We start from the raw sequence: 115343 nt of genomic DNA, 5'->3' as shown, positions 1-115343 counted from the left end.
GGCCGCCTGGAGATCCTCACCGTGCTGGTGCTGACCACGCGGGCCTTTTGGCGACACTGAAACAGCGTAAATTTCCCTTTTCACCCTGTGGTTAGCGAGCAGTTCCTCTTAGAATCACGCCACTATTTTATGGAAGCCGACTAGATGGCCTTGCCGACCTTACGAATCATCGCGTTCATCAACGGCATTTTTCTGATTACCCTGGCCATCAGCATGGTCGTACCGATGCTCACACTGGTGCTATTCGAACGCGCCCAAGAGCTGAACGGTTTTCTCTGGTCGAGCTTGTTCACCTTCGTCGCCGGCCTCGCCATGGTCCTCCAGGGGCGGCCTGCGGACACCCAGCTGCGCCCGCGTGACATGTACATGCTGACGGTTTCGAGCTGGCTGCTGGTGTGCCTGTTCGCTGCCCTGCCCTTCATGCTGTTTCAGCGCATGAGCATTGCCGACGCGATTTTCGAGAGCATGTCCGGGATTACCGCCACTGGTGCTACCGTGCTCAGTGGGCTGGACAGCATGTCACCGGGCATTCTGATCTGGCGCTCGCTGCTGCACTGGCTCGGCGGCATCGGCTTTATCGCCATGGCCGTGGCGATTCTGCCAATGCTGCGGATCGGTGGTATGCGCCTGTTCCAAACCGAGTCCTCGGATCGCTCGGAGAAGGTCATGCCGCGCTCGCACATGGTTGCCAAGTACATGGTGGCAGCGTATGTCGGCCTCAGTCTGCTTGGCGTTCTGGCATTCTGGTTGGCGGGTATGGGCCTATTCGACTCGATCAACCACACCATGTCGGCGATCGCCACCGGCGGGTTCTCCACCTCGGACCGCTCCATCGGTAACTGGGCACAACCTGCGGTGCATTGGGTGGCTGTGCTGCTGATGATTCTCGGCAGCCTGCCGTTCGTACTCTATGTATCAATGATGCGTGGCAACTACCTGGCACTGTTTCGCGACCAACAGGTGCACGGCTTTCTCATCATCTTGCTGGGCACCTGGCTGGCGCTCGGCACCTGGTACAACCTGACCACCGAACTGCATTGGCTGGAAGCCGTTCGCCACGTAGCCGTGAACGCCACCTCGATCATGACCACCACCGGCTTTGCACTGGGCGACTACACCCTATGGGGTGGTTTCTCCGGGATGCTGTTCTTCTACCTGGGTTTCATCGGCGGTTGCTCCGGTTCGACCGCCGGCGGCTTGAAGATTTTCCGCTTCCAGGTGGCCTATATCCTACTCAAGGCCAACCTGCAGCAACTCGTGCATCCGCGCGCGGTGATCAAACAGCAGTACAACCGCCACCGTCTGGACGAAGATATCGTCCGTTCGATTCTGACCTTCTCGTTCTTCTTCACCATCACCATCGCCTTGTTGGCACTGGCCCTGACCCTGTGCGGCCTGGACTGGATCACCGCGCTGAGCGGAGCCGCCAGCACGGTATCCGGCGTAGGCCCAGGCATGGGTCCGATCATCGGTCCGGCCGGCAACTTCGCCAGTCTGCCGGACATCGCCAAGTGGTTACTGACCCTGGGCATGCTGCTCGGGCGACTGGAGATTCTGACCGTACTGGTACTGCTGATGCCGGCCTTTTGGCGACATTGATGGGATTGCCCCAGGATCATGGCCTGGCGCGGCTACAGCACCGACCTGCGCTATAACCGCGTGCGGTATTCGCCTGGGGTGATGTCGAACCAGCGGCGGAACGCGCGAAAGAAATTGCTCGGATCGGCGAAGCCCAATAAATAAGCGACCTCCAGCAGGGCAAGGTTGGGCTGAGCCAAGTACTGCTCCGCCAGCTCACGACGGGTGTCGTCAAGCAGTTGCTGGAAGCTGGTGCCCTCTTCCTGTAAGCGCCGCTGCAGGGTGCGCTGCGACAAGTGCAGCGCCTGCGCCACCGCCTCGCGTTTGGGCTCACCTTGCGGCAGCAACCGGCACAGCACTTGCCGGGCCAGGTGAGTCACGCGGCTTTCCGAGAAACGCGCGAGATACTCACCGGCGAAACGATCATGCAACTGCGCCAGCGCCTCGTTGGCAGTCGGCAGCAGCATCTCTATGTCGGCCCGATCGAACAGCAGCGCGTAGTGCGCGGCATTGAACTTCAGCGGCGCCTGAAATACCTGTTGAAAGGGTTGCAGATCGGCCGGTGGCTCTCCCTGGAAAAGAATCTGTTGCGGGAGAATCGGCTTACCGGTCATCCAACGGCAGAATGCCAGAGCATAAGCCAGCGACGCCTCGGCGCTCTGCCGCGCGGGCGGCAGACGATCGCCGTGGATTGCCAGGAGCAACTCGTAACCATGTGGGGTACTGCGAAAGCTCAGATCGGCGCCCTCGGCGATGATCCGCTGAAAACGCACCAGACGGGTCAGGCCTTCCTTCAGCGTACGGCTGGACATCAACGCGTACCCCACCACATGGAAGGAGGCCGGACGCACCACTTTGGCCATGTTCAAGCCAATCGCCGGATTACCCGACAGCGCCACCGCACGCTGCCACAGACGGGTCATATCGTCCTGCGGGAAACGGGCATCTGGATCCTCCAGGGCGGCATAATCCAAGCCCAGCTCGGGAAAGATCATGCGGCAGTCGACGCCGCCCAGTTCCAGTGCCTGGACAATCCCCAAAGCCCAATTCGACGAGGTGGTTCGTTCGCTCATGGCCTGTTCTTATTCGAGTCAGCGGAGGGTCGCAATACGCGGCCTGGCGACGAAGGATACTAAACTGGCACTTAATGTCACTGGCCCAGCAGGACACTCGGCCTAGACTGGGCCCAACCACCAGTCACCCAATACAGGAGGTGCGCCATGGCCACTCAGACCAGTGCCCGCTACACCAGCTTCGCCGAGTTCTACCCTTATTACCTGCAAGAACACAGTAACGCCACCTGTCGCCGCCTGCACTACGCCGGCAGCTTGCTGGTACTGGGCATCTTCGCCTACTCCCTGCTCAGCCAACAGTGGCAGTGGTTACTGGCGATCCCTCTGGCCGGCTATGGCTTTGCCTGGGTCGGCCACTTCGTCTTCGAGAAAAACCGCCCGGCCACCTTCCAATACCCGTTGTATTCGCTGATGGGCGATTGGGTGATGCTCAAGGATGCCCTGACCGGCCGCATCAAGTTCTGACCCGAGAGCCAGCAGAGGACACTCGTAATGCACACTCAGGCACATTTCACCCACATGCAGGACGGCACGGCCGAGGATTGGGCGACCATTGCACAGCACTTCAGCGCCTATGCGGCGCAGTTGCCCGAGCGCATTCTCAGCCACTTGAAACTGCTCGACGGCGACTTCGGCGGCTTCCCCATCGATCGCCTGGCCCACTCGCTGCAGACCGCCACCCGCGCGCACCTCGATGGGCGCGACGAGGAGTACGTGGTCTGCGCCTTGTTGCACGACATCGGCGACACTCTTGGTAGTTATAACCATGCCGATATCGCCGCGGCCATGCTCAAGCCATTCGTCAGCGCGGAGCTGCATTGGATGGTCGCAAACCACGGAATATTTCAGGGCTATTACTTCTTCCATCACCTGGGCATGGACCGTCACCTGCGCGAGCAATTCAAGGATCATCCGCACTATCAGGCGACCATCGACTTCTGCGCCAAGTACGATGCCGCGGCCTTCGATCCAGACTTTGAAAACCTACCGCTGAGCTTCTTCGAGCCCATGCTGCGACGCGTGTTTGCCCAGCCGAAAAACTCCCTCTATCAAGCGGCCATGACCCACGCCCGTTAACCACTGAGGCGCTTCGCCGTCACCGTTCGGCTGCCGTGCTTGGCTCGCGCCGCCACGCTTGGTTATGATCCCCGCTCTGTCGCAAGCCTGGCCTAGTGTTTGCAGACCGCTTAGACGCCCAGCAGAGGCGTCATAAAATCAGCAGGGATCACCTCCACAGCATGAATGCCAGCCAGTTAACCCGACTCACGCCACTGCCGGCGCCGCCGCTGCGTGAGTATTACTCGCGTGTGCTGGCCTATATCGCCATCGCCGCGACTATCGCCGCGGGCACCTACGTCCAGCATTTTGGCTACGACATCCTCTGGATGGTGCCCTACGCCCTGCTCTACCCACACCTGGCCCATCACATTAGCCTGCGCTTCAAGCGCAATCACCCGCAGAAAACCACATTGGCCTTGCTGCTTATCGACGCCTTGCACTGCGGCGCAGCACTTGCGCTGCTGAGCTTTTCGGTAGTGCCCAGCCTGGTGTGCCTGTTGATTCTGGCATTCAGTTCTCTGGTGATTGGCGGCTTGCGCCACCTGGCGCTGGCTCTGTTGATCGCCTTGTTCAGCACCGTGCTCAGCGCCGCATTGATTGAGTTCGAATTCACCCCCAATACACCGGCAATCGTCGCGCTGGTGAGCATCGCCTTCGCCACCTTGTATATCTGTATCACCGCTTATTTCGTGCACCAGCAAGGCTTGCGTCTGACCCAGGTACGCAGCGACATCAAGCGCGAACAGGAGAAGGCCGCACGACTGGCGCGCAATCTCGCCAAATACCTGTCGCCACAGGTGTGGGAATCGATCTTCAGCGGCAAGAAGAGCGTGCGCCTGGAAACCCAACGCAAGAAGCTCACGGTGTTCTTCTCCGACATCAAAGGCTTCACCGAGCTGTCCGAAGAGCTGGAAGCCGAAACCCTCACCGACCTGCTCAACAGCTACCTTAACGAGATGTCAAAAATCTGCCTGAAATATGGCGGCACCATCGACAAGTTCATCGGCGACAGCGTCATGGTGTTCTTCGGCGACCCGGCCAGCCGAGGCGCCAAGAAAGACGCAGTGGCGGCAGTCTCGATGGCCATCGCCATGCGCAAACATATGAAAGTGCTGCGCCAGCAATGGCGGGCCCAGGGCATCACCAAACCCCTGGAAATCCGCATGGGGCTGAACACCGGCTACTGCACCGTGGGTAACTTTGGCGCCGATACGCGTATGGATTACACCATCATCGGCCGCGACGTGAACCTCGCCAGCCGCCTGGAAAGCGCCGCCGAAGCCGGCGAAATCCTGATCTCGCATGAGACCTATTCGCTGATCAAGGACCTGATCATGTGCCGCGACAAGGGTCAGATAGCGGTCAAGGGCTTCACTCGCCCGGTACAGATCTATCAGGTGGTGGACTTTCGCCGCGACCTGGGGGCCACCTCCAGCTACGTCGAACACGAACTGCCGGGCTTTTCCATGTATCTGGACACCAACGGCATTCAGAACTTCGACAAGGAGCGGGTGATTCAGGCGCTGCAGCAGGCCGCCGAGAAATTGCGCGACAAGGTGATCATGTAAGGCGGGCGCCAGTGCTGTCGATTGGTATAGACCGGGTGGGGGCTACGCTGCCCCGGATTCCATCCGGGCTACGAACACACCACCGTCTGCCGCTAACCGCTTGACGCCACTACCTTGGAACCGCGGCACAGTTCGCCATCCAGCAAGGGTTGCTCAGCCAGAAATTGCAGCGCCGAGGCACGCCAGGACTCTCGCGTCGCCAGCTCGGCGCAGTGCGCCCGGTCCAGTTGCAGAGCCGCCAGACAAGCCTCGCCCAGGTTCTCCGCCATCACTCCGTTGACGCCCGCCTGCAGCACATCCAATGGCCCCGGCACGGGGAATGCCGCCACCGGTGTGCCACAAGCCAAGGCTTCGAGCATCACCAATCCATAAGTGTCGGTGCGCGACGGAAACACCAGCACGCTGGCCTGTTGATAAGCCCGCGCCAAGTCGGCGCCATGCCGATAGCCGAGAAATTTCACCTGCGGATAACGCGCCTGCAGCGTCTCACGCTGCGGGCCATCGCCGACCACCTGCATCTCCCCCGGCAGCTCGAGGGCGAGGAAGGCTTCGAGATTCTTCTCCGGGGCAATGCGCCCGACGTACAGGAACACCGCTTGCGTAGTGTCCGGTGCTGGCGCTAGCGGATGAAACAGTCGTGTATCGACGCCTTTGCGCCACAGCGCGAGGCGCTGCAGCCCCCAACCAGCAAACTCCTGACGCAGCCGCTCGGTGGTCACCAGCACCGCCCGACTGGGGCGGTGGAAGGCGCGCAGGTAGGCATAGCCCCAGCGCAACGGCAGCCAGGACCAGCGGCTGCTGATGTATTCGGGAAAGCGCGTGTGGATCGCACTGGAAAACGCCAGACCGCGCTTGCCCAACCAGCGCCTGGCCGCCCAACCGAGCGGCCCTTCGGTGGCAAGATGGACGCAGTCAGGCTGGAAATCACGGATCGCCGGCCCGACTCGCCAGAGATCCCACACCAGGGGAATCTCCGGATAGGTCGGACAGGGTCGGGAGCGGAAGTCCTGCGGCGACAAGAGCTTGACCTGATGACCCAAGCCGCGCAGCTCGCCGACCAGGGCCTGGAGGCTGGTGACCACACCATTGACCTGCGGCAGCCAGGCGTCCGAGACAATCAGGACTCTCATGCGGCCGGCTCGACTACTGCCACCTGCTCAGCAGCCTGCAGAGCCTCATGGGCTTGTTCTTCGGCCAGACGATACAGTTCGATGCGGCCATCCAGGTGCTCGATCAAGGCGCTGCAGGACTCGACCCAGTCACCACAATTCATGTATTCCACCTCGCCCATCGGACGGATCTCGGCATGATGAATATGCCCGCAGACCACTCCGTTGAACCCGCGTTTGACGCACTCGTGGACGATCGCCTCCTCGAAGTCGCTGATGAAACTCACCGCACTCTTGACCTTATGCTTGAGGTACGCCGACAGCGACCAATAGCCGTAGCCGTAACGGCGGCGCCAGTGATTGAGCCAGCGGTTGAGAGTCAGGGTGAGCTCGTAGGCGGAATCGCCGAGGAAGGCCAGCCAGCGATGGTAACGGGTGATCACATCGAACTGATCGCCATGAATCACCAGCAGCCGACGGCCGTCGGCGGTGACGTGCTCAGCCTCATCGACCAGCTGGATATTGCCGAGCACCAGGCTGGAGTAACCGCGCAGAAACTCGTCATGATTGCCGGTGACGTAAATCACTTCGGTGCCGCGCTTGCTCATGGTCAACAAGCGGCGAATCACGTTCGTGTGTGCCTGCGGCCAGTACATTCCGCCGCGCAGCTTCCAGCCATCAATGATGTCGCCGACCAGATAGACCTTGTCTGCCTGATAGCGCTTGAGGAACGCGGCGAGATGCTCGGCCTGACAATCCCGCGTGCCCAGGTGCACATCGGAGATCCACAGTGTGCGGACCCGTTGCTTACGACTGGGCTTAACCAGTTCTGCGCTGCTCATGGACGGCCTCCATCAGGGTTTTCTCGAGCTTGCGGGGCGGCGGTGAAGCGTTTATGACTACGCCATGGCAGTTTGATGACGAGCGTGACCCACGACTGTGATTTACCGAGCCTTGAGGAGGCTGGCGGGCGTGGCTGCTGCAGCTCGCAACAGCCTGATAGACTGAACACCTTGTTCGAGGATTCCCGCATGCCTTCGCTGCTCTCCTTGCGTCACTACAGCCATGAACTGCTCAGCCACAGCCACGCCCACCCGCAGCTGGTGTTCGGCCTGAGCGGAACGCTTGAGTTCGAAGTCGCCGGCCAGGGTAGCCAGGTGATCCGCCAGACCCTCGCCGTGGTGCCCGCAGGCGCTCGCCATGCCTGCGGCAGCCGCAGCGGCAGTCAGTGCCTGGTGCTCGATGTGCCCTCGGAGCAGTGGCTCGAGCAACGCCTGGGCGCGCATGCAGATGCCAGCCGACGCCTGCTCGAGCAACCCGGCCCACTGAACCTCGCCCCCGCGCAGAGCCAGTTGGTCAGTTGGCTGGCTGCCAGCCCGGTCAATGACCCGGTAATCGCCGAACAAGGCGCCGCCCTGCTGCTGGCCAGCCTCAGCAGCGAGCGACCTTGCCTGGATGCCATCCAACGCTTGCCGCTGAGTGTGATCGACATGCATATCGATCGACATGCCGCGCACCCGTTGCAGGTCGCCGACCTGGCACGCCTGGTCGGACTGTCTACGGCACGTTTTCATGTGCGTTTTCTCGACGAAATCGGGCAAACGCCGATGGAGTATGTGCGTTTCAGACGTCTGCAGTTGGGCCGGCACTTGCTGCAAACCAGCCAACTGGCCGTCGGCGAGATCGCCGCGCGAGTTGGCTACCATTCGCAAAGTGCGTTTACCGCGGCACTTTCGCGACAATTTGGCTGCACCCCACGCGCCTTGCGCCAGCTGCGCGAGTAACGCGAGTAACGCGACAAGCCACGCGACTCCCGCGACAGACACAGGCAACTGCGCCCCCTAGACTGCATACAGCCATAAAATCGGAGGCGTTATGCAGCACATTGAGTGGGACGACTTTCAGCGGGTGGAATTACGTGTAGGTACGGTTGTGTCGGCCGAGCCGAACGAAAAAGCAGTGAAACCGGCCTATGTGCTACAGGTCGACCTCGGTGAGCTCGGTGTGAAGACCTCCAGCGCCCAGCTCACCGCGCACTACCGTAGCTGCGACCTGCTCGGACGGCAGGTGCTGTGCGTGTGCAACTTCGCCCCGAAACGTATCGCAGGGGTGCGCTCGGAAGTGCTGGTGACCGGCGTGTACGACGCGGATAACCGGGTGGTCTTGGCTAGTTTCGACAAGCCACTGCCCAACGGGGCACGCCTGGCATGACCGAACGTAAAGCCTTGCTGGCGATTCACCTGGGCGCCCTGCTGTTCGGCCTCTCGGGGATTTTCGGCAAGCTGGCCTTGACCACACCGCTGGCCATTGCCGCTGGCCGCGGCCTGTTCGCCGTGCTGGCCCTGGCACTGTTTGCCCAGCTGTTCAAGCAAGCCCATAGGCAACCGATTGGCTGGCGTCAGCTTGGCTTGCTGGCAGTGGGCGGAATCCTGCTCGGTAGTCATTGGCTGACCTTCTTCGAGGCGGTGAAAGTCTCGGGTGTGGCCATCGCCACCCTGGGTTTTGCCAGCTTTCCAGCGTTTACCGTGTTACTGGAAGGCGTGCTGTTTCGCGAGCGCACGCGCCCCAGTGAATTCGCCATGGTCGGCATAGTGACCCTGGGTCTGGTTCTAGTCACGCCGAATTTCGACCTGGCCAGCCAGGCCACCACAGGTCTGCTCTGGGCGGTTCTGTCCGGCTTGCTGTTCGCCCTGCTCTCGCTGCTTAACCGTGTGAGCACGAGCGGCATCGACCCGGTTCAGGCCGCACTGTGCCAGAACCTCACCTTGCTGGCCTGCTTCATGCCGTTCGCCTGGCCACTGTTGAGCGACTTGAGCCTGCTCGACTGGTTCTGGCTGGCCATGCTCGGGGTGTTCTGTACCGGCCTGGCGCACAGCCTGTTCGTTGCCAGCCTGCGCGTGATCAAGGCCCGAAGCGCAGCGGTAATCTTCGCCCTGGAACCGGTCTATGGCATCGCCTTCGCCTGGTGGTTGTTCAACGAAGTGCCCACGCTGCGCATGTTCGCCGGGGGGGCGCTGATCATCCTGGCGATCTTCGCCTCGGCCCGCATGGCACGCTGACAGTCAGCAAGATGGCCAAGCGAAGGCCGTTTCAGCAGAAGTCATAGATCGCGTGGACGATCGCTGTGGCCAAGGTCGCGCTGCGGGTCGATCTGATCGCGCACCTTCTGTTTGAGCACCTTGGCCTCGGGAAAACCACCATCGGCCTTGCGCTCCCAGATTTGTACGCCATTGCAGGTGATGCGAAATACCCCACCGCTGCCTGGTTCCAGGCTGACTTTGCCGAGATCGTCGGCAAAGGTCGACAACAACTCCTGAGCGAGCCAGGCCGCCCGTAACAACCACTGACACTGGGTGCAATAGGTGATGACCACTTCGGCTTTTTGATTGGACATGGAACGACTCGCAGAGAGCGGGCCGCTACTCACCTAGCAACCCAGTCAAACAACAGTGGTGAGAAACCCAGCATTACCTGCGGATACCCCCTAGCCGTAGAGGCCACTAGGCAATCTTGGCCAACAGCTCGCGGGCTTCCTGCTTTTGCTGTGCATCGCCGTTACTGATGACTTCATTGAGGATACTGCAGGCACTGTCCACACTGCCTTGTTCGATATAGGCCAGCGCTTGATTAAGCTTGGCCAAGTTATCCCGGCTCTCGGTCAGCTGATCGAGGTCCCTCAGCACAACATGGCTGCCCACTGGCGCCTGCTTGGCAAAATTCTCATCCAGCTCCTCCTGCAACCAGCCTTCATCCGATGTTTCCTCAACCAGCATTGACTCGGCAAAAGGGCTCAATGCATCCCGCTCGCCTGTCAGGTCAAAAGCGCCAGAGGGTTTGCTGAGACTCGAGTCACTATCGGCCTGAACCGATGCCGCCTTTTTGTTGCTCACAGCCGCTGCAAACGGGCTGGCCAGGTCCCAGTCAGCATCCAACGACAGGTCATCCAAATTAAGCTGGAAGCCATCATCCTGCAGCTCCTCAGCTACGGCTGACGGCAGCAGCGGTGCTTCCTCCAGGTTCAGCACCACAGAGTCCAGAGGATCAACGGCAGTAACGTCGAGCAAACCAGGGTGGCGCTCCTTGAGCTGGTCAATACGCACGGAGGTAAACCCGGCGTTGCGCAGAATAGTCTCTTCTTGCGCAAATGCTTGAGCATCCCCTAACTGCGCCAGCACCTCCAGCAAGCGAAAACGGATGTCGCTGCGTTCAGGCTGAGCGCCCAATGCCTTGCGTAGCGTCGCTGCGGCTTCACTGAAGCGCCCATAAGCAATGTAGATATTCGCGCCTTCCAACGCATCGACAGAGCTGGGCGTGCGTACAGACGCATCCGTCGACCTACCCTCGTCGCCGACCAAGGTATTGACTTTGAGCGGTTGCGCCGGCGTCTCTAACGGAGCCACGGCAGGCTCGGCTGGCACCTCAGGGTCCTGACCGGTCTCAGCAGCACGCCGCTTCTCACGCCAGAACAGGCCGAAAATCCCGGCCAGCAACAGCAGTAACGCGGTGAAACCTGCACGGAGCCAATTGTCAGTTTGATTCGCTGACGGCTCGCTCTTCTGACCAGTGCCCGGCTCGACACTGATCACTGCGGGAGAGACAGGACGCACTTCAGCCAACGCCTGCCGAGCCGCGAGCTCAGCCTGTAACGCGGCTAACTGCTGATCCTTGCTGCTCATTTGCGCTTGCAACTGCTGCAGCTGCGCCTGCATGTCCGCGAAGCTCTGCTGCAACTGAAGATTTTCCGCTGCCTGGCTGGCCAGCTCCTGCTCCACTCGCCGCTGCACCTGGACGATCAGTTCGGCCTGAGTGTCGAGTGTCTGCTCGGGTGAGGCTGGTGATTGCGCGTCAGCCACTGCCTCAGGCGGTGCCTCACTTGGCGCCATGTCAGCGACCGCCACATCCGGCAGCAGCAAATCGGCCCCAGCCTTCAACCGATCGATATCGCCATTGCTAAACGCCTGGGGATTGAGCGCATGGATATCGCCCATCAAGCGCTGCTGAGAAACAGTACTGCCTGCTGCGCGCAAGCCGGCGGCAATCGTCCACAGGCTGTCACCTCGGCTTACCCGGTAATGCTCACCCAGCGCCGTGGTCGGTAGTTCGCGTGGCGCTACTGAGGCCCTAGGGGTTATCCCTACCCTAGCCCGAGGCGCGCTCGCTTGAGCCCCAGACACCTGAGCAACGGCACGAAAGGCAGAGGAGTTGGGCGGGTCGATAAGCAAAGTGTATTCGCGCAGCAGACGACCATTGGGCCGCGCCACTTCGACAATGAAGTTCAGGTAAGGCTCACGCACTGGCTGATTCGACACCACGCGAATCACACTCTTGCCACCGCGTAGCACCGGGGTAAACCGCAGGTCATTCAGGAAAAACAGGCGATCAACACCAGAGCGATTAAACGCCTCAACAGGTGCGAGCCGTACCTGCAAATCGTTGGCGCTGAGATCGGCGACCTCCAACAGTTCAATCTCAGCCTCTAATGGCTGACTTAACGCCGAATGCAGAGTAATTTCGCCCAGCCCCAAAGCCGGGACCATAGCCGAATAAACCGCCGAGCTTGATGCAAGGCCAATCAATAACTGTCGAACCCGAGTCATGCGCCCTCCCCCGGTAACCCCGCCCCGCTAAAGTGGCACCACTGCACGCCATGGGCATGCACATCCTGTCCGTGGTGAAACAAACGGCGCGACAAAAACACCTGTCGAGAGCAACTTCCGTGTTGGCCCGACTAAAAAATGAGTATGGCCACTATTAACAGACATGCGCGTTCTGGTAGGCGCACAGTGATGAGGCAGATGGCCATGATACGCAAAAGCCTAGACCAACAGCCAGAAAGCTGACGAACAAATAATTGGCTGTTCCAGGTGTCAGTGCACTGTCGAGCGCACGCCCCGGGCCGCCAGTACCGTCAACGCGAAGACGGCTGCCATCAGCCAAAAGCTTTGCTGGAAAGCCAACGCCTCGGCCACTCGGGTGCCGCCTTCGGCACTGTGCCGCCACTCCAGAAAGAAGGTCAGTAGATTGACCCCAAAGGCGCCGCCCAGTTGGCGCACGAAGGTGATGGCACCCGCGCCCTGAGCCAGTTCCTGCGGGCTTAGAATATCCAGCGAGCCGGTACTCAGAGCCGGCAACAGCAAACCAAGCCCGACCCGGCCGACACTCGCCCAGAAACACAACACGGCGAATGAGGCCCCCTGTTCGAGCCAACCCAAGCCGGCTGCCGACAAAGCGAAGACAAGCAAACCGCTGATTAACAGCAAAGCTGCCGAGAGCTGATCGCTCAACCAACCGCCGACGAAGGAAGCAACCCCCATCAACACCCCAGTCGGCAGCAAGAGCAATCCGGCGCGCCCGGCGCTGAAACCTTCAATCGTTTGCAAGTACAACGGGATCAGATAGGTCGAGCCATACAGGCCCATGCCCAGGGTCAATGCCACCCAGCTGGCACTACGGAAACCGGCGTGGCGCCACAACCCCAGGGGCAGCAGCGGTTTGTCGCTGCTACGGCTGCGCGCGAAAAATCCGGCGAATGCCAGCATGCCTATCAGGGTTGTCGCCCACACGCGCACCTCGCTCCAGGCAAACCGCTGCGCCTCTGCCAGAGCGCCGAGTATGCTGAACAACGCCAGACAGAGCAGTACAAAAGCCCAGACATCCAAAAACGGAGTGGTACGTTCACGCTGGCTGGGCAGCAACCAATAGCCACCCAGCAGTGCCAGCAGGCACATCGGCAATGGCAGCCAGAACACCGCCACCCAGCCGAAATGGTCGACCAGATAGCCACCGATGGTCGGCCCCAGTGTCGGCGCGACCATTACCCCCAGGCCATACAACCCCAGAGCCATGCCACGCCCACCCTCGGCGAATACGCGAAAGATCAGCACCATGGCCAATGGCTGGATGATCCCGGCGCACAAGCCCTGGACGATGCGCAGGGCGATCAGCTGCCAGGCCGCTTGCGCCGCCAGCGCCAATAACGAGCTGAAGATAAACAGCAACAGGCCGAGCTGCGCAGTGCGTCGGGCACCGAACCGCGCATGCGCCCAGGTTGCCAACAACAGACCGGCGGTCATCGCCGCCAGAAAGCCGGTGGACAGCCACTGCGCTAGGGGCCGGCCAATTGCGAAATCCGCCATGATCGCCGGCAGGGCCACATTGATGCTGGTCGACGCCAGCACCATCGCCATGCTGCCAACCATCAGTACACTCAGCAGCCACTGCGGGTAGCGCGCACCGAAGTGCGCATGCAGGGTCTGCAGGTCCTGCTGCATTAACGCTTTTCCAGGTTGCTCAGAATCTGCTTATGCACCTGCTGACAGCGGCGCAGTTCTTCTTCGTCGATGCCGGCGAACAGCTCCTGGCGCAGTTGGGTGGAGATCGCCTCGATCTTTTCGATCAGCGGTTGGGCTTGAGGACGCAAGGCGATTTTCTTCGCCCTGCGATCCTCAGGCACCGCCTGACGGCTGACCAGATCCTGGGCTTCCAGGCTATCCAGTAGACGGGCCAGGGTCGGGCCCTCGACCCCGACGCTTTGCGCCAGCTCGCGCTGGGTGGGCAGTTCTTCGAAACGGGACAAATGCAGGAGCACCAGCCAGCGGGCCTGTGACAGACCGAGCCCGACCAGACGGCGATCCAGTTCGGCGCGCCAGGCGCGGGATAATTGGGCGACTTGCATGGCGAAACGGTGTTGATCTGATTGCGACATGGATAACGGCTCTTATAAGCTTCAAAAAACTAATTATTAGCCAGCTAACCATAACCCTGTAGCCGAGTGCAAGCCCCTGACTTGCCTCACCATTTCACATACTGATCCTCGACAAAGCCCCATAGACCATCGACCCGTATCTCGGTTCGACCGGGCGGGCGCAAAACACCGTTGAATTGACCGAATATCTGCTTGAAGTTGCTGGCCAACAGGCCCAGGTTTGTACGCTCCTGATGCAGCCCACGCGCCTCGAAGCGCAGCGCCACTTGGCCGTCATGGGAGTCGATGTGCCAGGGCTGCAAGGGCTGCTGGCGATCGAAAGCAAAGCGCACCGTATCGACCTTGATCAGCTCCCCGTCCAGCCAATAACAATTTTCGGTAAAACTGGTTTCGTTGACCCCGCAGGACAAATTCAAGCCGACTCGCTGGCCCGCGACCTGGCCGGAAAGGCACGCCCAGTTCCAATGGGTTTCCGGGCGCATGTAGCCCGCCGACCAGTCATGATGGGCGAATGCCTCGATAGCCGCCAGATCGAAGTCGCCCAGGCTGCTCCTGACCTGGCCGGTGCAACGCAGCCCGGCCACCTTCTGCGCATACACCCAACCGTTCACCGCAGTGGGCGTGTTGATGCACATCGGCTGAAAAGCAGGCTCGGCCTCGGAAAAACCAGCGTCAATACGAGTGCCGTCATCCAACTCAACCAGCAAGCGCTTCTCGCGCGAATCTGTGCGGTTTTCCAAGCGCAGCAGATTGCGCCCACTGCGCAGCTCGCATACGCCATCGTCAGGTTGCTGAGAAAAACGCGTGCCCATGCTCAGCGGTAGTTTGAATTGCCGCTCGATCATCCGTCCGCTGGGCGGATGGAACAGATAGACGAAACCGATCCCGGCCAGACTCAGGTTGGCCAAGGCGCAGCCGCCGATCAGCTGCTCGCTGATCAGCCCGAAATACTGGAACTGGTGAAAGCGCCGCCACTTGGCCAAAGCACCCAGGCGCCGGCCCATGGGTGAGCGAAAATCAAAATCGCGGTAATTGACCAGACCGGGCGCGGCACTGAAGATGCCGTAATGGGGCTGGCCGTTGGCTTGTATCAGTCGATCCATCGAAGAAAGCGCTCACACCGGGGATTTCCGCGATGCTAGCACTGCGCTTCCCGCTCAGACACTGACTGCCGGCGCCATGCACTGGGGCGAAATCGGCCAAGCCAGGAACCTGTCGGATTTAACGCTACCCTCCAGGCTCCCAGGTTTACATCACCACCTGATTGCGGCCAAAGGCCTTGGCCTCATACAACGCCCGATCGGCGTGCTCATAGAGCTGCGCCAATTCGCCGCCTTGTGCGGGCTGGATACAGGCCACCCCGACGGACATGGTCAGCACACCCGCGGTGTCCGAGCCTGCGTGCGGGATCTTCAGCTGTTCCAGGGTTGTGCGTAGCGCTTCGCCCCGTTGCCAGGCCTGTGTCTCGTCAATCCCGTACAGGAGTACGGCGAACTCTTCGCCGCCCAGGCGCACGGCCATGTCCAGCGGACGGCGCCCGGCATCGTTGAGCAAGCTACCAACCCGCTGCAGTGCACTATCACCGGCCTGGTGACCGTAGCGATCGTTATAGGCCTTGAAGTGGTCGATGTCGCACAGCAGCAAGGCGATCGACTGGCTATCGCGCTGAGCCTGGCGTCCCAGCCGTTCGAAGGTGCGGTTAAAGCTGCGTCGGTTGTGCAGACCGGTCAGGCTGTCGTGCTCAGCCAGCACGCGCATCAGTTGGCTGACCAGAAAATGCTCGCGCGACTTGAACTCCAGCAAATAACAACCCACCGCGCCAATCAGATTGCCAAACAGGAGAAACAACACGTTGTTGACCAATCTAGGCATGGGCAAATCTACCCAAAGCTCGACGCCCACATACACCAGCAACACCAGCCAGGCACAGGCCAGGGCCTCACTGAGGCGCAGCCCCACAAGAAAATAGGCGGCCATGCTGACCAGCAGCAACCCTTCGTAGGGGTAATTCGGGTCGCCGTGGTGAGCGATGCCGACAACCAGAGCAGCCCCTATGCCAATTATCGAAATGCACAACAGACTCAATGGCTGCAATAGAGGCGCATGTTCGCGCGGCGGGATTAAACCGGCGCAGATCAACAAGGCAATCAGCACCACCAGGCGCACGCCAAGCACCCACCACACTTCCGGAGCAGGCAGCATGGCGAAATCCAGCCCCGCGAACGCCAGCCAGAGCAGGATGCCGACGTTCAACCCTATGCGCTTGAGGTCGAAACTGTGCTCCAGTATGTACGCGCGATACTCCCTCTCGAGAGGATTGGCGAATCGCAGCAAGTGAAAACCCGAGGACAGTTGATCGGCGTAGGGGCTGGAACCAACATCATCTAGCCAGGCATGTGGAAGCGGCACTATGACCTCATCTGTTGGTGGCCTGTAGCCGCCTTAAGCGCACGTCCATTGCGTCATAGGTTAATCGAATTGCGGCCGTGGAATATGTCGTGCTTTTAGCTGCCAGCACAGCGCCGCCCACCTCAGGCTTCAAACTCGGCCTGCAAGGCTGCGCGCACGCAGTGCAACACCCCGTCCGCCACGCGCCCGGTGAACTGCTCGCTGAGCGCCGCCACCGCCGGCAATTCCCCCTCGCCGTCGAGGAAGCTGTCCTGAATCTCGCCAAGCAGCGCTTCCGGCAAATCCAGCGCCTGTTCCAACGACAACTGCTGGCGGCCAATGGCCTCGGCCAGCAGGCTGTAGACGTTCTTCTCGCTGCATTGCAGTTGCCCGGCAATCTGCGTCGGCGTCATCCCCGCACGTGCCAGGCTGACCAGTTCGTGGCGCAGGTCGACCACTGCCCGCGGCGCATCGGCGCCGGCACCGAGCACCTCGAGGAAGGCCTCGCCGTAGCGCTCCAACTTGCGCGCACCGACACCGCTGACCCGGCCCATCTCGGCCAGGGTGCTGGGTTGGCTGCGCAGCATTTCCAGCAAGGTGGCATCGGGGAAGATCACATAAGGCGGCACCCCATGCTCCTCCGCCAACTTGCGCCGCAGCGCGCGCAAGGCTTCCCATTGATCGCGCTCGTCGCCGCGCACCAACTGGCTGGCGGCGCTGCTGGAGGCTTTGGCGCTGTGCTGCGGTTTCAGGTCGCGACGCAGCTGCAAGGTCACTTCGCCGCGCAGTAGGGCCCGGCAATTGTCGGACAGACGCAACCCGCCATAGCCTTCCAGATCGACGTCGGCCAACCCGCGTGCGACTAGCTGACGGAACAGCGAACGCCATTCGCCCTCGGCGAGCGCCTTGCCCACTCCAAACACCGACAGATGCTGATGGCCAAGGTTGCGCACCTTGTCGTTATCGCGACCGAGCAACAGGTCGACCAGATGACCGACGCCATAACGCTGACCGCTGCGATAAATCGCCGATAACGCCTGACGGGCCGGCTCGGTGGCATCCCAGGTCTGCACACCGTCGGTGCAGTTGTCGCAATGGCCGCAAGGCTGCGGCAGCTCCTCGTCGAAGTAGGCCAGCAGCACCTGACGTCGGCAACGGGTCTCCTCGCACAGGGCGAGCATGGCGTCGAGCTTGTGCTGCTCGACACGTTTGTGCCGTTCATCGCCCTCGGAGTTGTTGAGCATCTGCTTGAGGAAGATCACGTCCTGCAGGCCGTAGGCCATCCAGGCATCCGCCGGTAGGCCGTCGCGGCCGGCGCGACCAGTTTCCTGATAGTAGGCCTCCAGAGACTTGGGCAAGTCGAGGTGGGCGACGAAGCGCACGTTGGGCTTGTCGATGCCCATGCCGAAGGCGATGGTCGCCACCATGATCAGCCCCTCCTCGTTGAGGAAACGCTTCTGGTGGTAAGAGCGCAACTCGCTGGGCAGCCCAGCGTGGTAAGGCAGCGCGGGGAACCCTTGCTCGCTGAGAAAGGCCGCGACCTCATCGACCTTCTTGCGCGATAGGCAGTAAACGATACCGGCATCGCCCTTGCGGGCGGCCAGGAACCCCAGCAGCTGCTTGCGCGGCTGCTCCTTGGGTACGATACGGTAGAAGATATTCGGTCGGTCGAAGCTCGACAGAAAGCGCTCGGCCTGCTGTAAATGCAGACGATTGACGATTTCCTCGCGGGTGCGCATGTCCGCCGTAGCGGTCAGGGCAATGCGCGGCACCGCGGGGAATAATTCGGCCAGCTGGCCCAGCTGCAGGTATTCGGGACGGAAATCATGGCCCCACTGCGACACGCAGTGGGCCTCGTCGATGGCGAACAGGGCCACCTGCAGACGCTGCAGGAATGCCAGCATGCGCGGTTGCACCAGGCGTTCAGGCGCCAGATAGAGCAACTTGATTTCACCCCGGTTGATCCGCTCGGCAATTTCGCGCTGCTCATCTGCACTCAGGCTGGAGTTCAGCGCAACCGCCGCCACGCCCAGCTCGTCGAGGGTCGCGACCTGGTCGTCCATCAAGGCGATCAGCGGTGAAACCACCACGGCCAGGCCCTCGCGCAGCAGGGCCGGGACCTGGAAACACAGGGATTTACCGCCACCGGTGGGCATCAGCACCAGAGCATCGCCGCCGCCGGCCACGCGCTCGATGATCGCACCCTGACGGCCACGGAAACTATCGTAGCCAAAGATGTCTTTAAGGATGCGTTGGGCTTGCTCAAGCATTGCAGGTCTCCGAATCGAGCCGGGCATTATACGCAAGTGCATGCCTGGTTGAATTTTGATCTGCAAAGCCAGGTTATCCTGCTCTGTGTGAGCCTGGCCTATAGCTGCTGCGGCGGGTCTAGACTAGAATTCATCCTCGTTAAATCCTTCAAGGTAGCCCCACGATGTCCTTCGCCGAGCAACTCTCCCGCCTGCAAGCCTTCCTCGATGCCGATGAGCTGCACGAAGAGGCCCTGGACTATGTGGCCGCCCACGGCTACCTGACCGCCCTGTCGATTTGCCCGGACCCCGTACCGGATCGCGAGTGGATCGATGCGCTGTTCTCCGAGCCGCCGCACTACCGCAGCGATGCCGAGCGCGAAGAAGTCGAAGCCACCTTGCTGCAACTCAAGGGGCATATCGCTCGCCAACTGGCCAGCGACGATGAGCCGGAGATTCCCTGCGACCTCGACCTCGGCGACGACCCGGACGACTCCGACCTGCGTGGCTGGTGCATCGGCTTCATGGAAGGCGTGTTCCTGCGCGAATCGGTATGGTTCGAAGACGCCGAAGACGAAGTCAGTGAGCTGCTGCTGCCGATCATGGTCGCGTCTGGCTTGTTCGATGACCAAGCGGAGTTCGCCGAAATCGCCCAAGATCGCGATCTGGTAGACAGCATGGCCGAGCAGATCCCCGAGCTACTCACCGCCTTGTTCCTGCTCTGCCACGCCCCGGAGGAAAAGCCGGCCTTGCTCAAGCCACGCCACCACTAACCTCACGCCATCGCCATGGCGCGAGACGTTCATGAGCATCGTAATCCAGCCATTCGCTACGCCCTGCTGACCCTGGGTTGGCTGAGCGTGGCATTGGGGGTGATTGGTATTTTCCTCCCGGTACTGCCCACCACCCCCTTCCTTCTGTTGGCCGCGGCCTGCTTCGTACGCAGCTCCAGGTCTTTCTACCTGTGGCTGATCCACCACCGCCAGCTCGGCCCGTGGATTCGCGACTACCTCGAAGGCCAGGGTATTCCTCTCAAGGCCAAGGTCTACAGCATCGCACTGATGTGGCTGAGTATCGGCCTGTCCTGTTACCTGGTGGCACTGCCTTGGGCACGCCTGTTCATGCTCAGCAGTGCGGTGCTGGTGACCCTGTACATCCTCAGACAGAAAACCCTGCCCAAGCGGTAATAGCTGACGCCTGGGGTGCACTATCTCTACCTCATGGCTCCCTGTGCAGTGTGCAGCCCCAGTCCTAGTTTCCCCGACACCCCTGCAAAACCACCAGGCGCCACCTAGACTCTGTGCATCTTCGACGGAGATGCGGCATATGCAGCCATGGCAGCGCCTTGCTGGATGCCGACAGCGCCTGCAGGGGCCAGCGCTGTCGCTGTGCCTGCTGTTTGGCGGTGGGCTCGGGCTGAATGCGAGCTGGGCCAATTGGGACTTCGCGCAGATCATCAACAATGCCGAAACTCGCTACGGCGCCCTCGGTGCGGCCAGGCAACGGATTCTGCAATGGGACGCATTGATCACCAGCAGCGCCAATCTGCCTGAGCACGAGCAACTCAAGCGGGTGAACCGTTTCTTCAACCGCCAACTACGCTTCATTGATGACCGTCAGATCTGGCAGCAAAACGACTATTGGGCCACGCCGATCGAGGCGCTGGTAAAAGGCGCAGGCGACTGTGAGGACTACTCTATCGCCAAGTATTTCACCTTACGCCGCCTCGGTCTGCCCAGCGACAAGCTGCGCATCACCTATGTCAAAGCCCTGCAGCTGAATCAGGCACATATGGTGTTGGGCTATTACCCCAGCCCGACTGCCGACCCTTGGGTGCTGGATAATCTGGTCAACGAGATCCAGCCGGCCTCACAACGCACAGACCTGCTCCCGGTGTATGCCTTCAACGCAGAAGGTGTGTATTTCCCGGGTTCTAACAGCAAAAAGAGCGACAGCAAGAAAATCTCTCGCTGGCAGGACTTACTGAAAAAAATGCGCATGGAGGGCTTCGTCATCGACGAAGGCTAGGAGAACACTATGTCCCTACTCAAACAGCTGTTTCTCGCCATCTGCCTGTTTCTGGTGGTGGCCTTTACCGGTAGTTTCATCGTCAGCCTGGAGACTTCCCGCGAGCAGCTGATCAGCCAGTTGCGCTCCCACGCGCAAGACGCCGCCACGGCCCTAGGTTTGTCGATGACGCCCCATGTGGATGACCCGGCGATGCTCGAATTGCTGGTCAATGCAATCTTCGACAGTGGCTACTTCGCCACTATTCGCGTGGTGCGCATCGCCGACCAACAGTTGTTGTTCGAGCGCAGCAACAGCGCGATAGAGGAATCCGTGCCGAACTGGTTCGCCAACCTGGTCGACCTCCAGGCTCAGGGCGGCGATGCGCTGGTCATGCGCGGCTGGGAACAGGCTGCCCGGGTCGAGGTGCTCAGCCACCCACAATTCGCCTTGGCCAAGCTGTGGGACGGTGCCATCGGCAGCCTGCTCTGGCTGCTGCTCTGCGGCTTGCTCAGCGCCATTCTGGGTGGCTGGCTACTGCGCGCCCAACTGCGCCCCCTCGACAACATGGTGCAACAGGCCCATGCCATCACCCGCCGCGAATTCCTCACCCTGCACCGCATACCGCGCACGCCTGAACTGAAGCGGGTGGTGTTGGCGATGAACCAGATGGTCGAGAAACTCAAGGCACTGTTCGCCGAGGAAGCCACACGCAGCGAGAAACTGCGGGAGGAGGCCTACCACGACAGCCTCACGGGTCTGGCCAACCGCCGTCAGTTCGAGATTCGCCTGGCCAGCCAACTGACGCTCAACGAGCATCATGCCGCAGGTTATCTGCTGTTGGTGCGCATCCATGATCTCGGCGATCTCAACCAACGCTTGGGCGGTCAACGCACCGATGGGTTGATTTGCGCCATTAGCGAACAGCTCACGCATCTTCAAGTTCAACTCGGCAAGCCGGACTGGCTGGTCGCCCGCAGTCGCGGGGGTGAGTTCAGCCTGCTGGCGCCTGGAGTGTCCGCTGCGGATATCGAGCACCTGGCGCAAAGCTTGAGCGAACATCTGGACAGTCTGCGGCAGACCGATGCTAGCGATTGCCTACCCCTGGCGCATATCGGTATCGCCGCGTTTAGGCCTGGGGAAGACCCGAACGCAGTAATCGGCCGAGCCGACCAGGCGCTGACCGAGGCGCAAAGTACTCCAGACAGACCCTGGCAGCGCCTGGACGAGTACGCGGCCCAGCTCGACCACAGCCAACGCGACTGGCGCGACTGGATAGATACCGCGCTAAACGGTCGCCAACTGCAACTGTTCTTTCAACCCGTGGTGTTGTGCACCGATACGCGCCAGGTCCTGCAACATAAGGTGCTGGCACGCCTGCTCGACCCCCACGGCGAGGCCGTCGCCGCCGGGCGTTTCCTACCCTGGGTCGAACGCCTCGGCTGGGCGGCACGCTTCGACCTGATCATGCTCGAACAGAGCCTGGCTCACCTGGCCCGCTATCGCCAGCCCCTGGCCCTCAGCCTGTCCGCCGCCACCCTGCGTGAACCGGAGAACCAAGCACGGCTGCTCGCCTTGCTCAAGGCGCACCCGGAACACGCCAGCCTGATGACCCTCGATGTCGGAGAGCGCTATCTACCACCACCCGCCGACTTCGAACGTCTGAGCCAACAGATCCGCAGCACCGGTTTCCACCTCGGTCTGCAGCACTTTGGCGGGCGTTTCAGCCTGATCGGCAACCTCAGCCACCTGGGTCTGGCCTACCTGAAGATCGACAGCAGCTACATCCGCGCCATCGATCAGGAAAACGACAAGCGCCTGTTTATCGAGACGATGTTCCGCGCGACCAACAGCATCGACCTGCCGCTGATCGCCGAGATGGTGGAAACCGAGGGTGAATTGACCGTGTTGAAGGAACTAGGCATCCGCGGCGTCATGGGCCGCCTGATCAGTGCCCCCGCGCCTTGGCCAACATGACGCTAGCTACCCAACCGGACTGAAAGAGGTTTACCCAGCACCCGTTGAGCAAGCGCTCAGTGAGCCGGTTTCGGCAGCCATGAGCAAGCTCACCTGGCAACAAACCCCGCAGCAAGATGGGTCGATTGACTCAGCAGGCACAAAAAAGCCCACTGCCCGCTCAGGCAGTGGGCTTTCTCCTCTGCTGGCGAGTCAGACGGTATCCACCTTGAGCGCGTTATCGGCGAGCAGGCCATCGATCACCGTCGCCGCGTCCGTGCTGCCGTAGTACGCGGCGCTGGAAAGATCCACCCCGTCGAGCACGACTTGCTGCACCACGGCTCCGCCGGCCGTTGCGCGCACGTCGATGGCGGTACTGGCGCCGAAGGTAAAGCTCAAGTAGTCATCCAACACGTTGCCACTGGCACTCTCACCGACCAACAACTGCGACAGATCCAGGACATCCGAGTTGCCGCCTGACACATTGGGGCCATCGATAAAGAAGTCAGTGACGTGATCAATCCCGGAGTCGCCCGAGTTCCACACAAAGCTATCCTTACCGAGACCGCCAGACAGCAGGTCATTGCCTGAGCCGCCGATCAACACATCGTCACCCTCTCCTCCAATCAAGGTGTCATGTCCTGAACCACCGGCCAGCACATCATTGCCTTTGCCGCCCAAGATGTAGTCATTGCCCTCTTGGCCAAACACCAGGTCATTGCCATCCCCTGCATCGATGCGGTCGTGCCCCAACGCCCGTCCGGACTCCCCCGCCAGCTCCTCGGCATGCGTGCGGATATAGTTGAGCGTGTCGGCGCGCGTCCATGTGGCATAACTGCCTGGCCCATCACCGCCCTCCAGCGCGGCGAAAACCTGCCACCCGGCCCCTGGGTTGGTTGTCAGCCCTGCGGTAGCCGCCAAAACATCGGTGTAGAGCACATCGCCAAAAATCAGATCATCGCCGCCACCGCCGACTATATGGTCGCTACCTGCATCATGCAGTTGGTTCGATGGATTGAAATCAGCCAGAACGCTGGCGAGCTGCTCTCCCGTCGTGATGTTGCTGGCGACATCAGGGTTAACATTCGCAAGCTCGCCTTCCACCTGATTCAGAATATCCAGAGCAGTGCCGCCGACATTAATGCCTACTGCCTGAATCTGCCCGAAGGTTGACTCCAGCAGAGCCACTTCGCTGACTCTATCGTCATTGATATGGCCCGAAGGGTTATACGAACCCAGCACCTGAGCCACTGCCGTACTCTTGGAGCCATCAGTTGTGACATTGCTCAGGCTGGTTGAATCTCCATTCAGCCAACTGTTCGGCTCACCATCGGAGACAAATACGACTTGATTAATGACATTAGCCCCTGTGTATGGTGCATCGACGCCACCACTGGCCACCCAATTCAAGGCCACTTGCAAGCCCGCCTCATAGTTCGTGTAGCCACCGGCAACCAAACTATTGACTGCACTTTGCGCGGCACTCAGCTCTCCATCCTTGAGATCGAAGATGCCCAGACTACTTGCCGAACTATCAAAATCCACAAGCTGAACCCGGACGTGATCAGCCGCTCCCAAAGAAAGTCCAACCAGCAAATTATTAACAGCCAGCTTTAGAGCCTCCATACGACTCATATTCGTATCATTGAAAGCGATATTGGCCTTCATGCTGCCTGAAGAATCCAGAATAAGGATCAGATTGACGCTCTTACCAACCAGATTACTGCGCCCCTCGTCTCCCACGAGGATATCTGCAGCAGCGCCACCGGTAATCACCCCCGCACCACCCGACGTCACATAAGGCGCACTACTGCCTGCAACGTCACTGGCATTGGAGGCCACTATCAGTTGGCCGGTCAATGAGGGCTCGAAGATGACATCCAGCACCGCCGCCGCGCGATCCCCATCGGCATCAATTACCGCTACCTCAAATTGAGTTGCAATCGGATCTTCTTCAATCCGCTCAACAATCGACGAGCCATTCACCCGGAAGCCATTGCCACCGGTATCCGACAGATCAATCCTGGTTATCGCCGTCAAGCCTGTTGGAATACTGGTCAGCACATGGTCTGAAAATAGCGTATTCCCACTTTGCGTGGTGGTGTTACCCAAAGAGTCCTGGCCATAGACAGTCCAATGAACCGTGTTGCTACTTCCCCCGCCCTGGATATCTATAGAAAATTGCGCACTGACAATGGGGCTGGCGTAAGAGAAAAATATAACTTCACTGCCATCCACCCACTGATTGTCCGGTGCGAGGCCTTGCATACTGGAGTTCACCCCACCCTCCGAAGAGTCCACCGTCATTATCACGGTTTGTCCAAGCGGAATGCTTTCCCCCGGCTTGTAGAGCGCTCCGGTATCGGTAACCAACAGATAATCCTGATTACCACCAATATTCTGATTGAAGGTTGCATCGAAACTCTGTGTAGGGCCGTCCAGTTTGCCATTCATATCGATGGCATAGTTGCCCGCTGCATCATAAGTCAGGGTAAAGATCAGCGACTGTCCAGGACCACCGGTGTAAGTACCGGGAAGAGCGCTGGTGTATGCATATAAAACCCCGGTATCGACAGGGCTGACTGCGTAATACACCGTATTGCCAGAGGAGGTCAGCGACGATGCCGCATAGGTCACGCTAGTACCGTTCCAACCTGCAATATTTCCCGTCAAATCGGCAGTTCCCGGTACATCTGCGCCGATGACTGGATCAGATGTTCCTGTAGCGAATCCCGTCGCGTTATTGCTCAGAGAAGCGGGGGAAACCGTGGATAAAGTCGGCGTGTCATCGACAATGCGCACTACCAGATCGTCGCTCGCCGCACTACCACCCACGCCCATCACACTGATGCTCAGACTGTCGTCGAAGTATGTACCCGTAGCGCCGACATGGCTGTCGTTGTCGATCGTGGCGTTCAGTGTGTAGCTGTAACTCAGCGTGCCGGCCGTGGCACTGCCGCTGTAGTTGCTCAGGGTCAATGTGCCCTCGCCCGTACTCACCTGCTGATTGGTTGTCGCCAAGGCCTGCAACTGCGCAAAACTGAATGTCGCGCCTCCCACTGTGACGCTGGCGATGCCATCGCTGGCCGACACCGTGAAACTGCCGCTGGTGGTTTCGCTGGTGTCTGCCAGCGAAGTCAGACCGTGCTCGTACACCGTGGCATCGGGACCGTAAGCGGCGGCTGTCACCACCGAGGCATGGTCGTCGGCACCGCTGATGGTGATGGTCAGCTTGGCCGAGCTGGAGTCGCCATCGGCATCCTGCATCGTGTAATACACGTCGTAGGACAGATGGCTGCTGGCATTCAGTGCCTGGACTGACGCCAGGCTGTTGTCCAGCACGAAACTGTAGACGCCGCCAGCGGCCAACGTCAGGGTGCCGAAGCTATTCAGCGCGTTGATCGCCGCCGTATTGTCGTGCCCTGTCGCCGCCCAGGTTGTGAAGGCCTTGGGCGTATCGGCTCCCGCGCTGTCGTTGGTCAGCACGTTGCCACCGACGCTGTTCGACACGGCGTCTTCGGTTACACCTACTGGGCCGTCATTCATCGCAGTCGGTGTGTCATCAATGATGCGCACCACCAACTCATCGCTCGCCGTGCTGCCGCCTACCCCCAGCACGCTGATGCTCAGGCTGTCGTCGAAGTGCGTGTCGGTGGCGCCGGCATGGCTGTCGTTGTCGATCGTGGCGTTCAGCGTGTAGCTGTAACTCAGCGTGCCGGCCGTGGCACTGCCGCTGTAGCCGGTCAGGGTCAATGTGCCCTCGCCTGTACTCACCAGCTGATTAGTCGCTGCCAGTGCCTGCAACTGCGCCAGGCTGAAGGTCGCACCGCCCACCGTGACGCTGGCGATGCCATCGCTGGCCGACACCGTGAAGCTGCCGCTGGTGGATTCGCTGGTGTCTGCCAGTGAGGTCAGGCCGTGCTCATACACCGTGGCATCCGGGCCGTACGCGGCGGCCGTCACCACCGAGGCATGGTCGTCGGCACCGTTGATGGTGATGGTCAGTTTGGCCGTGGCCGTGTCGCCGTCGGCGTCACGCATGGTGTAAGTGAAGGTCTCGCTCAGGCTCTCCCCGGTATTCAGGCCCTGCACCGCCGGATTGGCGTTGTTCAGGCTGTAGCTGTAGGTGCCATTCCCGGTATCGGTGAAGGTGCCGTATGTGGCCGCGGTGCTGGTCCAGCCAACGAAGCTGGTCGGGGTGTCCGCACCCGGCTGGCCATTGGGGTGCAGGTCATTGCTCAGCACATTACCGGTGATCGGGGTGACGCTGTCCTCCGCGATACTGTTGCTGTCATCCACCGCATGCGGCACATCGTCGATGATGTTGATGTCGAGGGACGCCAGATCGGTGTCATGGTCCACGTCCTCGGCGAGCACGGCGAAATGCTCGGTCAGCTGATTCTCGCCACCGCCGGGAGCATGCTGCGCACTGCCCAGCAAGGTGTAGCTGTAACTGACGATGCCTTCGTCGAGAATGCCATCATCGGCATCGAAGCCGGTGATGGTCAGTTGGTTACCCAACGGCGTGGTTACCGACTGCGGGAAGCCACTCACCACACCGTTCAGTACCACCTGGATGCCGCCCACGGTCAGATTGAGCAACCCATCCGGCGCCTGCACCTTGAAGGTGCCGCTGACCGTAGTGGACTCCTTGCTCGGGTCCGAACCCATCGCCAGGTCGTCCTCATCCACGCGGTGCTCGCCACCACGAACGTCCAGGTCCTTGATCTGTACCTTGTCGTCGAGGTTTCTGACTTTCAGTACCAGGTTGGCAGTATCGCTGTCGCCGTCGGCATCGTTGAGGGTATAGGTGAAGGTCTCGGTCGCCATCCCCCCGCCACCCAGCGCGAGAAAATCTGCATCACTCGGATCCAGCAGATAACTGTAGGAGCCATCGGCATTCAGGGTCAGCGTGCCGTAAGTGCCCTGCATGACTGCCGGTTGTATCGGCCCGCCTGGCAGGCGGTCGGCGCCCTGCACATCATTGTCGAGAACGTTGCCGATCAGGGTCAGCTGGTTCTCCGAGGCGAACGTGGCGTTGCTGTCATCCACCGCATGCGGCACATCGTCGACAATCTCGATGACGATGCTGGCTGGCGCCGAGGATGCCGTGCCGTCCGACACGCTGAGCGTGAAGCTGTCGCTCTCGATACCCGGGCCATCGGTGGTCGGGCTGGTCAGTTCATAGCTGTAACTGGCCACCCCAGTGGCCGTGTTGTAGGCGCTGATGGTTAGACTGCCGTGGGCGCCGATGAACTGGCTGCCGGCCAGACTGCCGATGGCCACGGTGACGCCATTGATGGTCACGCTCTGCAGGTCATCCAGGCCGTCGGCGTCGCTCAGGGTGAAGGTGCCGCTGGCAAATTCGCTGTTGCTGGCGGCGTCCGAACCCTGCGCCAGACCGGCCTCGAAGACTCGATCATTAGCGCCCTGGTTGCCCGGATCGACCGTCAGTACCGGCACATCGTTGCTGCCAGTGATAGTGATGGTCAGGGTGGCCGTGGCGGTGTCACCGTCGGCGTCCTGCATGGTGTAGCTGAAGGTTTCGCTCAGGCTCTCGCCGGCGTCCAAGCCCTGCACCGCCGGGTTGGCGTTGTTCAGGCTGTAGCTGTAGGTGCCGTTACCGGTGTCGGTGAATGTGCCGTAAGTGGCCGCAGTACTGGTCCAGCTGACGAAACTAATCGGGGTATCCGCACCGGGTTGGCCGTTGGGGTGCAGGTCATTGCTCAGCACGTTGCCACTAATAGGGGTCAACGTATCTTCGGCGATGCTGTTGCTGTCATCCACCGCGTTCGGGCCGTCATCATTAATATTGATAGACAAGGTACTGACGGGCGACACATCGCCGTCGGTATCGAACACCCGTACTGCGAAACTCTCACCCACTTGATCGGCCGCGCCTATTGCCGAGGGGTTGCCGTGGTCCTGGGTGCTGCCGTTGAGGGTGTATACCCATCGGCCAGCCGCATCGACCACCAAGCTGCCGTAGACGCCCTGTACGGTACCGCCGGCTGTGACATCGACCCAGTTGCCATCCTTATCCTGCACCTGCAAGGCAGCGACGCCATCCGGCGAGTTGACGACCAGCCGACCGAAAGCCTGTTCGGCATTGCTCGCGGCGTTACTACCAGTCGCCAGTGCCGCCTCATCGACCACACCAGGGGCGCCCAGCACTTGCCCTTCGGCGTCTTGATGAATGATCTCGACCTCGGGCGTGGAATCAGGGCCCTCTGGCACCACTGCGGCGGTCGGCTCGGGGGTTACGTCCGGCTCAAGTTCGGGGTCGGGAAACTCGGGGGAAAACGACAGACCTGCGGTAGGGAAGCCTATGGTTGGATCGAGCGCACCGGCCGTTTCATCCAGCAGCACAAAAGAGTGACCGCCGCCAGCATTGCCCGCATTACCCGCGCCGGGTCCCGCCGCAGTGGCATCGCCAACTTGAGTAGGGTCTTCACCTGCTGCGATAGCGGCCTGCAGCTGCTCGACGTCACTGAGATCCTGCTCACTCGGTGTGACTGCAGTGTTGGCTACCGGAGCTGTGGCTGCATCACCCTGGGCACTGGCCAGCAGTTGCGTGTCCAACAGCAGCTGGCTGTTGCGTCCGAGGGTCAACTCGCCGCCACCGACCAAAGCGATTGCCACTGCGCCTACGGCACCCGTAGCAAGCTGTTCACCGGCAAATACGCGATCACCTTCGGCCAGCGGTCGACGTGCTCCATCACCCGCGACTGCAAAAACTTCGCCGACAACCTGACGAACGACACCGATTAACGTAGCCATAACACTCTCCCCACTCCCTCTGCCAATCACCGTCGACAGGTTTCATAAGGGCCGAACACTTTTCGAACAGGGGGACGCGCGCAAGACGGGTGCAATGGATAGGTAAAACGTATTCAACTCCACATAAACGACAAATAAATGTCGTCAAAAAACATACTCCCTATTCCAGCAAGCCCATCTACCTCCTTAACTGCTCTAAACAGCGCCTGACCACTAGCCACCGCCTGAAATGAGCCAAAAGGCCCGATCTATCTGGCCTATGGGGGTAAGACAAGGCTCGTTCTCACGGAATGCATAAGACTCTTTTCTCATAAGCCTTGTGCCATTTTTATCTTAGCTACACTGGAAGATGTTCTTAGCTATGGCGTAAAGGCATAAAAACTCTTACGGACAGAATAACCGTCAATATTTTGTCCTTAGAGGCCAAGCACCTTAAAAGGAGTTTCACCCATGCGCGTGCTTACACCCCTGTACGGCGGCATTCTGCTGGTCTTGGCCTCTACCCAGACGCAGGCCATAACGCTCTCCGAAGCCATCCAGAGCACCCTGGATAATCACCCCGAATTGCATGCCAGCATGAACAACCGCCTGGTATCGGATGAGGAGGTCAAAGTGGCCAGGGGCGGCTATCTACCAACGGTTGACCTGTTGGTGGGTTATGGTCGAGAGAAAACCGACAGCCCCAGCACCCGCGCCCTGGGTAATCACAATCAGGAAACCCTGAATTTTCGTGATGCCGAACTGCGCCTGCGACAGATGCTATTCGACGGCTTCAATACGCCCAATGAAGTAGCGCGCACCGAAGCAGTGGTCAACTCACGCGCCTACTATGTACTGGGCACAGCGGAAAGCTTGGCGCTGCGCGCCGTAGACGTGTACTTGGAAGTACTCAAACGTCGTGAGTTGGTTTCTCTGGCTAAAAACAACATGCAGACCCACCAACGCATCAATGATCAGATTGGTCTGCGCAGTGAGCGTGGCGTTGGCAGCACAGCCGACCTCGATCAGTCGCAAGCCCGTGAGGCGCTGGCCGCTAACAACCTGTACACCGAGCAAGTCAACCTGGCCGATGCCGAAGCCAACTTTTTCAGCGCCATCGGCCGTATGCCTGACCAGCTCGCCTTGCCGGGAACGATAAAGGGCGAAATGCCCGCAGATCTCGTGCAAGCCCGCCAAACCGTGATGGACAACAACCCCTTCCTGAAATCGGCACAAGCCGATGTGAATGCTGCCGAGAAACAATATGCCGTCGCCAAGTCGCCCTTCTACCCGCGCTTCGATATCGAGTTGGCCACCAACGCCGACGACAACACCCAGGGCGAGAAAGGCCACAACAACAGTTGGCGCGCGGCCGTGGTGATGAACTACAACCTGTTCAACGGCCTGCGCGACAAGGCTCGTCTGCAATCCTCCGCACACCAGATCAACCAGTCGATGGACATTCGCAACAACGCCTTGCGGATACTCAACGAAAACCTCTCGCTGGCCTGGAACGCCATGGAGAATGCACGCCTGCAAACACCCAAAGCCCGTGACTATGCGGACTACACCAGGCGCGTACGCGAGGCCTATCAGCAGCAGTTCGGCATTGGCCAACGTACCCTGCTCGACCTGCTGGACAGCGAAAACGAGCTGTTCACCGCGAACCGCCGCTATACCGAGGTGCGCTATACCGAAGAGTTCGCCATGTACCGAGTGATTGCCGCCATGGGCGAGCTGTTGAGGAAGCAGAATGTAGTAGTTCCGGCCGAAGCCGTAGCCCTCTCGGAAGTGAAGAGCGAGGCGCGTTTGCCGGCCATGCAGTGACTCTGGCTGAGGAGTAGTAGCCCTTGACCACCATGGAACGGTCGACTCCACCCAACGACCCGCGGCTCAGTCACGACGACCCGTTGCTCGATGGCCTGCTGATCCTCTGCAAGCTGCACGGCTGTTCAGTCAGCCGTGGCGCCCTGAGCGCCGGCTTACCCATGCCAGAGCAGTGCCTCAGCGCCAGCCTGCTACCCCGCGCGGCGGCACGGGCCGGCCTGCAAGGGCGTTTGCTGCGCCGCGAGCTGAGCGCGATTTCTGCCTTGAACCTGCCGGTCTTGTTGCTGCTCAAGAACGGCCGTAGCGCCGTACTGCGCAAGTGGGGCAGCAATAATCAGGTGTTGATTCTGCCGAGCGAAGCGGAAGGTGGCGAACAATGGGTGACACGTGAAGAACTGGCGAGCGAGTACAGTGGTCAGGCCTTTTTCGCCCGTCCACGGCATGAATTGGAAGAAGCCCGTATCCCATTGGTGCCACGCATCGAGGCGTGGTTCCGTGACACCCTCAAGCTGTCACGCTGGTTGTACAGCGACGCCATACTCGCCAGCCTGCTGATCAACCTGCTGGGTCTGATGGTGCCGCTGTTCGTCATGCAGACCTACGATCGTGTAGTACCCAACCAAGCCACTTCCACCTTGTGGGTACTGGCCATTGGCTTGTTTATCGGCACCAGTTTCGAACTGCTCTTGCGTGTGCTCCGCGCCCACTTGCTGGATACCGCAGGCAAGAAAACCGACATGGTGCTGTCCGCCACGCTGTTCGAGCGAATTACCGGTATGGCGATGAAAGCACGCCCGGCGACCGTCGGCGGTTTTGCCCAAAGCATCCATGACTTCCAAGGGTTGCGCGAGTTTCTCACCGCGGTGACCCTGACCAGCCTGATCGACCTGCCCTTCGCCCTCCTGATGATCGCGGTGATCTGGCTGATCGGCGGCACGCTAGTGGTTATTCCGCTCATGGCCTTCCCGTTGACCGCGCTGTTTGCCCTGATCATTCAGGGGCGACTGCGTGACACGGTGCAAAAGAGTCTGGCGCTGGCCTCGCAACGCCAGGCCCTGCTGATCGAAACCTTGGGCGGCTTGGAAACCCTCAAGGTGTGTGGTGCGGAGAGCGAGCGGCAACATGAGTGGGAGCAGACCCACGGCGCCCTGACCCGTCTGGACAGCCACGCCCGTTTCCTCTCCTCCCTGGCCACCAACGGCACCCTGTTCTTCCAGCAGCTCGCCGGCATGTCCATCATCGTTGCCGGGGTCTACAGCATTATCGCCGGCAACCTCAGCGTCGGTGCGCTGGTTGCCTGCTATATGCTCGGCAGTCGCGTCTTGTCGCCACTCGGACAAATAGCCGGACTGATCACCCGTTACCAGCAAGCGCGCCTGACCATGACCAGCACCGACGCCCTGATGGCGCTCCCGCAAGAGCGTCAGGCCACGCAACGTCCGCTGGAACGCACTCAGCTCAAGGGTGAGCTGACGGTGCAGCAGGTGACGTTCCGCTACCCCAATCAGAGCGCACCCGCGCTGAGCAACGTCAGCCTGCACCTCAACGCAGGCGAGCGGATCGGCATTATCGGCCGCAGCGGCTCGGGCAAGAGCACCTTGGCCCGTTTGCTGATGGCGCTTTACAGCCCTGAGGAAGGTCAGATTCTGCTCGACAACCTCGACTTGCGGCAGTTGGACGTAGCCGATCTGCGTCACCAGATTGGCTACGTCGCCCATGACTTGCCCCTGCTGGCCGGCAGCCTGCGCGACAACCTGACCCTCGGCGCACGCTATGTCAGCGACGCGCGCATGCTCGAAGTGGCAGAACTGACCGGCGTCAGCGAACTGGCCCGGCAACACCCGCAAGGTTTCGATCGCCCGGTCGGCGAACGTGGCCAGCTGCTCTCCGGCGGCCAGCGCCAGGCCGTGCTGCTGGCTCGCGCGATCCTGCTCGACCCGCCCATCCTGCTGTTCGACGAGCCCACCAGTGCGATGGACAACAGCAGCGAAGACATCCTGCGCAACCGCCTGCAGACCTGGGCGCAAGGCAAGACGCTGCTGCTGATCACCCATCGCGCCGCCATGCTGAGCCTGGTGGATCGGCTGATTGTCCTGGACAACGGCCAGATCGTCGCCGACGGCCCCAAAGAGTCGGTCATCGAAGCCCTGCGCAAAGGCCGGGTCGGCCCGGCAGCGGTGTAGGAAGAACTGATGGAGAGAACCCAATCGATTCGCGACTACTTTGGCGGCCTGCGCCAGCACCGGCAGGACACCGAGTTCATGCCGGAAGTGGACGGCGCCATACTCGAGGACTCGCCCTGGTTCTCGCGGGTCACGGTGTGGGCTGTCGCTGCCTGCTTGATAGCGGCGTTGGCCTGGGCAAATTTTGCCGTGCTCGAAGAAGTCACCACGGGCGAAGGCAAGGCCATCCCCTCCAGCAAGATTCAGGTGATCCAGAATCTCGAGGGCGGCATCATCAGCGAAATTTTCGTGCGCGAAGGCCAAGTCGTGGCCAAGGGTGACGTGCTGCTGCGTCTTGACGACACCCGCTTTCTCTCCAATCAAGGTGAGAGCGAAGCCGACCGTCTGGCACTGATCGCTCGCATCGAACGCCTGACAGCCGAGGCCGAAGGCCGTCCAATCGCCATGCCGGAGGAGATTAGCCGCAGCGCGCCACAGCTGGCCGAAGATGAATTGGCACTGTACCGCTCGCGGCTACAGCGCCTGCACAGCGAGCAACGCACCCTCGGTGAGCAACTGCGGCAGAAGACCCAGGAGCTGGCGGAGTTTCGCTCCAAATCTCAGCAGTACCGCTCCAGCCTCGGCCTGCTACAGCAAGAGTTGAACATGTCGCAACCGCTGGTCGCCAGCGGGGCGATTTCCCAGGTTGAGATACTCCGTCTACGCCGCAGCGTCGTCGAAGTTCGCGGCTCACTGAATGCCACCAACCTGGCCATCCCGCGGGCCGAAGCGGCCATCAACGAGATAAAGAGCAAGGTCGAAGAGTCCGAATTGGCCTTCCGCTCCGATGCCTTCAAGGAACTCAACGATGCCCGCACCGAGTTGAAAAAAATCACTGCCAGTAGCTCTGCCATTGACGACCGGGTCAGTCGCACCACGGTGATTTCCCCGGTCAAGGGCATCATCAAGCAGTTGAAGATCAGCACCATCGGTGGCGTGGTCCAGCCGGGCAGCGACATGCTGGAGATAGTGCCGCTGGAAGACAGCTTGCTGATAGAAGCCAAGGTGCGCCCGCAGGATGTGGCGTTTCTGCATCCGGGGCAGAAGGCCATGGTCAAGTTCAGCGCCTACGACTACACCATCTACGGTGGACTCAAGGCCAACCTGGAACTGATCAGCGCCGACACCATCACCGACGAAGAAGGTAAGAGCTTCTACCTGATTCAGGTACGCACCGAGCAAAGCCACCTGGGTAGCGCCGAGCATCCGCTGCTGATCATTCCCGGCATGATCGCCACAGTGGACATCATCACTGGTGAAAAAAGCGTGCTGGACTACCTGCTCAAACCCGTCCTCAAGGCCCGTGCCGAGGCGCTGCGCGAGCGCTGAATTCAGATGGGTAAAAACTGATCCTGAGTCCTTGCCTAAGCGCTCGACGTCGTAGCCCGAAGAAATCCGGGAAACAATCTCGGCCCCTGTCCTGCTTCCCGGATTTCATCCGGGCTACGCCATGGCCCCCTGGACAGCGGACCTATCTGGGCAGGTGGTTGCGTTGAAAAGTGTCCTCGCCCATCGCCTTGATTTGCCCTTCGATCAGCGCCTCGAAGGGCTTCAGCAAGGCGTCGAACTGCGCCGGCGCCTCGAGAATATTCAGCGCACTGACCACCGCCTCCACCGTCGATAACGCACCCGACATCGGCGCCTTGCGCACGCGGTAGCGCGATTGCAGCCCCTCCGGCAATGCCACCCGCGGCAAGGCCGCCAGTAACGGATTGAGGTGCAGCAATTTGCGCGCTTTACGCCAGGTGCCGTCGGGCACTACCAGCAGCACCGGTTGATCGACGGCCTGCGCGGCGAATTGCTGCAGCGGCTGCGTGTCCTCCCCCGGAAACAGCAGACACGCTCGATAACCCGGCTGCGCCAGCAGCGCTGACAAATCCTCGAACTCCTCGCCCACTCGCAGCTCGGCATTACTCAGGCCCAAGGCGGCCAGACGCGCGGTATTCAGCGCATGCTTGAGCTCACTGGGGTGTTGCAGGATCAGGACGCGGGTGGCGCTAGGCAACAACGGGATCAGCGCACAGAGACAATGATCGAGCGGGCGGCTACAGCGTGGGCAATGGGGGCGTGGCATGGTCATCTCCTCAGCCGCGCAGTGTGCCACAAGCCTCGCGTCGGGCGGACTGCGGGCTCAAGCCCGTCATCAGGCTGAAACCTGTTGTCGCACACACCACGAGAAAGCCACCGCGCTATCTCAGAGCGCAACCCCGCTAGGCGCCGGATGCAGGGTGAAGATGGTCGTTTTCCGCCTCTGCTTCCTCGATCAGCCAGGCCCAGAACGCCTCGGCATTGGGGTGCATGTACTGGTGAGTCGGGCAGGTCAGATAGAACGACTCTGAGGAGTTGATCCGTTGCTCGAAAGGGGCCACCAAACGCCCACTGGCCAGCATTTCCGCAACCAGGGAGGTGCGCCCCAGTGCCAAGCCATGGCCCAGGGCCGCCATTTCCATGGCGGTGATCAGCGTATCGAACTGCATCCCCTGAGAGGCATCCAGGTGCTGAAAGCCCGTTTGTTTGAGCCAGTAACCCCAGCCCTCTTCGTAGCCGATGACATGCAGCAAGGTATGCTCGGTGAGAGCCTCGGGCGAATCGGGTGGGCTTAGCCCATCGAGCAGCGTGGGGCTGCACACCGGGAACAGTTCGTCACGACTGAGCCGGATGGACTTGAGGCCAGGCCAGTTACCCTTGCCGTAACGAATTTCCATATCCGCCTCCTTGCCCTGCTCATCCCGCCAGATATTGCTGGTGAACTGCAGGCTGATCTCAGGATGGCGCGCCCTGAAGCGAGCCAACCGGGGCGCCAGCCAGGTGGTGAAAAACACCAGATTGACTCTGATGATCAGCCGTCGAACTCGGCCCATGCCGAACAGCTCATCCGTCGCAGCGATCAGCCGCTCTATGGATTCATGAATCACCGGCATGTAGGCCTGGCCTGCCTCGGTCAGCTCCAGCCCCCGGGGCAAGCGCTTGAACAGGTTGACCCCCAACTGGCATTCCAGGCCCTTGACCTGCTGGCTGATGGCCGCCTGGGTCAGGCTCAACTCTGCCGCCGCCTGGGTGAAATTCAGGTGGCGGGCCGACGCTTCAAACGAGCGCAGCCAATTTAATGGGGGAAGTCTTTTCTTCATATCGTGCTCATTTTCAATCTATGCCGACTTCCGGGTCACTGATTAGCTGACCGAGCTCCACTGCAGCTTGGCGTAAGAGCGGAGTATATGTCAGCAGCTCATCCAGGCTCTTGCGGATCAGCGGCGCATGGACGAATAGACAGGCGAACAGCCGGCCATCACGATCCTTTACCGGCACCGCAAACGCGGCCAGACCATCGACAAACTCTTCATTGTCAGTGCCCACCTGACTGGCTCTGATGTTCAGCAGATCAGCCTCAAGGGCATGCGGATCGGTCAGGGTATTGCGGGCGTACTGACGCAGTGGCAGGTTGTGGATGATCCGCTGGCGGCGCTCCTTCGATAGCGTGCTGAGGTAGAGCTTGCCACTGGCCGTACACCAGGCTGGCGTATGGCTGCCGATGGGCAGGTGCACCTGCAACGGTCGATCGGTCTGCACCCGATCGTAATAGATCATCTCGGTGCCATTGGGAATGGCGATGCCACAGGTCTCGCCAATTTCCGCGGTCAGACGCTGCAGGATGGACTGGCGCGGCGCCTTGAAACGCCCGCTGTAGAGTACCCCAAGCGCAATTTCGTGCATGCGCGAACCCGGCACGATCAGGCCGCGCATATTGGTTTGCAGATAGCCATCACCCTCAAGCTGCGCCAGCAGACGATGAATGCTCGGTTTGGGGATATCGAGTTGGTAGGCCAGGTCGGCGGGAGACATGGGCCGTTCGGCCCTGGATACCGCTTCGATGATTTCCAGCACGCGGGTAATCGAGGAGCCTTTTTCTCTGGCAGACGTACTCATTGCATTCTCCCCACATTAGGATCTGTTGCCGTTTCATTGCGAGCCGCGAATGAAACGGCAACAGATCCTAGCCTGGCACGCGACGCGCGCAGCAACCGCTGGATAGCAAAAAAGGCGACCCCCCTGTTCAGGGACGTCGCCTAGGACCTGTAACAGAAACAGACTGCTACGGCGTATCACTCATTTCATGGTCGGCATGGAGAACTCGGCGCCTTCCCGAACCCCGGCCGAAGGCCAGCGCTGGGTTACGGTTTTGCGCTTGGTGTAGAAGCGCACGGCATCCGGGCCATAAGCATGCAGGTCACCGAACAGCGAGCGCTTCCAGCCGCCGAAGCTGTGGTAGGCCACCGGCACCGGCAGCGGCACGTTGATGCCGACCATGCCGACCTTGATGTTGTCGGAGAAGTAGCGCGCGGCCTCACCGTCGCGGGTGAAGATGCAGGTACCGTTGCCATATTCGTGGGCATCAATCAGGTCCATGGCCTCCTGCATACTGTTGACCCGTACGACCTGCAGCACCGGGCCGAAGATTTCTTCCTTGTAGCTGAGCATCTCCGGGCTAACGTTATCGATCAGCGTGCCGCCGACGAAGAAGCCGTTCTCATAGCCGGCCACCTGCGGGTTGCGGCCATCGACCACGATCGTGGCGCCCTGCTCTTCGGCACTGTTGATGTAGCCCACGACCTTCTGTTGATGCGCCTTGGTGATCACCGGACCGAAGTCGTTGCTCTTCTCCGAGTAGGCGCCGACCTTCAGGGCTTGCATGGCCTTCTGCATCTTCTCGACCAGCGCATCGGCTGCCGCATCGCCCACGGCGACTGCAACGGACAGCGCCATGCAACGCTCGCCCGAGGAGCCGAAGGCTGCACCAAGCAGTTGGTTAACCGCGTTATCCATATCGGCATCGGGCATCACGATGGCGTGGTTCTTCGCCCCGCCCAAAGCCTGGCAGCGCTTGCCGTTGGCATTGGCGGTCTTGTAGATGTACTCGGCAATCGGCGTCGAGCCGACGAAGCTGACCGCTTGAACGCGCTCGTCGCTGAGCAGGGTGTCGACCGCTTCCTTGTCGCCATTGATGACGGTCATCACGCCATCGGGCAGACCCGCTTCCTGCAGCAGCTGGGCGATAAACAGGGTCGAGCTGGGATCACGCTCGGACGGCTTGAGGATGAAGCAGTTGCCGCAGACGATGGCCATCGGGAACATCCACAACGGCACCATCGCCGGGAAGTTGAACGGGGTGATCCCCGCCACCACGCCCAGTGGCTGGAACTCGCTCCACGAATCGATATTCGGGCCGACATTCTTGCTGTGCTCACCCTTGAGCAGCTCGGGGGCGCCGCAGGCGTATTCGACGTTCTCGATGCCGCGCTGCAGTTCGCCCAGGGCATCGTGGGAAATCTTGCCGTGCTCTTCGCCAATCATCTGCGCGATGCGATCGGCGTTCTGCTCGAGCAGCTCCTTGAAGCGGAACATCACCCGCGCGCGCTTGATCGGCGGGGTGTTGCGCCACTCAGGGAACGCGGCCTCGGCGGCGGCAATAGCCTGCTCGACGGTGGCCTTGGAGGCCAGCGCTACGCGCTTGCTGACTTCGCCGGTGGACGGGTTGTACACGTCCTGAAAGCGCTCGCCTGCACTGATGATCTGGCCGTTGATCAGGTGTCCTACTGTGTTCATCGCGGATATTCCTCGGAAAGTATTCAGGTCGCGGGCTCGGGGCCCAAGGTTATTGAAAGACGGGGCTTACCAGAGCTGTTGGTAGATCTCGATGATCTCGTCGCTACTTGGCACGCGCGGGTTGTTGTTCGGTGAACCTGAGGCCAGGGCCTGCTGCGCCATGACCTGCAGCTGGTCGAAGAACTGCTGGCGGTCGATGCCGAACTGCTCGGGCGTGGGTACCTGCAACTCATCGTTGAGCGCACGCAGCTCGCTGAGTAGCTTGTCGTTGGCCACTGCGTCGCTGTCCTGCTCGCTGGCCACGCCCATGGCACGCGCGCAGTCGGCATAGCGCTCGGCAGCCGCCGGGATCGAGAACGCGGTGACACTCGGTAGCAGCATGGCGTTGGACAGACCATGGGGCACATGGAAATGCGCGCCGATGGGGCGGCTCATGCCATGCACCAGGGCCACCGAGGCATTGGAAAAGGCCACGCCGGCCAGGGTCGAGCCGAGCATCATCGCCTCACGCGCGGCCTTGTCCGAGCCATCGTGGTAGGCGCGGCGCAGGTTGGGCGCGATCAGGCGCATGGCCGAGAGGGCCTGGCTGTCGCTGTAGAGGCTGGCCTTCTTGCTGACGTAGGCTTCCATGGCGTGGGTCAGGGCATCGATGCCGGTGTCGGCGGTGATGCGTGCCGGCAGGCTCAGGGTCAGACTGAAGTCGATCAGCGCCGCCACCGGCATGAAGCCGATACCCACGCAGAGCATCTTCTCGTCGGTTTTTTCATCGGCGATGATGGTCACCCGGGTGACCTCCGAGCCGGTGCCCGCAGTCGTCGGCACCGCGATGATCGGCAAGCCGGACTCGATGACGATGCGCGGAAACTTGTAGTCGCGCATCTCGCCGCCATGCTTGGCGAGGATCGCAATGGCCTTGGCGCTGTCGATCGGGCTACCACCGCCGAGGGCGATGATGCAGTCGTAATCGCCGTTGCGGGCTTTCTCGACACCGGCTTGGATGGACGCAACCGTCGGCTCGGGCACGGTGTCGTCGAACACATCGGCGCTCATCTGCTGGCCCGCCAGGGTTTCCTGTATGCGGCTGGCGTATCCCAGCTGCACCATCATCTTGTCGGTGATGATCAGCGGTCGTGTACAGCCGAGGCTGGCCAGCACGTTGGGGATATCCTGGCTGGCGCCCTCGCCGATCTGCATGATGCGGGGGAGGATCACTTGAGTAGACATGGCGACTCCGCTATTGCTGAGACAAGAACCGTTGGTGTGCACGCCGTGCAACATCCTGCAGTCTTGCCGGGGGTGAGTGGTGCGCCGCGAACCTGGGTTCGCGGCGCGATTCATATCAGAGGCCGCCAGGGGCAGCCGCAGGCTCGATGGCAATCGGTACCTCAGTCGCCTGCGCCGCCTTGACGTTTTCAGCAGCCTTGCCTGTTACCGGTTCCTGGCGCAGCGCTTTGATGAAGCCGAAAGTAGACAGCATGACCACGAACGAGAACGGTAGCGCAGCGACTATGGAGGCCGTTTGCAGGGCCTTGAGCCCACCGGCAAACAGCAACCCAGCGGCTACGGCGCCGATGGCCACGCCCCAGAAGATCCTGAGACGAGCCGGCGGATGTTCGTGGCCCATGGAGATTAGCGTGCAAATGACCAATGTGGCGGAGTCGGCCGAAGTGACGAAGTAGGTCACCAGCAACAGGGTACAGATGCCCGCGATCAGCAGTGTCAGCACCTGGCCCAGGCCCATCAGTTCGATGGTTTTGAACAAGGCCATGGTGATGTCTTCATTGACAGCCGCCGTCACACCACCGCCACCAAACAGCTCGATGAACATGGCGGTGTTACCGAAGATGGTGATCCAGAAGGTTGCCAGTACGGTCGGCGCGATCAGCACACCCAGGACGAACTCACGAATGGTGCGACCCTTGGAGATACGCGCGATGAATATGCCGCAGAACGGCGCCCAAGCGATCCACCAGCCCCAGTAGAAGACGGTCCACCAGCCCTGCCACTCACTCTTCGGATCGGGATCGACCCACATGCCCAACTGCACGACATTGGCCAGGTAGTCGCCTGAGTTGGTGACGAAGGCGCCGATCAGGTAGGCCGTCGGGCCACAAATAACGAACAGCGCCAGAATCACCATGGTCAGCTGCATGTTCAGCTCACTGAGGATGCGAATTCCCTTGTTCACGCCGCTCAGTACCGAGGCGGTGGCAATCACCGAGATCACCGCGATCAGGATCACCTGATTGCTGATCGACACCTCAATGCCCAACAGGTATTGCAGCCCCGCGTTCATCTGCTGCGCGCCCAAGCCAAGCGATGTAGCGATACCGAATACCGTGCCGAATACCGCCAGCAGGTCCGCGGCATGCCCCAGCGGCCCATAGATACGCTCCCCCAGCAGCGGGTACAGGCAGGAGCGGATCGACAGCGGCAAGCCCTTGCGGTAGGAAAAATAAGCCAGCATCAATCCGAAAGCCGCAAACAGTGCCCAACCGTGCAGGCCCCAATGGAAGATCGCAATGCGCATGGCGACCTGTGCCGCCTCTGCGGTCATCGCCTGCCCTTCAGCGATGAAGGGAGTGCTTTGAAAGTGGTAGATCGGCTCGGCGATACTCCAGAACAGAATACCGATACCAATACCCGCGCCGAACAACATGGAAAACCAGGAGAAGTTACTGAACTCGGGCCTGTCGCTGTCCTTACCCAGGCGGATGCTGCCATAACGACTGAAGATCAGCCAAACAGCGAAAAACAGAAAGAAGCTCATGATACCGACGTAATACCAGGCCAGCTTCGAGGCAATAAAGCCTTTGGCCGCACTGTAAATAGAGTCGGCATAAACCGGATCGATAATCGTAAATAGCACAAACGCGATAACCAGCAGAGCCGAACCGATCGACATGACCGGATTCATCTCAGCTCGCGACCCAATTTTTGCCGTCAACTGTTTCGCGCTACTCATGACGCGACCCTCTGCTCGATATGTTCTTGTAATTGTTATTCATCTTGTACCTTTCAACTGTTGGTTAATCCTTGCCGGGCAAAGATCTAGTTGACCATGAAAGAAAGCGCTGTTTCTTCATGGAGGGCCGTACCTGCGCACCTCACAGTAATGGCAGTGAGAGATGCGAGCACAGCCGTAGTTGTTGGACGAGGCAGCAGTAGCGATATGCACCAAAGAGAGCGCCAATATCGATACGAAATCTATTGTTATGAATGACGGTATCGATGAGAAGCAAAAAAATAGCAGGCAATGCCCACTGTTTTCTTATGGGTAGATTAGCCAGACACGCCCTTCAAGTGCTCTGAGCCAACCTCATAGCGGGTCATAGCAAGCCCTATATCGCCAAGCGCACCGACCTGACCAGGCTTTCCGGGCCTCCAGCGCGGCCTCAAGCATGGGATTTATGCAGCCATAAAAAAAACACCCTCTTAGGTCAATTTTTTATTGCTGGCTGCCACCGCTCTTCATTTCTAATATCGGCACTACCGAAAAAGCGCCGAAACCTACCAGTTGTGTCAGCCACTTCCATACACAGGTGTTGTTGATACGCCTCACCAGACTGGATGAACGAGACGAAACTCGGTGTAGCGTTAAGCAGTGGCTGGATAGTTATCACAGCGCACTACTGACGCAGCGATAAAGATCACTCGGCAAGTTACTGAACCTCAATAACTTGCCAAACAGTTTATTAGCGGGTCGTACAACCTGACAGCAGCGCCCATGGCAATCAAACAAAAAATCCAACCTGGCTGTTTAGTCTCCGTCAGCCGGTTCAGCTTATTTGAAGGATAAATTGCAATGAACAACCAACAGTTGCCGTTAACCGGAGTTCGCGTAGTTGATTTCGGTCAGCAGATTGCCGCACCGGCCGTAGCCATGACCCTGGCCGATCTGGGCGCTACCGTCGTGCACATCGATCCGCCCGAAGGCCCGCAATGGGACCATCCGGCCAATGCCGTGCTGAACCGTAACAAAAGCTCGTTGCGCCTGGACCTGAAGAGCGAAGCAGGTCTGGCTCAGGCCCTCGCCTTGATCGACCAGGCCGATATTGTCATCGAGGGCTTCCGCCCTGGCGTCATGCAGCGCCTGGGTATCGACTTCAGCCAACTGCGTGAGACGCGCCCAGAGCTGATCACCCTGTCGGTGCCGGGTTTCGCCAGCAACGACACCCTGCGCCGCGAGTGGAAAGCCACCGAAGCCGTGGTCGCTGCGACCGGCGGTGCCTTCACCGACATGGGCTTCAACCGCGTGTTGCTGGGCCTGAACCCGAGCTTCTCGCCGCTGCCGTTGGGCTCCGCCTACGCCACGGCTCTGGCAGCCGCCTCGGTGGTACTGGCGCTGCAGTCCCGGGAAAAAACCGGACGTGGCGATGCCATCGAAGTGCCGGTGATTTCCGCCCTGATGGAAGGCCTGTCGTACAACTCCTACGTCATCGAAGGCCTGCCCGAGCGCTACAAGACCATGCGCGAACTGGAGATCGAGCATCGCAAGGCCAACAACATTGCGATGGACCTGAGCTACGACGATCTGCAGGAATACCTGGATCCCTTCTATCGCACCTACAAGTGCGCCGATGGCCGCATGTTCTACTGCGTCTGCCCATCGCACCGCAACCACGCCAAGCGTGCCCTGACGGTCCTGGGCATCTATGACGAACTGGTCGCTGAAGGTCTACCGGAAGTGCAGAACCTGCACGCGCCGATCAGCGAGTGGGACGGCGAAACCTCCATCGGCGTCTACCCGCTGCCGAAGAAATGGGCCGACCACATCTCGGCCAAGATGAAGAAAGCCTTCCTCGCCAAGACCTCCGAAGAGTGGGCCGTGATCTTTGGCGAAGGGCAGATCCCCGGCGCGCCGCACCGTACCACCCAGGAATGGGTCAACCACGAGCACACCAACGCCGCCGGCCTGATCGTCGAGGTCAATGACCCGGTCTATGGCCTGATGAAACAACCAGGGCCGTTCGCCTGGCTGGAAGAGTCGGCCGCGCAGATGGTCACCCCGCGCCCGCGCAAAAACGTCAGCTTCGAGCAGGCGCTGGCTGAGCTCAGCGCAGTAGCCGCGGCGCAAACCGTGACCCGTCCGGTCGGTGCCGCGATCAAGCCGGCATCCAATGCTGGCTGGCTTGATGGCCTGCGCATTCTCGACCTGACCAACGTGATCGCCGGCCCGCACTCCACCGCGTTCCTCGCCCGCTTCGGCGCCGAGGTGATCAAGCTCGATACCGTCAAGCCCCTGTACGATCCGCTGATCGGCACCCTGTTCAGCTTCCAGACCAGCATGGGCAAGCGCAGCGCCCTGGTCGACATCATGAGCAGCGAAGGCCGCGAAGTATTCAATCGTCTGGTGCGCTCCGTCGACATGGTGGTAATCAACGCCCCCGAGCGTCAGCTCAAGGCCCTGGGTCTCGATCACGACAGCCTGCAGGCGGTCAACCCGGGCGTTCTGTTCTGCCGCCTAGACTGCCTTGGCGGCCCGCTGCCAGGCCCGAAGACCAACTACATCGGCTATGACGACATCATCCAGGCGCACAGCGGCATCATGAGTCGTTTCGGCGGCCCGGAAACCCCGGAAGAGCACGCCCACCTCGGCACCCTGGACGTCAACTGCGGTTTTGCCGCCGGCCTGGGCATGGCAGTGTCGCTCTACCATAAGCTGAAAACCGGCCAGGCCACCCGTTCGCGCACCTCGCTGTCGGCCGTCACCAACCTGGCGCAGCTGTCGTTCGCCTTCGACTACCAGGGTCGTGCACCTTTCAACGAGCCATCCGGTCGCGAAGTACTGGGCCACAACGCCCTCTCGCACTTTTACAAGACCGCGGAGGGCTGGCTCTACCTCGACTCGAAACAGTCCGAGCTGCCCCAGCTGGAGCAAGTCGAAGGCCTGGCCGGCATCAGCACTGCGGCAAGCGTCGGTGAGTTCCTGAAGGCTGCGCTGCTGACCGCACCAGCCGCCTACTGGGCGGAAACCTTGCAGGCAGCCGATATTGCCGCGGCCGTGCCGATGTCCATCGAGACCTTGCGCGAGCAGTACAGCCGCGCAGGCGACGGCACTGTGGGTATCGACCGGGGCAGCTTCGCCTTCTCCATCCACCACGACCATCCGAGTGGCCATTGCCTGACGCAGATCGACCACCTGGCAATTCGCCCTTCCGAGGCCAGCATCAAGGCCGTGAGCCTGCCGGAGCGCTGGGGTCACTCCACCCGTGAAGTACTCGCCGATGCGGGTTACAGTGCGGCAGAGGTCGAGTCGATGATTGAGCGCGAGATCGCCAGCCTGGGTTGGGCCGAGGAGTTCCTGCCAAGCTAATCACAGGGGTGAAGACAGCGGGCGGAACGGATGTTCCGCCCGTTTTGTTTGTGGCGGGGCTTATGTGGGCTGGGCTGGGCTGGGCTGGGCTGGGCTGGGCTGGGCTGGGCTGGGCTGGCAGGTTTGGCTTTACTCACCTAGGTTTGTCGAGTGGCCGGTGGCGCCAGTCAGTTTGCTCTAATGCCCCGATTTCGCGTTGCCGGGCCTCAGCATAGCTGCTATGACTCGTTACAGCGCCTGGTCTCAGGGCTCCAGTCATCCGCACTTGAGTTAACCCGTTAGCCGTACAGGCCATTAACTTTGGGGGTGACATGCTGCATCAGACTGTTCGGGCCGTCTGGCCTTTGTTCTTCGGCCTGGGCGTTATCGGCCTGTGTATCGGCGCCCAAGGTTCCTTGTTGGGCATTCGCGCCGAACTGGAAGGCTTCGACACCATCGCCACCGGCCTGCTGATGTCGGGCTATTACCTGGGGTTTCTACTCGGTTCCCTGCGCGCACCGGCGATTATCCAGCGGGTCGGCCATGTGCGCGCCTTCGGCGCACTGACCGCCCTGGCCTCCATGACCATCCTGGTGCATTCGGTGATCGTCGATCCCTGGACTTGGGGAGTGATGCGCTTGCTCACCGGCTTTGCCGTTTCAGCCATCTATGTAGTGGCCGAAAGCTGGTTGAACCAGGCCGCCGACAACCGTACCCGTGGCCAGTTGTTATCGCTGTACATGATCACCATGCTCGCCGGCCTGTCCGGTGGCCAATTTCTGCTGAATATCTCCGACCCCAGCAGTTTCGAACTGTTTACCCTGATTTCGATCCTGATCAGCCTGGCGGCGATCCCGATTCTGGTCACCGCCACGCCGATGCCGACTTTTGCAGCTGCGCGCCCGGTGGGCATTATCACCCTGTACCGCGTCGCACCGACCGGCTTGGTCGGCTCCTTCCTGATCAACGCCTGCTACGCCATGACTCTCGGCATGGGCGCGGTGTATGCCAGTCGACTGGGCATGCGCGTCAGTGAAATATCGCTGTTCATCGCTGTGTTGCTGATTGGCGGCATGTTGCTGCAATGGCCGTTGGGCAAGCTCTCAGACCACATGGATAGACGCACGGTGATCGCCGGATCGGCCTTCGCCGCCTTGATATTTGCAGTGGCCAGCGCCCTTGTCGGTACCTCGGGTGGCATTGCCTACCTGCTGCTGGCGTTGTTGTTCGGCGGCAGCTGCTTTCCCCTGCTGGCGCTTTACCTGGCGCTGACCAATGACCAACTGGAAGCCGACCAGGCCGTCGGCGCCAGCAGCACCCTGTTGCTGGCCGGAGGCGTTGGCGCCTCGGTCGGCCCCTTCGGCATTTCCCTGGTGATGGATCAATGGGGGCCGTCGAGCTTTTTCTGGAGCCTGGCGATCATGGCGGGGCTGATGGCAGGCCATGCCCTGTACAAGCGCATCAGCGACCCTTTCACAACCTCGACCGAACCGACCAGCTTCCAGATGCAGGCTCCCTTCCCGGTTGGCTCGGTGCTGATGGACCCCGCGCCAGAAGAGGCCCAGCAGGCAGAGCCCGCGCATCCGCCACTTGTCGAACAGCCCAGCAGCTGAGGACAAGCGGTCCAATTACCGGCCCCTCGGTGCGGTCTCCTAGCGCTCGGTGAATTGCGCCTTCAACAGGTCGCGAAAGGTCTGAATCAGCGATTCGCGTGAGCGGCCACGGCGCAGGATCAGTGAGAATGGCGCCTGGTAGCCAAAAGTCGCCGGCAGCAGTACGCGCAGCTGCCCCTGCTCGACCCAATGCTGCGCGTAGTGCTCCGGCAGGTAACCAATATAGGCGCCGGACAATATCAGAATCAGCTGCGCCTCCATCGACTCGACTGTCGCGGCACTGTGCTTGAAACCGTGCCGCGCCAACTCCGACTGGCTCCAGTAGCCACGGCCGACCATACGCTGCTGAGTGATCAACTCATCGGGAATGCGCCGCTCACGAAACAGCGGGTGGCGGTCGCTGCAGTACAGCCAGTGCTGCTCGCGATACAGCGGCTGATAAACCAAGCCGTTCATCCGTGTCGGGCAGGCGCTGATGGCCAGGTCCAGACGGTTCTCCAGCACCGCCAGCTGCAGCTCATAGGGGCTCATCACCGACAGGTGCAGGTGCACGGCCGGGTGCTCCTTGCTGTAAGCACCTATCACCTCGGCTAGCGGCAGGGCCGGGTCGCTGACGGTGGTGTCCAGCACGCCGAGGTTGAGGGTGCCACGCAACTCGCCCTTGAGCGCCGCGGAGTAACGCTCGAAGCCTTCCAGCTCGCCGAGTAGGCGCAGGGTTTCGTGGTAGAACAGCTCGCCCTTGCTGGTCAGGCTGAAGCCGCCACGGCCGCGGTGGCACAGGCTCAGGCCGAGCTGACCTTCCAACTGGCTCATGTAGGTACTGATCGCCGAAGTCGACAGGTTCAGTTCCTGCTGCGCGACAGCGAAGCCTTGGTGGCGAACCACGGCGACGAAGATGCGCAGCAGTTTCAGGTCGGGCAAAGCTTGGCTCATCGGACCTTCCAAATCAGCAACGTGGGATGGATTAGACGCGCAGCGGCGTAACCCATCGTCCTGGCAACAATATGGGTATCGCTGCGCTCACCCATCCTACAGCCGTGATCTTTAGTTTAGAAATCTCTGAACTAAGTTTTTGTCCTCAGCGATTTTTCCCCAGGGCATCCTGCTCAACAATCCGGCCCACGATTACTACAACCATAACAACCGTGAGGCCATCCCATGGACAAGACTCTGCACCAGCCCTTGGGCGGCAATGAAATGCCCCGCTTCGGTGGTATCGCCACCATGATGCGCCTGCCGCATATCCAGAAAGTGGAAGAACAGCGTGAACTGGATGCCGCCTTCGTCGGCGTGCCACTGGACATCGGCACCTCGTTGCGCTCCGGCACCCGCTTCGGCCCGCGCGAGATTCGCGCCCAGTCGGTGATGATCCGTCCCTACAACATGGCCACCGGCGCCGCGCCGTTCGACTCGCTGAACATCGCCGACATCGGCGACGTGGCGATCAACACCTTCAACCTGCTCGACGCGGTACGCATCATCGAGGAGTCCTACGACAAGATCGTCGAACTCGGTATCATCCCGCTGACCCTCGGCGGCGACCACACCATCACCCTGCCGATCCTGCGTGCGCTGAAGAAGAAGCACGGCAAGATCGGCCTGGTGCATATCGACGCCCACGCCGACGTCAACGACCACATGTTCGGCGAGAAGATCGCCCACGGCACCACCTTCCGCCGCGCCGTGGAAGAAGGCCTGCTCGATTGCGACCGCGTGGTACAGATCGGCCTGCGCGCCCAGGGCTACACCGCCGAAGACTTCAACTGGAGCCGCAAGCAGGGCTTTCGCGTAGTCCAGGCCGAAGAGTGCTGGCACAAGTCGTTGGCCCCACTGATGGAAGAAGTCCGCGCCAAGGTTGACGGCGGCCCGGTCTATTTGAGTTTCGATATCGATGGTATCGACCCGGCCTGGGCGCCTGGCACCGGCACTCCGGAGATCGGCGGCCTGACCACCATCCAGGCCATCGAAATCATTCGCGGCTGTCAGGATCTGCAACTGATCGGTTGCGATGTAGTGGAAGTCTCCCCGCCCTACGACACCACCGGCAACACCTCGTTGCTCGGCGCCAATCTGCTGTACGAAATGCTCTGCGTGTTACCCGGCGTTCAGCGTCGCTGATCTACGGGTCTTTTACTCAACACTGGGCGCCGAACGGCGTCCAGGCACTGCACAAAAACAATTAAGGTGCTGCGATGAATCATGACGAAACCATGCCGCTGCTCGACGACCAACCGCCGGCAGACACACCCTTCAACCTGCGCCAGCTGCTGATCTTTCTGATCCCCTCGCTGCTCGGCGTACTCCTGTTCCTCACCCCCATCGTCTATGACGGCAAGGTCACCATCGGCCTCGGCGTGATGGCCGATGCACTGAAAGCGGCGCTAAGCGCCTGGCTGCCGGCCATCGCTACCGGTCTGTTGCTGGTTTCCGCGACGCTGGGTGTGTTCGCCAGCCTGCTCAAACCGCGCTGGATCACCGCGCGACCGGCACTCAACGAGCTGTTCAACCTGCACCCGCTGTGGCTCGGCCTGCGCGTACTTGGCGCAGTGTTTGCCGCCATGACCCTCTGGCAATTCGGCCCGGAGTGGATCTGGAATGCCAATACCGGCGGTGTGGTGCTGAAAGATCTGGCGCCGGTGCTGATCACCTTCTTCCTGGTCGCCGGCTTGATCCTGCCGCTACTCACCGATTACGGCCTGATGGAGTTCTGCGGCACCCTGGTGCGCAACGTATTCCGCAAGGTCTTCGGCCTGCCAGGCCGTTCGGCCATCGACGCCATCGCCTCCTGGCTGGGTTCGGGCACCGTCGGCGTGCTGATCACTGCCCAGCAGTATCACAAGGGCTTCTACAGCGCCCGGGAAGCGGCGGTGATCGCCACCAACTTCTCCATCGCCTCGATCGCCTTCAGCCTGCTGATCACCAGTTTCATGAAGCTCGATCACCTGTTCGTGCCCTTCTACCTGACCGTAGTAGTGGCGGGCCTGGCGGCGGCGATCATCACCCCGCGCATCCCGCCACTGTCATGGAAGAAAGATGAATACGTCGCCGGGGTCGGCAAGCAGATCAAGGAAGACGTCCCCGCCGGCACCTCGCTGCTGCGCTGGGGCATGCTGCAGGCAGTGAAACGCGCCAACGCCAACCCCTCACCTACACAGATGGTCAAGGTCGGCGTGCACAACGTGGTGGACATCTGGCTGGGCCTGCTGCCACTGGTAATGGCCATCGGCACCCTCTCCCTGGCTGTCGCCGAGTTCACCCCGATCTTCAACTGGTTGTCCTACCCCATAGTGCCGCTGCTTGAGCTGCTGCAACTGCCGGAAGCGGCCAAGGCGGCGCCGGCGATTCTGGTGGGCTTTGCCGACATGTTCCTGCCGGCGGTACTGGGCAAGGGCATCGAGAGCGAACTGACCCGTTTCGTGGTGGCCTGCGTGTCGCTGACCCAGCTGATCTACATGTCGGAAGTGGGTGTATTGATCATCAAGGCCAAGCTGCCGCTGAACATCCTCGAGTTGTTCGTGATCTTCATCATCCGCACCCTGATCACCCTGCCGATCATCGCGCTGATGGCGCACTGGATCGTCGGCTGACCGTACCTCTCCCCTCTCCGGCCTGGAGAGGGGAGCACTACACAAAAACCGTTGAAGAGTTGACTGTGCGTCAACAATTCCAAGCATCAAACAGCGGGAGGTCGACTCGTGCTCAAGCAGCCAACACAAAACTCAGGCCAGGATGAGCTCGTCAGATCTGAAGCAGACCGTTTCGATGTGCAACGCGCTGCGGATGCCTTGATCGCCGCCTTTGCCAGTAACCACAGCGAAGCCTATTTTGCGGCGTTCAGTGAAGACGCAACCTTCGTCTTTCATAGCTGCGACACCCTTTTGCCAAACCTCAGCGCCTACCGCCAGCTGTGGACCAGCTGGCAAGCCGACGGCTTTGCGGTAATCGCCTGTACCTCCCGCAATCCGTTGCTGACCCTGCATGGGGATACCGCGATCTTCGTGCATGAGGTTATCACTCACCTGCGCGTGGCCGGCACGGAGGCGCACAGCCATGAGCGCGAGACCATTGTATTTCGCCGCCAGCACGGCAGTCGCCACTGGCTGGCCTGCCATGAACACCTGTCGCTGATGCCTACCGGCTAAAGCACTCCACGCGTCACCCGCTATGTCCAAGTGCCCAACCTAAGCAGTTGGGTTAACGACAAATCCTTGAAGTAACTGCCACTCACACCGACTGAATCAATAATCAAAATAATCAAAATAATCAGGGGAGTTACCACATGCTCAAGAACCTAACCCAATACTTCGGGCAGGATGGTCTTGCGCCAACCTCCACCGAACATCGAAGCCTCGGTTTTAGCGGCACTGTTGCCCTGTGGCTCGGCGCCAACGTGGTGGTCACCACGATTCTGACTGGCATGCTGCTGGTCCCGGACCTACCCTTCCTGCACGCCATGTTGATTGTGCTGATCGGCTCGGGCATCGGTATCCTGCCGCTGGTCATGGTCGGGATAATGGGCCAGCGTACCGGTCTGACCACCATGGTACTGGCGCGAGGCAGTTATGGTCCTCTGGGTGCCAAACTGCCCTCTCTGGTCAATTTGCTGACACTGCTGGCCTGGAGCTGGATTCAGGCCCTGCTGGCCGGCATGAGCCTGAACTATGCCGTCGAACAAATCACCGGTTACTCCAACCTGCCGCTGTTTACCATCCTGTGCGAAACCCTAGTGCTATTGATCGCCCTGCGCGGTCATCTGGGCATCGAGCGAGTCGAGCGCTGGGCGGCAGTCGGCATGTTGCTTCTGTCCGGCGCTGTGTTCTACGCCATGAGCCAGCACTTCGAGTTCAGCTCTCTGGTCAATATGGCGCAAGAGCCACGCAATGGCATCACCGCTGGCATCGCCTTTGATATCGTCATCGCCACAGCGTTTTCCTGGATACCGCTGGCTGCAGACTACAACCGCAATTGCCGCAGCCAGGGCGTAGCGGCCATGGGCACTTGGGTGGGTTATGTGGTCGCGACACTGCTGGCCATGGGATTGGGCGCTACGGTGTCCGGCTTCAGCGTATTGACCGGCATGGAGCAAACCTACGACCCAGCCGTACTCCTGTCGGGTTTTGGCTTCGGTATGCCGGCTGCCATTGTGGTGTTTCTCTCGGTGATGACCACCAACGTGATGTGTGTCTACAGCGCGTCGTTGTCCTACTTGAATATCAGTCCGCGCACCAAATTCTGGAAGCCGGCGCTGGTTATCGGTGTACTGTCGATCCTTGGCTCGCAAATCCCCGGCATCCTCGACAACTTCCAGAACTTCCTGCTGATCATCGGCAGCGTATTCATCCCGGCCTTCGCCGTGCTGATTGCCGACTATTACCTGATCCATCGCGGCCACTACAGTGTCACCGACCTGCTCAGCGAAGATGGCGGACGCTACAGCTACCTGGCCGGCGTCAACCCGGCTGCCTTTGTCGCTTATGGCCTGGGCGCGCTGCTGGCCTACTACTGGGGTTGGGTCTCGCCTCTGGCATTTGGTGCCTCGCTGCCGGTATTCCTGATTACCGCTGCCGGCTACACCGTGCTGCGCCGCTGGGTGTTGGTGCCCAAGGCGCAGTTGGCGTAGGTTGGGTTAATTGCAGCGGAACCTAATTAGCGGGTTTCGCTGTACATGGCGGATATCAGTCACGGTAGGGTGCGCCGCACCCTACAGAACACGTGCAACGCTGCAGATCAGTTCCAGGAGCCCTCCATGAAAATCGTCAGCCGTGACCAATGGTTCGAAGTGGAGCACCGCTACGACGGCATCAGCCTGATCCACGAGCCCTATGTTCGGCCGTTCTACCGCTGCAACCTGTGGCATGTGCAGGGCCGCGACCGCGATGTGCTGATCGACTCCGGCTCCGGCCTGGTCAGCTTGCGTGAACAACTGCCCTGGCTGACCGAACGCCCGTTGTTGGCGGTGGCCAGCCACACGCACTTCGACCATATCGCCGGGCACCATGAGTTCCCCGAACGCCTGGTGCATCCGGCCGAGGCGGATATCCTCGCGGCGCCAACCGGGGCCAATACCCTGGCCGCAGACTTCGTTGGCGACGAGATGTTCGAGGCGCACCCCGATTGCCCGCTGTGCTATGCCGAGTACCGGGTCAGGGCCGCGCCGGCGACACGGCTGATCGAAGAAGGCGATGTGCTGGATCTGGGCGACCGGGTGCTGCAAGTCCTGCATACCCCTGGGCATTCGCCAGGCGGCATCAGCCTGTGGGAGGCGGCGACGCAGACATTGTTTTCCGGTGACATCCTGTATGACGGCCCCTTGATCGAAGATGCCTACCACTCCAATCTGCAGGACTACGCGAAAAGCCTGATACGCCTGCGTAACTTACCGGTGCGCACCGTGCATGGCGGACATTTTCCGAGTTTCTCGGGTGAGCGTATGCGCGAACTGATCGACCAATGGTTCAAGAGCCACAAGGAATTCGCCTAGGAACTTGGCGGCGTTGATGGGCAGGACGAGAACGTCCGCAATTGAGGTTTTAGTCAGGTGAGGCGAATAGTCAGCCCAGGCATCCAGTCCATGCAGCAACAGCTGAAGCCCCCTGGTTTCACTGCACAACCATCGCCGCTCACCCCTGAGCCCCACAGGCTCTCCCGCGGCATCATCTAGCATGGCCCCGCTGACTAAGCTGAAAGCTGCGCTCGGTGGCCACCCGAGCGCCACTTACTCGCGGCGCCGACGTGGGGCTTTAGGATCGCGAGGAGTATTGGTCCGCACGGGGACGGGCTGCAGTTGTGGCCGATCGAGCAGGCCAAGGGCAACCAGCAGATCTTCTAAGGCATTTTGCGACTTGGCGATCATGAGACTTCCTCCTGCCAAGGACTTCGATCAGGTACTCAAGGTACCTTGATTGAGCGTAGAACAATCTGCACAAAGCTGCAGGCGTGTGCGGCAAGCCGAGTCACATTCAGCCAGTGCTGCAGTCCGGCCGAATGCGTTTTTCCCACACAGTCACGGAGTCGGTGCAATCTTTTCTGCGCCGGTTGTCCGAGGCATCCCAGCGCTGGTCTTGTGACTCAAACCCCGGTATCGACACGCTCAGCTTTGCGCCGGTAAGGAAACACATCGATCACCTTGCCCGTGCGAATCGCCTCTTGCAGGCTCTTCCAGTACTCGGCGTCATACAGCTCGCCATGCAGTTGGCTGAATAAGCGGCGCAGCTTGATATCGGCGAACAGGAACGGGGGAAACTCTTCTGGAAACACATCCAGCGGCGCCACCGAGTACCACGGCTCCGAGGCCATTTCGTCCTCCGGGTAACGTGGCTCTGGAATGCGCCGGAAGTTCATCTCGGTGAGGAAGCAGATTTCGTCGTAATCGTAGAACACCACGCGGCCGTGACGGGTGACGCCAAAGTTCTTCAGCAGCATGTCACCGGGAAAAATGTTCGCCGCCGCCAGCTGTTTGATCGCCAGGCCATAGTCGTCCAGCGCTGCACGCACCTGCCCCTCGGTTGCGCTGTCTACATACATATTCAGCGGGGTCATGCGTCGTTCGGTCCAGCAGTGACGCACCAACACCGTCTCACCCTCCAGCACCACGGTGGACGGCGCCACCTCCAACAGTTCGGCCAGACAGTCCGCCTCGAACTTGGCCTTGGGGAAGCGAAAATCGGCGAACTCCTGAGTATCGGCCATGCGTCCAACCCGGTCGACACTGCGCACCAGACGGTACTTCTGAATCACGGTGGATCGATCGACGGTTTTCGACGGTGCGAAGCGGTCCTTGATGATTTTGAACACGGTATTGAAACCCGGCAGGGTAAACACGCTCATGACCATGCCGCGCACGCCGGGGGCCATGATGAACTTGTCATCGGTATTGGCCAGATGGTTGATCAGTGAACGGTAGAACTCCGACTTGCCGTGTTTGTAGAAACCTATCGAGGTGTACAGTTCGGCGATGTGCTTGCCCGGCAGTATGCGTTTGAGGAAACCGATGAACTCCGCCGGAATCGCCACCTCAACCATGAAATACGAGCGGGTGAAGGAGAAAATAATCGACACCTCGGCCTCGTCGGTGATCAATGCATCGATCTGCACGCCCTGCCCTTCACGGTGCAGCAGCGGAATCACCAGCGGCCATTGTTCGTCGCGGTTAAACAGACGGCCGACCAGATAGGCGCCCTTGTTGCGGTAGAGCACCGAAGAAAACAACTCAATGCTCAACTCCGGGTCCTTGCACACCCAGTCTGGCAGGCTCTCGCGCAATTGCCCTTCGAGCCGATCGAGGTCTCTCGGCAGGTTTTCATAGGGCACGTCGAAACGGTAGTCATCGAAGATTTGCGCGAGCAGTCCCGGCAGATTGCCGCACGGCTTGTAGTTGCGGGTCTGCGCTATGCGTGCACGGGGCCGCAACGAGGGCCGGGTGGTGTGGATGAACATGCAGCCATCGTTAATCTGGTCATGGCTGAACAGACCGCAGAAAATCGAGTTGTACCAGGTCTCGGCCAGTTCATCGTCGTCGCGCAGGTCGATCAGTGCGATATAGGCGCTCTTCACCAGCGGCCACTGATTCACCTCGAACAACTCCTGATTAAAGCTGCGACGCAGGCGCTGTCCCACCTCATCGACCTTTTCCTCATACAGGTTGATCCGCGCCGCCGAAGCGCTCTGCGCCTCCTGCCAGAGCGCCTGCTCGAAGCGGGCGCGGGCGCCCTCGGTGATCTGACGGAAATGCTCGCGATAGTCGTCGAAGCCATCGAGAATCAGACGGGCGATATCGGCGGCTGGCCATTGCTGCGCCATGGGCAAACCTCTAGTGCAAGAAAGGGCATGGAGTGGCGAGCTTAGCCAGTGACTTCGTGGAGGAAAAGCCAATGGCAGAGGTAAAAGCACTTATCTGCTGTGAAAAGTCAGCGCTACATTGATTTAAAAGCGATTTTCGGATTGCCTTGACGAGCCCGCCCAGCAACACTTCGCGCCCAGCCCTTATTTGGAGTGAGTCGTGCGCATCGCCGACCTGCTACGCCTGTTACTGCTCGCCGCCATCTGGGGCGCCAGCTTTCTATTCATGCGGATCATCGCGCCGGTACTCGGCAGCATGCCGACCGCTTTCTTTCGCGCCAGCCTGGGCGCCCTCGGCCTGCTGGCGATTCTGCTGATCATGCGGGTGCGCTGGGATTTTCGCGGCAAGCTCAAGCAGTGTCTGATTCTCGGGGTGATCAATGCCGGGCTGCCATCGGCCATGTACTGCCTCGCGGCGCTGGTGCTGCCAGCCGGATATTCGGCAATCTTCAACGCCACCACGCCGATGATGGGCGTGCTGATCGGTATGTTGTTCTTCAGTGAGGCCATGACCACCAGCAAAGCCGCTGGCGTAGCCCTCGGCCTGTTTGGCGTCGCCGTACTGACCCGCACGGGGCCGGTCAGTGTCGATCTGGAGTTGCTGCTGGGCGCCGCCGCCTGCTTGCTCGCCACTACGTGCTACGGCTTTGCCGGCTTCCTCACCCGGCGTTGGATCGGTCAACAAGGCGGGCTGGATAATCGCCTGACCGCGTTCAGCAGCCTGTGTGGCGCCAGCCTGTTTCTGTTGCCGCTGTTCGCAGGCGCGCTGGTTGTACAGCCGCCGGTCAGCTGGGGCGGTCTCGACGTGTGGCTGTCCCTGGCCGGTCTCGGACTGATGTGCACGGCCTTCGCCTATGTCCTGTATTTCCGTTTGCTGGCCGATATCGGCCCGATCAAAGCCTCGACCACGACCTTCCTGATTCCCCCTTTCGGCGTGTTATGGGGCGCATTGCTGCTGGATGAGCCGTTGTCTTGGGCTTATCTATATGGCGGTGTACTGATCGCCGTGGCGCTATGGCTGGTGGTCAGGCCGACGACTCCGGCGGTTGAAGCACGAGCGGCCACTTAGCCTGTGCAGACGTAGCGCAACCCAGAGACCGCGGACAGAGTCACGGCATTGGCTCGACTATCACTCTGGCCGCCAAGGGACACCGCCTCACCTGTAAGGCGGCACTGCCAAACTCTCTCCGCGCGGCCCCCTGGCCATACAGGTCAATGCTGCGCGACTGAAAGCGACATGGCGTTCCGACCGGCGCCCACCCGCGTCAGCTGGACTAGACTCAAGCAGTGCGCGGACCACCACACTCCAGCCGCCAGACCAATGACTCCGTCGACCCAGCCCATGCGCGTAGTGCAGGCTCTTTGCGGATGCCTCCCTGGACTCTCGGAGTCGGCAGCAGAGGCCCAGTCGCCCATGCAGAAGCGAATACCAGTCACGCTCGGAGCAATTACTCAGGAGCAGCGCGGATGTCTACAGGAGCGAAGATCGCATCGCAGACCGAATCCTTGCCGCAAGACCCGAGCCCGGCTTTGCCTGGCTCAAACCCAGACCTGAAGTCAAAACCGCAGCGTTCATGGTGGCAAGAAACATTGGCACCATTGCGCCACTTGAAACGCTCGACCCAGTTCGTCATTGCTGCGGTGATCATCCTCGGCCTGACCATGGCCTTCGTCGGCAACCTGGTCAGCAAAACCATCGAACGCTCGGCGGTACAGGCCGCCGCCGAGGCCGGTGCGTTATATATGTCGACCTTTCTGGAGCCCTACGTTCAGGAGCTGTCCACGGCCAAGCGTCTTTCCGCCAAGACGTCCCAGGCTATCGACCATCTGATGTCGAGTCCCACGCTGAACACCCACATTAAGTCCGTGAAGATCTGGAGCCCCGACGGGGCGGTGATATACAGCACGAATAAATCCGTGATGAACAAGACGTTTTCAACCACCGACGAAATCAAACAGGCTTTGGCAGGTAATACCGTCACCGAATGGGGGGAGTTGCAAGACGAAGAGAATGCGTATGAACGCAGCCTGGGCATCCCCTTATATGAAATCTATGCCCCGCTTCGGGAGTTCGGCTCAGGGAGGATTGTGGCCGTCGGCGAGTTTTATGAAAGCGCAGAGACGTTGCAGCATGAAGTCGATCGCACCCGTCACGAAGTCTGGATCATCGTCGGCACGGCCACCGTGACCATGCTGTTGCTGTTGTTTTGTATCGTACAGGGCGGTGAGCGGGTGATTGATCGGCATCAACGGGCGCTGCGCAAGCAGATGGAGGAACAAGCACTGCTGCTTTCGCAGAACGGCAACCTGCAACGCAAAATTGCCACCGCCCATCAGGAGTTCTCGCAGATCAATGAACTCACCCTACGCCGCCTCGGCGCGGATCTACATGACGGTCCGGCTCAACTGCTGACCCTGATCCTGGTTCGACTGGATGAGCTCAGCGCACTGCAAGAACGTTATCAGGCAAATGGTCACCCACTAGAAGGAGATGCCCTGGAAACCATGAGGAGTGCCGCAAAGGACGCACTGCAGGAGATCCGCAACATCTCTCGCGGCCTGGCGCTTCCGGAAATCAACGGCATGACCTTGCGCCAGGAACTGGAGCTGGTCGTACTACGGCATGAGCAGCGCACCAGAAGCCAGGTCGGCCTGAGTTGCGGTTCGTTGCCAGAAAACCTGCCGCTCACGCACAAGATCTGCATCTATCGATTTGTCCAGGAGGCGTTGAACAATGCCTACCGCCATGCTGCTGGGTCCGGCCAGGAGGTCCACGCCAGCTATGACGGAACCTGGCTCGAAGTGCGGGTTTGCGACACCGGTCCGGGTATTGCGACCGAGAGCGCACCTGCGACGGAGGTAAACCAAGGCCGGACCTGCCTGGGCCTGGCCGGAATGCGCTATCGGGTCGAAGCCCTTGGCGGAGTCTTTGCCATCGAATCCTCGGCCAGCACCGGAACCCAGGCGAGCGCGCGATTCAAACTGTGACTAGGGTCCTGTGGCGCTCACCATCGCCGCAGCTTGAGCATCATCGATGCGCGGCGGTTAATCGAGTTCACTGTAGGGCTGACAGGCCACCCATTGCGACCCGGCCAAGCGACGCTGGATGTTCGACACCTGCGCATTATCCCAATGCCGCCTGACGGCCGTAACCGCCTCCACCCGGTTGCGCACGTGGAGCTTCTGCATGACGCTGGTCATGTAATGCTTGACGGTTTTCTCGCTCAACGAGAGTTTGAGAGCAATTTCTCGATTGGTCAGCCCATTGGCCACTTCGCGGATGACTTGCTCCTCGCGGTGGGTGAGATCGGCGATGCTCTTTTCACCCTCGTTATGTTTCTTCAGATTATTGATCAGCCGGCCTGCGAACCCCGGCGTGATGAAGGTTTCACCCTTGGCAACGTTTCTGATTGCCTGCACCAGTTCAGGTCCGCTTACACCTTTCAACACATAGCCTTTGGCACCCGCCTCCAAAGCGGCATAGGCGTCCTCTTCGGACTCAGAAACAGTCAGCATCAAAACCTTGATCGATGCCGAAGCCGATGTAATGGCGCGGACCGCAGCAAAGCTATCACCGGGCATGTGCACATCCATCAGCATCACATGGGGTTCGAACTCCGCTGCGATGGCCTTAGCCTCATCGGCTGAACCACCCTGCTCCACCACCTCGAAGTCGCTAACTCGCTTGAGCGTCGCGGCAACCCCCTGCCTCAACAGAGGGTGATCATCGACGATACCAATCCTGATTTTGCAGCTCATACACGGTCCCTCCCCTACTGCGCTCCGATCGTTGGCCCGAGCGGCTCCGCCAAACCACTCAGATCCTTCAGAGTGTAGTAAACCCAATACGTGCACGCTCGAATTGACTGCAATAAACCTAGCCGACTGTCAGCCGATTAGCCCAGAGATAATCAGACCAAAGTCCTAAGCAGTTTTCAGACTAAAGTCGCGAAATTTGATTCGACCTCCGCATCTTTGGCTAGAAAGGAAACCCTCCCATGCTGTAGGCCTCTAGGAATTTCTGAGCAGTGACTATGACTTACGTATTCAGATATGACCTTGACTCAAATCAATGCCAATCATTTGGCGCACCTATCGAGCTCAACAACCGACAGGCGGTAACGGTTGTCGATTCCGTTGTGTCAATGCCGCACTCAACCGCTACGGTTGAGCCTGCGAAGAGCGCACCTAAGCCGGTCAGCGCCGTGAAACCACATAGATCCACCGATTACACGCAGGCACTCGATGCTACTCGTCTGTATCTGAACGAAATCGGCTTCTCACCCCTGCTCTCGCATGAGAAAGAACTGCACTTTGCCCGCCTGACGCAGCAAGGCGATCCCCAGGGGCGCAAGTGCATGATTGAGAGCAACCTGCGCCTGGTGGTGAAGATTGCTCGCGGCTACCTCAATCGTGGGCTGTCGCTACTGGACCTAGTAGAAGAAGGCAATCTCGGCTTGATCCGCGCAGTGGACAAGTTTGACCCCGAACTTGGCTACCGTTTCTCAACCTATGGCACTTGGTGGATTCGCGAAGCCATTGAGCGAGCCATCATGAACCAGACTCGCACCATTCGCCTGCCCATCTACGTAGCCAAGAAGCTCAATGCTTACCTGGGAGCAGCTCGCGAGCTGACCCGCAAGCTCGATCATGACCCCTCATCGGATGAGATCGCCAAGCTATTGGAAAAAACCGTGAGCGAAGTCGAGCATATACGAGAGCTGAACGTACGCGTGTCATCCGTGGACTCTGCCCGCACCCCGGATTCGGAGCGGTCACTTCTGGACACCCTCGCCGACGATCCGTCGAACGATCCCTGCCGGTTGCTGCAGAGCAACGAGCTGTCGCAAAAGCTCAAAGGCTGGATGGCTGAACTTACAGATAAGCAGCGGGAAGTATTGATACGCCGCTTCGGCCTACGCGGCGATGATGGGTGCACCCTGGAGGAGATGGGGCAGAGTGTCGGCCTGACCCGCGAGCGGGTTCGGCAGATTCAGGCCGAAGCGCTCAAACGCCTACGCACGATTCTGGAGAAAAACGGCCACACCAGTGAGAGCCTGCTGCAATAATTGGTTCCTGAGCACGCGTTTGTATAGGTCAACGCCCAGAGACGCCTGTTCCAGATTTCTGCACGCCAAAGCCGCCCTCAGGCGGCTTTTCATTGCACGCTAAACGCTTACTGCACCATTTCCTGCTCGCTGAACAGATCACTGAATAGCATGCTCGACAGGTAACGCTCACCCGAGTCAGGCAGAATCACCACGATGGTCTTGCCCTGCATCTCCGGCTTCTCGGCCAGGCGCACTGCCACGGCCATCGCCGCGCCACAGGAGATGCCGCACAGGATCCCCTCCTCGCGCATGAGCCGCAGGGCCATGGCCTTGGACTCTTCATCAGTGACCTGCTCGACACAATCAACCATTGCCAGGTCGAGATTTTTCGGCACAAAGCCAGCGCCAATTCCCTGAATCTTGTGCGGGCTAGGCTTGACCTCATCGCCCGCGATGGTCTGGCTGATCACCGGTGAAGACACCGGCTCGACCGCCACAGACAGGATCGGCTTGCCTTGAGTCTGTTTGATATAGCGCGACACGCCGGTAATGGTGCCGCCGGTACCGACACCCGACACCAGCACATCCACTGCGCCGTTGGTGTCGCTCCAGATTTCCGGGCCAGTAGTTGTTTCATGGATCGCCGGATTAGCCGGATTTTCGAACTGCTGCGGCATGAAGTATGTGGCCGGGTCAGAGGCGGCGATTTCGGCGGCCTTCTCGATCGCCCCCTTCATACCCTTGGCCGGCTCGGTCAGCACCAGCTCGGCGCCCAGCGCTTTCAATACCTTGCGCCGCTCCAGGCTCATCGATGCCGGCATAGTCAACAGCAGCTTGTAGCCCCGTGCTGCCGCAACGAAGGCCAGACCGATACCGGTATTGCCAGAAGTCGGCTCGACTATAGTCATACCGGGCTTGAGCACGCCACGCTCCTCGGCATCCCAGACCATACTGGCACCGATTCGGCACTTCACCGAGTAGGCCGGATTGCGCCCTTCGATCTTGGCCAGAATGGTCACACCGGTTGGTCCCAGGCGATTGATTCTGACCAGCGGGGTATTACCGATGGCTTGTGCGTTGTCGGCGAAGATGCGACTCATGGCGGTGTCCTTATGCGCGTTCTAGCGGAAGCCTCAGAGACTATGATGAGCAAGCGCAGCAGTCCAGCCCAGCGCATGCGCGCTGAACTCCAAACCGTTGGCATGGGTCTGTTTATTTATGAAAAAACGCTACGGCATTCCCATGTGGTTTGTACTGGGCCTGTGCGCTGCTTTGCTGGCCGCCTACCTTGCCCTGCCCTACATGGTGCGGGACTACCTCAATGACAAACTTGCCGATATGGGCGACTACCAGGGTCATATCAGCGATGTAGACCTAGCCTTGTGGCGCGGGGCTTACCGAATAAATGGCCTGGAAATCGTCAAGATCGATGGTCAGGTTCCTGTGCCCTTCGTCGACGCCCCAAGTATCGATCTGTCGGTCAGCTGGCATTCACTTTGGTACGACCGTGCTGTGGTCGCCACCGTTGAGTTTGGCCACCCCACACTCAACTTCGTCGACGGAGGTGACAATAAAGCGGCCTCGCAGACCGGTCAGGGAACCGACTGGCATGAACAACTCGAAAAATTGCTGCCGATAACCCTCGATGAACTCAGAGTGGTAGAAGGCACCATTCGATTTCATAATTTCACCTCAAAACCACCCGTTGAACTTGAAGCCACTCAGGTCAACGCCAGCCTGTACAACCTGACTAACGTGACGGATGAGCAAGGCAAACGAGTCGCTCACTTCGAAGGCACGGCCAAACTACTGGGCAATGCCCCCCTCGAAACTCAGGCTAGCTTCGACCCGTTCAAGGATTTCGAGGACTTCGACTTAAAACTGCGGGTTACCGACATCGAGCTAAAACAGCTCAATGACTTTTCCGGCGCCTATGGCAACTTCGACTTCAATGCCGGAACCGCTGATGTGGTGATTGAAGCCAGCGCCAACGCTGGTCAGCTTGACGGCTACATCAAGCCCCTGTTGCGCAATGTGGACATATTCAACTGGCGACAGGACGTGGCCAACCAGGACAAAGGCTTCTTCCGCTCGCTCTGGGAAGCGCTGGTTGGTGGCAGCGAAACGGTGTTGAAGAACCAGAGCAAAGACCAGTTCGCCACTCGCATTGAACTCAGTGGCAACGTGCATCAACAGGAGACCAATGGCCTGCAGGCCTTCTTCGCGATTCTGCGCAATGCCTTCATCGAAGCGTTCAATGCTCGCTTCGAAAATTCTGCGCAGGCCGAACCCGTCACGAAGTGACGGCCCATTCAGTGACTGAATGGGCCGTCTGCGTTCACACTTACGCCACCTCCGCGGTATAGTCACTTTTTCTAAATACTGAACTAGCGGGTTTATCTCCCGCCGATACCGTTCGAGGATTTACTGATGAAGTTCGAAGGCACTCAGTCGTACGTCGCTACCGATGACCTCAAACTCGCGGTCAACGCCGCGATCACCCTGGAGCGCCCATTGCTGGTCAAGGGCGAGCCGGGCACCGGTAAAACCATGCTCGCCGAGCAGCTGGCCGAGTCCTTCGGTGCCAAGCTGATCACCTGGCACATCAAGTCCACCACCAAGGCCCATCAAGGCCTGTATGAATATGATGCCGTCAGCCGTCTGCGCGATTCGCAGCTGGATTCCGACAAGGTCCACGACGTTCGCAACTACATCAAGAAGGGCAAGCTGTGGGAGGCTTTCGAAGCCGATGAGCGGGTAATCCTGCTGATCGACGAGATCGACAAGGCCGATATCGAGTTCCCCAACGACCTGCTGCAAGAACTCGACAAGATGGAATTCTACGTTTACGAGACCAACGAGACGATCAAGGCCAAGAAACGCCCGATCATCATCATCACCTCGAACAACGAGAAGGAACTGCCAGACGCCTTCCTGCGCCGCTGCTTCTTCCACTACATCGCCTTCCCGGATCGCGTCACACTGCAGAAGATCGTCGATGTGCACTACCCGAACATCAAGAAGGACCTGGTCGCCGAAGCGCTCGATGTGTTCTTCGATGTGCGCAAAGTGCCAGGCCTGAAGAAGAAGCCCTCGACCAGCGAACTGGTCGACTGGCTCAAGCTGCTGATGGCTGACAACATAGGCGAAGCGGTACTGCGCGAACGCGATCCGACCAAGGCCATTCCGCCATTGGCCGGTGCCCTGGTGAAGAACGAGCAAGATGTGCAGCTGCTCGAACGTCTGGCGTTCATGAGCCGCCGCGCCAGCCGTTAACGCCGGCCTTCGTACAGCCAGGAGGTGAGTCATGCATAACGGTAGCTGTCTCTGTGGTGCGGTGAAATACCAGATCGACGCGCCCATACGCGCGGCCACTCACTGCCATTGCAGCCAATGCCGCAAGGCCCATGGCGCGGCCTTCGGCACATATACCACGGTGCTCAAGGCGGACTTTCGTTTCACCCAGGGCGCCGATCAGGTACGCACGTTCTACTCCTCGCCGGGTGTCGCCCGCACCTTCTGCCAAGCCTGCGGTGCGACCCTGCAATGGATGGAACTCGACAGCGAGTTCACCGGCGTCGCGCTGGGGACCCTGGACACCGCACTGGGCGAAATTGCTCAGAAGCACATCTACGCCGACTCGAAGGCCGACTGGTATGCCATCCGTGATGGCCTGCCTCAGGAAAACGGCTGAGTCAGCCCGCTGAATACACGAGGACGCAGCCATGCTGCTCAACCTGTTCAATGAAATGCGCGCCGCCAAAGTACCGGTCTCGGTACGCGAGCTGCTCGACCTGATCAACGCGTTGAAACACAACGTGGTGTTCGCCGACATGGACGAGTTCTACTTTCTCGCCCGTGCCATCCTGGTCAAGGACGAACGGCATTTCGACAAGTTCGACCGCGCTTTCGGCGCCTACTTCAAGGGCTTGGAAAATCTCAACCAACACATCGAGGCGTTGATCCCCGACGAGTGGCTGCGCAAGGAGTTCGAGCGTTCGCTGAGCGACGAGGAGCGCGCCAAGATCGAGTCCCTCGGCGGCCTCGACAAGCTGATCGAGGAGTTCAAGAAGCGCCTGGAAGAACAGAAAGAACGTCACGCCGGCGGTAACAAATGGATCGGCACCGGCGGCACCAGCCCGTTCGGCTCCGGCGGGTTCAACCCCGAGGGCATCCGCGTCGGCGATGCTGGCCAGCGCCAGGGCAAGGCGGTCAAGGTGTGGGAGCAGCGCGAATACAAGAACCTCGACGACCAGGTCGAACTGGGCACCCGCAACATCAAGATCGCCCTGCGCCGCCTGCGCAAGTTCGCCCGCCAGGGCGCCCAGGACGAACTGGACCTGGACGGCACTATCGACCACACCGCGAAAGACGGTGGCCTGCTGAATATTCAGATGCGCCCGGAGCGGCGTAACACGGTCAAGCTGCTGCTGTTGTTCGATATCGGCGGCTCGATGGACGCCCATGTGAAAGTCTGCGAGGAGCTGTTCTCGGCCTGCAAGACCGAGTTCAAGCACCTGGAGTACTTCTACTTCCACAACTGCGTGTACGAGTCGGTATGGAAGAACAACCTGCGCCGCACTTCGGAACGCTTCTCCACCCAGGACCTGATGAACAAGTACGGCGCCGACTACAAGGTGGTGTTCGTCGGCGACGCAGCCATGGCGCCTTACGAGATCACCCAGGCCGGCGGCAGCGTCGAGCACTGGAACGAGGAACCGGGCTACGTCTGGATCAAGCGCTTCATGGAGAAATACAAGAAGCTCATCTGGATCAATCCCTACCCCAAGGACACCTGGAACTACACCGCCTCGACCAACATCATGCGCGAGTTGCTGGAAGATCAGATGTATCCGCTGACCCTGCAAGGCCTGGAGGATGGCATGCGGTTCTTGTCGAAATAAGCACCACGCAATTGGCTCAGGGCGACGGGTGACGGGTGACGGGTGACGGGCGCAATAGAGTGCGCTCTCCCAGTTGCAGTGACCTGCGAGCACCAGGCCGAAACGAATACGCGAAATTGGCGCCCACGCAGCACGTCAATAACTCCGTCCGGGGCTCATAGTGGCCTTCAGGCGCAAAGCCGAAGATCAAAGACAGGCCCAGGCAACTGCTTGGGCTGATCCATTCCCGCGTCTCTCGCTACTCTTTGGCGCCCCCTGCTCGATCCTCCCCCACCCGACGTCACTTGCCTGCACGCAAGCATTCGGTCAGTGCCCAGTCGACGGTCGCGCGAAGTCTGGTCGGCCTTGAGCCCGCTAAATGCGGCGTACACGACGAGAAACTCGACAGCGTCAAAACACCACCAGATTCGGCGGAAAGCTGCTGATAAACCATAAGTTATTGCTACAACTGGAGAAATAACATGCATTAAGCCAGTCGCACGCAGCCTCAACTACACCTTGCCAGAAGCCGGAAACCCAAACTATACCTAAGCAACAAGTCCTCCTTTACGGCACATAAGAAGGGCATCCATTTGCACTCGTCCTTGAGCCATGCAGCAGTTAGCTGCGACTCAGGATTTCGCAAGTAGCAGTATGGGGGTTCACCAAATGGGCATGTTGCTATCACCGCGCACAGAACTGGCTGAGGTGCTATTTCGCTTACGCCGAACCTTTTATTCCCTGGCCGCGTTTAGTGGGGTGATCAACCTGCTGATGTTGACCCCTGCGGTTTACATGCTGCAGGTGTATGACCGGGCGCTGGTCAGCAGCAACGTCACAACTCTGCTGATGCTGACCCTGCTGGTAATAGGCCTGTATGTACTGATGGCCACGCTGGAAGTAGTCCGCTCCACTGTATTGATCCGCGTCGGCAATCGGCTCGACATGATGCTCAACACGCGCATATTCGGCGCCGCATTCGAGCGTAATCTGCGGCGTGCCGGCGGCAACCCGGCGCAAGCGTTGCAGGATCTGGCCCAGGTGCGTCAGTTTCTCACCGGCAATGGTCTGTTCGCTTTCTTCGATGCCCCCTGGACCCCGATCTACCTGCTGGTGATCTACCTGATCCATCCGATACTCGGTTTCATCGCCCTGATCGGCTCGCTGTTACTGGTCGCACTTGCTTACTTAACCGAGATCAGCACCCGTAAACCACTGGCCGAAGCCAATCAGGCGTCCGTGGTATCCGGCAGTTTTGCCAATAACAACTTGCGCAACGCCGAAGTCATCGAAGCCATGGGTATGCTTCCGGCCATCCGCCAACGCTGGTTCGGCAACCATCTGCGCATTCTTGAAAATCAGACCCTGGCCTCCGATCGCGCAGCCTATATCAACGGCACGACGCGCTTCGTGCGCATTACCCTGCAGTCCTTGATGCTCGGCGCCGGCGCACTGCTGGCGATCAAAGGCGAAATCACGCCAGGGATGATGATCGCCGGCTCAATTCTATCTGGACGTGCCCTGGCCCCGGTCGAACAGGTTATCGCGGCGTGGAAACAGTTGCTCTCCAGCCGTGGATCCTGGGGACGACTAGCAGCCTTGCTGAACGACTTCCCCGCACACAAACCGTCCATGCCACTGCCCAAACCAGTGGGGATAGTCGTTGTGGAAGGCGCCTTCGCCAACGCACCCGGATCGGGCCTACCTATCCTGCGCAACATTTCCTTCAACCTCGCCCCGGGCGAAGCACTCGGCGTAATTGGCCCATCCGCCTCTGGCAAGTCGACTCTCGCACGTCTGCTCGTTGGTGTATGGCCCGCTCAGGCAGGCAAGGTGCGCCTGGATGGCGCCGACGTATTCCAGTGGAACAAGGAAGAGCTTGGGCCCTGGCTGGGCTACCTGCCACAGGATGTCGAATTGTTCGAAGGCAGCATTGCCGAAAACATCGCCCGCTTTGGCGAGATCGACAGTGAAGCGGTCATCCTCGCAGCCAAACAAGCGGGCGTACACGAGATGATCCTGCGCTTGCCGCAGGGCTATGACACGGTTCTGAGCACCGACGGTGGTTCGCTGTCCGGCGGGCAAAAACAGCGCATCGGGCTGGCCCGCGCACTCTACGGCGATCCGTCATTGATTGTGCTCGACGAGCCGAATGCCAGCCTCGACGACCTCGGCGAAGCGGCCTTGGTCCAGGCCATCGCCGACCTCAAGCGGCGCCAAAAGACCCTGGTCCTGATCTCTCACCGGCCAACCATACTGAACATGGTCGACAAGGTGCTGATGCTACGCGAGGGCACCGTGCATACGTTCGGTACCCGCGATGAAGTCTTCAACGCGCTCCGCCAGGCAGGCGTGATACCTGCAACAGGCGGCTCACCGAGCCTCGCGTCAGTCAAGGCGAAGGAATAAAGTCATGTCGGATCTTGAGTTCGAAAGCAAAAGTCTAAAACTGGCCAACCCTGCGCAAGAGGTTGACGTCGATGATCGCCGCCCTGGCCGCTGGGGCATGTGGCTGGTGATAGCTGGCTTTGGCGGGTTCATTATCTGGGCCGTTATCGCGCCCCTCGACGCCGGGATAGTTGCCAACGCCACAGTCAATGTGACCGATAATCGAAAAACCATCCAACACCTGACGGGAGGATCGGTTGAGGCCATTCTGGTACGAGAGGGCGACCTGGTGAAACGCGGCCAGGCGCTGATAGAGTTGGATCAGACCCAAGCAGTTGCCGAGCAAGGTGTGGTCAGCGCCCAGTACATCGTAGTGCGCACCGTACAAAATCGTCTGCAAGCCGAGCGCGACGGATTAACCGAGGTGAATTTCGACCCTGACTTACTTGCCCGCTTCGCCGATGACCCGCGCCTGCAAGCTGCGATTGCCCTGCAACAACGTCTCTTTACCACCCGGCGCAACGCCGTAATCGGCGAAGCCGGCATCTTGCAGGAAAACATCCGCGGCGCCGAAGAACAGATTAGAGGCCTGCGTCAGGTGCAAGGCTCACGGCGCGCGCAAATCAGGTTTCTCAATGAGGAACTCGAAGGCGTGCGCAGTCTCGCTGCTGAAGGTTATGTGACCCGCAATCGGATGCTCGAACTGGAGCGCAGCGCAGCCGAACTGAACGCCGCTTTGGCCCAAAACATTGCTGACATTGGTCGTGCACGTAACCAGATCGCCGAATTGAAACTGCGCACTCTGCAACTTGAGCAGAACTTCCAGAAGGAAGTGCAATCGCAACTGACCGATGCACAGAAGGAAGCCTCTGCCCTCACCGACCGCTTGCGTTCGCTTGACTACGAGGTCACCCATACGGTGATCCGCTCGCCTATCGACGGCATCGTCCTGGGCCTCAATGCCTCGACCATCGGCGGCGTGATCCAGCCGGGCTCAGTGATAATGAATGTGGTACCGGCAAACGAACCGTTACAGGTTGACGCCATGATCCCGGTACAGGCCATCGACAAGATGACCCCAGGTTTGCCCGTGGACATCACCTTCCCGGCCTTCAACCATGCCCAAACACCGAGCATTCCCGGCCGGGTGCTGACTGTCTCGGCTGACCGTTTGGTCGATGAGAGCAACAAACAGCCCTACTACCTCGCCCAAGTCGAAGTCACGCCAGAAGGCATGGACAAACTCGGCAGCAATCGCATTCGCGCCGGCATGCCGGCCACGGTGACAATCAAAACGGGTGAACGCAATCTAATGAGTTATCTTATGAAACCAATGCTCGACCGCGTCGACAATGCCTTCAAGGAGCAATGAGACAGTGCCTTTAAGAAACAATAATAAAGCGGTCCGTTCAGCTCTCTTCTACCTGGCCGGTTTGGCTAGCCTGCCTGTAGCGGCAATGGACCTGCAACAAGCCTGGGAAACCCTGCAATTGCAAGGACCGACCTACCGCTCTGCTGTCTATGAGCGCGATGCCGGCCTGGAAAATCGCGCCTTGGGACGCGCAGGTTTACTGCCACAAATCAACGCCAGCGCCAGTAAAAATCGCGTCAATGGCACTCAGGAACAATCTGGCCTGACTGGCGGCTCTGTCGAACGCGACCTTGATTACGACTCGGAAAACCTCGCGGTGCGACTGCGCCAACCGCTGTTCAACCGTCAGAAACTCGCCGAGTACCGCCAAGGCAAACAACGCGCCGAATACAGCGAAGCCGTTTTCGACGCCAAGACGCAGAACGTCGCCGTACGCTTGGCCAACCGCTATTTCGATGTACTGCTGGCGCGTGAAACCATCGATTTGTCGAACGCCAAACTTAATGCACTCGAGCAACAGGTGGCATCATCACAGCGACGTTACAAACTCGGCGATGGCACTATCACCGACGTCTATCAGTCTGCCGCGCGGCGTGACCTGGCCCTGGCCGAACAGATCGAAGCCCAAGATAACCTGCTGATCTCTCTGCGCCTGCTGCAGGAGATGCTCGGGGAGGTGCCACAACAGGTCGCCACCTTGCGTCGAGGCTTTCCCACTCCGCCCTTACACCCCAACAACCTGCAGGCATGGATGGACAAGGCCCAGGCGAATAATCCGGCACTGCGGGCCCGGGACTACAGCCAACGGGTCGCGGAAGAAGAAGTCAATCGGGCCAAGAGCGGGCACTGGCCGACCCTCGATCTGGTGCTGGGTTACACCGACAGTCAAAGTGACTCCATTTCGACCATCGATCAGCAGAACCGTTACTCCTCGATTGGCCTGGAGTTCAATATGCCACTGTTCGCCGGTGGTGCGACCAGCGCCAGAGTGCGCCAGGCAGTAGCTAGCCGCGATCAGTCCGGTGAGGACTTGAATGCCACGCGCGAAGAAGTCTTCTCGTCGACCACCCGCCAGTTTCGTGGTGTACAAAGCGGACAAGCGCGGATCAAGGCTCTGGAAAATGCCGTCATGTCGAGCGAGCGGGCTCAGGACGCGGCGAAGAAAGGTTTCCTTGCGGGCTCCAGCACCAACGTCGATATCCTCAACGCCGAGGAGCAGGTGTTTATCGCCCGCCGTGACCTGCTGGAAGCCAAGCTCCGCTATTTACTCGCACGCTTACAGCTGTCGGCAGCCGTAGGACTGCTCGGTGACGATGACATCAGCCAAGCCAACGCTTATCTCGGCCCTGAACTGTCTTTGAGTTATTAAGAGTCATCAGCGCCAATGCCGGGTCTGTGTGCGCGTGTCTTGCCCGGCGCCGAATACCCAAGCAATCGCCAACAGGAGCAATTCCACCAACCAGGCCAAAAGCAAGGCGCAGACGATCCCCCAGGCAATCGCTTCGGGGACCAGCAGCACTTGATAGCGATAGGCCGCGTAAGTTTCTTCCAGCAACTCGGAGTCGGCCGCGATAGTCAAATGCCAGACCTGTGCGTACCAAGGGCCTTGCATGGCGCGCAACTCAGCGTCGAGAAAGTGACCACGTTCGACCAATCGACCTACGCTTTGCGCATCGCTGCGCATTACCGAGTCGTCACTGACCCGGTAATGCGCCACCAACGCATCGAGATCGTCTTTGAAGAAGCGCTTGGCGGTTTGACGAAAGCCTGTCAGCGCTCGTTCGGACTCCAGCTGGTGCGCTTCGACGCGTTTGGCATAGTCGTCGATAAAGCCCGGAACCTGCACCCCGAGCAACAACCCCAGGGCAAACAGCCCCAGACGCAGATAGCTTCTAAACATTCCCCCTCCCCAACACCCGACATATCCGGGATGCTTGATTTTTCCTTGGCCGGTTTAATCTCCAGCGACCGAGTGGCCCACTCGGCTGGTGGATAGACTCAGGTGCCGATGATCGAGGCGTCGAGACATGCGCTGCCACGAGTCATAACAAGTGATTAGTCGAGATCGTCAACACCGGCTTGCTACACCTGACCATGCGCCACGCACTCGCCACTGCGCCAGAGACGCCACTCGCCTGGCTGATACAGACTCCAGCGTTCGTTGTCAGTCAATGGTTCGGTCACCAGTACCGTCACCACATCATTGGGCGTGGTCTCGGCCTGGAAATCTACCCGCATATCGGCGTCTTTCAATTGTGCCGGACCAAACGGCGCGCGCCGCGTGATGTGCGCCAGCTTGGTTGAACAGAAACTAAATAGCCAGTCGCCATCACTGAGCAGGCAGTTGAACACCCCCTGCTTGCGGTACTGCGCACAACTATTGATCAAGCTCGGTAACATCATCTCAATCGGCACGGGCTCGGGAAACGCCGTGCGCAGGCGATTGAGCAGATCACAAAATGCCGCTTCGCTGTCGGTGTCGCCGATCGGCCGGTAAAAGCTAAGCACCGGGCGGAAATCAGACAACTGACCGTTGTGTGCGAAACACCAATTGCGCCCCCACATTTCCCGCACGAATGGGTGAGTGTTGGCCAAGCACACGCGACCGACATTCGCTTGGCGAATATGGCCGATCACCACTTCGCTTTTGATCGGGTAACGCCGTACCAACTGCGCCACTTCCGATTCACTGCTCGCTCGCGGATCCTGGAACAGGCGCAGGCCGCGACCTTCATAGAATCCGATCCCCCAACCATCGCGATGCGGGCCAGTCAGGCCACCGCGCTGCACCAGGCCGGTGAAGCTGAAGACAATATCGGTGGGTACGTTGGCGCTCATGCCGAGCAATTCACACATGTCTACTTCACTCCGACTAGGGCGCTGTGTAACCGTTCGGCTTGCCGCTGCAAGATCGCCTCAAGGCGTATACGGTTCAAGGGCAGGAAACGTGAGAACACGCACCGGATCAACTGGGGCAAGTCCCCAGCGCAGCGTGGAATCAGGTGCCAATCACAATCGCGCCGATCCGGGCTATTACCCGCTCACGCCCTGCGCAATGATTAGAGTCGCGGTTCGACGCGCAAATGGCGGTCGCCGCGTGGCTCGTAACTCGCTTCGGCGAAGTCGCCACTGTCGCGCTGCATCATCTCGCGCAGGGTCGGCGCGTCATCATCCGCTTCAGGCGCCTGACTTTGCCGGTCCTTCCACCAGCGCTCCAGTGGCCAGCGGATGGCCACGAACAGCAGGTACAGGGCGAAGGCGATCATGCCGTACATGGCCAGGTCGGCCACGGCACGCCAGGCGTTGTTGCCCACTTTGAACAACATATCCAGGGCGGTAATGGCAATCGCCGGGGCGAACAATTCCTTGGCCGGATCGACGATGGTCGGCGTGAACAACAGCACCGCCACCAGCACACGCAAGGGTTCGCGCAAATAACGCCACATCCAGTTGGTCAAGCGCAACCAAACTAACAGGCAACCCAAAGCCGCAATGGCATAGGCGGCCCAGGCGAGTAGATAGTCGCTCTCGATCATAAAGCTGATGAATTCCTGGCATGGCGGGGCTTACGAAGTGGGGCTTATGATAGCGGCTTTTCACCGGCCCGGCTCCCCCGCTGTCGGCCGCCCGCACTGGAGTTGCCGTATGTCGCACGCCCCCACCGCCCGCACCGAGAGCGGCAACGACCCCTACCACTGGTTGGAGAATCGCGACAGCCAGGAGGTTCTCGAGTATCTCCAAGCTGAAAACGCCTACCTGGAGGCGCAACTTGCTGGGCAGCACGAGCTGCGTGAAACACTGTTCCAGGAGATCAAAAGTCGCATCCGCGAGACCGATCTATCGCTGCCCTCGCCGTGGGGGCCGTACCTGTATTACCAGCGCACCACTGCCGGCGACGAATACCCGCGGCACTACCGTTGCCCGCGCCCGATCGATGGCTCGCTCAGTGTCGATGAAGACGCCGAACAGTTGCTTCTCGACCCGAATATTCTCGCGGGCGACGGTTTCCTCTCGCTCGGAGCCTTTAGCATCAGTCCGGACCATCAGCGCCTGGCCTACAGCCTGGACACCAGTGGCGACGAGACCTACCAGCTATTTGTCAAAGAGCTGGCCAGCGACACCGTCAGCCAGCTGCCCTTCAGCGACTGTGACGGCAGTATGACCTGGGCCAACGACAGTCAGACGCTGTTCTTCGGTGAGTTGGACGATACCCACCGCCCCCACATGCTGCATCGCCACCGCCTCGGCACGGACTCCGCCGAGCAGGTGTTCCATGAAGCCGACGGCCGCTTCTTCCTTAACTGCTATCGCGCCAGTTCCGAGCGCCAGTTGGTCCTGCTGCTGAGCAGCAAAACCACCAGCGAGGTCTGGGTGCTCGATGCCGACACGCCGAATGGCGCCTTCAGCTGTCTGGCGCCGCGTGAAGAAGGTCACGAATACTATGTCGATCACGGCAAACTCGACGGTGACTGGGCCTGGTTGATTCGCAGCAATCAACGCGGGATCAACTTCGCCCTGTTGTTTGTCAAGGAGAGTAGCGACAGCCAACAGCTTCCGACTCGCGAACACTGGCGCGAACTGCTCGCCCATAACGATCGAGTCATGCTCGAGGGCGTCAGCCTGAACAACAGCGCGCTGACCCTCAGCCTGCGCGAAGGCGGCCTGCCGATCATCGAGGTACGCGCCCACGGGCAAGCGAGCTACCGGGTGCAACTCCCGGATGCCGCCTACAGCCTGTACGTGCAAGACAGTCTGGAGTTCGACAGCAAGGAAATCCGCCTGCGCTATGAGGCGCTCAACCGCCCGGCCCAGATCCGCCAACTGACCCTGGCTAACGGCGCACAACGGGTGCTCAAGGAAACGCCTGTCGAGGGCGAGTTCGACGCCGATGCCTATGTCAGCCAACGTCTATGGGCGACTGCTGCTGACGGCACCCAGGTGCCCATCAGTCTGGTGGCCAAACGTGACGTGCTCGGTCATGCGGCGCCGCTTTACCTCTATGGCTATGGTGCCTACGGTGAAAGCCTGGACCCCTGGTTTTCCCACGCTCGTCTGAGTTTGCTCGATCGCGGCTTCGTCTTCGCCATCGCCCATGTCCGCGGCGGTGGCGAACTGGGCGAAGCCTGGTACCGTGCCGGCAAACTGCAACACAAGAGCAACAGCTTCAACGACTTTATCGCCTGCGCCGAACACCTGATCGCCAGTGGTTACACCACGCCAAACCAGTTGGCCATCAGTGGCGGCAGCGCCGGGGGCCTGCTGATCGGCGCGGTGCTCAACATGCGCCCTGAGCTGTTCGCCGCGGCCGTGGCCGAAGTTCCGTTCGTCGACGTGCTCAACACCATGCAGAACCCCGAGCTGCCCTTGACCGTGACCGAATACGACGAATGGGGCGACCCGCATGAGCCTGAGGTGTACCAGCGGATCAAAGGCTACGCGCCCTACGAGAACATCAGCGCCCAGGCGTACCCGGCTCTGCTCGCTGTCGCTGGCTACAACGACAGTCGTGTGCAGTATTGGGAGGCGGCCAAGTGGGTGGCTAAACTGCGATCCAACAAGACCGACGACAACCTGCTGCTGCTGAAAACCGACCTTGGCGCCGGCCATGGCGGCATGAGTGGGCGCTACCAGGCGTTGAAGGATGTGGCTTTGGAATACGCCTTTCTGCTCAAGGTACTCAAGCTACACTGAACGTGACCTCACCCAGCGCGCTCAGAGGGTCTAACAAGTGATCGTTGGCAAGCTCGCCCCTAGTGGGTAAGGTCATACTCGGATCCGCCCACCTCTCAACCGCCAAGCAGAAAACGATGCCAGATAGTTCTTACTTGATCGACGAAATCCGCGACATGCTGCTGGACTGTGGCCTGTTCAATAGTCTTTCGCCGAGCGAGGTGCTGAGCGTGGCGAGCTACTTCAACATCAGCCAGTTCAAGCCAGATGCAATCATCTGCAATGAAGGCGATGCGGGCAGCTTCATGTGCATTATTCATTTCGGCGCGGTGTCGGTCCGCAAGACCAACTCCAGCGGCGAACAGGTCGAACTCGCCAAGCTGCACAAGGGCCGCGCCTTCGGTGAAATGGCGGTACTGGATGGCGAAAGACGCTCGGCAAGTTGCATTGCCGTCAGCGACTGCACCTTGCTGATGCTGGCCAAGGACTCGCTGGACAAGATGCTGCAAGAGGCACCGAAGTCCGCTGCCAAGCTGATCCGTGCCATCGCCGTGGCCATGTCCAAACGCCTGCGCATGGTTGATGGGCAACTTGTCGAACAGCAAATCTAGGCCGAACAGTCACTACTGGCGGTGGCCATGAGCGATGACACTCAGTCAGCGTCCTTGCTCGGCGTTATCCTGCCCCCGCTATTGCGCTGCAATTGCTGCTCCAGCAGCGGCAACTTGCCATCCGGCGGGGCCAGGGTGCCGCTCGGCAGACTGGGGGCAAGACCGCTGCGATCACCACCACGGTTGAGCAGCGGCGGATTGTTTGGTGCAGTGCTCGGCACGTGGCGCGGCTGCGGCACGCTGAAAGGTTGCGGCGTAGGCGCGCCAGGCGCGCCAGGCGGACGATCATAGGGCGTGAAAAGTCGATCACTCTGCGCATACAGCAGCGTACTGCACAGCATGACCAGGCTCAGCAGCCCCCAGTTGGGCACGCGCATTGTCCACCTCCATTCTCGAGACTCTCTGACATTGGGCCGCCCGCCACTCGATAAGTGCCGGCAAACTGTTCTCGCCGAGCGTCGGCAGGACTAAACTAACAACCAGCTTCTGTATCCAACTACGGGCACACCCATGAGTTCTGACAAAGCATCACCCACCGCCAAACTCGACCGCATCCTCGCCGAGGCACAACGCAGCCGAGAAGAAGGTTACCGGGACAAAGCACTGAAAATGTACCCGCATGTCTGCGGACGCTGCGCTCGCGAGTTTTCCGGCAAACGCCTGAGCGAGCTGACCGTGCATCACCGCGACCATAATCATGACAATAACCCGCAAGATGGCTCCAACTGGGAGCTACTGTGCCTGTTCTGTCACGACAACGAACATTCGCGTTATACCGACCAGCAGTACTTCAGCGAAGGCTCAACCGCCAGTCAGCAAGGGCCTAAATCGACCCACAAGGCGTTCGCCGACCTTGCCGCGCTGTTGAAAAGCAAAGAGTAAGCCGCTGCCGGCCACACACCGTATAATTGCGCCCTTTGCATAAAGGGCCCATTCCGTGGCGATGAAACGATACTGCTGCATTGGCCTGTCCAACCCCAAGTCGCCGGAAAACGTCGGCTCGGTGATGCGCGCCGCTGGCTGTTATGGGGTCAACTCGGTGTTCTACAGCGGTACGCGCTATGCGCGGGCCAAGGACTTCGTCACCGACACCAAAAGGGTCCACCTGGATATTCCGCTGATCGCCATCGACGACCTGCAAAGCATCATTCCCCTGGGCTGCACCCCAGTCGCGGTAGAATTGGTCGAGGGCGCGCGGCCATTGCCGGAGTACACCCACCCGGACCGGGCCATCTATTTTTTCGGCCCGGAAGACGGATCCCTGGACAAGAGCATCCGTGACTGGTGCGAAGACGTGGTGTACGTGCCGACCCAAGGCAGCATGAACCTCGCCGCCACGGTCAACGTGGTGCTCTATGATCGTCTGGCCAAGGGCAATAACACCAAGTCAGGCCCCAAATTCAAGTAGCCTGTCGAACTGCGGCTGGCAATAGCGACGCTGCAGTAGGTTGGCAGAAAGCCGCTGATACCCACACTGCGCCGAAGCTATTCCCTGGCGTGGGGTTAACGCCTGAACAGGTTTATCAGCAACGTCACGACGACACTGACGATCAGCATCGACGTCAGCGGAATGAAGACCTTGCCGCGCTCGGACTCTATTCGGATGTCTCCTGGCAAGCGACCAAACCAGTGCAGCAGCCAGGGCGCGAAGTGCAGCACGACGCCAAGTAGCAACAGCGCCGTGCCTACGACAATCAACCAACGTGCCATGCGTCGTGCGTCCCCGAAGTGAGGCAACCCATGCCTTGTCAGGCGTTCAGGCTGCAGGCGGCGTGGCTCAGCCAAACTTCTCGTCGTAGCCCGATGGAGTCATCCCTGAGTTGGTCAGACATTCGCGCAGGTGCTTGATTTCCTGCTTACTGCACTCGTTGCCGTGGTGTGGACGATGCACAACGAACTCGTACTGGTTCAACACTACACGGAAACGAGCCCCCAGGATCGGTTCGACGGTGGCGCCGAGGTGATGCAACAGCGATTCGACCTCACGCCAGTGGATATTGCTGGGCAACGGATCCTGGAAGATCGAGTACAGGAGACTCTGATGTTTGTGGCTCATGGCTCGCCCCCAAGTGAATTGACGCGCTACTTGTAGAATAGCGGAGGCGTACCAATGCTTCATAAGCCCATCCATCGATGGTCGCCGAACCTCCCACAGCGAACTCAGCCGCCGAGGATAGGGCTTGTGGCCAATCACTGATGCCCCATCTGATACCGCGCGGCGCCTCGGCAGACCGGCCCATCAGCGCTGAATTAACGCAGCAAGCGCGTATCCAGAACCTTGGAGCGGCCCGCCATGACGTTCTCGGTAATCTCAATGAAGTCTTTGGTGCTGACCCTGTCCAAGCGCATCAAACCACGGGTAACGTCGTCCAGCGAGCGTGCCTGACTGTCCTTGGTCGCCTGGCGAATCTCACGATCCAGCTCCTGCATCAGCAACACCGCACGTGCGGTGATGGGGCCACTGGAGTGCGCGCTACGCAGCGACTTCACCGGGCGACTCCACTTGATCAGTTGTTCGCGCACTTTCTGGTAGCGGTCTTCGCTCATGCCACCGGCGCGGCGCATCAGCTCGATGGCGTAGTACTCTGCCAGCCCCTCACTGATCCAATCGCTCTTGTCGGTGCCCTGGATGTGGCTGAATACATGGACCAGCTCATGCACCAGGGAGCTGGTGCCGTTCTCACTGACCAGCGGACGATCGGCATGCATGTAGTAGGAGTTGGGCGCCGACAGGCCGCCGCGCCACATCGGGTCGCCGGCCCCGACAATCAGCAGCTTGGCCGGATCGCGCGGGAACACCGCCTGCGCTTCCGGCCAGACGAAGGTCAGCAGGGTGAGCACATCCATGCGCCGCATGCCCTCGCCCACTGGCGCTGCGATGGTCACGTCGGTCTCGCCCAGCTTTGCCCGGCGCGTACCGATCTTGCCGGCGACTATCCAGCCGGTCGGGCGGTCAAACTTGCGCAACGGATTATCGATACGGAACTTGTTCTTGCCGATCCGCGGCCAACCGGTCTCCACCCCGCGCCAGCCTTTCGGCAGTTCGAACAACAGGCGCGAAACCAGCTCGGTTTTGTCTTCCTGGCGTAACTTGGCGCTGGGCACCAGATCGTCGCCGCGAATCAAGACCCAATCCTCAGTCATGCGCGCATCGAAACGCTGATCGCCACGCGGATGGCTGACGCGCACCCGATAAGTCAGGGTGGCCTTGCCCGTCGCTGGCTGCCACAGGCCCCGTTCGGGGCTGTCCTGAGTCCATTGACCATCAGCACTGAAGTCGCTGTAGTAGCCCTTGTCGCCCAGATCGAAATCCAGGCTAATAACCTGCTCGCCCTGCTCCAGCGTCAGGCTGACTTCGGCTTGATCGCTCTCTGGCAGGAAGCGCACTTGGTAGTCCAGATCAACTTTTTTGGCTGCCCACAACGGCGCGCTCAGGCTCAACAACAAGACAGACAACAAGCTGCGGTGAATCGACATGAGGAGCACTTCCTTGGCGGAATGGTTAGATCACGGCATAGACCGAGCATAGGCCAGGCATTTCCATGCACGCGAATCGCGAATGCTGAACAGCATAGCCGCGGAGCAACGACTGTCAGCCGGAGCGGAAAATCAGGTAATCCTCCCAGTCATCCTCAGCCACGCTCTTCTCACTGAGCATGCGCCCGGACTGGGAAATTCGCTCAACATGTACCGCCTCCGGGTCACCGCACACCAGGTGGTGCCAGAGCGGCAAGTCCTTGCCTTCACTGACCAGGCGGTAACCGCAAGTCGGCGGCAGCCACTGGAACTGGTCGGCCTGAGCCGGCGTGAGCTGGATGCAGTCGGCCACAAACTGAGTACGGTTCGAGTAATCGGTGCAGCGGCAGCTCTTCAGGTCGAGCAGCTGACAAGCGATGCGCGTGTAGTAAACGCTGCCGTCGTCCTCGTCTTCGAGCTTCTGCAGGCAACACAGACCGCAGCCGTCGCACAGCGATTCCCACTCGTCCTGGTCGAGCTGTTCGAGAGTTTTGCGTTTCCAGAAGGGTTCGACTTTGGCGGCCATGGCGAAGGGTACGAGTGACAAGCGAAAAGGCCGGCAGTCTAGCGCGGCGCTTGCCTTGGGCCAAGGCCGCAATGCCGAACGGCAAGTGGGTCAAATCGCCTGTCGCCACAGGTTGCCAATCCCCGTAGCCCGGATGCAACCCAGAAAACCGTTAATCGGCGTCAGCTGGGCCAGGGACACCGCGGATTTCATCCGGCTACTTACCCGGCCAGTCAGTAACCGCGGGCGAAATTCACCAAGCCCTGCAACTCGGTGCCACTGCGATAACGCGCCAGATTGTCGAGAAACAACTGAGCCATCAGTCGCGGCTGGGTCGGCGCCGAGCTGTGCCCGGTCAGTAGCAGGCGCGGCGCGCTCCAGAACGGATGGCCTGTCGGCAACGGCTCCTGGCGACAGACGTCGATCACCGCGCCGGCCAACTGACCCAGCTCCAACGCATTGACCAGCGCGGCATCGACCACCGCTACCCCGCGCCCGGCATTGATAAACAGTGCACTGGGCTTGAGTTGTGCGAACAGCGCTGCGTCGTAGATGTCCCGGGTGCCCGGGGTGTCTGGCAGCAGGTTGATCAGGTAGTCGGCCTCGGCGGCCACGCGCGGTAAATCAGCCAACCCGACCACCTCGGCGAACGGTGCCAGGCTCCGCGCCTGGCTCGCCACGCCAGTCAGTTCCAGTCCGAACGGCGCGAGGAACTGCGCCACGCTCAGGCCGATCTCGCCCGTGCCGACAATCAGCGCGCGGCGCCCGGACAGGCTGTGCGGCAGGCGGTTATCCCAACGCTGCTCGGTCTGCGCGACGGCGCGAGCGAACAGCTGGCGTTCATGGGCCAACAGGTGCCCCAGTACATACTCGGCCATCACCTGACCGAAGATGCCCACCGCGCGGGTCAGCCGGTAGTCCTGCGGCAGGTCCGCGGCCAACAAGGGGGTGATCCCGGCCCAGGTCGACTGCAGCCACTGCGGCTTGTGGCCCAGGCGCAGCACCTCGGCGAGCCGATCCGGCTCACCCAGCCACACGGGGCAGCTACCGGCCCAGTGCGCCAGCTCGGCGGGATCGTCACTGCCGTGCAACTCAAGCTCAGGCGCCGCCTGCCGCAGCAACTCGGCGTAGCGGGCATGCTCGGTCTCGGCGATCAACAGATGCATGCGGCCCTCCCCCATGAACGATGAGTGGTCAGACCGGATCGTTGCGGCGCAACAGTTCGTCCGGCAGATGCTCGATGTATTCATCTTCCGGCGGCGGCATCTGCAGGTGGTAACCCTGTCCGTCGAGGTTCTCCAGCACCTGCTGGATATCCTCGCGCGCCAGCTTGCGTTCGGGGCTGAGCACCATATCGAAGGTATGGATCGGCGGGCCAAACGCCGCCAGCAAGGTTTCCGGCACGCGCTTGAGCGCATCGCTTTTCAGCACGTACAGGTACATCTCGTTCTTGCGCGGGCTCTTGTAGATCGAACAGATGCGTTTCACGCAGATTCTCCTTCACTGGCCAGGCAATCGAGCAGCGCCTGGCCCATCAATTCACGACGCCAGCCGCGCAGAGAGTCCGGCAGCTGGTAGGGACCATTGGGGTAGCCAGTCTTGAGCAAGGCTTCGAGGGTTTTCTTGCGCAGCATGATTTCCGCCGCGATATTCAGCCGCTCGCCTTCGCGCTGACCGATCGCGCGCAGTTTCTTCAGCAGCGCCGAGGCTTCCAGCGGCAGCGGCTCGGGCAACGCCTCGGGCCATTCGGCCGCTGGCGTGGCGGCGGCGTCCTTGATCAGCTTGAGCAGGGTTTCACCGTCGCGGCGTATGGTTTTCGGGTGCATGTCATCGATACGCGCCAGCGCGACCAGGTTGTCCGGCTGGTTACGGGCGATCGGCCACAGCGAATGTTCGCGGATCACCCGGTTGCGCGGCTGGTTGCGCGCCCGCGCCTCGCGTTCGCGCCAGGCGCAGAGTTCGCGCAGCACCGCCAGTTGCGCGCGGGACAGTTTCCAGGCCAGCTTGGCCTCGCGATACACCTCGTTGGGGTCGACTTCACGGCGCAGGTTGAGCACCAGCTCGGCACCGTCCTCCAGCACCCAGGCGTTCTTCTCCGGCGACAGCTGCGCCTGCAGCGCCGTATACACTTCTGCCAGGTGCAGCACATCCTCGGCCGCGTAGCTGACCTGCGTCTCGGACAGCGGGCGCTGCAGCCAGTCGGAGCGGGTCTCGCCCTTCGGCAGCTCGATGTTCAGCACGGTCTGCACCAGGCGCGAATAGCCCATGGAGAAACCGAGATTGAGGTAGGCGGCAGCCAGTTGGGTATCGAACAGCGGCGCCGGCAGGCTATCGGTCAGACGCAGGAAGACTTCCAGGTCTTCGCTGCAGGCGTGCAGCACTTTGACTACCGCCGGGTTCTGCAGCAACGCAGAGAACGGCGTCCAGTCTTCGATCAGCAACGGGTCGATCAGATAGGCCCGCTCGCCTTCGCTGACCTGCAACAGGCCGGCGATTGGATAAAAAGTGTCGACCCGCATGAACTCGGTGTCGACGGCGACGAACGGCAGACGCTGCCAGTCGGCGCAATGTTGCGCCAGGCTGGCGTCGTCAAGGATCCAATGAATATCAATAGCCACGCGGCGCTCCCATCTAGAATGCCGCGCAGTATATATCGCCCTCGCCCGTTACCGGGGCATTGCGTCCCCGGATCAGAAATCCTGCACGGTCGGGCGCAGCACCACTTCGTTGATTTCCACATCGGCCGGCTGCTCGATGGCATAGGCGATGGCGCGGGCAACCGAGTCGGATGCAATGGCCTGCTGGTAGAAGTCCTTGACCGCCTTGCTGGAGGCCTCATCGGAGCTGCCGTGCTTGAGTTCGGAGTCCACCGCACCGGGGGAGATGATGGTGGTGCGGATGTTACCGCCGACTTCCATGCGCAGCCCTTCGGTGATCGCCCGCACCGCGTACTTGGTGCCGCTGTACACGGTACCGCCCGGGGCGAAGACCTTGATCCCGGCCACCGAGGAGATATTGATGATGTGCCCACTGTCCTGCTTGTGCATGTGTGGTAGCGCGGCGGCGATGCCATACAGCACGCCCTTGATGTTGATGTCGATCATCCGCTCCCACTCCTCGGTGCGTCCCTGCGCCATTGGCGCAATGGCCATCAACCCGGCGTTGTTGACCAGCACATCGATGCGCCCAAAGCTGTCCAGGGCGCCCTGAATCAGCGCATTGACTTGCGCCGGTACGGTGACGTCGGTGGCGAAGGCCACGGCCTTGCCGCCCTTGGCGGTGATCTCGCTGACGATGTTGTCGAGATTTTCCTTGCGCCGTGCACCGAGCACCACCGAGGCGCCCAGCGCCGCCAGATGACGCGCGGTGACTTCACCCAAACCACTGCTGGCACCGGTGATGACCACGACTTTTCCGGAAATGTTGTTGCTCATACTGTTCTCCTCAATCTAGCGGGAAGACGCAGGAAGATTCCTGCAATGGCAGCCAGTATGTGCAGCGCTGTTCATCCACTGAATGGAAGAGTTAGGATTTAGCAATTCCATTATCTGGAATTATCCAAGTTCACACAGGGTCAGAACCGTGCTCAATCGGATGGAAATGCTGCGGATCTTTGCCGTAGCGGCGGAAACCAGCAACTTTCGCGAGGCCGCCGGCCGCCTGGGGATCTCGCCACAAAGCGTGACCCGGGCGATCAAGGAGCTGGAAGCGCTGTTCGGCGAGCCGTTGTTTCACCGTAGCACCCGTCAGGTGCAGATCAGCGCATTCGGCGAGCAGCTGGCCAGCCAGGCGCGGCAAACCCTGAACAGCTTCGATCAGTTGTTCCAGCGCCACGCCCAGCCGCACGCCACCGAGCTGACCGGGCGTGTGCGCATCACCGCTCCCCACGCGGTCGGCAGGCGTTTCGTTCTGCCGCTGCTGGGCGAATTGATGGCGGAGTATCCGCAAATCGAATTCGACCTGCGCCTCTCGGACCTAATGACCGACGCGGTGGACGCGCAAATCGACATGGGCGTGCGCATCGGTTTTATCCGTGACCGTAGCTACATCGCCCGTGCACTCGCGAGAATCCCCCTGTTCACAGTGGCGACCCCGGCACTGCTGGCGAAAACCGGCAGCCCCTCCAGCATCGAGGACCTGCACAACTTGCCCACCAGCGCCCTGGTCGACCGCGGCAGTGGCCGTCCCTGGCCCTGGTACTTCGACAATGGCCGGCACCTGCAACCGGCTAACCCCAGTTTCACCACCGACGATCAGGAAACCGAACTCGACGCCGTATTGGCCGGGCTGGCCATCGGCCAATTGCCCAGCTACCTGGTGCTGCCGGCGATTCGCAGCGGGAAACTGTGCACAGTTCTCGACGAGCAGCGGCCGCCGCCCTGGGAACTGTTCCTCTACCGCCCTCAACGCGGCCCGGTGCCCGCCCGCATTCGTCTGGTCTACGACCGTCTGGCCGAATGCCTGGGCGACCCGGCGCGGGTACCCAGCGGAGTTGAATAAGCCGAGTACGGCCAGTGTCTGGCCCTCACAGACGCCGGCTAACTGTGTAACCTGACGCCACTCGCTCCGCTTCAGCACAAGGAATAACAAGGATGAAGAAACTGCTTGGCCTGCTCGCCCTGATGATCGCCGCCGCAGCCATCTACCTGGCGATAACCCCCAGCCCCATCGACCCACTTGCCTGGGAGGCGCCGAAAGCGCCCGCCATGACCGGGGTACTGGAACCCAACGACACGCTGATGAAGGCCCAACTGCTCGGCAAGGGCCGGATCCATGGCCCCGAAGACACGGCTGTGGACGCTCAGGGCCGGGTCTACAGCGGTCTGCATGACGGCACCATCGTGCGCATCGAGGCCGACGACAGTGTCGAGCCCTTCGCCGACACCCAGGGCCGCCCCTTGGGCATGGACTTCGACGCCGCCGGCAATCTGATCGTCGCCGACGCCTACAAGGGCCTGCTGTCGATAACCCCGCAAGGGCAGATCACGGTGCTGACCACCGAGGCCGAAGGCGTGCCCTTCCGCTTCACCGATGACCTGGACATCGCCAGCGACGGCACCATCTACTTCAGCGACGCCAGCCAGCGTTTCGAACAGCCGGACTACCTGCTCGACTTGCTCGAGGCCCGCCCCTGGGGCCGTCTGCTCAGCTACGACCCAGCCACCGGCGTCACCAAGGTGCTGCTAAAGGACCTGTACTTCGCCAACGGCGTGGCGCTGTCGGCCAACGAGGACTTCGTCCTGGTCAACGAAACCTATCGCTATCGCATCACCCGCTATTGGCTGAAAGGCGCAAAAGCCGGCACCCACGATGTGTTCATCGACAACCTGCCGGGCCTGCCCGACAACCTGCAAGGCGACCGCGCGGGCACCTTCTGGGTAGCCCTGCCGACGCCACGCAAGGCCGACGCCGACTTCCTTCATCGCCACCCCTGGCTGAAGACGCAACTGGCCAAACTGCCGCGCGCGCTGTGGCCCAAAGCCGTGCCCTACGGTTTTGCCATCGCGATCAATGAACAGGGTGAGATCGTTCGCAGCCTGCACGACACCAGCGGCAGCCACCTGCGCATGGTCACCTCGGTCAAGCCGGTGGGCGACTCCCTGTACTTCGGCAGCCTGGACAACGACCGCATCGGCAAGTTGAGAATCCGCTAGCAGGCACTGAAAAGCCCGCTACCGGGTCACCGCTAGCGGGCTTTTATGTTCCAGCGCCGAGCTACTTAAGCTTCTCGGCAATCCAGATGGTGTGGCGCGTGCCCCGGTTGCCGTGAGCGTAGACCTGCACCTCCTCCACCTTGAAACCGGCCTTGGCCACCTTGTCGGCGAATTTGCGATCGGCGCTGGCCGACCACACCGCCAGCATGCCCTTGGGCCGCAGCGCCTGGTGGCAGTGGCGCAGCCCCTCGGCGGAATACAGCCAGCTGTTGCCCTTCTGAGTCAGGCCTTCGGGGCCGTTGTCGACATCCAGCATGATCGCGTCATAGGCACTGGCCTCGGCCTTGAGCACCTTGGCCACATCGTCCTGCAGCACCCGGGTACGCGGGTCGAGCAGCGGATAGCCGGACTTGGCGCCCAGCGGCCCACGATTCCACTCGACCACCCCCGGCACCAGTTCGGCCACCACCACTTCGGCATCCTTGCCCAGATGTTGCAGGGCCGAGGCCAGAGTGAAGCCCATACCCAGACCACCGATCAGCACCCGTGAACCCGGCCGACCCGCGACCTTCTTGCAGGGAATCGCCGCCAGCGCATCTTCGGAGCCGTGCATGCGCGTGTTCATCAACTGACCGCCGTCGCCGCCAGCGATCTTGATCACGAAATCCTCGCCGTACTCAAACAGACAAAGTGCTCCACGATCTTCGGGGATCTGAACCGTATCCAGTAGTACAAAGCGCTTCATCGCGGTCTCGTCGCTGATTGAATGTGAAGGGCCCGCACGATACAGCAGAGCCGCTTACGCCACAGTAAACATATGCCCGACAATCCCCAGCACAAAGCCCAGCAAGGCGCCGAAGGACGGCGCCCAATGCTTGTCCAATTTGGCCTGGGGGGCGATGTCCTGAAACACCGAGTAGAGAATACCGCCGGCGGCAAACAGCATGATCGCCGCCACCAGAGAGGGATAATCCGCCAGCCACAGATACCCCGACACACCGGCAACCGGGCCGAGTAGCGCCATGCCAGTGAACATCAGGATAATCCTCGAGCGACTGTAGGCGGTTGAACTGTTCAGCTCGCGATAGGCATTGAAGCCTTCCGGCAAGTTCTGCAGCGCCATCAGTCCGGCCAGCAGCATCGCGCCTTCCCCTCCAAGGGCAAAGGCGGCGCCCAGCGCCAGAGACTCCGGAACGAAATCCGCCAACATCGCCGCCAGCTGGCTGGCCGAGGTCTTCATCCTATACAGCAGAATATCCAGGCCCATAAACGCCGCACCGCCCGCACAAAACCACAGCGCGGCAGCCCCAGGGCTAAGGCTCTCGATCGCCTCCGGCACCAACACCAGCGCCACCGCGGCGAGTAACGCGCCACCGCCGAAGGCGATCACGCTGTGCCGAAACTCATCCTCCAGCCATCTCGGCCGAATACGCTCGACACTGGCCAGCGCCGCACCAAGCGGCATGGCCATGCCGGCTACCAAGGTAAACGCCATGACAATCAGCAACTGCTGCACAAACACCTCATCCATGGGCCTATATCCAATTTATTAATGCGTACGTCCCGGGCGTTCAAATCAAGCAAGGCCGACCATCGTCCCCGCTCAATTGCACGCGTGTTTAGCCTGGCTATTGAACCAACCTGTAGTGAGCCAAGAAAGGGCCGTGCCACGCCATGGCTACTCAGGAATGGTTAAACCGCGTTGCACAGCCGGCCGCTTCAAGAATGCAGTCAAGGCTCGGGTGACATGAGGAAAGTCACTGATGCCCACCAGGTCACCTGCTTCGTAGAAGCCGATCAGATTGCGCACCCAGGGGAAGGTGGCAATATCCGCAATCGAGTAGACATCACCCAGCAACCACGGGTGATCCGTCAGGCGCTGGTTGAGCACCGCGAGCAGGCGCCGCGACTCTGCGACGTAGCGATCCCGAGGACGTTTGTCGGCGAACTCCTTGCCGGCAAACTTGTTGAAGAAGCCGACCTGCCCAAACATCGGGCCGATCCCACCCATTTGCCACATCAGCCACTGCAGTGCCTGATAGCGCCCGTGGGGCTCATCGGGCAACAACTGTCCGCTCTTGTCGGCGAGGTAGATCAGGATGGCGCCCGATTCAAACAAGGGCAGCGGCTTGCCCTCCGGTCCGTTGGGATCGAGGATGGCCGGAATCTTGTTGTTGGGATTAAGCGAAAGAAACTCGGGCGACAACTGATCATGGCTATCGAAACTGACCCGGTGCGCCTCGTAGGGCAATCCCGTCTCTTCCAGCATGATCGAGACCTTTACCCCGTTTGGCGTTGGCAGCGAATAAAGCTGCAAGCGCTCGGGATAGCGGGCGGGCCACTTGCGGGTGACGGGGAAGGCGCTGAGATCGATCATCGGTAGAAATCCTTAGGGTGGGACTCACGCTTAACTTAATCGGCAGACAGAAACTCTGGCGTTCACCCGTTCATTAAACAAAGTGAGTGAGATGGCCTGCCGCCATGCGCTCATACCGCAAACAATGCCACGGCTGCGCCTCAATCTCAGCCGTTTTGTCTGCGATGAATCGGGCGATGAATTGAGCCATGGCTTTCAGTTAATCGCGCCAATGCCTGTAGAGCGCATAAGCGCTGGTGCGGTCTATCATGCTGCCTACCTGCCCTAGCTTCGAGGAGACCCGTCATGCCCATCGCTCAACTGATCACGCCCAGCGCCCTGCATGCCCGCCTGGAACAACCCGACCTAATGATTCTCGATTGTCGCTTCGCCCTGGATGATCCGGCTTACGGCCAGCGCAGCTACGATGAAGGGCATATCGCCGGGGCGCAGTTCGCCGATCTCGAGCGCGAGCTGTCGGGGCCGATCAGCAAGGGCGTTACCGGCCGCCACCCGTTGCCACAACCGACCGTACTGCTCGAACGCTTGCGGCAGTGGGGTTTGAACAATGCCAGCGAGGTGGTGCTGTACGACGACGGCCCCGGCGCTTTTGCCGCCCGCGCCTGGTGGCTGCTGGCCTGGTTGGGCAAACGTGAAGGGGTTTACCTGCTCGACGGCGGCTTGAAGGCCTGGCGCGAGGCCGGCCTGCAACTGACACGAATACAACTCAGCGCTACTCCCGGCGACTTTCAGGGTCAAGCGGATGCCAGCCTGCTGGTCAGCGCCAAGCAACTGCAACAACGCCTGAACAGCCCAGATCTGACCCTGCTCGACGCCCGTGCCCTGCCGCGCTTTCGCGGTGAAGTGGAACCGCTCGATCCGGTCGCCGGGCATATCCCCGGCGCTCAATGTGCGGCGTTCACCGATAATCTGGACAGCAACGGCCGTTTTCTACCTGCAGAGAAACTGCGCCAGCGCTTTGCCGCGCAGCTCAAGCAACGCCCCGCCAGTGAGCTGGTCGCCTACTGCGGTTCAGGCGTTACTGCCTGCCACAACCTGTTTGCCCTGTGCCTCGCCGGTTTCCCACTGGCGCCGCTCTACGCCGGCTCCTGGAGCGAATGGATTACCGACCCGACCCGGCCTGTCGCCACTGGCGATTGACCCAGCCAGAGCCGCGCTACAAAGCGTTACTGCGAACCTCCGAATCACTCAACAAAAGGCCCACGGCTAAGCACCAAGCGATATATAGGCAATAATCAAACGCTGAAAACAATTTAAAAACAGCCCTTTACAGCACAAAGGTCGCACTACACTTCAACATAAGCGGCTAACCCCCGCTTCCGGTAGGGCCACTCTAGTATGAACAGAAGCTGCCACGCGCCCTGGCCCTACCGGCCACCTCTCTCGAGGGCTTTATGGGAATTGCCGCCAGCGAGTTATGCCTGCATGTGATCCGCCCCACCTTGATTTATCTGGGGCGCCACTCAGCAAGCGCCGAGGCCTTATTACTGGGCGCGGCCGCCAGCCAGTCGGCACTGGGCTCGGCCCTCGACGACCGTCGCGGGCATGGCCTTTACCGCATCGCCGAACTGCGTCATCAGCAACTGTGGGACCAGCACCTGGCCCTCGACCCGGAACTGGCCAGCCAGGTGCGCGGCCTGGCTAGCCAGCACGCCTTTCTCGCCGCCCCGCACCTGGAACTGACCGTCAACCTGCGCTACGCCACCGCAATCGCCTGGATGCTGATCGAGACCGAGCACACCGAGCTGCCCGCCGCCGATGACCTGATGGGCCTGGCCCGCATCTGGCGCCTGGTGTTTCACCCTAACGGCCGCACCCACGATTTCATCCAGGCCTGGCAACGCTGCATCGGCAACCTCAGCCGAGTCGCCTAAGCGTATTCAGCACGCTGGCGGACTGCGCCAAAAGGCTCAATTCAAAAACTGACACGATTACTGCAAATACCGGCGTATCGCCGCAAATTGTAGGACAAAACCGCTCTATTCCGGGGGCCTCAGTTACTTGGCGGACACCGTAAAGCCTGCTAGTTTCTGCGCCCCGCTATACCCCGGATGGAGTCTCCTGTGAAAAACAACGCCCTCAAAACCAGCCTGGCATTGGCCATTGCTGCAGTGTCCAGCCATAGCCTGGCCAGCGGCTTTGCCATTAATGAACAAAGCGTCAGCAGCATGGGCAGTGCCTTTGCTGGCCGCTCATCGTCCGCCGAGGATGCCACTACCGTGTTTGGCAACCCGGCCGGCATGTCGCGCCTCAAGGGCGAGCAGGTTAGCGGCGGCGTTGCCTTGATCTATGCCAGAACCGATATCGACGACGCCAGTGGCAGTTTCTCCGGCAGCAACGACGGCGACATGGTGCCGTTGGTCGGCGCCCCCATGGGCTATTACGTCAAACCGCTGGACGAGAATTGGACCTTCGGCCTCGGCATGTACGTGCCCTTCGGCTTGATCACCGACTACGAAGACAACTTCCAGGGCCGTTATTACGGTGACCGTAGTGAAGTGCGCGTGGTAACCCTGCAACCGACTCTCAGCTATCGCTTCAATGACCAGCTGTCGATCGGCTTTGGCCCGACCATCAACCGCATCGACGGCGAGCTGACCTCGGCCCTGCGCAACCCATTGCCGGGCGTCGGCGACGGCGAAGTGAAGATCAAGGGCGACGACCTGGCACTGGGCTATAACGCCGGCGTGCTGTTTGAGCTGAACGCCCAGACCCGCTTCGGCCTGACCTATCACTCCAAGGTCGAATACCGCCTCAAGGGCGACACCGAAGTGGCAGGTCCCGGCTTTGTGATCGGCTCATCGGCGGGTACCTACGACGCCTCACTGGAGTTGACCACCCCCGAGTCCGTGGACCTCTCCATCACCCATGAGCTCAACGCCGACTGGACGCTGTACGTCGGTAGCACCTGGACTCGCTGGAGTCGGCTGGAAGAGATTCGCGTCGATAACCAGGGCGTCGGCGGTTTGCTCGCCGGCAATCTCACTACCATCACCGAAGACCAGAACTGGCATGACACCTGGGCCCATGCCATCGGTGCAGCGTATAAGCTGAACCCGCACTGGACGCTGCGCGCGGGCCTGGCCGTTGACCAGTCACCGACCAACAATGCCGACCGTTCACCGCGCATTCCCACCGGCGATCGCAAGATCCTCAGCCTGGGCGCTGGCTGGAGCCCGAGTGACCAGATGACCATCGATGTCGCCTACTCCTACCTGATGGAAGACGACACCGAGATCAACCACGTCAGCGCGACCAAGGGGGCTTACCGCTCCACCTACAAGAACACCGCCCATGGTTTGGGTACACAAGTGACCTACCGCTTCTAATTCAGTGGGGGCTTTAAGCTAAACTCGCGCGGCGACTATAAACACAAGAACACGCCGCCATGACCACACTCTGTACTGCCTTACCCGAACAGCTGCGCCTGTTACTGGTGGATGACCACCGGATTTTTCTCGACGGCCTCAGCCTGGCCCTCGCCCCGCTCTGCCCAGACCTGCACATCCATACTGCGCAAAACGCCGACGAAGCCGAAGCCTGTCTGCGCCAGCATGATTTCGACCTGATTCTGCTCGACCTGCGCCTCCCGGACGTACCCGGCCTCGAGCTGCTGCAACGCTGGCAACGGCAAGGTCGCATGACCCCGGTGGCGATTCTCAGCGCCAGCGACTCCAACCTGGACGCCCAGGCGGCAATGGCGGCCGGAGCCTTGGGCTTTATCCCGAAAAGCGCCGATGGCGACGACCTGCGCCAGGCGGTCACCCGCGTGCTGCTAGGCGAGACCTTGCAGGCGCCGGTCAGCGGCGACAAACCGCCGCTGACGCCTCGCCAGCAGGAAATTCTGCTGCTGCTGGCCGACGGGTTGCCGAACAAGGCCATCTGCCGTCGGCTGGGAGTGTCCGAGGACACGGTAAAGACTCACCTGAAGGCATTGTTTCAGGAGCTCGACGTGCATAACCGCACCGCCTGCGTGAGCGCGGCGCGGCAACGCGGCTGGCTGTGAGTGACGAGGCCAGACAAAGACGTGCCGGAGACTCAAACCGTCCAACAGGCTGTAGGCTGAGTTAGACGCGCGCTATGGTCCGCTCAAGCAGCCGGATTCGGCGCGGCGTAACCCAGCGATCCGAAGAGATGTCGACTGGCTCTCGCTGGGTTTCGCTCCGCTCTACCCAGCCTACGAAGTTGCTGCGCTTGGCGGCCAAGCAATGCCTTGCTTCACGTCAGTTCGCGGAGAACCATTATTTAGAGACAGCACATCAGGGTCTGCTCGCAAGTACTTTCAACGGCACGTCCGTCACCGCTGCCGGCAATAGCATTATCAGAGCCTGACGCAAACGCGCGGGCAGCAACGGCTTGCCGAGCAGGGTGACGTGCGCCGGGATGCAGCGTTCCTGCAACTCGGGTGTCAGGTCGGCGCTGATCAGCAGCGCCGGTAACATCCGCCCAGCCTCCTCGCGCAGACGCTCGATGGCGCGTAATCCATCCTCCTGCGCCGCCAGTCGGTAATCGCTGAGCAGCAGCTGTGGCGCCGCCTGCGCCAAACACTGCAAGGCCTCCTCCAGATCGGCGCAGGCCCACACCTGACACCCCCAACGACGCAATAAGCCAGACAGTGCCTCGCGCCCGGCGTCATCGTCCTCCAGCAGCAACACCCGACCGCTCAACGCGGCGCCAACCGCCGCAGTGGGCTGCCGTTCGCCCGCCGCTGCGAACGGTAGACGCAGCGTAAAGCGCGCGCCCTGCCCCGGGCTGGAATGCAGTTGCAGCGGATGCTCCAGCAAGGTTGCCAGCTGCTGGACGATGGCCAGGCCCAAGCCCAGACCGCGTTCGGCATTGCGTCCCGGATTATCCAACTGACTGAATTCCTCGAAGACCTGCGTTTGTTCCTCTGCGGTCAAACCACGGCCATCGTCGCCCACCTCCAGCAGCACGTCAGCACCATCTTCCCGAGCTCCGATCCACACCCGTCCTGCTCGGGCATGGCGCAAGGCGTTATTCAGCAGATTGCGCAGCATCCGCTCGAGCAACAGCGGGTCGCTGCGCACCCACAGCTCGGTGCAGTGCAGCTCCAGTTCGATGCCCTGCACCCGCGCCTCATGCCGCGCCTCGCCGCTCAAACGCTCAAGCAACGGACGCAGGGCAAAGGCCTCGGCATTCACCTGCACACCACCGGGCAGCGTCAGGCGGGTGTAATCCAGCATCGATTGCAGCAAGCGGCTGAGTTGCTCCACCGAGGTTGCCAACAGGCCGCTGACGCGATGCAGGCTCGGTTCCTGGCTTTGCTCCAGCAGGTGCTGGGCGTACAGCCCCATGGCATTCAGCGGTTGGCGCAGGTCGTGGCTGGCGGCGGCCAGCAGGCGCAACTTGCGCGCGTCATCGGTTTCGGCGCGCTGCCGGGCCAGGTCGAGCAGACGCAGATTGAGCCAGGCGCCGCGCTGGCCATGCTCTTGCAGATAAGCGCCGCCGCTGCCGATCAGGTTGGCGCAGAGCAGAAACAAGGCCTGGTAAGCCAGCGCGGCACCCGGCTCGGTCAACCACACACCGAGCAGCAGAAACAGCGCACAGAAGCCCCAAGCGGCCAGGCTCACGGCGCGGAACGACACGCCGAGCAGCACATAGCCGAACAGCACTATCAGGAACAGGCCGTCATAGGGCATGGCCACGCCCTGGGCCCAACACAGGTGAATGATCAGCGCGACACAGGCGCCATTCAGCGCATAGGTGCCGGTGTACGCGAGTAACGCTAAACGCGGCGGGCTCTGCGGGCGCCGGCAATAGACGACCGCCAGCAGTACCACGAGAATCCCCAGCAGGCGCAACGGCATGACCGACAGGCTGACCCTCAGCGGCATCAACGCCAGGTCGAGGCCGGCATAGATCAGTTGAAAGACAATCGCCGTACTGGCGATCAACAGCAGCCGCCGACGCATGCGCTGCACGCGGTGCTCGACAAAACCCTGTTCCAGCACTGTGGCGAACTTCAGACGGTTATAGCCACGGCGCTGCTGCGCGAGCAGCAGGCGTTCCTCCTGTTCCAGATTCATCGAGCGCCGCCGGCAAACGTCGGGGCTAACGGTGACTCCGACTGGAGCGCCCCATCAGGCGACACGCTGACGGGGCTGGCTGAGGACTCAGAGTTCGGGGTTGGCTGCGTCCTGTTGCTTGGCGGCAATCGCGTCATAGGTGTCCACTCGGTGCTGGTCTTCGGCGCTGAACAAGCGCTGACGCAGACGTTGCTGCTCGCGCTGCTGGTCGGTAGGACTCAGGCCATTGCCTTGCAGGCTGGCCAGTTCTTGCCGATACGCCGCGTAGTGTTGCTGCCAGGCTCGCTCGTTGCGTTGCTCGACGAGCAGACGCTCGACCGTTGGTGGATCATAAGTCAGGCTGAGGAACTGACGCACCTGTTGCTCACTCGCCCCTTCGCGCCACAGCTGTTCGCTCTGCGCCTGTTGCGCCAGGGCCAGGCTCTGACGCTCCTCGCTGGCGCGCATGGCTTCGGGCAATTGCTCACGCAGGCGTTCCTGCATATCAACCTTGCCCTGCGCGCTGAGATCATCGCGGTTGTGTACGGCCAGGCTATCGAGGGTGTAACGCGCATAGGCTTCTTCGGCGCCAAACAGCGCCTCCACTGCGCCGACCGAGAAGTGGGCTCGGCGCAGCTGGGCCAGGCTGTCGAAGGCCTGTTGCAGGGTGGTCAACTGGTCCTGCGGCTGAGCCTGTTGTTGCGCGTTCAGCGGTTGCTGCAGCAATGCCAGGCTGGCGCGTTTGTACTCCAGATAATCGCCCAGCAGGCCTATCAGCTGACCCAGCGCAGGCTCCTGCAAACGAGCGTTGGCGTCGGCCAGCAAGGCCTCGACCGAGGCTTCCAGCCCAGCCTGATCGGCCGCGCTGAGGAAATAATCGAAGTAATCACGCAGGGCCAAATCGAGTTGCAAGTTGCCGGCGCTGTCGACCTTCAGTTCGCCGTCGACCTCGGTATCGGCCATGCTCGGTACCAGCGGAGGTGACGCGGCGCGCGCTTTAGCGGCTGGCGCAGCCTGGCCGAGCAAGGGGCTGGGTGCGCTGGTTACGGCGGCCGGTACGGCCACCGTGGCGGAACTGGTCGCAGGCACGACAGGCGTCGGCCACTGCCAATAGATAGTGGCAGCCGCGACACTAACAGCCAGCACGACCACCAGGCCGAGGTAACGCAAGGGTAAAGGCATGGAACCTCCCGATAGCGGGCCGCACGGTGCAGCCCGCAAGCACAGAAAAATCAGACGCCCTTGTTCTTCAAACGGTTGGCATGTTGACGATAGAGCGACACCGGCTCGGTCCAGCCGCGAATGCCGAACAGGTGGTTGATCGCATCGACGTGGTTCATGTTGTAGCTGTCGCCGAGCACCTGCCCCAGGTAGGTCGAACACACACCGACCAGACCATCGTTTTTCTCGCTGCCAAAAGCCAGGCCGGTGATGGCCAGGAACGGATCGACCGCATCGAAGATGTTGGTGTAAGAGGAGTTACCGGTCCATGAGAAGTAACGGATGCTGTAGCCCCGCACGTTCTGCACTTCGGTCGACTTGGCGCAGTAACTGGCGTTGTTCACGCCCCAGGGGTGACGGCTGTTCAGCGCGGCGGTGCCCGGTGTGGTCAGGGTTTCCAGGGCAGCCAGGCCGTTTTGCGGATTGCTGTTGCCGGACAGCAGATTGATCACAGTCCCCAGCGCGACGGCTATCGCATTCGCGCCGCCTTCGATGGCACCGTCCGGCGGAACGATCCCACGGACCACGTCGGCGACTTTCGAGCCCTTGTTGACGCCATTGATCGAGGTCACCGAGGCCACCAGATCGGGGCGCAAGGACGCGGCCACCCGCGAAGTCGGCGAGCCCTGGCTGTGGCCGATCAGATTGACCTTGCCGCCATTGGCGCCAGCCCAGGGCACGATCTGCCGGGCCAGTTCGGCGCCACGCTGCTCGCTGTCGTTGAATGCCGCGACGCTGGCGACGTACACCTTGGCGCCGTCACGTTCGAGGTTCCAGGGAATGGTGTGGAAATAATTGACCAAGCCACCGATGGTGTCGAAACCGGTGACGCCGTGTACCAGCACGATCGGGTATTTGGTCTGGGTGTAACCGGCCTGGGCCTCGACGGCTCCGGCCAGGGCCAGTGCGGCCAGGGCTGTAGTGAATGCGCGACGCATGGGTGCCTCCTTTATTCTTCTTGTGGGCACGCCGGGAGACTGCGTCCGGCGTACCAAGAGTCTAAGGAGGTGATAAATAGCGGCCCATCGCCCAGATGGGTGAGCACCGCGCAAGTGTGACGCGCTAGCGGCTGGGAACAATCAAGCTAGCCCGGCGCCACGCCTAGCAGATGCCCACGCCAAGCTGTAAAAACGCCAGACCGCCCTGCTGCCAGCCCCACCAGATCAGCGCCAGCAGCGCGGCGGCGGCCAGGCCCAGAGCGCCACCCAGCCAATATCGCGTGTTCATGCCCCGGCTCCAACGCCTTGCAGACGCGCCACCGGCTGCTCGCGCACCGGCCAGTTCAGCGCCGCGGCCATCAGGCTGAGGAGGATGGATATCTGCCAGACCAGATCGTAACTGCCGGTTTGGTCGTACAGGTAACCACCCAGCCAGCCGCCGAGAAAGGCCCCGATCTGATGGAACAGGTAGACGATGCCACCGAGCATCGACAGGTTGCGCACGCCGAACAGGGTCGCCACCGTACCGTTGGTCAGGGGCACCGTGGACAACCACAGCAGGCCCATGGCGATACCGAAGGCATAGGCACTCCAGGTCGTCAGCGGAGCCATGACGAAGGCGGCGATCACCACCGCCCGCGCCAGGTACAGCGCGCTGAGCAAGCGCGGCTTAGACATGCGCCCGCCGAGCCAGCCGGAGAAGTAAGTGCCGAACACGTTGAACAGACCGATCAGGGCCAACACCGTGGTGCCGACCACCGCCGGCAGGTGCTGGTCGACCAGATAGGCCGGCAGGTGCACGCCGATGAACACCACCTGAAAGCCACAGACGAAAAAGCCCAGCGACAGCAACCAGAAGCCGGAGTGACCACAGGCCTCACGCACCGCCTCACCCAGAGTCTGCTCATGGCCGACAACCGGCAGCGGGTGATCCTTGATCATGCCCGCCAGCGGCACGATCAGGGCCACGAGCAGGCCCAACACCAACAACGCAGAGGACCAGCCGAGCCAGCCAATCAAGCCCAGGGTGCCCGGCAACATGGCGAACTGGCCGAACGAACCGGCGGCACTGGCGATGCCCATGGCCATGCTGCGCTTCTCCACCGGTACGGCGCGACCGATTGCGCCGAGAATCACCGAGAACGAGGTACCGGACAGGCCCAGGCCGATAAGCAGACCGGCACTCAGCGACAGCGACCAGGGCGAATCCGCCAGGCCCATCAAGACCAGGCCGACGGCGTAGAGCACGCCGCCGACGATGATCGTGCGCTTGGCCCCCAGGCGGTCGGCCAGTGCACCGGTAAAGGGCTGAGCCAGACCCCAGACCAGGTTTTGCAGGGCGATGGAGAAAGCGAACACCTCACGCCCCCAGCCGAACTCGGCACTCATCGGCGGCAGGAACAAACCAAAGCCATGCCGAGTACCCAACGACAGGGCGAGAATCAGCGACCCACCCACCATGATCCATAACGTAGTTCGTCCTAACGACGTCATCGCTCTATCACCTGAAATCCGTACCGCTGCCCGGCAGCAATCGGCTAGCTTGAAGCGCACCGCACCATAAGGCAATCAGACTATTGGCTGCCGCCATAAAGGACAGGATCTAAGCTGCTACCCAGCATCTGGCGACTCTCCCTACAGCTCAGTAAGAGGTTGAACGCTACACCGCTGCAGAATCGCACCACCGCACCACAAGTGGATGAACAGAGTGGGTCAACCCTTGGTCATTTGATAATGTCGGGCTGCCCTGGCCCGATTGCCGCAGGTTTCTGTCTTGCACCAACGGCGGCGCTTGTTCTTCGACCGATCGACGAACAACCAGGAACAGCGTTCGCACTCTCGCACATGCACCACCGCCTCACTGCTGAGCAACTGCTGCGCCGAAAGCGCGACACGTGCCAGAGGCGTCTGCAACCCCACTGCTTCGATAGTCACTTCCCAGCTGAAACCCTGCTCGTGCCGGGTCAACTCAGCGACCGCAATCGCTGCGCAGATTTCCGCACGTACACTGGCCAAATCTGCTGCCAGGGGGACTTGGTTACTGGCCAACGCGGCAAACAACCGATGGAGCCGTTCTCGGAAAGCGCGCAGCTGCTCAAGGCTACGCAACGCTTGCTCGGGATGCGCTTGTGCCATGAGCAGCAGCGCGCTGGCTTCCCGAACATCGAGCCCCTGAGCTGCATCGGCCCAACCCACAACGGCTTGGTAGCTGGACAGGCGCTCATTGTCTCGCGCCTTGCTTCGTCCTCCCTGGGTATTACAGAAGTCCAGGCAGAGACTGCCACCGACAAAACATCCCGCACCCCAGTCAACGTCTTCAGCTTCCAATGTGCGCACCACGCCTCTAACACTCTAAACAGGTTTGACAAATTACAATTTAACCAGCAAAACTATAACAGTCTAATTAAATTTAGACTGTTATTTATTCAGCAAGAGGGCATGCACATGGTTAATTGGCCGCTGGAGCATGAGTACCGCTTTCGCGGGCAGATGGTCCGTTATGCCGTCAGGGGAACAGGACCGGCGCTGGTGTTCGTGCATGGCACGCCCTTCTCCTCCTATGTCTGGCATCGCCTGGTGCCCCACTTCGTTGAATCCCACCAAGTGTATTGGTTCGACCTGCTCGGTTATGGGCAATCCGAACAGGCTGAAGGGCAGGATGTCTCGCTCGGGGTACAAGGCGAATTGCTGGCGGAACTGCTCGAACACTGGGGGCTTGAACGCCCCGATGTGGTCGCCCACGACTTCGGTGGGGCAACGGCACTACGGGCGCATCTGCTCCACGGCAAGTGGTACCGCAGCCTGACCCTGATCGACCCAGTGGCCCTGGCCCCCTGGGGCTCGCCCTTCGTGCAGCACGTCCGCCAACATGAGACGGCCTTCCGCGGCCTTCCAGCCTACATTCACCAGGCGATAGTGCCTGCCTATGTGCGGGGCGCCGTGCACAGGGCCATCCCGGACTCCGAGTTGGCGCCCTACGTGCAACCCTGGCTAGGCGACACCGGCCAGGCGGCGTTTTATCGCCAGATCGCTCAGATGGACCAACGTTATACCGAGGAGATGGCGCCGCGTTACGGCGAAATAGACTGCCCCACATTGATCCTGTGGGGAGAAGAGGATCAGTGGATTCCCATCGAGCGGGGTCGCCAGTTGCAGCAAGCCATTCCCGGCGCCGGCTTTGCCGCAATTGCCCATTCGGGACACCTGGTTCAGGAGGACGCACCCGAGGCCCTAGTTGCGGCGCTGCTCGGCTTTCTTCCGCTTACAGGGCGAAGCACTAACCGGCGTTAGCCCGCATCGCGTGCCCCGAGCCTTTGCAAGACGGGATACAGAGCACGCGAAAGCACTTACCTTAGAGCAGGCCAATTTCCTGCGCGGTGCGATCCACCGCGCGCTTGGTCTTTTCCACCAGCTCGTCCAGCTCACCGCGCGTGGCCACCAGCGCCGGCGCCATGATCATCCGACCCAGAGTGGAGCGGATGATCAGGCCTTCCTCGAAGCCAATGGTGCGGCAGCGCCAGGCTATGTCGTTCTCGTTGACGAAGCGCTTTCGGGTCGCCTTGTCTTCGGCAAACTGCAGCGCCGCGACCAGGCCGGTGCCCTGGATCTCGCCGACCAGCGGATGGTCGCCGAACACCTGCCGCAAACACTGCTGCAGGTAGGGGCCGGTGTCGTTCTTGACCTGGCTGACCACGCCTTCGTCACGTAGCGCCTTGATATTGGCCAGCGCCACGGCAGCGGCGACCGGGTGACCGGAGTAGGTCAGGCCGTGGGCGAACACCCCGCCCTGCTCCACCAGTACCTCGGCGATGCGCTTGGACAACACCAGGCCACCCATGGGGATGTAACCCGAGGTCAGGCCCTTGGCGATCGACAGGGTGTCCGGTTCGAAGCCGAAGTATTCATGGGCGAACCACTCGCCGGTGCGACCGAAACCGCCGATCACCTCGTCGGCGCACAGCAGCACATCGTATTTGCGGCAGATACGCTGGATCTCCGGCCAGTAGCTTTCCGGCGGGAAGATCATGCCGCCAGCGCCCTGGAATGGCTCGGCGATGAAGCCGGCAACCTTGTCCGCGCCCAGCTGGAGAATCTTCTCCTCCAGCTGCAGAGCGCAGCGGCGGCCGAACTCGGCCGGGGTCAGCTCGCCGCCCTGGGCGTACCAGTAGGGCTCGTCGATATGCTCGATGTCCGGCAGCATGCCGCCCATTTCGTGCATGAACTTCATGCCGCCCAGTGCGGTGCTGGCCAGGGTCGAGCCGTGGTAGCCGTTCCAGCGCCCGATCATCACCTTCTTCTCTGGCTTGCCGAGAATCTGCCAGTAGCGCCGTACCGTGCGGATCAGCACCTCGTTGGCCTCGGAGCCCGAGTTGGTATAGATGGCATGGCTGTAGTGGCCGGGCAACAGGCTGAACAGCAGCTCGGACAGTTCCACCACCGCCGGGTGGGTGGTGTGGAAGAACATGTTGTAGTAGGCCAGTTGCTCCATCTGCCGAGTCGCGGCGGCAGTGAGGTCCTTGCGCCCGTAACCGAGATTGGTGCACCACAGGCCGGACATGCCGTCGAGGTAGCGGTTGCCGTCGTTATCCCAGAGGTACAAGCCCTCGCCTTTGACCATCACCCGCGGGCCTTCGGCATTCAGCGCCTTCTGGTCGACGAAGCCATGGATGTGGTGGGCGGCATCCAGGGCCTGATAGTCACGGGTTTCACGGTTTGGCTTGATTTGCGCATTCATTACATCTCTCCTCCCCGTCAGGGGGCATCACTCTACGACCGTATACGGTCTTCAGACTTGGTCCGGGTTCAACGCCTTCTCGATTGGCTCCGGGGTGAACAGGGGCTTGCGCATCACCAACTTGATCCACAGCACCGCGATCAGCGAGACGATCCCCAGCACCACTCCGGCGCTGGCGAAAATCTGCAGAGTCAACTCGGGCGATGGCGAGGCGTGCCACACGGCATAGAGCATGCCGACGATACCGATCACCTGCGGCAGCGGGTAGAACGGTGTGCGGAACGGTCGGGCCAGGTCCGGGTAGCGCAGACGCAGGACGATCACATCGACATGGACGATGATGTAGGCCAGCAACCAGGCCAGCGCGGCGGCGATCAGCAACAGATTGATCGAATCGACACCCATCAGCAGAACCGGCAAGCCGGTGATGGCGGCGACAAACAATACGGCCACCCAGGGTGCGCCGGTACGTGCGCTGAGACGTTTGAAACAAGGAAACGCCTGACCATTGTGCGCCATGCCACTGAGCATGCGCGGGATAGCCGCCAACGAGGTGTTGAGCGTGCTGCAGGTAGCGGTGATGGCAGCGGTGACCAACAACAGCTGCCCCGTCTCGCCGAATACCGCAGTGGCGAACAGGTAATGCGGCAAACCGTTACTGGCCAGTTCTTCCTGCGGCACCATCAGCAGTGCGCCCAGGCAGTAGAGGCTGATGGTGAAGAAAATCACACTCACACCGATGATCATCGAGCGCGGAATATTGCGCTCCGGCCGACGCGACTCTTCCACCAGCGGGCAGACGAATTCGGCGCCGACGAATCCCCAGATAGCCAGCGCAGTAAGCGCCAGTACACCGAAGCCCATGGGGTTCCAGCCCTCCAGACTGAGGCTGGCGATGGGAGCGGCGTTCTCGTGACCGACCGCGCTAAACCCGAGCAACAGCAACACCACCACCATCACCAGCGCCAGTACGGACTGCAGGCGGGCGAAGATATCGATATTCAGCAGGTTAAGCACGGTGAACAGGGCCAGCACGCCGAAGGCCACCGTCATCGACGGCAAGGCATGCGGGTAGACCTTGCCAATGATCAGATCGAGTAGCAGCAACTCGGCCGACAGGGCGAACATCGCCACCACTATGTAACCGGAGAAGGTCGCCAGGATCGCCGGAAACTGACCAATCGCGACCTCGGTATAGCTGCTCAGGCTGCCGGCACGCGGGATCATCAATGCCAATTCGGAAAAGGAAAAGGCGTAGCTCAGGGCCAGCAGATAGGCCAGGCCCAGCGGCACGATAAAGCCCAAGCCGGCAATACCCGCGCCTTGCAGCATCAGCACCATCACCCCTTGCGACACCACCAGGCCAATGGCCACGGCCAGCAGGGAACCCAGGCCCAGCGCTTTGCGCGCGCCCTTTACCCGTGGTGCGGCGGCCGCACCTTGCAGCGGAACACTTATATCCTGCGTCATTGTTTCACCCTCTTTTGTAGTTGTAGGGGATGCCCTTGCGGATTAACGCAACTGAAACCAGGTGGTTTTCAGCTGGGTGTACTTATCGAAGGAATGCAGCGACAGGTCGCGACCGAAACCGGACTGCTTGCCGCCGCCGAACGGCACTGTCACATCCAGAGCGTCCACCGTATTGACCGACACCGTGCCGGCGTTTAGCCGGCGGGCGACGCGGTGAGCGCGATTGAGGTCGTCACTCCATAGCGATGCAGCCAGTCCGTAGATGCTGTCGTTGGCCAGGCTCACGGCCTGGTCTTCGTCATCGAAGGCACTGATTGCCAGTACCGGGCCGAACACTTCCTCACGGGCCAGACGCATCTCGGCGCTGACCCCGGTAAATAGCGTGGGCTGCACGAAGTTGCTCGAGCCGTTGATGCTCAGGCGCTCGCCACCACACACCAGCTTCGCGCCCTGCGCCTGGGCGCCCTCGATAAAGCCCATCACGCCAGCCGTCTGACCGGCATCGACCAGGGCACCGGCGCGGCTGCTGGGGTCGAGTGGATCGCCCGGCTGCCACTGACGGGCCTTGTCGATCAGGCGCTCGACGAACTCGTCATGGATCGAGCGCTGGACCAGCAGGCGCGAGTTGGCCGAACAGACCTCGCCCTGATTGAAGAAAATCGCGAAGGCGGCTTTTTCCGCAGCCAGATCGAGGTCCTGGCAATCGTCGAAGATCAGACTCGGGCTCTTGCCGCCGCACTCCAGCCAGACTTGCTTGAGATTCGACTGCGCCGCGTACTGCATGAAGTACTTGCCCACCTGGGTCGAACCGGTGAACACCAGGCAATCAACATCCGGATGCAGGCCCAGGGCCTTGCCGGCGCACTCACCGAGGCCCGGCAGCACATTCAGCACGCCTTCCGGGACTCCAGCTTCCAGCGCCAATTCGCCCAGACGCAGGGCGGAGAACGGCGACTGCTCCGCCGGCTTGAGCACCACGCTGTTGCCCGACGCCAGCGCCGGCGCGAGCTTCCAGGCGGCCATGTCCAGCGGGAAGTTCCATGGCACCACAGCGGCGACCACGCCGAGCGGCACACGGGTGATGGTCGCCAGCACGTTCTGCGCAGTGGGCGCGACCTGGTCGTAGAGTTTGTCCAGGCTTTCGCCATACCAGGCGAACACATGGGCGGCGCCGGGCACGTCGATGTTGAAGGCATCCATCACCGGCTTGCCCATGTTCAGCGAGTCGAGCAGCGCCAGTTCCTCGCGGTGCTGCAGAATCAGCTCGGCCAAACGCAGCAGAACTTTCTTGCGCTCGCCCGGTGCCATCCGTGCCCAGGGGCCCTGCTCGAAGGCCTGGCGTGCACTGCGTACCGCCAGGTCGACCTCGGCCTCGCCGCAGGCGGTCACCTGGGCCAGCAGCTGGTTGGTCGCAGGATTGATCGAGTCGAAGGACATACCGGAGGCGGCAGCCACCTGACGCCCGCCGATCAGTGCCTTGTCGATAAACCCTTGGCGAGCCGCCCGCTGTTGCCAATAGCTGAGATCTAACACGCTGCACTCCCTCATCGACCGCCGCGACGGTCATCTATGTGTTCAGTTGAGGGGGATACTGCGACATACCTCGGCGGAGGAAAATTAGTAAAAATATGCTCGGGACCCATAAAAAAGCTCGGCAGAGCGAGCGCTCCCCAACCGCGCAGCTGGGGTATGGTGCAGACTCGACGGGCGACCCTTGCGCCAGCGCGCATGCAGTGCCTACAACTGACGTAGCGGAACCAGGCGGACAATCAAGCCCGCTGCACCCCAGCCCAACCAACTGTCCGAGTGCCGGGCAGCACCAACCCAGCAGAGGTTTGCGTGGCTACCTATACCTTGCGCCAACTCAAGTATTTCGTGACCACCGTGGAGGCTGGCAGCGTTGCCGAGGCCTCGCGCAAGCTGTATATCGCCCAGCCGTCGATCTCCACCGCGGTCAAGGGCCTGGAGGACAACTTCGGCGTGCAGTTGCTCATTCGTCACCATGCCCAGGGCGTATCGCTCACCCCCAGCGGCGCGCGCTTCTATCGCAAGGCGCAGGAACTGCTGCGCATGGCCCACGAGTTCGAGCAGAACGCCCTGGCGGATAACGACATAGTGGCCGGGCAGATCGACATCGGCTGCTTCGAGACGGTGGCGCCGTTATACCTGCCGCGCCTGATCGCCGGGTTCACCGCCCTCTACCCGGGAGTGGAAATCCGCCTGCGCGACGGCGAGCAACAGGAACTGGTTCAGGGCCTCACCGCCGGCACCTTCGACCTGGCCTTTCTCTACGAACACGACCTCGACAACACCATCGAAACCGAGCCCTTGATGCCGCCGCAGAAACCCTACGCGCTACTGCCCGAGGGTCACCGCTTCACCCAGCAGACCCAGGTTTCACTGCGCGACCTGTGCCTGGAACCGATGATCCTGCTCGACGTGCTACCGAGCCGGACCTACTTCGTGAGTATCTTTACTGAGCTGGGCCTGACCCCGAACATCGTCTTCAGCTCACCGTCGATCGAGATGGTTCGCGGCATGGTCGGTCAGGGCTTCGGCTTTTCGCTGCTGGTGACCCGCCCACATTCGGAATGCACCTACGACGGCAAGAAGGTGGTGACAGTGGACATCGCCGAGCAGGTGGCGACCTCCGGCCTGGTGGCCGCCTGGCTCAAGCGCGCCCAACTGACCAAACCGGCACAGCTGTTCATGGATTACTGCAAGGAGCAGCTGGGACAGGCGAGGCCCGAGTAAAACGATGCAGCTCTGAACCTGATGGGGTGAGAGCAGGTTCGAGGAGTAGTGGGGAATCTGCGAAGGGCTGCAGTCGGCCAATTAGGTTGAAAAAGTCCGCTCTTGGCTCTAGCGCTGAAAGTACGTGCCTAGCTTTTAAATCTGAGCTGGCGCAGCTATCGAATTGTTCTGAAGCTCACGTTGAAGCGCGAAAACAGGCATCACTAGACCTCCTTCAAGCTCTTCTGGTCAGCATCGACGTTTTCAACAGAATCGGTCAAAAGCGATCATTACAAACCTGCAAACTCAGAGGCGATTTAGAGTGCGCTTGATCCTGACCGCGACGATACGCTTCAAGGGCTAACCAGTTGGGCAAAACCGATCAATAGGAAGATCCAATTGCCTTAGGGTAAGTTTCCCATTCACTAGATACTGAATCCTGATCGCGCCAGGGCCAGCGTCCAAATACGCTCCACTTCCGGGCTACAACTACCCGCTTTGCGATAAAGGGTGATTCCAAGCGAGATGGTGTGGCGCTCCTCTCCAGCCAGTACCAGTGCTGTAGACGCGAGCTCATCCCGAACCACCCGCTCAGGGATCCACGCCAACCCGACACCGGCGATAGCTCCACGCTTGAGTACATCGGCCATGGAACATTCGAATCGATACTCCAGGGTTGTGTCCAGGCTTTCGCGTTCCACTACCGAGCTAGTCATTCGCCCAAGAAAACTGTTGCTGGGGTAACACAAATAGGGGATCAAGCGCGTGCCGCTCAATGAGTGGAGTGCGACACCATCCTCCCCTGGAGCGCTAACTGGAACCAGGCGATCGCTTGCCAGCAGGACCGAGGGATATCGATCCAGACCAACAATATTCGCCACGCCAGAATCGCTGTAAGCCAGCATCAAGTCGCAGGTGCCCGAGATCAATGCCTCGGCACAGGCCGCCACATTGTCGGCCTGCACCCGTGCTTTGATCGGGCCGATGTTGCGTTGCAGTTCCGCATGCCAATCGGCAAAGAAACTCACCGCGAGGGTATGTGATGCCGAAATGGTGATCACTCCGCCACCCCTAGGCACCAGTCCCTGAACTTCCTCCCGGCCATCACGCAATGCCTGCAGTACTTCTTGGGCCGTACCACGGAACGCCTTGCCGGCAGGGGTCAAGGTAATGGGAAACACGCTGCGATCAATCAGCGACGCGCCAACCCAGGCTTCCAGCGTTTGGATACGCCGGCTGAAGGCTGGTTGCGTCACATTGCGCATCTCCGCAGCTCGCGAAAAATTCCGCGTAATGGCTAGCGTCAAGAAATCCTCTAGCCAGTTAACTTCCATCGACCTTGCCTGCTACTTCGTCCACTTGAACCTCAGCGCTGTTACCCATCACATCCGTAGCTGTCACTTTACGGGATCAAGGCGCTCTTGCCATCCCATGCACAAAAAGCATTGCTCATCAAAAAGAAGAATTGGGCATCCCTTGGTGGGCGCGCGTATAAATCTTGGCCGGCAGTTTCCCCTCCCGCCAAGAACAAAAAAACTCTGCCGTAGAACACGCTCTACTGCCTAGAACAATAATTACCGTGCGCTCACAAACCAGGAGTTTCCATTTTGAACACTTCATCCGCTCAGCCAGCTCGAGGCTTATTTTCATTCTGGACAGGAATGCCTCTGTGGAAACAGATATTCATCGCCCTTACTCTCGGACTACTACTGGGCATTACCCTTAACCAAACCGGTAACAGTGAATATGCAGCGAGCCTGAAGCCTGTCGGCGATCTTTTTCTCAACGGCATAAAAATGCTCATCGTGCCGCTAATTTTCATCTCGCTGGTCAGTGGCGTAACTGCTTTGGGCGACATGTCCACCATGGGCCGACTCAGCCTGAAAGCGATGCTGTTGTATCTGGCCACCACAGCAGTGGCCATCATGATTGGTCTGGCGCTAGCTGCAATCTTTCAGCCGGGCACAGGGATCGATCTGGGCGCGGCTCAAGCCGTAACCGCTGCGGATTCGCCGAGTCTGGTAGCCACGCTGGTCGCTCTGATTCCGGCCAATCCAGTTGCTGCGTTTGCTCAAGGCAATGTATTGCAGATTATTGTCTTTGCAATCCTGTTCGGCTTGGCAATTACCCTGGCCGGTGACACCGCTAAGCCGGTGAAGGTTTTCATGGATGCTCTTGCTGAAGTGTTCTACAAATTCACCGGCATCATTATTGCCTTCGCGCCTTATGGTGTATTCGCTCTCATTACTTGGGTCGCCGGAACTTACGGTTTCGAACTGTTAGCGCCCCTGGCGAAAGTAATTGGTGCGGTGTATCTGGGTTGCCTTATCCATGCAGTAGTTGTCTATGCGGGGCTGATAAAGTTCGTCGCACGACTTAATCCCATTCGTTACATCCAAGGCGTGATCGAGCCGGCCATAGTTGCCTTCAGCAGCACCTCCAGTGCCGGTACTCTGCCCATCACGATGATGTCGGCTGAACGCAACCTGGGCGTGTCCCGCAGCGTATCCAGTTTCGTGCTGCCGCTTGGCACGACCATCAACATGGATGGTACGGCGCTCTACCAAGGCGTATGTGTCCTGTTCATCGCCCAGGCCTACGGCATCGATCTGAGCCTTGTCCAGTACGCCACCATCATCCTCACCGCCACCTTGGCATCGATCGGCACCGCAGGGGTTCCCGGCGCCGGCCTGATCATGCTGTCGCTGGTACTGACCTCGGTCGGCCTGCCACTGGAAGGTGTGGCAATTATCGCCGGCATCGACCGGATACTCGATATGGCCCGCACCTCGGTGAACGTCATGGGTGACTGTGCGGTCGCCGTATTGGTCGCCAAGAGCGAGGGACAGTTGGATGAGGGGCTTTACGACACGCATCAGGTGCTGAAGTCGGCAGACGTTGCGACGCAGGTCAGTCCGGTCAAAGCATGATTCTCGCTGGGGCGGCTCTCGCTGCCCCGGTACTTCGCAGGCAGGTAGATCTACCCATGGCAAGAAAAATGACGAGCGTCGCTACTCCAAAAAAGTATGGTGTTGTTGGTGGGCTAGGCGCTGTTGCTGGAGTGGATACGCTGCTCAAGTTTATAAAGACCACACCCCAGCAACAGTTCGATATTGCCTTTGAGCAGCATCCGTTTGTCGACATAGGACTGGCAGCCGACGAAGACTACGACGCGACACGACGGAAGTTTTATGTGTACGACACGCTGAGAAGCATGGAGCGTAGTGGGGTTGATATTGCACTAGTGCCCTGCTTCGTTTCCCACTGTTTTCTCGATGAGCTCAGACCCGAACTGGGTTTGGCCGTAGTGAACCTGCTGGATGCACTGCGTGTGCGAATACAGCGGGATTACCCTGATACGCGCTCGATCGGCGTACTGACGTCAAGTTTCGTTAGGAACTCGGGGCTTTTTGAGCGGGCGCTCGGTGATCAATGGAAAATCGTCTATCCCGACTCTCAGGTGCAAGCAGATGAACTGATGGCGGCGGTCTATGGACCGCACGGTATCCGCAGCGGCCACCATGACCTTCTTAGCGTCGATAGACTCGCCAAGGCCTGCGAAAATCTGCTCCAGCTTGGGGCCGAGGTGATCGTTCCCGGCTTGACGGAAATACCCGTATTCATTGAGGCCCTGCGTGATCGCGTTGCTGCGCCGGTCATTGATGCCAATCAAGCCTATGCCGAATATGCCCAGGCGTTCGGCGCAAGGCAGCCAAAGCACATGTTCAAAGTCGGTGTAGTCGGCGGCGTTGGGCCGGCGGCAACGGTCGATTTCATGCGCAAGGTTGTTCAGCTGACCAAGGCGGCGTGCGATCAGGACCACATAAAGATGCTGGTTGAACAGAATCCACAGATTCCCGATCGTACGGCGAACCTCCTGGCCGGTGGAGAAGACCCGACAATTGCTCTACTGGCTACCGGCAAGAGGCTCGAGGCGGGCGGAGCTGACGTGATAGTCATTCCCTGTAACACCGCCCATGCCTTCGTCGAAAAGATTCAGCCGCACTTGGATGTGCCAATTTTGAACATGCTTAGCGAAGTGAAGACGCATATCCAGCGCAGCTTACCGGGCGTCAGCCGTGTTGGCTTGCTGGCCACCTCCGGTACCGTCGCTAGCGGCGTTTACCATGAGGCATTTCTGGGCTCCGGTCTCGATCTCCTCGTCCCCGATGAGTCGGTACAGAAACGAGTTATGGCCGCCATATACGGCGATGAAGGGGTGAAGGCTGGATATACCTCGGGACGCTGTAGTGAAGACCTCGCCGCGGCAATTGCCTATATGGTGGACAAAGGCGCGCAAGCCGTGATCCTTGGCTGCACCGAGCTGCCGCTGATCGAGTTGCCGACCGCAGCACAAACTGTGCTCCCGCTGGTTGACCCGACCAGCGTGCTGGCAGCGTCTTGCGTCGCCCTAGCCACGGCCAGCCAGCCAGCCAGCCAGCCAGAGCCTATGATAGGTTGAATGCGGCGATACCTATCCTATGAGTTGCTCTGAAGCGAATGGCAGGAAGTAATTTCATAGAAGTTTGTGACTGCTTGCTTTTTTGGGGAGGGGATTCAACCGGTTAGGCCGCCTCGGTGCCGAATGAGGCTGTACCGAACTCGCGGCTGGCGCTGATCAGTGCCAGCAGTTCGGCCACTTGACTGCGCGGGTCGGTGGCTAGACCTGAGTAGGCTCGCTGCGGGTCAAGGCACAGCGCAGAGTAGTTTGCGCAACTGATCCTCTACTCCCAAACAATGACGCTCTCCAACCTCTACATAGCGTTCTGCGAGCAGGCGTTTACAGCGCGTTTTATGCCTGGAACCGATGATCCTGCTCGACGTGCTGCCGAGTCGCACCTACTTCGTGAACTTCTTCACCGAACTGGGGCGGGGTCCGAACATCATCTTCAACTCGCCGTCAGTTGCGAGGATGCGCCGCATGTTCGGCCAGGGCCTCTCAGTACCTACCACTCGACCGGACTAGGAATGCCCTCAACCCAACGAGCTCACTCACTTTAGGCGATCCCCCAAAGAGGTGTAGCCGGGCCACTGGCGTAACAGTGTGTCGACGAACTTCTCCGCCGCGGGTGACAGTGACGAGCCGTGACGACGCACTAGGCCGATTGTCCTGCTGATGACTGGATCGACCAGCGGCAACTGGACCAGGATCGGGTGATCATCGGCCGGCATGGCCAGGCTGGGTAGCGCCGCGACGCCGAGGCCGGCCTCGACCATGCCCAGTGAGGTCGACAGGTGTTGAACCTCGTAAAACCAGCTGGGCCGCCAGTCCAGATGGGCCAGGCCATGATCCAGGAGCATGCGGTTGCCACTCAGGCGGCCGACGCCGATCAGTCGGTAATCGCTGAGCTCGCGCCAGGCAACTTGTGGTTGGTTGGCCAGAGGATGGTCACGGCGACAGGCCAGCACGAAGGGCTCGTTCACCAATGGGGTGAAGTCGATCTCGGCGCTCTGACCACTGAGCATATTGATGCCGAAATCCGCTTCGCCTCGCAGCACGGCCTCCAGGCCCTCATGAGCGCTCAAATCGAGAATACGGATGCGGATCTTGGGATATTGGCGGTTGAATTCGCGGATCACCGTCGGCAGGAAGTAGAAAGCTGCGGTGGGAATACACGCGAGCGTCACCTGCCCCGATTGCCTCTCAGCCAACTCCTGGATGCCCAAGATCGATCGTTCGAAATCATCCAGCAGACGCTGAGCCTTGGGTAGAAAGTCGCGACCTACCGCAGTCAGGCTAACTCGACGCGTCGTTCTATCGAGCAATTGGGTGCCCAGCCCTTCCTCCAGCTTCTGCATACGCCTGGTCAACGCTGGTTGCGACAGGTGGATAGCTGTGGCGGCTTCGTGAAAACTGCCTAGTTCGGCAATTTTCACGAAGGCGCGTAGGTCTTGCAGCTCGTAATTCATGCACCACCATTATCAATAGAAAGTTTTATTGCTAGATAATTATCGACCATAGGAAGACGAACTTCGAATTTTCCGGGGTCGCAGCGATCTGGTCAGTGTTGCAAAGACATTAATGCGTATTAAGCAATAATATTAAGAATATATGCAATTTACAAATCAAAAGCCACCGCGCAGTATTTGTCAAACGCAACAAACGACAGCTTTATTGCAGCGGAGACATCATGCAAGCCATTCCTTGCGTTCTTATGCGCGGCGGTACCTCCAGAGGTCCCGTGTTCCTCGCTAACCACCTGCCGAGCGATCCCGCCCAACGCGATGAGCTTCTGCTGAAAATCATGGGTTCGGGTCATGAACTGGAGATCGACGGTATCGGCGGAGGCAGTGCCCAGACCAGCAAGGTCGCGATTGTAAGCACCTCCAGCCATCCAGATGCGGATGTCGACTATCTGTTCGTTCAGGTAATGGTGACCCAGCGGCGTGTCGACACGGCACCGAATTGCGGAAATATGCTCTGCGCCATCGGCCCGTTCGCCATCGAGCATGGCCTGGTCAATGCCGCGGCACCGGTCACCCGGGTGCGCATCCGTAATGTCAACACCAACACCCTGATCGACTCTGAAGTACTGACGCCCAACGGCCGGGTACGCTATGAGGGCGATACCTACATCGATGGCGTGCCCGGCAGCGCGGCTCCGATCAAACTGACCTTCCTTGATGCTGCCGGGGCCAAGACCGGCCGTCTGCTGCCCACCGGGCAGGTACGTGATTGCTTCGACGGGGTCGAGGTGACCTGCATCGACATGGCCATGCCTATGGTGATGATGCATGCCGACGCGCTAGGCAAGACCGGCTACGAAAGCCCCGCCGAACTAGATGCCGACAGCGGGCTGCTGGCGCGCCTGGAGAGCATTCGCTTGCAGGCCGGACGGGCGATGGGGCTTGGTGACGTGTCGCAGATGGTCATCCCCAAACCTGTACTGCTGTCCCCGTCGCGTAACGGCGGCGCACTCAACACCCGTTACTTCATGCCGCACAACTGCCACCGCTCCCTAGCCGCCACTGGGGCTATCGGCCTGGCTAGTGCCTGTGCGCTGCCGGGAAGCATTGCCCACGACCTGGCACCGGTCAACGGCGCCGCTTTGGTCAGGCTCGAGCACGCTGGTGGGCAAATCGAGGTCTCGCTGGAGCCGACCACAGGCGACTCGCCCGAAACCATGCGTGCCTCGCTGATCCGCACCGCGCGCCGCCTGTTCACCGGTGACGTGTACGTGCCCAGCACTCGTCGGTAAACGCAATCAATTCGCAGGCAGCCCCTGACGCCTGCCCCGGTTACCACTGACTCGACCCGGCCTTGGCGGGGTCATTACCCGCAACGGAGAGTAGCGATGCGTTCCAATAAGAATAAGATCACCTTCGGGCAGACCGCGGCGCTTACCGCCAGCCTGATTTTGCCGCTCAGCGCCACGGCTCTGGACACCGGTGGCCACTCCCTGGAGCTGAAGGCGCGTGGCATCCACTTCGATCGCGATTTTGAAACTGACAGCAGCGATCGCACGCAGTCGGCTCTGGGTTTGCAACTCAACTACGAGTCGCCCTATTTTGCCGATGTGATCGGTGTCGGTGTCTCCGGCTACAGCGTCAACAAGCTGGACAACAGCGGCAAGAATACCTCCGACGTGCTTTCGGTCGACAACAACGGCGAGCTGCATGACTCCTTCGGTCAAGTCGCGCAGGCGTTCGTCAAGCTCAAATATCAGGATCTGGCCACCGCCAAGCTCGGCCGCCAGCTGCACAAGACCATGCTGCTTTCCAGCTCGGGTAGCCGCGCCGTGCCAAACACTTTCTCAGGCGGCAGCTTCCAGGTCATGCCGCTCAAGGGTCTGAATCTGTATGGGGCTCGCTATAACGAGTGGTCGTCACGCTCGGATAGCGCCTTCGAAGCGTTCAAGACCGATACCTCCTCCGATGGCGCCATCGATTACATCGACAACTTCGGCGCCAGCTATACGAGCGGCCCGTTCAGCCTCAACCTGGAACATCTACGCGCGCAGGACTTCCTGAAGAAGACCGGCCTGGTCGCCTCGTACGACTTTAAATTAAGTGCCCAGTCCAGCCTCAAGTTGACCGGTGGCATTCACACCTCCAGCGATGACGGCAAGCTGTTCGTCACCGGCTCCGAAAGCGGCGAACTGGACGATGAAGATGTACTGGGTGCGAAGCAGGGCGTGACCGACAGCGACAACGACGGCCAAGGCATCTATGTCGCCGCCAACTGGAAACTGGGCAACGTGGAACTGGGCGCAGCAGTCGCGAAGTTCGACGGTGCCTGGATCGAAGACAACTTTGCCGGCGATCACGGCAGCAACCCCTTCCCAACCGGTGGAGTGCTGGCCGACTTCAGCAACGACAATGAACAGGTCTGGATGCTCTCCGCGGGCTACGACTGGAACGACCATATCAAAGGCCTGAAGACCGTCGTCAGCTACAAGGACGGCAGCGATGCCAAGAACAGCGCCAACGCGGCCCTCGGCGAAGCGGACGAGAACGAATGGGCCTTCGATCTGACCTACCAGGTCCCAGTGATCAAAGGCCTGGCGGTTCGTTACACCTACCTCGACTACCACTCGGATAAGACCGGCCGCCTGGATGGAGTGAAGGAGGACGATACCGACCACCGTTTCTACGTCGATTACACCTATCGCTTCTTCTGATCGAAACCGCCTGCAACCAGGCTCCTGGCTGGGAGGCGACGAAAGCTACTTGACTCCCAGCCCAATCGTGGCGTGCTAGTAAGACGGCGCCCAACTCCTGCAAACAAATCCAAAAACAGGAACGCAACCATGAAAACAGTCACCCTCAGCAAATTCCTGCCCCTCGCCTGCGCCTTGATGCTGGGTAGCGTTAACGCTCAAGCCGGCGAGCCCTCGCGTCCCGAGTGCATCGCCCCGAGCAAGCCCGGCGGTGGTTTCGACATGACCTGTAAACTGGCCCAGGCCGGTCTCAAGGATCATCACCTGCTCGATTCACCGATGCGCGTCACTTATATGCCCGGCGGCATCGGAGCGGTGGCCTATAACGCTATCGCGGCCAACCGCCGTGACGAATCCGGAACTCTGATCGCCTTCTCCGGCGCCTCGCTGCTCAATTTGGCGCTGGGCAAATACGGTCGCTACGACGAAAACTCGGTGCAGTGGTTGACCACTATCGGTACCGACTACGGCACCCTGGCAGTGCGCGAGGATTCGCCGTTCAAGACCCTCGACGATGTGATCCAGGCGCTGAAGAAAGACCCCAAGAGCATTACCGTCGGAGGCGGTGGCAGCATCGGTGGCCAGGGCTGGGCGAAGATTGCCCTGCTGGCCAAGGCTGCCGGCGTCGATCCGCGTGAACTGCGCTACGCGGCTTTCGAAGGCGGCGCCGAGCATTACATGGCGTTGATGGGCAAGCACGTCGACCTGGTGACCGGAAGTGCCAGTGAAATCCGCGCCCAGCGCGGCAACAAGATCCGCGCGCTGGTGGTCTACAGCGAGGAACGCTTGCCAGGCGAACTGGCATCGGTCCCCACTGCCAAAGAGCAAGGCTATGACATTCAATGGCCGTTGATCCGTGGCTATTACATGGGCCCTGAGGTCAAGCAAGAAGACCTCGACTGGTGGAAGGCGGCTTTTGCCAAACTGCAAAGTTCCGAAGAGTTCCAGCAGTACCTGCAAGATCGCGATGTGCTCCCGCTGAATGTCACTGGCCAGGCGTTGAACGATCTGGTGAAGAAGCAGGTTGAGGATTATCGCAAGCTGGGCGAAGAGTTTGGCCTGGTAGCCGAGTAAATCCATCGACGGTGTGGGCTGCCCCTTCGGGCTGCCCAGCCAGGAGCAGAATGATGCACGATCGTATTTTTGCAGGCATTAACCTGCTGATCTGCGTGGCTTTAATGGCGTTGGCCTGGGGCTATCAGGCCCCCTTCGCTTACGAGCCCGTGGGGCCACGTGCCTATCCCTTGCTGTTGCTATCACTGCTTGTACTGGGTGCGCTTTACCAAGTGTCAAAGCCAGCCAAACAAACCGAGGCCAGGGAAGAGCCGCCGCTGAATCGTCAGGTAATCCGCAAGATTGCACTCTGTATCGCTGCGATGGTGGCCTACGCGGCCCTGTTCGAAGTACTCGGCTTCATCCTAAGCAGTGTGCTGTTCGCGGTTGCCATGGCTTATCTGTATGACGCAACCCGCGTGCAGAGCATCGTGGCCGGCCTAATGATCGCCGTTGGGCTCTATCTGCTGTTCGACTATGGCCTCGATGTACCTCTGCCGCTCGGCCTACTCGCGAAACTGGGGAACTGACCCATGGACACTATTCATTATCTAGGCCTCGGCTTCGGCGTGGCCCTGACACCCTACAACCTGATTACGGCTTTTTGCGGCACCCTGATTGGCACCATCGTCG

The 115343-nt window shown here is 60.4% G+C and carries 99 protein-coding genes and 1 pseudogene (2 of these 100 cut by a window edge); 52 read left to right on the top strand and 48 right to left on the bottom strand.

The window, feature by feature from the left end; all coding sequences use genetic code 11:
* Together TMS3_RS21260 and TMS3_RS21255 are read left to right on the top strand one after the other, a co-directional pair.
* Positions 1–60 carry the 3' portion of a TrkH family potassium uptake protein gene (locus TMS3_RS21260; RefSeq protein WP_025167315.1) on the top strand. It extends 1395 nt beyond the left edge of the window, so only the last 60 of its 1455 coding nucleotides appear in the window; its start codon lies off the left edge, out of view; the stop codon is at positions 58–60.
* Between the two features lie 84 nt (positions 61–144).
* Positions 145–1599 (top strand): TrkH family potassium uptake protein, encoded by a 1455-nt coding sequence (locus TMS3_RS21255; protein ID WP_025167314.1) that lies wholly within the window; start codon positions 145–147, stop codon positions 1597–1599.
* 50 nt (positions 1600–1649) lie between these two features.
* Here the strand turns inward: TMS3_RS21255 and TMS3_RS21250 are convergent, their stop codons facing one another.
* Complete coding sequence (locus TMS3_RS21250) at positions 1650–2651, bottom strand: AraC family transcriptional regulator (protein ID WP_025167313.1); 1002 nt, start codon at positions 2649–2651, stop codon at positions 1650–1652.
* Between the two features lie 147 nt (positions 2652–2798).
* Between TMS3_RS21250 and TMS3_RS21245 the strand changes: the two genes are divergently transcribed.
* From TMS3_RS21245 to TMS3_RS21235, 3 genes are all read left to right on the top strand, one after another.
* Positions 2799–3116, top strand: coding sequence for an Mpo1-like protein (locus tag TMS3_RS21245; protein WP_025167312.1), 318 nt, complete (start codon positions 2799–2801; stop codon positions 3114–3116).
* A 27-nt stretch (positions 3117–3143) separates the two neighbouring features.
* Entirely contained in the window at positions 3144–3728 is a 585-nt protein-coding gene (locus TMS3_RS21240) for an HD domain-containing protein (protein ID WP_025167311.1), read from the top strand.
* A 161-nt stretch (positions 3729–3889) separates the two neighbouring features.
* The gene (locus TMS3_RS21235) at positions 3890–5278 is read left to right on the top strand and encodes an adenylate/guanylate cyclase domain-containing protein (RefSeq protein ID WP_025167310.1); all 1389 of its coding nucleotides are present in this window, start codon (positions 3890–3892) and stop codon (positions 5276–5278) included.
* Positions 5279–5370: 92 nt separating this feature from the next.
* Here the strand turns inward: TMS3_RS21235 and TMS3_RS21230 are convergent, their stop codons facing one another.
* Positions 5371–6408 carry a glycosyltransferase family 4 protein gene (locus TMS3_RS21230; RefSeq protein WP_025167309.1) on the bottom strand — a complete coding sequence of 346 codons (1038 nt, stop codon included), beginning with the start codon at positions 6406–6408 and terminating at the stop codon, positions 5371–5373.
* Positions 6405–7229, bottom strand: a complete 825-nt coding sequence (locus TMS3_RS21225; protein WP_025167308.1) for a UDP-2,3-diacylglucosamine diphosphatase — start codon at positions 7227–7229, stop codon at positions 6405–6407. Before TMS3_RS21225 ends, TMS3_RS21230 begins: the two co-directional genes overlap by 4 nt.
* A 189-nt stretch (positions 7230–7418) precedes the next feature.
* Between TMS3_RS21225 and TMS3_RS21220 the strand changes: the two genes are divergently transcribed.
* From TMS3_RS21220 to TMS3_RS21210, 3 genes are all read left to right on the top strand, one after another.
* The gene (locus tag TMS3_RS21220) at positions 7419–8171 is read left to right on the top strand and encodes an AraC family transcriptional regulator (RefSeq protein WP_025167307.1); all 753 of its coding nucleotides are present in this window, start codon (positions 7419–7421) and stop codon (positions 8169–8171) included.
* A 91-nt stretch (positions 8172–8262) separates the two neighbouring features.
* Complete coding sequence (locus tag TMS3_RS21215; RefSeq protein ID WP_025167306.1) at positions 8263–8598, top strand: tRNA-binding protein; 336 nt, start codon at positions 8263–8265, stop codon at positions 8596–8598.
* Positions 8595–9446: a DMT family transporter gene (locus TMS3_RS21210; RefSeq protein ID WP_025167305.1), complete on the top strand. Its 852-nt coding sequence runs from the start codon at positions 8595–8597 to the stop codon at positions 9444–9446. The genes TMS3_RS21215 and TMS3_RS21210 overlap by 4 nt, the downstream gene beginning before the upstream one ends.
* 41 nt (positions 9447–9487) lie before the next feature.
* Here TMS3_RS21210 and TMS3_RS21205 read toward each other — a convergent pair whose 3' ends face one another.
* From TMS3_RS21205 to recQ, 7 genes are all read right to left on the bottom strand, one after another.
* The gene (locus TMS3_RS21205) at positions 9488–9781 is read right to left on the bottom strand and encodes a SelT/SelW/SelH family protein (protein WP_025167304.1); all 294 of its coding nucleotides are present in this window, start codon (positions 9779–9781) and stop codon (positions 9488–9490) included.
* Between the two features lie 106 nt (positions 9782–9887).
* Positions 9888–11984 (bottom strand): FimV/HubP family polar landmark protein, encoded by a 2097-nt coding sequence (locus TMS3_RS21200; RefSeq protein ID WP_051394286.1) that lies wholly within the window; start codon positions 11982–11984, stop codon positions 9888–9890.
* 270 nt (positions 11985–12254) lie between these two features.
* A complete protein-coding gene (locus tag TMS3_RS21195) occupies positions 12255–13658 on the bottom strand; it encodes a DHA2 family efflux MFS transporter permease subunit (RefSeq protein WP_025167302.1) in 1404 nt (467 codons plus the stop codon).
* Positions 13658–14092, bottom strand: a complete 435-nt coding sequence (locus TMS3_RS21190) for a MarR family transcriptional regulator (protein ID WP_025167301.1) — start codon at positions 14090–14092, stop codon at positions 13658–13660. The genes TMS3_RS21195 and TMS3_RS21190 overlap by 1 nt, the downstream gene beginning before the upstream one ends.
* Positions 14093–14178: 86 nt before the next feature.
* Complete coding sequence (locus TMS3_RS21185) at positions 14179–15195, bottom strand: DUF2804 domain-containing protein (RefSeq protein ID WP_025167300.1); 1017 nt, start codon at positions 15193–15195, stop codon at positions 14179–14181.
* 145 nt (positions 15196–15340) lie between these two features.
* Positions 15341–16501: a GGDEF domain-containing protein gene (locus TMS3_RS21180; RefSeq protein ID WP_025167299.1), complete on the bottom strand. Its 1161-nt coding sequence runs from the start codon at positions 16499–16501 to the stop codon at positions 15341–15343.
* Positions 16502–16623: 122 nt separating this feature from the next.
* Entirely contained in the window at positions 16624–18750 is a 2127-nt protein-coding gene (recQ, locus tag TMS3_RS21175) for a DNA helicase RecQ (protein WP_025167298.1), read from the bottom strand.
* A gap of 164 nt (positions 18751–18914) precedes the next feature.
* On the opposite strand from recQ, the gene TMS3_RS21170 reads away from it, so the two are divergent.
* From TMS3_RS21170 to lapD, 4 genes are all read left to right on the top strand, one after another.
* Positions 18915–19502: a UPF0149 family protein gene (locus TMS3_RS21170; protein ID WP_025167297.1), complete on the top strand. Its 588-nt coding sequence runs from the start codon at positions 18915–18917 to the stop codon at positions 19500–19502.
* A 15-nt stretch (positions 19503–19517) separates the two neighbouring features.
* Positions 19518–19916, top strand: a complete 399-nt coding sequence (locus TMS3_RS21165; protein ID WP_025167296.1) for a YbaN family protein — start codon at positions 19518–19520, stop codon at positions 19914–19916.
* Positions 19917–20055: 139 nt separating this feature from the next.
* Complete coding sequence (gene lapG / locus TMS3_RS21160; RefSeq protein ID WP_029866551.1) at positions 20056–20757, top strand: cysteine protease LapG; 702 nt, start codon at positions 20056–20058, stop codon at positions 20755–20757.
* A 9-nt stretch (positions 20758–20766) separates the two neighbouring features.
* Positions 20767–22713, top strand: a complete 1947-nt coding sequence (lapD, locus tag TMS3_RS21155; RefSeq protein WP_025167294.1) for a cyclic di-GMP receptor LapD — start codon at positions 20767–20769, stop codon at positions 22711–22713.
* Positions 22714–22905: 192 nt separating this feature from the next.
* Here lapD and TMS3_RS21150 read toward each other — a convergent pair whose 3' ends face one another.
* Positions 22906–29472 carry a retention module-containing protein gene (locus tag TMS3_RS21150; RefSeq protein WP_083491816.1) on the bottom strand — a complete coding sequence of 2189 codons (6567 nt, stop codon included), beginning with the start codon at positions 29470–29472 and terminating at the stop codon, positions 22906–22908.
* Between the two features lie 450 nt (positions 29473–29922).
* Between TMS3_RS21150 and TMS3_RS21140 the strand changes: the two genes are divergently transcribed.
* From TMS3_RS21140 to TMS3_RS21130, 3 genes are read left to right on the top strand one after another with little or no spacing between them, the layout of a single operon-like run.
* On the top strand, positions 29923–31278 hold the full coding sequence (locus TMS3_RS21140) for a TolC family outer membrane protein (protein ID WP_025167291.1): 1356 nt from the start codon (positions 29923–29925) through the stop codon (positions 31276–31278).
* A 32-nt stretch (positions 31279–31310) separates the two neighbouring features.
* Positions 31311–33461, top strand: coding sequence for a type I secretion system permease/ATPase (locus TMS3_RS21135; RefSeq protein WP_152985557.1), 2151 nt, complete (start codon positions 31311–31313; stop codon positions 33459–33461).
* 9 nt (positions 33462–33470) lie between these two features.
* The gene (locus TMS3_RS21130) at positions 33471–34829 is read left to right on the top strand and encodes an HlyD family type I secretion periplasmic adaptor subunit (protein WP_025167289.1); all 1359 of its coding nucleotides are present in this window, start codon (positions 33471–33473) and stop codon (positions 34827–34829) included.
* Positions 34830–34971: 142 nt separating this feature from the next.
* Here the strand turns inward: TMS3_RS21130 and TMS3_RS21125 are convergent, their stop codons facing one another.
* The 6 genes from TMS3_RS21125 to TMS3_RS21100 all read right to left on the bottom strand — a co-directional run bounded on the left by TMS3_RS21125 (position 34972) and on the right by TMS3_RS21100 (position 42006).
* A complete protein-coding gene (locus tag TMS3_RS21125; RefSeq protein WP_025167288.1) occupies positions 34972–35574 on the bottom strand; it encodes a tRNA-uridine aminocarboxypropyltransferase in 603 nt (200 codons plus the stop codon).
* 136 nt (positions 35575–35710) lie between these two features.
* Positions 35711–36628, bottom strand: coding sequence for a transcriptional regulator GcvA (gcvA, locus tag TMS3_RS21120; RefSeq protein ID WP_025167287.1), 918 nt, complete (start codon positions 36626–36628; stop codon positions 35711–35713).
* 13 nt (positions 36629–36641) lie between these two features.
* The gene (locus TMS3_RS21115) at positions 36642–37424 is read right to left on the bottom strand and encodes an IclR family transcriptional regulator (RefSeq protein ID WP_025167286.1); all 783 of its coding nucleotides are present in this window, start codon (positions 37422–37424) and stop codon (positions 36642–36644) included.
* Positions 37425–37604: 180 nt separating this feature from the next.
* On the bottom strand, positions 37605–39101 hold the full coding sequence (locus tag TMS3_RS21110; protein ID WP_025167285.1) for a CoA-acylating methylmalonate-semialdehyde dehydrogenase: 1497 nt from the start codon (positions 39099–39101) through the stop codon (positions 37605–37607).
* 66 nt (positions 39102–39167) lie between these two features.
* Entirely contained in the window at positions 39168–40325 is a 1158-nt protein-coding gene (locus TMS3_RS21105) for an iron-containing alcohol dehydrogenase (protein WP_025167284.1), read from the bottom strand.
* A 115-nt stretch (positions 40326–40440) separates the two neighbouring features.
* A complete protein-coding gene (locus TMS3_RS21100) occupies positions 40441–42006 on the bottom strand; it encodes a BCCT family transporter (protein WP_152985546.1) in 1566 nt (521 codons plus the stop codon).
* A gap of 900 nt (positions 42007–42906) precedes the next feature.
* Between TMS3_RS21100 and TMS3_RS21095 the strand changes: the two genes are divergently transcribed.
* Together TMS3_RS21095 and TMS3_RS21090 are read left to right on the top strand one after the other, a co-directional pair.
* Complete coding sequence (locus TMS3_RS21095) at positions 42907–45417, top strand: CoA transferase (RefSeq protein WP_025167282.1); 2511 nt, start codon at positions 42907–42909, stop codon at positions 45415–45417.
* 311 nt (positions 45418–45728) lie between these two features.
* Positions 45729–47009: an MFS transporter gene (locus TMS3_RS21090; RefSeq protein WP_025167281.1), complete on the top strand. Its 1281-nt coding sequence runs from the start codon at positions 45729–45731 to the stop codon at positions 47007–47009.
* 39 nt (positions 47010–47048) lie between these two features.
* Here TMS3_RS21090 and TMS3_RS21085 read toward each other — a convergent pair whose 3' ends face one another.
* Entirely contained in the window at positions 47049–47942 is an 894-nt protein-coding gene (locus TMS3_RS21085) for a LysR family transcriptional regulator (RefSeq protein ID WP_025167280.1), read from the bottom strand.
* Between the two features lie 225 nt (positions 47943–48167).
* On the opposite strand from TMS3_RS21085, the gene speB reads away from it, so the two are divergent.
* The 5 genes from speB to TMS3_RS21060 all read left to right on the top strand — a co-directional run bounded on the left by speB (position 48168) and on the right by TMS3_RS21060 (position 53490).
* Entirely contained in the window at positions 48168–49127 is a 960-nt protein-coding gene (speB, locus tag TMS3_RS21080; protein WP_025167279.1) for an agmatinase, read from the top strand.
* A gap of 74 nt (positions 49128–49201) precedes the next feature.
* Positions 49202–50596, top strand: a complete 1395-nt coding sequence (locus tag TMS3_RS21075) for a YjiH family protein (RefSeq protein WP_025167278.1) — start codon at positions 49202–49204, stop codon at positions 50594–50596.
* 177 nt (positions 50597–50773) lie between these two features.
* Entirely contained in the window at positions 50774–51151 is a 378-nt protein-coding gene (locus tag TMS3_RS21070) for a YybH family protein (RefSeq protein ID WP_029866549.1), read from the top strand.
* A 137-nt stretch (positions 51152–51288) separates the two neighbouring features.
* Positions 51289–52629 (top strand): purine-cytosine permease family protein, encoded by a 1341-nt coding sequence (locus TMS3_RS21065; RefSeq protein ID WP_025167276.1) that lies wholly within the window; start codon positions 51289–51291, stop codon positions 52627–52629.
* 126 nt (positions 52630–52755) lie between these two features.
* Positions 52756–53490, top strand: a complete 735-nt coding sequence (locus TMS3_RS21060) for an MBL fold metallo-hydrolase (protein ID WP_025167275.1) — start codon at positions 52756–52758, stop codon at positions 53488–53490.
* A 234-nt stretch (positions 53491–53724) separates the two neighbouring features.
* On the opposite strand, the gene TMS3_RS25810 is transcribed toward TMS3_RS21060, so the two are convergent.
* Both TMS3_RS25810 and aceK read right to left on the bottom strand, forming a co-directional pair.
* Complete coding sequence (locus TMS3_RS25810) at positions 53725–53862, bottom strand: PA1414 family protein (protein WP_321163857.1); 138 nt, start codon at positions 53860–53862, stop codon at positions 53725–53727.
* 215 nt (positions 53863–54077) lie between these two features.
* Positions 54078–55808 (bottom strand): bifunctional isocitrate dehydrogenase kinase/phosphatase, encoded by a 1731-nt coding sequence (gene aceK, locus TMS3_RS21055; protein WP_025167274.1) that lies wholly within the window; start codon positions 55806–55808, stop codon positions 54078–54080.
* A gap of 199 nt (positions 55809–56007) precedes the next feature.
* Here aceK and TMS3_RS21050 point away from each other — a divergent pair, with 199 nt between their 5' ends.
* Positions 56008–56916 carry a DMT family transporter gene (locus tag TMS3_RS21050; RefSeq protein WP_025167273.1) on the top strand — a complete coding sequence of 303 codons (909 nt, stop codon included), beginning with the start codon at positions 56008–56010 and terminating at the stop codon, positions 56914–56916.
* A 398-nt stretch (positions 56917–57314) separates the two neighbouring features.
* Complete coding sequence (locus TMS3_RS21045) at positions 57315–58835, top strand: sensor histidine kinase (RefSeq protein WP_025167272.1); 1521 nt, start codon at positions 57315–57317, stop codon at positions 58833–58835.
* A 57-nt stretch (positions 58836–58892) separates the two neighbouring features.
* Here TMS3_RS21045 and TMS3_RS21040 read toward each other — a convergent pair whose 3' ends face one another.
* Positions 58893–59606 (bottom strand): response regulator, encoded by a 714-nt coding sequence (locus TMS3_RS21040; protein ID WP_025167271.1) that lies wholly within the window; start codon positions 59604–59606, stop codon positions 58893–58895.
* A gap of 386 nt (positions 59607–59992) precedes the next feature.
* Here TMS3_RS21040 and rpoS point away from each other — a divergent pair, with 386 nt between their 5' ends.
* Positions 59993–60916 carry an RNA polymerase sigma factor RpoS gene (rpoS, locus tag TMS3_RS21035; RefSeq protein WP_025167270.1) on the top strand — a complete coding sequence of 308 codons (924 nt, stop codon included), beginning with the start codon at positions 59993–59995 and terminating at the stop codon, positions 60914–60916.
* Between the two features lie 107 nt (positions 60917–61023).
* Here rpoS and cysK read toward each other — a convergent pair whose 3' ends face one another.
* Positions 61024–61998: a cysteine synthase A gene (gene cysK, locus TMS3_RS21030; RefSeq protein WP_025167269.1), complete on the bottom strand. Its 975-nt coding sequence runs from the start codon at positions 61996–61998 to the stop codon at positions 61024–61026.
* Positions 61999–62116: 118 nt separating this feature from the next.
* Between cysK and TMS3_RS21025 the strand changes: the two genes are divergently transcribed.
* The 7 genes from TMS3_RS21025 to TMS3_RS20995 all read left to right on the top strand — a co-directional run bounded on the left by TMS3_RS21025 (position 62117) and on the right by TMS3_RS20995 (position 70910).
* Positions 62117–63202, top strand: coding sequence for a DUF748 domain-containing protein (locus TMS3_RS21025; protein ID WP_025167268.1), 1086 nt, complete (start codon positions 62117–62119; stop codon positions 63200–63202).
* Between the two features lie 126 nt (positions 63203–63328).
* Positions 63329–64174, top strand: coding sequence for an AAA family ATPase (locus TMS3_RS21020; RefSeq protein ID WP_025167267.1), 846 nt, complete (start codon positions 63329–63331; stop codon positions 64172–64174).
* Between the two features lie 31 nt (positions 64175–64205).
* Entirely contained in the window at positions 64206–64592 is a 387-nt protein-coding gene (locus tag TMS3_RS21015; protein ID WP_025167266.1) for a GFA family protein, read from the top strand.
* Between the two features lie 31 nt (positions 64593–64623).
* A complete protein-coding gene (locus TMS3_RS21010) occupies positions 64624–65802 on the top strand; it encodes a vWA domain-containing protein (protein ID WP_025167265.1) in 1179 nt (392 codons plus the stop codon).
* A gap of 648 nt (positions 65803–66450) precedes the next feature.
* Positions 66451–68190: a type I secretion system permease/ATPase gene (locus TMS3_RS21005; protein ID WP_025167264.1), complete on the top strand. Its 1740-nt coding sequence runs from the start codon at positions 66451–66453 to the stop codon at positions 68188–68190.
* Between the two features lie 4 nt (positions 68191–68194).
* Positions 68195–69541 (top strand): HlyD family type I secretion periplasmic adaptor subunit, encoded by a 1347-nt coding sequence (locus TMS3_RS21000; protein WP_025167263.1) that lies wholly within the window; start codon positions 68195–68197, stop codon positions 69539–69541.
* A gap of 85 nt (positions 69542–69626) precedes the next feature.
* Entirely contained in the window at positions 69627–70910 is a 1284-nt protein-coding gene (locus TMS3_RS20995; RefSeq protein ID WP_051394284.1) for a TolC family outer membrane protein, read from the top strand.
* Positions 70911–70916: 6 nt separating this feature from the next.
* On the opposite strand, the gene TMS3_RS20990 is transcribed toward TMS3_RS20995, so the two are convergent.
* The 3 genes from TMS3_RS20990 to TMS3_RS20980 all read right to left on the bottom strand — a co-directional run bounded on the left by TMS3_RS20990 (position 70917) and on the right by TMS3_RS20980 (position 73077).
* The gene (locus TMS3_RS20990; RefSeq protein ID WP_025167261.1) at positions 70917–71441 is read right to left on the bottom strand and encodes a DUF2937 family protein; all 525 of its coding nucleotides are present in this window, start codon (positions 71439–71441) and stop codon (positions 70917–70919) included.
* A gap of 182 nt (positions 71442–71623) precedes the next feature.
* Positions 71624–72397: a class II glutamine amidotransferase gene (locus TMS3_RS20985; RefSeq protein ID WP_025167260.1), complete on the bottom strand. Its 774-nt coding sequence runs from the start codon at positions 72395–72397 to the stop codon at positions 71624–71626.
* Between the two features lie 203 nt (positions 72398–72600).
* Positions 72601–73077, bottom strand: a complete 477-nt coding sequence (locus tag TMS3_RS20980; RefSeq protein WP_025167259.1) for a hypothetical protein — start codon at positions 73075–73077, stop codon at positions 72601–72603.
* Between the two features lie 109 nt (positions 73078–73186).
* On the opposite strand from TMS3_RS20980, the gene TMS3_RS20975 reads away from it, so the two are divergent.
* On the top strand, positions 73187–75232 hold the full coding sequence (locus TMS3_RS20975) for a S9 family peptidase (protein WP_025167258.1): 2046 nt from the start codon (positions 73187–73189) through the stop codon (positions 75230–75232).
* 116 nt (positions 75233–75348) lie between these two features.
* A complete protein-coding gene (locus TMS3_RS20970) occupies positions 75349–75822 on the top strand; it encodes a Crp/Fnr family transcriptional regulator (protein WP_025167257.1) in 474 nt (157 codons plus the stop codon).
* Between the two features lie 41 nt (positions 75823–75863).
* On the opposite strand, the gene TMS3_RS20965 is transcribed toward TMS3_RS20970, so the two are convergent.
* Positions 75864–76199, bottom strand: coding sequence for a hypothetical protein (locus tag TMS3_RS20965; protein ID WP_025167256.1), 336 nt, complete (start codon positions 76197–76199; stop codon positions 75864–75866).
* Positions 76200–76332: 133 nt separating this feature from the next.
* On the opposite strand from TMS3_RS20965, the gene TMS3_RS20960 reads away from it, so the two are divergent.
* A complete protein-coding gene (locus tag TMS3_RS20960; RefSeq protein WP_025167255.1) occupies positions 76333–76704 on the top strand; it encodes a YajD family HNH nuclease in 372 nt (123 codons plus the stop codon).
* A gap of 55 nt (positions 76705–76759) precedes the next feature.
* A complete protein-coding gene (locus TMS3_RS20955) occupies positions 76760–77230 on the top strand; it encodes an RNA methyltransferase (RefSeq protein ID WP_025167254.1) in 471 nt (156 codons plus the stop codon).
* A gap of 95 nt (positions 77231–77325) precedes the next feature.
* Here the strand turns inward: TMS3_RS20955 and TMS3_RS20950 are convergent, their stop codons facing one another.
* From TMS3_RS20950 to TMS3_RS20915, 8 genes are all read right to left on the bottom strand, one after another.
* On the bottom strand, positions 77326–77532 hold the full coding sequence (locus tag TMS3_RS20950) for a DUF2905 domain-containing protein (RefSeq protein WP_025167253.1): 207 nt from the start codon (positions 77530–77532) through the stop codon (positions 77326–77328).
* Between the two features lie 67 nt (positions 77533–77599).
* Positions 77600–77878 carry a type II toxin-antitoxin system HicA family toxin gene (locus TMS3_RS20945; RefSeq protein ID WP_025167252.1) on the bottom strand — a complete coding sequence of 93 codons (279 nt, stop codon included), beginning with the start codon at positions 77876–77878 and terminating at the stop codon, positions 77600–77602.
* A 194-nt stretch (positions 77879–78072) separates the two neighbouring features.
* Positions 78073–79299: a hypothetical protein gene (locus tag TMS3_RS20940; RefSeq protein ID WP_025167251.1), complete on the bottom strand. Its 1227-nt coding sequence runs from the start codon at positions 79297–79299 to the stop codon at positions 78073–78075.
* Between the two features lie 115 nt (positions 79300–79414).
* Positions 79415–79864 carry a YcgN family cysteine cluster protein gene (locus TMS3_RS20935; RefSeq protein WP_025167250.1) on the bottom strand — a complete coding sequence of 150 codons (450 nt, stop codon included), beginning with the start codon at positions 79862–79864 and terminating at the stop codon, positions 79415–79417.
* 212 nt (positions 79865–80076) lie between these two features.
* Positions 80077–81009 (bottom strand): D-2-hydroxyacid dehydrogenase, encoded by a 933-nt coding sequence (locus tag TMS3_RS20930; protein ID WP_025167249.1) that lies wholly within the window; start codon positions 81007–81009, stop codon positions 80077–80079.
* Positions 81010–81037: 28 nt separating this feature from the next.
* Positions 81038–81331, bottom strand: coding sequence for a YcgL domain-containing protein (locus TMS3_RS20925; protein WP_025167248.1), 294 nt, complete (start codon positions 81329–81331; stop codon positions 81038–81040).
* On the bottom strand, positions 81328–82461 hold the full coding sequence (gene rnd / locus TMS3_RS20920; RefSeq protein WP_025167247.1) for a ribonuclease D: 1134 nt from the start codon (positions 82459–82461) through the stop codon (positions 81328–81330). Before rnd ends, TMS3_RS20925 begins: the two co-directional genes overlap by 4 nt.
* Before the next feature lie 72 nt (positions 82462–82533).
* Positions 82534–83277 carry an SDR family oxidoreductase gene (locus tag TMS3_RS20915; RefSeq protein WP_025167246.1) on the bottom strand — a complete coding sequence of 248 codons (744 nt, stop codon included), beginning with the start codon at positions 83275–83277 and terminating at the stop codon, positions 82534–82536.
* 148 nt (positions 83278–83425) lie between these two features.
* Here TMS3_RS20915 and TMS3_RS20910 point away from each other — a divergent pair, with 148 nt between their 5' ends.
* Together TMS3_RS20910 and TMS3_RS20905 are read left to right on the top strand one after the other, a co-directional pair.
* Complete coding sequence (locus TMS3_RS20910) at positions 83426–84343, top strand: LysR family transcriptional regulator (RefSeq protein WP_025167245.1); 918 nt, start codon at positions 83426–83428, stop codon at positions 84341–84343.
* Positions 84344–84435: 92 nt separating this feature from the next.
* Positions 84436–85497: an SMP-30/gluconolactonase/LRE family protein gene (locus tag TMS3_RS20905; protein ID WP_025167244.1), complete on the top strand. Its 1062-nt coding sequence runs from the start codon at positions 84436–84438 to the stop codon at positions 85495–85497.
* A gap of 61 nt (positions 85498–85558) precedes the next feature.
* Here the strand turns inward: TMS3_RS20905 and TMS3_RS20900 are convergent, their stop codons facing one another.
* The 3 genes from TMS3_RS20900 to TMS3_RS20890 all read right to left on the bottom strand — a co-directional run bounded on the left by TMS3_RS20900 (position 85559) and on the right by TMS3_RS20890 (position 87874).
* Complete coding sequence (locus tag TMS3_RS20900) at positions 85559–86242, bottom strand: spermidine synthase (RefSeq protein WP_025167243.1); 684 nt, start codon at positions 86240–86242, stop codon at positions 85559–85561.
* A gap of 54 nt (positions 86243–86296) precedes the next feature.
* The gene (locus TMS3_RS20895; protein WP_025167242.1) at positions 86297–87028 is read right to left on the bottom strand and encodes a ZIP family metal transporter; all 732 of its coding nucleotides are present in this window, start codon (positions 87026–87028) and stop codon (positions 86297–86299) included.
* 147 nt (positions 87029–87175) lie between these two features.
* A complete protein-coding gene (locus TMS3_RS20890) occupies positions 87176–87874 on the bottom strand; it encodes a glutathione S-transferase N-terminal domain-containing protein (RefSeq protein ID WP_025167241.1) in 699 nt (232 codons plus the stop codon).
* Positions 87875–88159: 285 nt separating this feature from the next.
* Here TMS3_RS20890 and TMS3_RS20885 point away from each other — a divergent pair, with 285 nt between their 5' ends.
* The 4 genes from TMS3_RS20885 (at position 88160) to TMS3_RS20870 (ending at position 91880) form a co-directional block, all read left to right on the top strand.
* Complete coding sequence (locus TMS3_RS20885) at positions 88160–89014, top strand: sulfurtransferase (RefSeq protein WP_025167240.1); 855 nt, start codon at positions 88160–88162, stop codon at positions 89012–89014.
* 254 nt (positions 89015–89268) lie between these two features.
* The gene (locus TMS3_RS20880) at positions 89269–89748 is read left to right on the top strand and encodes a hypothetical protein (RefSeq protein ID WP_025167239.1); all 480 of its coding nucleotides are present in this window, start codon (positions 89269–89271) and stop codon (positions 89746–89748) included.
* A gap of 189 nt (positions 89749–89937) precedes the next feature.
* Positions 89938–91203: an OmpP1/FadL family transporter gene (locus TMS3_RS20875; RefSeq protein WP_025167238.1), complete on the top strand. Its 1266-nt coding sequence runs from the start codon at positions 89938–89940 to the stop codon at positions 91201–91203.
* A 59-nt stretch (positions 91204–91262) separates the two neighbouring features.
* Positions 91263–91880 (top strand): response regulator transcription factor, encoded by a 618-nt coding sequence (locus tag TMS3_RS20870; protein ID WP_025167237.1) that lies wholly within the window; start codon positions 91263–91265, stop codon positions 91878–91880.
* A gap of 253 nt (positions 91881–92133) precedes the next feature.
* Here TMS3_RS20870 and TMS3_RS20865 read toward each other — a convergent pair whose 3' ends face one another.
* The 6 genes from TMS3_RS20865 to TMS3_RS24805 form a co-directional block, all read right to left on the bottom strand.
* The gene (locus tag TMS3_RS20865; RefSeq protein WP_025167236.1) at positions 92134–93921 is read right to left on the bottom strand and encodes a hybrid sensor histidine kinase/response regulator; all 1788 of its coding nucleotides are present in this window, start codon (positions 93919–93921) and stop codon (positions 92134–92136) included.
* 87 nt (positions 93922–94008) lie between these two features.
* Positions 94009–95082 (bottom strand): lipase secretion chaperone, encoded by a 1074-nt coding sequence (locus TMS3_RS20860; protein ID WP_025167235.1) that lies wholly within the window; start codon positions 95080–95082, stop codon positions 94009–94011.
* Positions 95083–95132: 50 nt separating this feature from the next.
* A complete protein-coding gene (locus tag TMS3_RS20855; RefSeq protein ID WP_025167234.1) occupies positions 95133–96059 on the bottom strand; it encodes an esterase/lipase family protein in 927 nt (308 codons plus the stop codon).
* A 163-nt stretch (positions 96060–96222) separates the two neighbouring features.
* Positions 96223–96348, bottom strand: a complete 126-nt coding sequence (locus TMS3_RS25780) for a hypothetical protein (RefSeq protein WP_268788229.1) — start codon at positions 96346–96348, stop codon at positions 96223–96225.
* The gene (locus TMS3_RS20850) at positions 96345–97553 is read right to left on the bottom strand and encodes an MFS transporter (RefSeq protein ID WP_025167233.1); all 1209 of its coding nucleotides are present in this window, start codon (positions 97551–97553) and stop codon (positions 96345–96347) included. Before TMS3_RS20850 ends, TMS3_RS25780 begins: the two co-directional genes overlap by 4 nt.
* 219 nt (positions 97554–97772) lie before the next feature.
* Positions 97773–98396, bottom strand: coding sequence for a CGNR zinc finger domain-containing protein (locus TMS3_RS24805; protein WP_160321044.1), 624 nt, complete (start codon positions 98394–98396; stop codon positions 97773–97775).
* Between the two features lie 108 nt (positions 98397–98504).
* Here TMS3_RS24805 and TMS3_RS20840 point away from each other — a divergent pair, with 108 nt between their 5' ends.
* The gene (locus TMS3_RS20840; RefSeq protein ID WP_025167231.1) at positions 98505–99350 is read left to right on the top strand and encodes an alpha/beta fold hydrolase; all 846 of its coding nucleotides are present in this window, start codon (positions 98505–98507) and stop codon (positions 99348–99350) included.
* A gap of 61 nt (positions 99351–99411) precedes the next feature.
* On the opposite strand, the gene TMS3_RS20835 is transcribed toward TMS3_RS20840, so the two are convergent.
* From TMS3_RS20835 to TMS3_RS20825, 3 genes are read right to left on the bottom strand one after another with little or no spacing between them, the layout of a single operon-like run.
* Positions 99412–100794 (bottom strand): aspartate aminotransferase family protein, encoded by a 1383-nt coding sequence (locus TMS3_RS20835; protein WP_025167230.1) that lies wholly within the window; start codon positions 100792–100794, stop codon positions 99412–99414.
* Positions 100795–100845: 51 nt separating this feature from the next.
* Positions 100846–102264: an APC family permease gene (locus TMS3_RS20830; protein ID WP_025167229.1), complete on the bottom strand. Its 1419-nt coding sequence runs from the start codon at positions 102262–102264 to the stop codon at positions 100846–100848.
* Between the two features lie 42 nt (positions 102265–102306).
* Entirely contained in the window at positions 102307–103797 is a 1491-nt protein-coding gene (locus TMS3_RS20825; protein WP_025167228.1) for an aldehyde dehydrogenase, read from the bottom strand.
* Between the two features lie 306 nt (positions 103798–104103).
* On the opposite strand from TMS3_RS20825, the gene TMS3_RS20820 reads away from it, so the two are divergent.
* Positions 104104–105018: a LysR family transcriptional regulator gene (locus TMS3_RS20820; protein ID WP_025167227.1), complete on the top strand. Its 915-nt coding sequence runs from the start codon at positions 104104–104106 to the stop codon at positions 105016–105018.
* A gap of 404 nt (positions 105019–105422) precedes the next feature.
* Here TMS3_RS20820 and TMS3_RS20815 read toward each other — a convergent pair whose 3' ends face one another.
* A complete protein-coding gene (locus TMS3_RS20815) occupies positions 105423–106331 on the bottom strand; it encodes a LysR substrate-binding domain-containing protein (protein ID WP_025167226.1) in 909 nt (302 codons plus the stop codon).
* Positions 106332–106658: 327 nt separating this feature from the next.
* Here TMS3_RS20815 and TMS3_RS20810 point away from each other — a divergent pair, with 327 nt between their 5' ends.
* From TMS3_RS20810 to TMS3_RS25695, 3 genes and pseudogenes are all read left to right on the top strand, one after another.
* The gene (locus TMS3_RS20810; protein WP_029866538.1) at positions 106659–107927 is read left to right on the top strand and encodes a dicarboxylate/amino acid:cation symporter; all 1269 of its coding nucleotides are present in this window, start codon (positions 106659–106661) and stop codon (positions 107925–107927) included.
* 56 nt (positions 107928–107983) lie between these two features.
* Positions 107984–109459, top strand: coding sequence for a cysteate racemase (cuyB, locus tag TMS3_RS20805; RefSeq protein ID WP_083491828.1), 1476 nt, complete (start codon positions 107984–107986; stop codon positions 109457–109459).
* A gap of 324 nt (positions 109460–109783) precedes the next feature.
* Positions 109784–109957, top strand: a pseudogene (locus TMS3_RS25695) (LysR family transcriptional regulator); the annotation flags it as partial.
* A 32-nt stretch (positions 109958–109989) separates the two neighbouring features.
* On the opposite strand, the gene TMS3_RS20800 reads toward TMS3_RS25695, so the two are convergent.
* Complete coding sequence (locus TMS3_RS20800) at positions 109990–110907, bottom strand: LysR family transcriptional regulator (protein ID WP_025167223.1); 918 nt, start codon at positions 110905–110907, stop codon at positions 109990–109992.
* 221 nt (positions 110908–111128) lie between these two features.
* Between TMS3_RS20800 and TMS3_RS20795 the strand changes: the two genes are divergently transcribed.
* The 5 genes from TMS3_RS20795 to TMS3_RS20775 form a co-directional block, all read left to right on the top strand.
* Positions 111129–112196, top strand: coding sequence for a 4-oxalomesaconate tautomerase (locus TMS3_RS20795; protein WP_025167222.1), 1068 nt, complete (start codon positions 111129–111131; stop codon positions 112194–112196).
* Between the two features lie 96 nt (positions 112197–112292).
* On the top strand, positions 112293–113618 hold the full coding sequence (locus TMS3_RS20790) for an OprD family outer membrane porin (protein ID WP_025167221.1): 1326 nt from the start codon (positions 112293–112295) through the stop codon (positions 113616–113618).
* A 129-nt stretch (positions 113619–113747) separates the two neighbouring features.
* Positions 113748–114731 carry a Bug family tripartite tricarboxylate transporter substrate binding protein gene (locus TMS3_RS20785; RefSeq protein ID WP_025167220.1) on the top strand — a complete coding sequence of 328 codons (984 nt, stop codon included), beginning with the start codon at positions 113748–113750 and terminating at the stop codon, positions 114729–114731.
* A gap of 50 nt (positions 114732–114781) precedes the next feature.
* Positions 114782–115240: a tripartite tricarboxylate transporter TctB family protein gene (locus TMS3_RS20780; protein WP_025167219.1), complete on the top strand. Its 459-nt coding sequence runs from the start codon at positions 114782–114784 to the stop codon at positions 115238–115240.
* Positions 115241–115243: 3 nt separating this feature from the next.
* A protein-coding gene (locus TMS3_RS20775) for a tripartite tricarboxylate transporter permease (protein ID WP_025167218.1) crosses the window boundary here: on the top strand, positions 115244–115343 show its 5' end (the start). It continues 1412 nt past the right edge of the window; the window shows 100 of its 1512 coding nt (coding positions 1–100); the start codon lies at positions 115244–115246; its stop codon lies beyond the right edge, outside the window.

The sequence above is a fragment of the Pseudomonas taeanensis MS-3 genome (genome assembly GCF_000498575.2).
GTDB classification, from domain to species: Bacteria; Pseudomonadota; Gammaproteobacteria; order Pseudomonadales; family Pseudomonadaceae; genus Aquipseudomonas; species Aquipseudomonas taeanensis.
The sequence above is the reverse complement of the archived record's forward strand: the minus strand, read 5'-3'. Positions and strand labels throughout refer to the sequence as shown.

Bases quoted from the DNA above. Each gene is read 5' to 3' on its own strand.
- TMS3_RS21195 (WP_025167302.1), bottom strand. From the start codon at position 13,658: ATGCAGCAGGACCTGCAGACCCTGCATGCGCACTTCGGTGCGCGCTAC.
- TMS3_RS20785 (WP_025167220.1), top strand. From the start codon at position 113,748: ATGAAAACAGTCACCCTCAGCAAATTCCTGCCCCTCGCCTGCGCCTTG.
- recQ (WP_025167298.1), bottom strand. From the start codon at position 18,750: ATGCTTGAGCAAGCCCAACGCATCCTTAAAGACATCTTTGGCTACGAT.
- TMS3_RS21110 (WP_025167285.1), bottom strand. From the start codon at position 39,101: ATGAACACAGTAGGACACCTGATCAACGGCCAGATCATCAGTGCAGGC.
- TMS3_RS20880 (WP_025167239.1), top strand. From the start codon at position 89,269: ATGGGAATTGCCGCCAGCGAGTTATGCCTGCATGTGATCCGCCCCACC.
- TMS3_RS20810 (WP_029866538.1), top strand. From the start codon at position 106,659: ATGCCTCTGTGGAAACAGATATTCATCGCCCTTACTCTCGGACTACTA.
- TMS3_RS21020 (WP_025167267.1), top strand. From the start codon at position 63,329: ATGAAGTTCGAAGGCACTCAGTCGTACGTCGCTACCGATGACCTCAAA.
- TMS3_RS21230 (WP_025167309.1), bottom strand. From the start codon at position 6,408: ATGAGAGTCCTGATTGTCTCGGACGCCTGGCTGCCGCAGGTCAATGGT.
- TMS3_RS25810 (WP_321163857.1), bottom strand. From the start codon at position 53,862: ATGATCGCCAAGTCGCAAAATGCCTTAGAAGATCTGCTGGTTGCCCTT.
- TMS3_RS21060 (WP_025167275.1), top strand. From the start codon at position 52,756: ATGAAAATCGTCAGCCGTGACCAATGGTTCGAAGTGGAGCACCGCTAC.
- TMS3_RS20915 (WP_025167246.1), bottom strand. From the start codon at position 83,277: ATGAGCAACAACATTTCCGGAAAAGTCGTGGTCATCACCGGTGCCAGC.
- lapG (WP_029866551.1), top strand. From the start codon at position 20,056: ATGCAGCCATGGCAGCGCCTTGCTGGATGCCGACAGCGCCTGCAGGGG.
- TMS3_RS20945 (WP_025167252.1), bottom strand. From the start codon at position 77,878: ATGAGCCACAAACATCAGAGTCTCCTGTACTCGATCTTCCAGGATCCG.
- TMS3_RS21075 (WP_025167278.1), top strand. From the start codon at position 49,202: ATGAATCATGACGAAACCATGCCGCTGCTCGACGACCAACCGCCGGCA.
- gcvA (WP_025167287.1), bottom strand. From the start codon at position 36,628: ATGAAGAAAAGACTTCCCCCATTAAATTGGCTGCGCTCGTTTGAAGCG.
- TMS3_RS21220 (WP_025167307.1), top strand. From the start codon at position 7,419: ATGCCTTCGCTGCTCTCCTTGCGTCACTACAGCCATGAACTGCTCAGC.
- TMS3_RS21210 (WP_025167305.1), top strand. From the start codon at position 8,595: ATGACCGAACGTAAAGCCTTGCTGGCGATTCACCTGGGCGCCCTGCTG.
- TMS3_RS21090 (WP_025167281.1), top strand. From the start codon at position 45,729: ATGCTGCATCAGACTGTTCGGGCCGTCTGGCCTTTGTTCTTCGGCCTG.
- TMS3_RS21045 (WP_025167272.1), top strand. From the start codon at position 57,315: ATGTCTACAGGAGCGAAGATCGCATCGCAGACCGAATCCTTGCCGCAA.
- aceK (WP_025167274.1), bottom strand. From the start codon at position 55,808: ATGGCGCAGCAATGGCCAGCCGCCGATATCGCCCGTCTGATTCTCGAT.
- TMS3_RS20975 (WP_025167258.1), top strand. From the start codon at position 73,187: ATGTCGCACGCCCCCACCGCCCGCACCGAGAGCGGCAACGACCCCTAC.
- TMS3_RS20850 (WP_025167233.1), bottom strand. From the start codon at position 97,553: ATGACGTCGTTAGGACGAACTACGTTATGGATCATGGTGGGTGGGTCG.
- TMS3_RS20995 (WP_051394284.1), top strand. From the start codon at position 69,627: ATGGACCTGCAACAAGCCTGGGAAACCCTGCAATTGCAAGGACCGACC.
- TMS3_RS21190 (WP_025167301.1), bottom strand. From the start codon at position 14,092: ATGTCGCAATCAGATCAACACCGTTTCGCCATGCAAGTCGCCCAATTA.
- TMS3_RS21000 (WP_025167263.1), top strand. From the start codon at position 68,195: ATGTCGGATCTTGAGTTCGAAAGCAAAAGTCTAAAACTGGCCAACCCT.
- TMS3_RS21140 (WP_025167291.1), top strand. From the start codon at position 29,923: ATGCGCGTGCTTACACCCCTGTACGGCGGCATTCTGCTGGTCTTGGCC.
- TMS3_RS20905 (WP_025167244.1), top strand. From the start codon at position 84,436: ATGAAGAAACTGCTTGGCCTGCTCGCCCTGATGATCGCCGCCGCAGCC.
- TMS3_RS21150 (WP_083491816.1), bottom strand. From the start codon at position 29,472: ATGGCTACGTTAATCGGTGTCGTTCGTCAGGTTGTCGGCGAAGTTTTT.
- TMS3_RS21010 (WP_025167265.1), top strand. From the start codon at position 64,624: ATGCTGCTCAACCTGTTCAATGAAATGCGCGCCGCCAAAGTACCGGTC.
- TMS3_RS21255 (WP_025167314.1), top strand. From the start codon at position 145: ATGGCCTTGCCGACCTTACGAATCATCGCGTTCATCAACGGCATTTTT.
- TMS3_RS20970 (WP_025167257.1), top strand. From the start codon at position 75,349: ATGCCAGATAGTTCTTACTTGATCGACGAAATCCGCGACATGCTGCTG.
- TMS3_RS21085 (WP_025167280.1), bottom strand. From the start codon at position 47,942: ATGAGCCAAGCTTTGCCCGACCTGAAACTGCTGCGCATCTTCGTCGCC.
- TMS3_RS21215 (WP_025167306.1), top strand. From the start codon at position 8,263: ATGCAGCACATTGAGTGGGACGACTTTCAGCGGGTGGAATTACGTGTA.
- TMS3_RS21065 (WP_025167276.1), top strand. From the start codon at position 51,289: ATGCTCAAGAACCTAACCCAATACTTCGGGCAGGATGGTCTTGCGCCA.
- TMS3_RS20840 (WP_025167231.1), top strand. From the start codon at position 98,505: ATGGTTAATTGGCCGCTGGAGCATGAGTACCGCTTTCGCGGGCAGATG.
- TMS3_RS20930 (WP_025167249.1), bottom strand. From the start codon at position 81,009: ATGCATCTGTTGATCGCCGAGACCGAGCATGCCCGCTACGCCGAGTTG.
- TMS3_RS21185 (WP_025167300.1), bottom strand. From the start codon at position 15,195: ATGGATCGACTGATACAAGCCAACGGCCAGCCCCATTACGGCATCTTC.
- TMS3_RS21025 (WP_025167268.1), top strand. From the start codon at position 62,117: ATGAAAAAACGCTACGGCATTCCCATGTGGTTTGTACTGGGCCTGTGC.
- TMS3_RS21130 (WP_025167289.1), top strand. From the start codon at position 33,471: ATGGAGAGAACCCAATCGATTCGCGACTACTTTGGCGGCCTGCGCCAG.
- TMS3_RS21170 (WP_025167297.1), top strand. From the start codon at position 18,915: ATGTCCTTCGCCGAGCAACTCTCCCGCCTGCAAGCCTTCCTCGATGCC.
- TMS3_RS20830 (WP_025167229.1), bottom strand. From the start codon at position 102,264: ATGACGCAGGATATAAGTGTTCCGCTGCAAGGTGCGGCCGCCGCACCA.
- TMS3_RS20990 (WP_025167261.1), bottom strand. From the start codon at position 71,441: ATGTTTAGAAGCTATCTGCGTCTGGGGCTGTTTGCCCTGGGGTTGTTG.
- TMS3_RS20960 (WP_025167255.1), top strand. From the start codon at position 76,333: ATGAGTTCTGACAAAGCATCACCCACCGCCAAACTCGACCGCATCCTC.
- TMS3_RS21105 (WP_025167284.1), bottom strand. From the start codon at position 40,325: ATGTCTACTCAAGTGATCCTCCCCCGCATCATGCAGATCGGCGAGGGC.
- TMS3_RS20985 (WP_025167260.1), bottom strand. From the start codon at position 72,397: ATGTGTGAATTGCTCGGCATGAGCGCCAACGTACCCACCGATATTGTC.
- TMS3_RS21165 (WP_025167296.1), top strand. From the start codon at position 19,518: ATGGCGCGAGACGTTCATGAGCATCGTAATCCAGCCATTCGCTACGCC.
- TMS3_RS21040 (WP_025167271.1), bottom strand. From the start codon at position 59,606: ATGAGCTGCAAAATCAGGATTGGTATCGTCGATGATCACCCTCTGTTG.
- TMS3_RS20780 (WP_025167219.1), top strand. From the start codon at position 114,782: ATGATGCACGATCGTATTTTTGCAGGCATTAACCTGCTGATCTGCGTG.
- TMS3_RS20980 (WP_025167259.1), bottom strand. From the start codon at position 73,077: ATGATCGAGAGCGACTATCTACTCGCCTGGGCCGCCTATGCCATTGCG.
- TMS3_RS20835 (WP_025167230.1), bottom strand. From the start codon at position 100,794: ATGAATGCGCAAATCAAGCCAAACCGTGAAACCCGTGACTATCAGGCC.
- TMS3_RS20795 (WP_025167222.1), top strand. From the start codon at position 111,129: ATGCAAGCCATTCCTTGCGTTCTTATGCGCGGCGGTACCTCCAGAGGT.
- TMS3_RS20885 (WP_025167240.1), top strand. From the start codon at position 88,160: ATGCCCATCGCTCAACTGATCACGCCCAGCGCCCTGCATGCCCGCCTG.
- speB (WP_025167279.1), top strand. From the start codon at position 48,168: ATGGACAAGACTCTGCACCAGCCCTTGGGCGGCAATGAAATGCCCCGC.
- TMS3_RS21250 (WP_025167313.1), bottom strand. From the start codon at position 2,651: ATGAGCGAACGAACCACCTCGTCGAATTGGGCTTTGGGGATTGTCCAG.
- TMS3_RS20950 (WP_025167253.1), bottom strand. From the start codon at position 77,532: ATGGCACGTTGGTTGATTGTCGTAGGCACGGCGCTGTTGCTACTTGGC.
- TMS3_RS20815 (WP_025167226.1), bottom strand. From the start codon at position 106,331: ATGGAAGTTAACTGGCTAGAGGATTTCTTGACGCTAGCCATTACGCGG.
- TMS3_RS20860 (WP_025167235.1), bottom strand. From the start codon at position 95,082: ATGCCTTTACCCTTGCGTTACCTCGGCCTGGTGGTCGTGCTGGCTGTT.
- TMS3_RS21225 (WP_025167308.1), bottom strand. From the start codon at position 7,229: ATGAGCAGCGCAGAACTGGTTAAGCCCAGTCGTAAGCAACGGGTCCGC.
- TMS3_RS21240 (WP_025167311.1), top strand. From the start codon at position 3,144: ATGCACACTCAGGCACATTTCACCCACATGCAGGACGGCACGGCCGAG.
- TMS3_RS21235 (WP_025167310.1), top strand. From the start codon at position 3,890: ATGAATGCCAGCCAGTTAACCCGACTCACGCCACTGCCGGCGCCGCCG.
- TMS3_RS21135 (WP_152985557.1), top strand. From the start codon at position 31,311: ATGGAACGGTCGACTCCACCCAACGACCCGCGGCTCAGTCACGACGAC.
- rpoS (WP_025167270.1), top strand. From the start codon at position 59,993: ATGCCGCACTCAACCGCTACGGTTGAGCCTGCGAAGAGCGCACCTAAG.
- TMS3_RS20855 (WP_025167234.1), bottom strand. From the start codon at position 96,059: ATGCGTCGCGCATTCACTACAGCCCTGGCCGCACTGGCCCTGGCCGGA.
- lapD (WP_025167294.1), top strand. From the start codon at position 20,767: ATGTCCCTACTCAAACAGCTGTTTCTCGCCATCTGCCTGTTTCTGGTG.
- TMS3_RS21005 (WP_025167264.1), top strand. From the start codon at position 66,451: ATGGGCATGTTGCTATCACCGCGCACAGAACTGGCTGAGGTGCTATTT.
- TMS3_RS20900 (WP_025167243.1), bottom strand. From the start codon at position 86,242: ATGAAGCGCTTTGTACTACTGGATACGGTTCAGATCCCCGAAGATCGT.
- TMS3_RS20790 (WP_025167221.1), top strand. From the start codon at position 112,293: ATGCGTTCCAATAAGAATAAGATCACCTTCGGGCAGACCGCGGCGCTT.
- TMS3_RS20800 (WP_025167223.1), bottom strand. From the start codon at position 110,907: ATGAATTACGAGCTGCAAGACCTACGCGCCTTCGTGAAAATTGCCGAA.
- TMS3_RS20895 (WP_025167242.1), bottom strand. From the start codon at position 87,028: ATGGATGAGGTGTTTGTGCAGCAGTTGCTGATTGTCATGGCGTTTACC.
- TMS3_RS21115 (WP_025167286.1), bottom strand. From the start codon at position 37,424: ATGAGTACGTCTGCCAGAGAAAAAGGCTCCTCGATTACCCGCGTGCTG.
- TMS3_RS20940 (WP_025167251.1), bottom strand. From the start codon at position 79,299: ATGTCGATTCACCGCAGCTTGTTGTCTGTCTTGTTGTTGAGCCTGAGC.
- TMS3_RS25780 (WP_268788229.1), bottom strand. From the start codon at position 96,348: ATGAACACGCGATATTGGCTGGGTGGCGCTCTGGGCCTGGCCGCCGCC.
- TMS3_RS21100 (WP_152985546.1), bottom strand. From the start codon at position 42,006: ATGTCGATCGGTTCGGCTCTGCTGGTTATCGCGTTTGTGCTATTTACG.
- TMS3_RS20890 (WP_025167241.1), bottom strand. From the start codon at position 87,874: ATGATCGATCTCAGCGCCTTCCCCGTCACCCGCAAGTGGCCCGCCCGC.
- TMS3_RS21095 (WP_025167282.1), top strand. From the start codon at position 42,907: ATGAACAACCAACAGTTGCCGTTAACCGGAGTTCGCGTAGTTGATTTC.
- TMS3_RS21125 (WP_025167288.1), bottom strand. From the start codon at position 35,574: ATGCCACGCCCCCATTGCCCACGCTGTAGCCGCCCGCTCGATCATTGT.
- TMS3_RS20870 (WP_025167237.1), top strand. From the start codon at position 91,263: ATGACCACACTCTGTACTGCCTTACCCGAACAGCTGCGCCTGTTACTG.
- cuyB (WP_083491828.1), top strand. From the start codon at position 107,984: ATGGCAAGAAAAATGACGAGCGTCGCTACTCCAAAAAAGTATGGTGTT.
- TMS3_RS21205 (WP_025167304.1), bottom strand. From the start codon at position 9,781: ATGTCCAATCAAAAAGCCGAAGTGGTCATCACCTATTGCACCCAGTGT.
- TMS3_RS20935 (WP_025167250.1), bottom strand. From the start codon at position 79,864: ATGGCCGCCAAAGTCGAACCCTTCTGGAAACGCAAAACTCTCGAACAG.
- TMS3_RS21015 (WP_025167266.1), top strand. From the start codon at position 64,206: ATGCATAACGGTAGCTGTCTCTGTGGTGCGGTGAAATACCAGATCGAC.
- TMS3_RS21200 (WP_051394286.1), bottom strand. From the start codon at position 11,984: ATGACTCGGGTTCGACAGTTATTGATTGGCCTTGCATCAAGCTCGGCG.
- TMS3_RS20965 (WP_025167256.1), bottom strand. From the start codon at position 76,199: ATGCGCGTGCCCAACTGGGGGCTGCTGAGCCTGGTCATGCTGTGCAGT.
- cysK (WP_025167269.1), bottom strand. From the start codon at position 61,998: ATGAGTCGCATCTTCGCCGACAACGCACAAGCCATCGGTAATACCCCG.
- TMS3_RS21245 (WP_025167312.1), top strand. From the start codon at position 2,799: ATGGCCACTCAGACCAGTGCCCGCTACACCAGCTTCGCCGAGTTCTAC.
- TMS3_RS20865 (WP_025167236.1), bottom strand. From the start codon at position 93,921: ATGAATCTGGAACAGGAGGAACGCCTGCTGCTCGCGCAGCAGCGCCGT.